The following is a 115,343-nucleotide window of genomic DNA, read 5'->3' as shown; positions in this document are numbered from 1 at the left end:
AGGCGCTGCGCCTCGTCGGGTTTGCTGGTCACCTCCGCGATCGTGCCACAAACGGTTGTGGGGAGCAGGACAAATGCCCCATTCGACCCGGTTGGACACGCCCTTTACCGGTCGAGCCGGGACCGGTCCCGCCGTAGGTTTGGTCCATGGACTTCGAGGAGATCGTCATCCGGACCGATCGGCTCGACTTTCCCGCGCTCGCCGTGGGGGACGGGCCGGTCGTGGTGTGCTGGCACGGGTTTCCCGACCACCCGGCCACGTTCGGGCCGCTGGCCGAGCACCTGGTGGCGGCGGGTCGTCGGGTGGTGGCGCCGTTCCTGCGCGGACACCACCCCGCCACCGTGGACCGGATGCCCTACGCCGACGGCCTCACGCTGGCCGCCGACGCCGCCGCGGTCGCCCAGGCGCTGTCCCCGGACGGCGGCGTCGACATGATCGGGCACGACATCGGCGCGGGCATGGTGGGCCGGGTGGCGGCGGCGTGGCCGGAGCGGTTGCGTCGCGGGGTCACGATGGCCGTGCCGCCGCCGAAGACGTTGCCCGCGGCGCTTCGTGATCCGGCGCAGCAGCAACGGTTCTTCTACATGTGGCTGTTCCAGGTGCCCGGTGTGGCGGAGGCCGTGCTGGAGACCGACCGGAGCCTGATCGACTACCTGTGGGACACCTGGTCGCCCGGCCTCGACCCCGGTGAGCACCGGGCACGGGTGCACGAGCTGTACGGTGATCCCGCGGTGCTGCGCAACGTGTTGCGGATCTACCGCGGCAACTTCGACCGGACGCTGCACGACCCCGAACTCGCGCCGGTGGCCGCCCGGAGCGAAGTGCCCGCGACGATTCCACTGCTCGTGCTCGGCGGCGCGGACGACGGTTGCGTCGCTCCGGAGCACTTCGCCGACGCCGAAACCGGCCTCGCCCCCGGCTCCTCGGTGCGAATCCTCCCCGGCGCGGGCCACTTCATGCACCTCGACCGACCCGACGAGGTCGCCAGGCTCGTACTGGACTGGATCCATCCTGCGTCGTATTCGTGAACGCGCGTTTCCGGCCAATCGGCTTACAGCCAAAGTCCGGCGGTGCCTGCGAAGGTAAGCGCGACACTGGCTCTCGTCGACAGGGGAGTACCCGTATGACTTCGATGAACAAGGTGCGCCGACGCCTGACCGGACTCTTCACCATCACGCTCGCCATGCTCTTCACTGCCGCACTGGTGGCCGCTCCCGCGCACGCGACTTACGGTCCTCCGCAGCCCGTCGACCTCAACCTGCGCGGCACGTCGTCAACCGGCCTCATCACCCCGGTGGGTCGATTAGTGGGGTCGGTGCAGTTCGACGACGGCAACTCGTACTACCGGCTGGACGCGATCGCGTGCCGTCAGTCGAGTTACGTGGAGCCGACCATCAAGATCGACGTCAACGGTGCCCTCCACCAGTGGTTCTCCAGCTCGGACGGGATTCGGCGGCCGGAGGTCTGCGGCGGCCACGGCATGTCCGGGGCGGTCAACGTGGAGTTCGCCTACAGCGGGATCATCTACAACATCAAGGTCACCTACGAAGGCCTCTACTTCGAGGGCTCGACCGCCAAGCCGATCTCCAAGAGCAGGACTTACGACAACCCGTTCAACTGATGTCCGCGACGCCGAGGTGTGGTTTCACGCACCTCGGCGTCGTTTTGCGCAACTTTTCGGAACAAATCCGGCCGGTGTTTTCCGGACAACGATCAGGCGGGTAGTTCGCGGTGGTCGAAGTAGGAGAAGTCGGCGGGCAGGGTTCCGGTTACCGGGTCGTGTGCGGCCAAACCGACGAACGCGCCGGTGAAGCGCAGGGAGTTGCCGTAGTCGTCGGACAGGACGCTGGCGTCCAGCTCCTGACCGACGTCCGTCCAGTCCGTGCCGTTGTGGGACACGGCGAAGCGGAGCCGATCGCGGTCGATGGTGGCGCGCAGGTGGGTCAGGGCGCCGAGAGCGGGCCGGATGCGGGTGTCGTGTTCGGCGTAGACGCCGAGGTCCGACACGGCCAGCACGACGAACGGGCCGTCGTCTCCGGTCGTGACGCCGAGGAAGAAGTGCGTGCCGGTGTCGTACCAGCACACCAGCCCGGCTTGCTGACCCGGGTATTCGGGGCGGATCTGCACGGCGGTGGTCACCACCGTGCGGTCATGGGCGAGGCGTTGCGCGATCAGGCTTTGCCCGAAGTGGGCGTGCAGGCTGTACCGGCCGCGCAACCGCAACCAGCCGGGGCGTTCGGTCAGGCTCAACCAGCGCTCGCTCACCGGTTGGCGCAACGAGTTCCACTCGTCGGACAGTCGATCGGTGTCGAACTCGTCCCGCGACGGACGCGACCACGACGGTCCGGACACAGCCGGTTCGGACGAAGCCGGCACCACGACGGTCTCCCGTGGCCAGTGGTCGCCGTGGGCGAGTCGTGGCCAGCCCTCGGCGGTCCACTCCAGCCGTTGCAGGCAGGTCTCGCGGCCGAGCATGCACCGGCGTTCGCCGTCCACGGTCAGCGGACGGCTCGCCAGGTGCACCAGGTACCACTCGCCGGTCCCGGTCTCGACCAACTCACCGTGACCGGCCTTCTGCAACGAGAGGTCCTCGCGGTCCCGCGAGGTGAGCAGCGGGCCGTGCGGGTCGGGTTCGTACGGGCCCGCGATGTCCCGGGACCGCACCACGCTGATCCCGTGGTTCCAGCCCGTGCCACCCTCGGCCAGCATCAGGTAGTACCACCCGTCCCGGCGGTACAGGTTGGGCCCTTCGATCAGCTCGTCGTGGGTGTGGATCAGCCTGCGCGCACCGACGAGCCCGCGGGCGGGGTCGATCTCGTGGAGCACGATGCCCGCGAAGCTCGGCCGGTCCGGCCGGTGGTCCCAGGTCATGTTGACCAGCCAGTGCCTGCCGTCCTCGTCGTGGAAGATCGACGGGTCGAACCCGCCGGACCCGAGGTGCAGCGGCGCCGTCCACGGGCCGTCGATCGACGGCGCCGTGACCAGGAGGACGTCCAGGTCCTTGAACGGGCCCACCCTGGTGCACACCACGGCGTACACCAGCCAGAACCGCCCGTCGTGGTAGCTCAGCGACGGCGCCCAGATCCCACCGGAGTCCGGCACGCCGCGCAGGTCGAGCGCGCCGGGATCGGCGAGCGCGTACCCGGCGGGCCGCCACTGCGCGAGGTCGGTGGAGTGGTGGAGCCGGATGCCGGGGAACCACTCGAACGTGCTGTTGGCGATGTAGTAATCCGGGCCCACGCGCACGATCGACGGGTCGGGGTGGAAACCCCGCAAGATCGGATTGCGCACTTCCACGCCCGACGGACCGGACACCGACTCCACCTCTCCACACACGATGAGACTGCTCAGTCCACGGGTTCCACGCGGACGTCGTCCACGCGGAACCCGCCGGCGGAACCGCGGAACCCGAAGTCGAGGGACACGTTGTCCACGACCGGGTTGGCGTCCGCCCGATAGGTGCGTTCGAAGTACTTCCACTGACCCGGTGCCGTGTCGCCGGCGGGCAGCCAGTTCCGCTGCTCCACGCCGATCTGCGCGCCGCCGTCACGGGACGACACGAAGAGGTACGCACCGACGGTACGTCCCGGCACGTAGTTGGTCAGCTGGTACCAGTACGACACCTTGTACGTCTTGCCCGGCGTCACCGAGATGGGTGACGTGCCCTGCTTGCGGTTGTGGAACGACATGTTGAACGAGCCGTTGCCGCTGGTGTCCGTGCTGGCGTAGTACAACGACCGGGTGCCCGTGCGGCCCTGGTCGGACGCGATCACCCTGGTGTACGGGCCGGTGCCCGCCGCCTGCCACACGTCGGACTCGTTCGCCTCGAAGCTGTGCCGGTGGACGGCCACCAGCAGCCGGTACGCGTCGTAGATGCGCTTGATCAACGCGGCCTCGTCGGCACCCGGTTCCGTGCTCGCCTGCTCGGCCCCGTCCACCTCGGCCCGGAACGCCGTGAAACTGGTCGCGGTGTAGTCCTCGGCGGGCACCGCCTTGGCCTTCGCCAGCACGGTCGGGAACGGATCGGCGGTGATCGTCACGGCGTCGCTGACGGTAGTGGACCCGTCGAGTCGCCGCGCGACGACCTTGTAGTGCATGGCACCGCCGTAGATCGTGTCCTCGTAGGACAACGCCCAGCGGTTGTCGACGACCTTCTCCCAGCCGGAACCCGGGTCGGTGGCGGCCACCGCCGCGTCACGGGTGCGGTAGAGGTCGAACGCGATCACGTCCTGCGGCCTGGTCCAGGACACGGTTCCGGTCCGGTCGCCGAACCGGCCGGACGCCAGCACCGTGCCGGAGGGCAGGGCGGTGACCGCCACGTCACCGAACCTGGCCGGCTGCGTCGTGGCCACACCGGCGTGCACGACGTCCACCATCGGGACGTTGGCGGTGGCCACCTGCTCCCACCGCTGCCCGTCCTGGGACACCAGCGCGGTGATCTGGTGGCTGTCGGCGAGGCGGATCAGCTTGACGAAGGACGCCTGGTGGCTCTTCAGGTCCACCACGAACGGGCTGCGGGTGATGCCACCGGTGGCGTTCAGGCCCGCGGTGCCCGTGCCGATGTCGGTGCGCGTGTCGAGCGTGCGGTACTTGAACGACAGCGCGCCGGTGGCGTCCACGCCGAGGTAGGCGTACCGGCCGACCGCGTCGACGCTGTCGCGCAGGATCACGCCACCCGCGCCGTCCAGCTTCGCTGAGACGACCGTGCTGCCCTGGGCGAGCCTGCTGACCGTGACCAGCGAGTCGGCGTGGAAGCGGTCGTAGATGACGGTGTCGTCGCCGGCGCCGAAGCCGGTGCCGGACACGCCGTTCACCGCGATGGTGGAACCGTCCACGGAGGACGACCCGGTGGTCGCGTCGCCGATCACGTCGTCCCGCCACGGCCCGCTGCGCAGACCTGCGGTGTGGGCTTGCGTGACGACCGCCTTGATCGCGTTCGACGGACGTCCGAGACCCTGGCCGTTCACCGCGGTGACCCGGTAGAAGAAGGTGCCGGCCGACGGGGTCCGGTCGATGTGCGACGTGGTCTTCACGCCGTGCGCGACCGGGTAGAACGGTCCGGCCTCGCGAGCCGACCGGCTGATCGTGTACGAGGTGGCGCCGGCGGCCGGGTGCCAGGCCAGACCCACCGCGTTCGAGCCCGGCGTGGCCACCACGACGTCCACGGTCGACGGCGCGGACGGCTTGACCTCCTCGGTGCCCAGGTCCAACACCACGGCGGTTGACGGCGGCACCGCCACCACACCGGCGATGACCGGGAGACGCCTGCCGGTCACGAGGTCCGTGACCGAGTCCCTCGGGCCACCCGCGGGCACCCGCACGTGGTGAGCCTTGGCGTTGCCGTGTTCGAGGCGGGTGCCGTTCACGGCCATGAGGTACTTGCCGTAACGGGCGGTCAGCAGGTCCGGGTAGCCGGAGTACGGGGTGTCGGGCATCCAGTTGTCGCGGACGACCGTGCCGACGCCCGGCTGGTACGCGATCGGCGCGAGTTCACCGGTCATGGCCAGCGGACGGTCCGGCGCGGAGTACCGGTCGTAGAGCATCGGGTCTTCCACCGCGTTCGCGCGCAGCGTGTAGTCCTGGTACGCCAGCACGCCCTGGGTCTGGAGCTGCACGAGCTGGTCGTGGTCGCCGTGCTGGGCGTGCAGTCTGCCGCTGCCGAGATAGCCGCGGTTGCGCTCGAAGAGGCTGCCGAACAGGTGGGTGTCGCCGTCACGGACGGAGACGTACATGTTGTCGATGTCCACCCACGCGAACGGCTTCTCGGCGGCATCGCGCTCGATGCCGAGCTTGGCCAGCTCCTCGTCGGTGTACCGGGCCGGGTCGGTGTGCGGCAGCACGACACCCGCGGCGGTCTTGCCGCCGAGCACGGCGTACTCCGCGCGCTTGCCGGTGATGTACTCGTAGGTCTTCGGCAGCCGCAGGTCGTACTTGTGGTTCGCCAGCACGTAGTTGAAGTACGGGAAGTACTGGTTGTCGACCAGTTGCTGCTGCGCGAACCCGACCGCCTCGCGGGCGTAGCCCCAGAACGGCGTCCACTCCGGTCCGGCGTACTTGTCCGCGTTGTCGGCCATGAACTGCTCCAAGGCGGCGAACATCAGGCCACGGCCGGAGTTGACGTCCGACGCGTACGCGACACGGCCGGGGTAACCGGAGTTGCGCTCGTCGATCACCTGCTGCATGAGCATCACGCGGTTGCCGTCGGCGTCCGTGCTCTGGTAGCGGGTGTGGCCGCGGGCGTGGACGTTGCGCAGCGCCAGCTTGAGGATCTCGTTGTTGAGCTCTTCGTCGCCGGCGTGGTCGAGGGTGCGGAAGAACCACGAGGTCACGTAGTTCGTGGACTCGCCGTAGTTGCCGACGTAGGTGTTCTCGCGGGTCTGGCCGTCACGGGTGAGGCCGGTGTAGTGCTTGCCGTACGGCAGCCGCCGCACCACGTTGCCCTCGGCGTCCAGCTTGCTCTTGGCCACCCCGCGCATGACGACGTTCAGGTAGTCGTTGCTGTACATCGCGTTGCGGTCGTGCTGGAACAACGAGTGGTAGAGGTCCAGTTCCTCGCCGTTCGGGCCGACGAGCACCTCCTCACCCAGGAACGGGCGCGAGCCCAGCGACTCGCCCACGATCGCGTGGCTGCGCGGCTTGCCCTCGAAGAACCCGGACCCGATTACGCGCAGGCCTTCGTGGGCCTTCCACGCGCCCTCGTAGGTGTACATGACCTGGTTGTAGATGTAGGACAACCGGGACCGCGCGAAGTCGAAGTTGGCCTTGAGGACGCGTTCCCACGCCTCGCCCCGGGTGAGCGCGCCGCCGCTCCAGTCGACCCCGGCCATGCTGTTCGGTCCGTCGGCGGTGCCGGTCTCGAAGGGCTGCCCCAGGAACTCGGTGAACCGCTGCGCGCCGTAGACCTGGTCGTCGGCGATGAGGTTCTCCACGATGTAGAGCGCTTCTCCGAGCGCCGAGTAGTAGCCGCCCCAGTCGGACTGGTGGCCGCCGTCGCCGAGGCTGCGCACGTTGCCGTAGTACTGCTTGGTGAAGTTGTCGATCGACTTGAAGACGCGGTCCAGCGCCAGCTTCTTGTCCGCCGGTGTCCGGGCGGGCGACCAGTCGGTCAGCAGGACTTCGGTGTAGAACCGCAGTTCGTCCTGGTAGCGGCTGATGTTGAGGGTGGCGCCGGGACTCGCGTCCGATTTCGCGCTGAGCCGGTTGAACAGGGCGACCTGTTCGATCCGCAGGCCGTCGATCCGGGTCTTCTCCTCGTCGGCGGTCAACGCCGGGGCGGCCTTGGTGGACGGCTGGTAGCCGGTGTCGTCCTCGTCGGTCAGGTCGACCTTGGCGCCGGTGTGCACGAGCGCCTGGTAGTACTTGCGGGACCGCTCGGTGGCGGTGGAGGTCAAGCTCGGGTGGTAGGTGCGCAGGATCAGCTCGACCCGGTCGCGTCCTTGCGTCGAGGAGAGCGGCAGCATGGCCGTGTTGACGAAGAACCGGCCTTCCAGACCCTTGCCGGTGCCGACGTTGATCGGCTCGTAGTCGCCCTGCTGGCGGTAGGTGGTCTGCGCGCCGTTGACGAACAACACGGTCTTGTAGGTGGAGACGTCCTCGCCCCAGAACTTCAGACTGAGGTAGTTCTGCGCGGCCGGATCGACCTTGACCGCGAGTCTGAGGTCACCGAGGTGGCTTCTGGGCGGGGACAACGGCTCGGCCACGCGCGCCTTCAGGCCGTTGGCGCCGTCGACCACGGTGGTCGAGTCGCCGGAGAAGTCGTGCGCGCGTTCGGATTCCGCGTCGCCGAACGTGACCGTGTCGACGGTGCCGCCGGCGGCTGCCGCGGCGGCTGTTGTCGTGGCCGGCAGGAGCGCGGCTATGAGTGTGAGGGTGACCGCGGTCACCGATGCCGGGAGTCGGACGTATCGCATCATCGCGAGTGCCACCCTCTGTGCGCAGTGTAGAAAGCGGTTTCTATGAAACTAGTGGTGAGGTAGGGAACAGGCAAGATGGAAGTACAGCAAGCGATTGTGCTCGTGCACGGCTGGGGCGCGTCCGCTGCCGCTTGGGACGCGTACCTGCCGTTGCTCGCCGATCGGTACGCGGTCGTCCCGGACCTCCCCGGTCACGGCGTCACGCCGGGATGTCCTGGGGGCACCGGTATTCCGGGCATTGTGGACGGTCTGGCCGCCGTGATCGCCGCGTCGGCCGGAACGCCCGCGGTCGTCGTCGGCCATTCGATGGGCGGGCAGATCGCGGTGCGGCTCGCCGTCGACCACCCCGAACTGGTCCGCGCCGTGGCCGTGATCGATCCCGCCTACGGGGCCGACGACGACGAGCTGGCCGGGTGTGCCGACCGGCTGGCCGACCTCGAACGACGGGGGAGCGAGGCGGGAGCTGAGTTCGTGGACGCCGCGTTCGGCGGTGGGAGTGGTGATTCCGCGCTCTGGCGTGATGCCCGCCGCCAGGTGCTGGCGACCGATGGCACCGTGCTGGCCCGGCTGTACCGGTCGATGTACCTGGACGACGGTGCGATCGGTGGTCGACCGGCCGCCGCGGAGTGCCTGTCCCGGCTGCCGGTGCCGCTGCTCAGCCTGTACTCCACGCGGTACGCCGCCCACTGGGCGCAGTCGCTGCCGTTGCCGCCGGGTTCACGCGTGGTGATCTGGCCGGGGCTGAGCCACTACCTGCACCAGCAGCGACCGGTCGAGTTCTGCGACCTGTTGGTGGACTGGCTTTCCACGGTCTGAACGATCTTGTGCCTGACCGGGGGACGGCCCCTGGCGCTACGTGGGTGCCAGGGACCGTCCCCGTGGCGTCACTCGACTACGGTGATACCGCTCTGCCGCAGGTCGTCCACGATCCACTTCTGCATCTCGGGCGCGATGTCGGCGACCTTGATCTGCTTGTCGACCGCCTTGCCCCACAGGTCGGCCAGGTGCTCGAACGCGGGCTGGGAGTTCGGCCCGTACTGCCAGTCGCCCTTCTGCGTCTTGACCGCGTCGGTGACGACCGACTGCCACTTGTCCGCGTGCGCGCCGATGAGCTGGACGGGCTTGGAGATGTCGGTGTACGGCGCCGGGTCGGCCACCGCCGGGAACCAGGACGAGCCCTTCTCCGGGTCGGCGATCAGGCTGATCGCGGTCTTGTCGGTGGACGCCCAGTGGGCGAACTCCACCGCGGCGGCCGGGTTCGCGCACTTGGTGTTGACCGAGTACACCCGGGTGAACGACACGTTGGCCGGCTCCTCGCCCGCGAACTTGACGTTCGGCGCGGGCTCCCACTGGCCGAGGCCGGTGGTCAGGTTCTTCTGCATGCTCTTGGTCTGCCAGGTGGACAGCTGGCGGGCCGCGATGTTGCCCGCGTTGTACTGCTGCATCATCGCCGCGAACTCGGCGTAGGAGATCTTCTCGACCAGGTCGTTGTCGATGAGCTGCTGGAGCACGTCCGCGGCCTGCTTGGTGTCGGCGCTGTCCACGTCGACCTTCCAGCCGTCGCCTTCCAGCTGCCACCACCGGGCGCCCGCCTGCCAGGCCAGGTACACGTAGGTCGTGTAGTCCTCGCCGGCCAGGTTGAAGATCTTCACGCCCTGGGCGTTGAGCTTCTTGCCCGCCTCGATGAACTCCTCCCACGTGGTGGGGTACTGCACGCCGGCCTTCTGGAACACCGCCGCGTTGTAGAGCATGAAGTTGGGGATGTTCGCCGCGGGCAACCCGAACGCGCGGTCACCGGCGCGCGCGGCCTCCCACGCGATGGGCGTGTACTCGGCCTTGTACGGCTCGATGTACTGGCTGATGTCCGCGACGATACCGTCGGAGGCCAGTGAGTTGACCGTCTCGGTGATCGTGTCGAACACGCAGGGACCGCCGCCGGCGGCGTGCGCGTTGCGCAGCGCCTTGTGCAGATCCGGGTTGCCCTGCTGCTGGGTGAACGTGACCGTGATGGGGCCGCCGCGCTTGTTGTACTCGTCGGCGAGGCCCTTCAAGTACTGGTTGCTGCCCCAGAACTCGATGGTGACCGGTTCGCCCGAGTAGGTGCTCGGCGCGGCGGCCTGCTCCGTCTCCCCGGTTGCGCCGCCGCCACAGGCGGCCAGCGAGAGAGTGAGCACCCCGGCCACCGCCGTTGCCCAACGCGTCCTTGCGTTTCGCATCTTTGCTCCTTGCCGACCCGCACGACCGCCAGGAGCAAGGGGTCTCCCGGCAGCAGAAGAAAACGCTTTCTATCCTGAGGCCAGCTTCGGTCACTGTCAACGGTCCTCTCACCAGGTGTGCGAGTCTGCCGCCTGCTCGTTGACCGGATCAGAGCTGGAGTTGTAGCGTCAGCAAACGGTTTCCAAGGGTGGGTTCCGTTCCGCGACCGGAGGTGTCGGATGGTCAACGTTGACACGGCGAGTCGGCCACCGCGCGCGGTGAGGCCGGGCGCCGCGCCGCGCGCTGCGCCCGGCCACCGCACGCGGCGGGTGCACGGCGCTCCCCGCCTGTCGGGCCTGCTGTTCACCGCGCCATTCCTGGTCGGCTTCGCACTGGTCTTCCTGGTCCCGTTCGGTTACGCGCTGTACCAGAGCGGTTTCATCGAGCGGAAGTCCGGCTCCGGCTTCGGCCGTGCGGTCACGGAGTTCGTCGGGTTCGAGAACTACGTGCGCGGGCTGACCGACCCGGTCTTCTGGCAGGCCACGTTCCGGGTCGTGGTGTTCGCGGTCGTGCAGATCCCGATCATGCTGCTGCTGGCCCTGGTGATGGCCTTGCTGCTGGACGCGGTGACCGGGCGCAAGACCCGGTACTTCCGCCTGGGCCTGCTGATCCCGTACATGATCCCGCTGATGGTCGGCTCGCTGATCTGGCTGTACCTGTACTCGCCGCGGCTGGGCCCGCTCACCGACGCGGGTCGGCAGGTCGGCCTGGAGGTCGACTTCTTCTCCGTCGACCTGCTGTGGTTCTCCATCGGCAACCTGCTGACCTGGGGTCACGTCGGCTTCAACATGCTGATCCTCTACAGCGCGCTGCGCTCGGTGCCGAGGGAGCTGTTCGAGGCCGCGCGCATCGACGGCGCCTCCGAGCTGCGCATCGCACTGTCGATCAAGGTGCCCTACGTGCGCGGCACGCTCGTGCTGACCGGGATGCTGTCGATCATCGGGATGTTGCAGATCTTCGCCGAGCCGACGGTGTTCCGGGTGACCTCACCGGAGACGGTCACCTCGAACTTCACCCCGATCATGATGATCTTCAACCAGGCCTTCAAGGCGGGCAACTACAACTACGCGGCGGCACTGTCGGTGATCCTCGCGATCGTCGTCGGAGCGGCGTCGGCGTTGTTCTACCGCCTCGGGAACAGGACGCAGTCATGACCATTCTCGCTGCCACCGGCAAAGACAGCGATCAGCCGGCCGCGTCCGAGCCCGGACCGGGTGCCGTGCGCAAGCAGCGTCGGGGGCAGGGCGACGAGCCGGCCGTCGGGGTGCAGGTGCCGCGGTCGTCGCGCATCCTGGTGCTGGTCGGGCTGGTGCTGTTCCTGATCTACTCGATCGCCCCGGTGTGGTGGCTGCTGGTGTCCGCCACCAAGAACGAGGCGGACCTGATCAACACCAACGGGTTGTGGTTCGCCGAGTTCAACCTGTTCGACAACCTGCGGCAGATCTTCGCCTACGAGGACGGCATCTTCCTGCGCTGGACGCTGAACTCGCTGCTGTACGCGGGGGTCGGCTCGGTGGTCAACACGGCGCTGGCGCTCGCGGCGGGCTACGGCCTGGCGCGGTTCACGTTCCCCGGCAAGAAGCTGATCCTCGGCCTGGTGATCGGCTCGTTCCTGATCCCGTACGCCATGCTGACCCTGCCGCTGTACCTGCTGTTCTCGAAGCTGGGCATGGTGAACACGGTGTGGGCGGTGCTGATCCCGACGTTCATCTCGCCGTTCAGCGTGTACCTGGCGAAGGTCTACACCGAGGGCGCGATCCCGCCGGAGCTGCTGGAGGCCGCGCGCATCGACGGCGCGGGTGAGGTTCGGATCTTCCTCCAGATCGTGGTGCGCATGGTGGCCACCGGTGGCGCGACGATCTTCCTGCTCTCGTTCGTGGCGTCGTGGAACGGTTTCTTCCTGCCGATGACGATGTTGCAGGGTGCGGAGAACTGGACCATGACGCTGGGCATCTACAACTGGCTGGTGCAGAGCATGACGAACGCCTCGGCCTCGACCGACTTCACCGCGATCGTCATCGCCGGCGCGCTGCTGTCGGTGATCCCGCTGGCCGCGGTGATGCTGGTGATGCAGCGGTTCTGGAAGAGCGGCGTGTCGCTGGGCGCGGTGAAGTCGTGACCGCTGTGGATGGTGTGGAGCACTGGCAATGGGGCACCGACGAGGTCCGCTTGCACTTCGGGCACGGGCCGGGCACGCCGCCGCGGCTGCTCGCCGTCACGCCGGCCGACCGGCCACCCGCCGAGTCGTTCGCGTTGTTCGCGTCCGCGTTGCCGGTGGTGGAGTTGGCGCTGGCCGGTGACGGGCGGCACGGCACGGCGGGGAAGCGGCACGTGGACGGTGCGGCGGCACAGCGGCTTCGGCTGGTGGGCAAGGACTCCTCGGTCGTGGACGGTGTGCACCGGCTGGTGCTGGAGCTGGCTGAGCCGGATGACGGTGTGCGGGTTCTGGTGCACTACGAGATCGCGTCCGGCATCCCGGTCGTCCGGTCGTGGGCGGAGGTCGTGGCGGGTCGTCCGGTCGTGATCGAGTACGTGTCCAGTTTCGTGGTCGCCGGGCTCGGGCACGGGCGGCGTTGGGAATCGGAACTGGTGCTGTGGCGGGCGGCCAACCCGTGGAGCGGCGAGTTCCGGTGGAGCGGCCGGACGTTGGCCGCCGAAGGGCTGTACGACGTCGGGATGGTCGCCTACGACCAGCTCGGGTCGAAGAACCGGATCGCGGCCACCAGCGTCGGCGCGTGGTCGACGTCGGAGATGCTGCCGATGGGCGTGCTGTCCGACGAGCGGTCCGGTGCGATGCTGGCCTGGCAGGTCGAGCACTGCGGCGCGTGGCACTGGGAACTCGGCGACCGGCTGGGCGCGGTGTACCTGGCCGTGTCCGGGCCTTCCGCGGCCGAGCACCAGTGCTCGGTGCCGTTGGGTGCGGGGGAGTCGTTCCGGACGGTGCCGGCGTCGGTCGCGGTCGTCGTCGGTGGCGGGTTGGATGCCGTGGGCGCCGCCCTGACCGCGCACCGCAGGCGGATTCGTCGGCCGCACCCGGACAACGTCGAGTTGCCGGTGGTGTACAACGACTTCCTCAACGCGTTGATGTCGAACCCGACCACCGATCGGGTGTTGCCGCTGGTCGAGGCGGCCGCCGCGTTGGGCGTGGACGGGTACTGCATCGACGCCGGCTGGTACGACGACGAGGACGGCGGCTGGTGGGACTCTGTCGGTGAGTGGTTGCCGTCGTCGCGGCGCTTTCCCGGTGGTGGGCTGAAGGCCGTAATCGACCGAATCCGCTCTGTCGGGCTGCGGCCTGGCCTGTGGCTGGAGCCGGAGGTGGTAGGGCTGCGGAGTCCGCTGGCGTCGTCGCTGCCCGAGGACGCGTTCTTCCAGCGGTCGGGGTCGCGCGTGGTCGAGTGGGGGCGGTACCAGCTCGACCTGCGCCACCCGGCGGCCCGCAAGCACCTCGACGGGGTGGTCGACCGGCTGGTGGCGGACTTCGACCCGGCGTACCTGAAGTTCGACTACAACATCGACATCGGCGCGGGGACCGATCTGGCCGGCAGCGTCGGCCTCGGCCTGCTCGAACACAACCGCGCGCACCTGGAGTGGGTCCGCGACGTGCTGGACCGGCACCCGGGTCTCACCATCGAGGGCTGTGCGGCAGGGGGGAGTCGGACGGACGCGGCGACCGGGGCGTTGTTCCCGATCCAGTCGTTGACCGACCAGCAGGACTTCCGCAGCATGCCGCCCATCGCGGCGGCCGCGCCGTTGGCCATCACCCCGGAGCAGGCCGGTGTGTGGGCGTCGGTGGACGGCACGATGAGCCACGAGGAGCTGGCGTTCTCGCTGATCTCGGGCATGTCGGCGCGCATCCACCTGGCCGGCCGGATCGACACCCTGGACGAGGACCAGCGCGACGTAGTCCGCGCGGCGCTCACCGTCTACCGCAGCCTGCGGCCGTCGATCGTCACCGGTGACCCCGTGTGGCCGCTGGGCCTCCCCGGCTGGCGTGACGACTGGATCGCTCTAGGCACGCGCACTCCGTCCGAACTCCTTCTCGCCGTATGGCGACGCGGCGGCGCACCCGTGACCCGAATCCCGCTACTCCAATGGCTAGGCCCCACCCCCGACATCGAGGTCCTATACCCCTCGTGGGGCGGCGAGACCGCAACCGTCAGCGACAGCGTCCTGGACCTGACGCTGCCCGACGAGACCAGCGCTCGCCTCCTCCGCCTACGCCCCGAACGTTGAACTCACCCGTCCCGAACGTTGGACACGCGCGTTCTGAACGTTGGACACGCGCGTTCTGAACGTTGGACACGCGCGAGAGTCGTACGTTCGACTCTCGGGGAGTGGGGTTAGCGGGGTGGGGGTGGGCCTACGGATTGGCGGACTGCGATGTGGGTGCCGAGCATGACGTGTTGGACGGGCTCGGTGGCGCGGTTGATGGCCAGGCGGACGGCGGTGCGGCCTAGTTCGTCGTGGGGGACGTGGACCGTGGTCAGAGGGGGTACCAGGTCCAGGGCTAGGGGGATGTCGTCGTAGCCGACTACGGAGACGTCCTCGGGGATGCGGAGGTCGGCTTCGCGTAGGGCCTGGTAGACGCCGGAGGCGACGATGTCGGTGGCGGCGAAGATCGCGGTGAAGGGTTTGCCGTCGGCCAGCAGTTGCTTGGTCATCTGGTAGCCGGAGCCGCGGGTGAAGGCGCCGGTGACGATGAGGTCGGGATCGGGCGCCAGGCCGTGGGCGCGGTGGGCCTCGGTGAAGCCGCGCACGCGCTGGGTGGTCGTGGTGAGCTTCTCGACGACGCCCAGGAACGCGATCCGGCGGTGGCCTGCGGACAGGAGGTGGCTGGTGATCGCGTACGCGCCGTTCTCGTTGTCGTACTCCACGACGGTGGCGGGCACGTCCGGTCCGAGGGCGGGACGTCCGCACAGCACCATGCGCGAACCGGACCGGTCCAGCGCCCGCGCGAAGTGCGTCATCCGCTCCTGGTGCGCGGAGTCCTCCCACGCGCCGCCGACCAGGATCACCGCGTCGGCCTGCTGCTCCCGCATCAGCTCGATGACGGCCAGTTCACGCTGCGGGTCACCGTGCGTGGTGCACAGCAGGCACAGCCGGCCCTCGGTGGTGGCCTGGTGCTCCACACCCCGCGCCACGGCGGCGTGGAACGGCCCGGTGACGTCGTCCAGCACGAACGCCACGACCTTGGTGTGCGCTCCGGCCAGTGCCCGCGCGTGCGCGTTCACCACGAAGTCCAGCTCCCGCATGGCCCGGACCACCTTGGCACGGGTCGCGGTGGCCACCGGGTACGTTCCGCCGAGCACCCTCGACACGGTCGAAATGGATACGCCGGCCCGCGCGGCGACGTCCTTCACCGTGGCTTGCCCCACCTGCTCGGGGGTCGCTCGTCTGGCCAATGTGGTCCTTCTCCTCGTGGCGGAACCGGTTACGACCACGATAGTGCACACCCTTCCCCGACCACCGAGGCGCGCCGGCCGCACGCCGGATCTCCTTGCCGGTCAGGGGGAACGGCATGCCGCCGAGGGGTGCTCAGGCCACCCGGTCCAGGTCGGCGGGAAGCACCTGGCCTTGCAGCGGGACGCCCGCGATCAGGCGCTCCAGGTCGTCGACCGCCGACTGACCGAGCCGGCCGAGTTCGTTGCCGTGCGAGCCCGCGACGTGCGGGGTGAGGAACACGTTGGGCAGGTCGAACAGCGGCGAGTCGGACGGCAGCGGCTCGGGTTCGGTGACGTCGAGGACCGCGCTGATCCGCCCGGACGAGAGCTCGTCGATCAGCGCGTCGGTGTCGACCAGGCTGCCCCGCGCGGTGTTGATCAGCACGCCGCCGTCGGGGATCAGGGCCAGCCGCCTCTTGTCCAGCATGTGGTGCGTCTCGGGGGTGGCCGGGGCGTGCAGGCTCACCACGTCGCTGTCGCGCAACAGCTCGTCCAGCTCCACCAGCCGCACGCCGGGCAGGGGAGCGGTCAGGTACGGATCGGTCAGCGACACGATCAGGTCGAACGGCGCCAGCAGCTCCACTACCCGGCGCCCGATCCTGGACGCGCCCACGATCCCCACGCGGCGGCGGAAGTTCCCGATGTCGGGCACGACCTCGGCGAGGGTGAAGTGGCGTTCGGTCCGGTAGCGCTCGCGCAGTCCGAGCACGTCCTTGCCCACCAACAGGATCATGGCCAGGGTCAGTTCGGCGACCGGCAGGGCGTTCGCGTCGGCGGCCGAGGACACCACCACGCCGCGTTCCCAGCACTCGGGCGTGACGTGGGCCTTGACCGAGCCGCCCGTGTGCAGGACGGCGCGCAGGCGAGGTGCCGCCCGCAGGACCGCGGCGTCGATCGGAGGGCAGCCCCAGCCGGTCACCAGGACTTCGACGTCGGCCAGTGCCGCGACCGCCTCCGGCGTGTCGAACCGCTCCACCACTGCGGTCTCGTCGACGTCGACGAGCCGGCGCAGCTGGCTCATGACGTGCTCCGGGAAGATCATCGGCAGGTGCTCGCGGCTCATCGCGAAGAGTGCGGTCGGGCGATTCGCCACCGAGTCAGCTCCGTTCCCCAGACAGGACTAGAAAGCGTTGTCTACGGTAGAAGCCCAGCTTCATGCCCGTCAACTGGTGTCATGAGGCTGTCTCGGTGACGTAAATTCAGGTATCGTTTTCTATCCCTGTATCGGTGGGTTCGCCGCCCTCCGCCGGCCGTCGTGACCAGTGCACAAAGGAGTGCCATGACCGACGACTCGTCTACCAGCACGCCCAAAACCGAGCCCAGCCGCCGCAACGTCCTCAAGGCGGCGCTCGCCGTCGGCGTCGGGGCCGCCGTCCTGCCGCACACCAGCGGCACCGCGCTCGCCGCCGTCCACCCCGGTCTGCTGCACACACAGGCCGACTTCGACCGGATGAAGGCGCGGGTCAACGCCGGCACCAACCCCTGGAAAGCGGGCTGGGACAAGCTCGTCGCCAACCGGCACTCGGCCAGTTCCTGGGTCGCGAACCCGCTGGAGACGGTCATCCGGGGCGGGGAGGGCGAGAACTACGGGACCCTCTACAACGACATCCACGCCGCCTACCAGAACGCCCTGCGCTGGAAGATCAGCGGCGACACGGCCCACGGCGACGCGGCGCGGAACATCCTCAACGCCTGGTCGGCCAAGCTGAAGACGGTCACCGGCAACGCCGACCGCTTCCTGGCCGCCGGGATCTACGGCTACCAGTTCGCCAACGCGGCCGAGATCATGCGCGGCTACAGCGGGTTCGACCTCAACCGGTTCAAGACCATGATGCTGAACGTCTTCTACCCGGTGAACAACGACTTCCTGCGCAACCACAACGGCGCCTGCATCACCAACTACTGGGCCAACTGGGACCTGTGCACGATCAACTCGGTGCTGGCCATCGGCGTGCTGTGCGACGACCAGGCCAAGATCAACCAGGCGATCGACTACTTCAAGACCGGCGCGGGCAACGGCTCGATCCTGAAGGCCATCCCGTTCCTGCACTCCGGCGGCCTCGCCCAGTTCCAGGAGAGCGGCCGGGACCAGGGGCACACCATGATGGGCATCGGCCTGCTCGGCTCGTTCTGCGAGATGGCCTGGAACCAGGGCACCGACCTGTACGGGTACAGCAACAACCGGATCCTCCAGGTGGCCGAGTACGTGGCCCGGTACAACCTGGGCAACCCCGTGCCGTTCACCACCTACCGGTGGGGCACCGGCACCAACTGCGCCCAGCGGGAGCACACCGTGATCTCCGATGTGGGCCGGGGGCAGAACCGGCCGGTCTGGGCGTTGATCCGCAACCACTACGTGAAGCGGCGCGGCTTGGCGGCGCCCAACACCACGGCGTACATGGACCGGGTCTACCCGGAGGGCGGTGGCGGCGACTACGGCCCGAACAGCGGCGGCTTCGACCACCTCGGCTTCGGCACGTTGACCCACGTCCGGTGACCGTTCGGGGGTGAACCAGGCCGGTCCGGTCGCCGACGTGGCGGCCGGACCGGCCTGAAACCGTGGTGTCAGGCCGATCTGCTCTGGTACTCGGGCGGGCGTGGACGGATGATTGAGAGTGGCGGTCAGCCCGTGATCGGTCAATCCATGATCGGTCAGCCCGTGATCGTGCAGGTCCGTGTGAGGTGAGTCCGGTGGGTACTCGTCGGCGACAGATCGTCTTCGCGGTCTTGATGGTCCTCGCGCTGGTGTCCGCGTGCGGCAGCGCGGAACCGGCTGGGGAATCGGCCCCGGCCACGCCGGGTCCGGTCCAGCCGGCGGCGCTCGTCGTCAAGGTCGACAACGCGCCCGCCGCACGTCCGCAGACCGGGATCGGGTCGGCCGACGTGGTGTACGTCGAGCCCGTGGAGGGCGGTATCACCAGGCTCGCGGCGGTGTACTGGAGCCAGGTGCCCGAGGTGGTGGGGCCCGTGCGCAGCGTGCGGGAGACCGACCTGGAACTGCTCGCGCAGTACGGCACGCCCGTGCTCGCCTACTCCGGCTCCGCGCCGGAACTGGTCCCGTTGATCGACCAGGCGCGGCTGGTGAAGGCATCACCGCAGGAGGTGGGCAACGCCTACGTGCGTGACGAGAGCAAGCCCGTGCCGCACAACCTGTACGTGCACCCGGCGCGGCTGCCGAAACCGGAGGCCGGTCAGTCCGCACTCGTGTTGCCGAGCGGGCCCGCGCCGTCCGGTGGCCGCCCCACCGCCACTTGGTCGGTCAAGTTCCAGAGCGCGGCGTACGACCTGGCGTGGTCGGCGGGCTGGACGATCTCGGTGGACGGCGCTCCGCTGGTGTCGGCGGATTCCGGACCCGTGTCGGCGGCGAGCGTGGTCGTGCAGCAGGTGTCGACGCGGACCGGTCGGTTCGTGGAGGACGCCTCGGGGACCGTGTCGCCGGTGGTCGTGACGGTCGGGTCCGGCGCGGCCGTCGTGCTGCGGGACGGTGCCGCGTTCGACGCGACCTGGTCGCGACCCACCGCCGCCGACCCGACCCGGTTCACCACGGCGGACGGCACGGACCTGCCGGTGGCGCCCGGCCGGACGTGGATCTTCCTGGTCCCGGCCTGATGCCCGCTCGGGTGGCACTGTGTCCGTCGCCGCCGATCCACAAGGGACGGGTGGGACACTGATCGGCGTGACGGACATCCGGTGGGACGGCGACGAGTACCAGCGCCGGTTCGACGATCTGGCGGCGACGGGTGCCGATGTGCACGGCGAGGCGACGTTCGTCCGGGCGTACCGGCCGGCGAGCGTGCTGGACGCCGGCTGCGGGACCGGGCGGGTCGCGATCGAGTTGGCCAGGCACGGGATCGAGGTGATCGGCGCGGACGTCGACGCGTCCATGCTCGCGACCGCGCGCAAGCTGGCCCCGCACATCGGCTGGGTGGAGTCCGACCTCGCCGACCTCGACCTCGGCCGGGTGTTCGACGTCGTGGTGATGGCGGGCAACGTCCCGCTGTTCACCCCGCCCGGCACGCAGGCTGCTCTGGTCGCGGGCGTCGCCAGGCACGTCGGCCGGTTGTTGGTCGCGGGCTTCAGCCTGAACCGCGGGTACACCGTCGCCGACTACGACGCGCACGCCACCGCGGCCGGGCTGCGGCTGGTCGAGCGGTTCGCCACCTGGGACCGTGAACCGTTCACCGGCGGCGACTACGCGGTGTCCGTCCACAGTGCCGGAGACCCGACGACCTGAGGTTGCGGTCCGGGGACCGTGGGGGAGCGCGGCGTCCAGTGCGACTCGGCGGGTCCCGCCGTCCCCGACCGGACCGGCCGCCGGCTGCGGCGCCTCGTGCGAGGGCGCCATGCTCGCACCGGCCGGTCACCGGAGCGGGCACGCGGAGTTAGCGCTAACCACCCAGACCCTGAGATCGGATTCTTGAGGGGCAACATCGATACTGTTAGCGTTCACATGCGGCGACCCGGCGCCGTCCAGTACCTGGGCGACTGCCATGCCCGGGTTCCCGCGTGCACGTGAGGAGTGGTTGTGCTGTTCCCTCAACGCCGAGGAACGGCTCGGCGGGCCTTGTCGCTCGCCGCCGCTGTTGTCATCGCGCTGGCCCTGACTCCCTTCAACGCCGGCCAGGCCGCGGCCGCGCCTGGTCCGAGTTTCAGCAATCCGGCTGTCGGCACGCCGAACAGCGCGGACCCGACCCTGGTGCAGTACAACGGCAACTACTACTACGTCGCCACCACGTGGTCGGCCGATGTGGTCATGCGCCGGTCGTCCACCATCGCGGGCCTGCACACCGCGCCGGAGCAGGTCGTCGTCCGCACCGGCGGAACGACGATGTGGGCGCCGCACCTGGAGATGGTCGGCGACCGCTGGTACCTGTACTACTCGGTCGAGCAGTCCGGCGGCGCTCGCCGGACGCACGTCGCCGAGAGCGCCGGGACCGACCCGATGGGCCCTTACACCATCCGCGGGATCATCAACCTGATGCCCAACAACGGGTGGGCGATCGACGCGAGTCTGCTCAAGCTCAACGGCGCCCTCTACATGACGTTCTCGGCGTTCTCCCCCATCGACAACCTCCAGTCGCTGTTCATCGCGCCGATGTCCAACCCGTGGACGGCGAGCGCCTTCGGCACGCGGATCTCCGCGCCCACCCTGACCTGGGAACGGCAGGACGGTGACGTCAACGAAGGCTCCTTCGCGTTGCAGCGCAACGGCCGCACGTTCCTGACCTACTCCGCCAGCCACTGCCAAGGCCCGAACTACAAGCTCGGCATGCTTGAGTACACCGGCGGTGACCCGCTGGCGCAGGCGTCCTGGTCCAAGTTCGCCGACCCGATCTTCCAGCGCAACGACGCCGCGAGCGTCTACGGTCCGGGCCACCACTCGTTCTTCTCCTCGCCCGACGGCACCGAGACCTGGATCGCCTACCACGCCAACTCCTCCGCGACCCAGGGCTGCGGCAAGACCAGGACGACCCGCGTGCAGAAGATCTCGTGGAACGCCGACGGCACCCCGAACCTCGGTGTCCCGGTCTCCACGTCCACGGTGCTCCAAGGACCCTCGGGTGAAGCCGACGGCCCGTCCCGCGCCAAGATCCGCAACCGGCACAGCAACCTCTGCCTGGACGACTACAACTTCGGCACCCAACCCGGCGCCGAGGTCCGGCAGTGGACCTGCAACGACGCGCCGGTCCAGGACTGGTACCTGACCGCGCTCGGCAACGGCTACTACGAGATCCGCAACGGCCACAGTGGTCTCTGCCTGGACGACAAGGACTGGGCGACGGCGGCCGGCTCGGTGGTCCAGCAGTGGACGTGCAACCGGTACACCGTGCAACAGTGGCGGGTGAACTCCGTGGCCGGTGGTTACTCCACACTGGTCAACCGGTACAGCGGCCTGTGCCTGGACAACTACAACTTCGGCACCGCGCCGGGCGCCGAAGTGCGCCAGTGGACCTGCAACGGCAACAACGCCCAGCAGTGGACCATCGGCTGACCCGTTCGCGGCGAGGAGGAGGGCATCGGGCCTGGGCCGATGCCCTGCTTCCGCGATGACCGCACCGGCGTCCCGCGTCTGAAGTGGTTTTGACGTCACGGTGGTTACCGATCACGATGACGGGGTGACAGGACGTTCATCCGGCATGCCGGCCCGGAAGCGGGGGCGGGAATCCGCGCCCAGCATCCGCGATGTCGCGGCGGCCGCGGGCGTCTCGTACCAGACCGTGTCCCGGGTGCTGAACGACTCGCCCAACGTCAACCCCGACACCCGTCGGGTGGTTCTCGGCGTCATCGAGCGGTTGGGTTACCGGCCCAACCGGGCGGCCAGGGCGCTCGGCTCGGGGCGTTCGAGCGCGGTGACGGTGGTCATCGCGAACACCACCCTGTACGGCTACGCCTCGACGCTGCAGGGCATCGAGGAGGCCGCGCGCCTGAAGGGGCTCGCGGTCGGGGTCCGGGTGGTGGAGTCGGACCGTCCCGTTGACGTCCGGCACGCGGTGGAGTACGTGAGCGATCCCAATGCCGGCGGCATCGTCGTGATCGCCTTCGACGCGGCCGGGGCCGGGGTCCTGCGGGCGCTGCCGGCGGACGTGCCGGCGGTGGCCGCGACGGAGGCGGGCGGCCTGACCGACACCCCGCGGTCCATGATCTACCTGGACGAACGGCAGGCCGCCGCCGATGCCACGAAGTACCTGCTGTCCCTGGGGCACCGCACGGTGCACCACGTCGCCATACCGTCGGAAACCGGCACGAGCGCCCGCCAGGCGGGGTGGCGGGACACGCTCGAACGTGCCGGCGCACCCGTGCCGGAAGTCGTGCCGGCCGGGTGGGACGTGCGGTCGGCCTACCTGGCCGGACGCGGGCTGGCGGCGGACCCGGACGTGACGGCGATCCTCTGCGGCAACGACGACACCGCCATGGCGGTCCGCCGGGCCCTGCACGAGGCCGGCCGGGACGTCCCGGGCGACGTCAGCATCGTCGGTTTCGACGACGTCCCCGGCGCGGCCTACTGGACGCCCGCGCTCACCACCGTGCGGATGGACTTCGTGGCCCTCGGCCACGCGTGCCTGGCGGCGATCGTGGCCGAGGTGACCGGGCTGCCGCAGCCGGCGGTCGAGTTGGCGCCGCCGTCGCTCGTGGTCCGCGAGTCGACCGCACCTCCCCGCGGTCGTTGACCCCCGACCCGTCCGAATTGTTCGTAACAACACGGTAACGCGGTCTTCTCATCAGCCTATGTGACCGGTCACACTCTCGCCAGTCCATGTGACCGGTCACATGCTTGTGAACTGCGCGAACGTGCCGCCGCTGAAGCCTCACGGATGCGCCGCCGCAGCTCTTGCGCCCAGCAGTTCGACCCTCGACGAGGAGGTAACGACGGTGATGGGATCGACGAAGGCGAGGATCGCCTGGTGTGCGGTCGTGGCCGCGATGGCGGCGGGCGTGACGTCCGGGTCGGCGGGTGCGGCCCCGTCGCAGCTCATGGTCGACCTGGCGGCGAACACCGGCGCCCTGCGCTACGGCGCCACCGGGTTCCTGTACGGGCTCGGTGACGAGGGCGTCCCGAACGAGAACATGCTGGCGGCGCTCAACCCCCAGGTCACCGCGCAGAAGGCGCCCGACGGTCTGCAACACCCGAACGGGGACGCACTCAAGATCGCGCCGATGTTCAAGCGCGCCGGCGGCCGTGAGATCCAGATCTACATGCAGGACATCTACAAAGAGTGGCCGTACGAGAACCTGGGCATCGCCGACTACCTGTCCAAGGTGGACACGATGACCCGCAAGGTCGTCGCCGACCCGTACCGGACGTCCTATGTGTACGTTCCGTTCAACGAACCGGACGGGATCTGGTACCAGAACGACGTCAACCGGCTGATCGCCGACTGGAAGACCGTCTACCAGAAGATCCGCTCGATCGACCCCGGCGCGCGGATCGCCGGACCGGGCTTCTCCACCTACCGTTCGGCCGACCTGCGCGCGTTCATGACCGCAGCCCGGGACAACGGCGTGCTGCCCGACGTGACCGCCTGGCACGAGCTGAACAACGACTTCTTCACCAACTGGCAGACCCACTTCGACGACTACCGGGGCATCGAGCGCAGCCTGGGCATCACCGCCCGGCCGATCACGATCAACGAGTACGGCCGGTTCTCGGGCGATCTGGGTGTGCCGGGCAACCTGGTCCAGTTCGTCTCGAAGTTCGAGGCGTCCAAGGTGGACGGCTGCCTGGCGTACTGGACCACCGCGGGCGGGCTCAACGACCTGGTCACCCGCAACAACCAGGCGACCGGCGGCTGGTGGCTCTACAAGTGGTACGGCGAGTTGACCGGTAACACCGTGGCCGTCACGCCGCCGTCGGCGAGCGGTTCGCTGCAAGGCGTCGCGGCGCTCGACCCGGCGAAGAAGCAGGCGCGGGTGGTCTTCGGCGGCAACAACCCCGTCACCGGCACCTACGACACCGACGTCATCGTCAAGGGCCTGGCCTCGGCCTCCTACCTCGGCAGCCGCGTGCACGCGTCGGTGTGGGGCGTGGACACCTCCGGCCTCAACCCGTCGACCGGCCCGTACCTGGTGCGGGAAGGCGACTACACGGTCAGCTCCGGGCAGCTCACCATCCCGTTGACCGGCCTCAAGGGAGCGTCGGCCTACCACGTGGTCATCACGCCGGACAAGGACCTGACGACGGTCGGCTCCGCGTCCCGCTACGAAGCCGAGTACGCCCGTCTCGGCGGCAGCGCCAGGGTCACCTACGGCAGCAACACCGGCTACTCCGGCACCTCCTTCAGCGAGGGCTACGGCGCCAGCACCAACGCGAGCACGAAGTTCGTGGTGACCGCGCCGACCGACGGCTACTACAACCTCGGCCTGCGGTACTCCGCCGGCCCGTACAGCGGCGCGCCCGCCAACCGCTCGATCCGGCTCAAGCTCAACGGCGCCGACCTGACCGACGTGGCGCTGCCCGGCACGGCCGACTGGAACACCTGGAACACCGCCACCACCAAGGTGTTCCTGACCGCGGGCATCAACCGCGTCGAGGTCAACGCCTACGCCACCGACGACCGTGACGCGATCAACGTGGACTACCTGGACGTCACGGCCACCACCGGAACGGTGACCGCCTACCAGGCCGAAACCGGCAACACGCTGGGCGGCGCGGCCGTGGTCGTCAACGACACCGCGGCCTCGGGCGGCAAGTACGTCGGCTGGATCGGCGGGGGAGCCGCGAACACGCTGCGGTTCAACAACGTCACCGCGCCCACCGCCGGCCGTTACCGGATGGTCGTCACCTACGCCAACGGCGAGTTGGGCGAGGGCGCCTCCAACTACAACTCCAACATCGTCGACCGGTACTCCGACATCAGCGTGAACGGCGGCGCGACCAAGCGGTCCTACTTCCGCAACACGCTGGGCTGGTCGAACTACCGGACCACCGTGGTCGACGTCGACCTGGCGGCGGGTGCCAACGCGATCACCTTCGCCAACGGCTCCAGCGGCTACGCGCCGAACATCGACCTCATCCAGATCGCCGCACCCATCGGCTGACGGCAACAGCAGGTTCGTCGCAGCACAGCAGGTACCGCGCCAGAACGCACGACAGGAGCAATCGGTGATCTCGTTGGAGTCCGCCACGAGCGTGGTCTGGGGCCACTCGGCGTTGGAACTCGTCGTGGACGTGTCCCCGGACGGCCCGGTCGGTGTCCGGACCTTGTCCGCCGGCGGCCCGCGGCCCGACGACTCGCGGGCGGCACAGCCGCTGGTGGAGCTGCTGGTCGCCGGTGAAGGCCGGGCCCGGGTCTCGCACCGGTTCTCGGAGACCGCCCTCGGCCGCCGCATGGTCTACGCCGGGTCGGCGCGCACGAGCGACGGCAAGTGGAGCGAGCTGCACGTCGACGTGCGCGACGAGCGGACCGGGCTGGTCGCGCGGACGTCGTTCCGCTCGGTCGACGGGGTCGGCGCCTGCCAGATCCGCACCAAGGTGACCAACCACGGTGACGCCCCGGTGCTGTTGCAGGGCGTCACCTCGTTCGCCGCCGGGTTCCCCGGTGTGCGGATCGAGGACGTGGACCTGGTGCGGGCCGACAGCGAGTGGCTGGGCGAGGGCCGGTGGGTCCGCCACCCGCTGCGTGACGACGCCGTCCCCGATCTCAACCTGCGGCTGCACGGGCAGGACGGCCGCGGTCGGTTCGCGGCCGTCAGCACCGGCACCTGGTCCACCGGGACGCACCTGCCGACCGGTGGGGTCGTGGACCGGCGGAGCGGGCAGGCGTGGCTGTGGCAGGTGGAGCACAACGGCGCCTGGCGGTGGGAGGTCGGCGAGCGGCTCGACGGCGCGTACCTCGCGCTGCTCGGACCGACCGACATCGACCACCAGTGGCAGCACCGCCTGCTGCCGGGCGAGTCCTTCACCACCGTCCCGGTGTCGGTGGCCGTCTCCGAGTCCGGTCTGGACGGTGCGATCGCCGCGATGACCGCGCACCGGCGCGAACTCGTCCGCCCGCACCGCGACCGGACCGCCCTGCCGGTGGTGTTCAACGACTACATGAACACGCTGATGGGCGACCCGACCACGGCGAAGCTGCTCCCGCTGATCGACGCGGCTGCCGCCGTCGGCGCGGAGGTGTTCTGCATCGACGCGGGCTGGTACGACAACGGCACCAGCTGGTGGGACAGCGTCGGCGAGTGGCGGCCGTCCAAGACGAGGTTCCCGGGCGGGCTGGAGGAGGTGATCGAGCACATCCGCGACCGCGGCATGGTGCCCGGTCTGTGGTTGGAGCCGGAGGTGATCGGGGTCAACAGCCCGATGGTCCCCAGACTCCCGGACGCCGCGTACCTCCAGCGGGCCGGCGTGCGGCTGGTCGAACACGACCGGTACCACCTGGACCTGCGCCACCCGAGTGCGATCGCGCACCTGGACGAGGTGGTCGACCGACTGGTCAGCGGACTCGGGGTCGGGTACTTCAAGCTCGACTACAACATCGACGCCGGCGCCGGCACCGACCTGGCCGCCGACAGCGCCGGATCGGGCCTGCTGGCGCACAACCGGGCCCACCTGGACTGGCTGGACCGGGTCCTGGACCGGCACCCCGACCTGATCCTGGAGAACTGCGCGTCGGGCGCCATGCGGATGGACTACGCCATGCTGTCCCGGATGCAGTTGCAGTCAACCAGCGACCAGCAGGACTTCCTGCGCTACCCGCCGATCGCCGTGTCGGCCCCGATGTCGGTCCTGCCCGAGCAGTCGGCGAGCTGGGCCTACCCGCAGCCCGACATGTCCGACGAGCACTTCGCCTACAGCGTGTGCACGGGGATGCTCGGCCGCCTGTACCTGTCCGGGCGCCTGGACCTGATGAGCCCCGACCAGCTGCGGTCCGTGCGCGGTGCGGTGAAGGTGTTCCAGGACGTCCGCGCGGACCTGGCGACCGCGGTGCCCGTGTGGCCGCTGGGCCTGCCCGGGTGGAGCGACCCGTGGCTGAGCCTGGCGCTCAAGTCCGGTGACGTCACCCACCTGGCGGCGTGGCAGCGCGGTGGTGACGGCGCCGGCGTGACGTTGTCCCTGCCCCACCTGCGGGGCCGGCACATCGACATCGAAGTGCTCTACCCGCGCGAGCTGCCGGCGTGGAGCACCGACTGGGACCCGGACTCCGGATCATTGACCTTGACGCCGACCCACCGCGAAACCGCGTCCGCGCGGCTGTTCCGGATCGTCACCCAACCCACAGAAGGATCAGCAGGATGAACCGATTGATCACCGCCGCCACCGCCGCGGCGCTCATGGTGGGCCTCGCGGCGTGCAGCGACCCGGGCGCGGGCGCTCCCGTCGACGCCGCGGTCACGTGGGCCGACCCCAGCGCGAAGCTCGACGGTGTCAAGCTGACCGTCTGGGCCGCGCAGAACAGCAACACCGTGCCGGAGAAGGTGGTGGCGGCGTTCGAGCAGGCCACCGGCGCCTCCGTCGACGTGGTGACCATCCCCGACCCCTACGAGCAGGGCATCCAGACCAAGGTGGCCACCGGTGACAAGCCGGACCTCGCGTTCTGGCAGCCCACCGCGTCGATGCTCACCGCCATCAACGCCAAGACCAACCTCCAGCCGCTCACCGACGCGCCCTGGCTGCCCAAGCTGGACCCGGAGCTGCGCGATATCACCGGCATCCTGGACGGCACGCGTTACGCCGCCCTGATCACCAGCCCGGCCGTCGAGGGCGTCTACTACAACAAGGAAGTCTTCGCCGCCAACGGCATCACCGAGACGCCGAAGAACTTCGACGACATGGTGACCGTGGCCCGTTCGCTCAAGGGCAAGGGCGTCACCCCGTTCTTCGAGATGGCCGCCGACCGGTGGGCGACGCAGTGGTGGGTGCAGGTCCAGCTCGCCGACGCGGCGAAGGACGGCCTCTGGGACAAGATCAACACCAAGCAGGAGACGTTCAGCAGCCCCGTCGTGCTCGACGCGATCAAGAAGTACAAGTCGCTGATCGACGAAGGCCTGTTCAACGCCGACATCAAGACCGCCAAGTTCGAGGACCAGGGCGCCGCGCTGCTCGCCGGTGACGCCGCCATGGTGGTGCAGGTCAACTCGTTCTTCGGCCAGCTCCAGGCCAAGTCCGACACCGCCACCCTGGACCAGAAGATCGGGTTCTTCCCGATCGCGCCGTCCGGCCAGGTCGGCACGTTCATCCCGGACCAGTCCAACGCCCTGGTCGCCTTCCGGACCGGTGACGCCAAGCGCGAGGCCGCGGCCCGGCAGCTGCTGTCGTTCTGGATGGGCCCCGGCTACCAGGACTTCGTCACCGACCGCAACACCATCTCGCTCCAGCCGGCCGTCGCCAACCCGGCCGGCGTGCCCAAGGCCCTGCTCGACGTGCACGCCTCACTGGGCACGGCGGTCGGCTCCATGCAGGCGCTGGCGGTCGCCAACCCCGACCTGTACATCAACCTCGCGGACATGATCGTCGGGACCATGACGCCGGAAGAGGTGGCCAAGGCCACCCAGGACCAATTCGCCCAACTGGCCAAGGCCGCCGGAGCGCCTGGCTTCTGAGCCCGGCACCGACTGGTGCGCGTCGGGTGTGCCCCCCACTGAGAATGCCTCGCTGGGGGGCACCCACCCGACGCGCACCCGCACCGAAGAGCACGGCACGCCGAAGGAGCCCCACGAGATGCCCATCGCAGAACGGACGCCCGTCTTGGAGCGGACCCAACCCCGGCCGACTCCACGGGCGAGCACCAGGCGCCGCGCCGGGAGCACCATCAACCGGCGGACGCACCCGATGTGGTTCCTCGCGCCGGCATTCGCCATCCTGCTCGTCTTCTTCTTCCTCCCCACGCTGTTCAACTTCGTCTACGCGTTCACCGACTGGTCCGGGTTCAAGGCCTCGATCAACCCGACCGGGTTCGACAACTTCACCCAACTCGCCTCGGACGGCACGCTGGTCCGGGCGGTGCGGATCACCCTCGTCTACGCGGTGCTGGTCGCGGTGTTCCAGAACCTCTTCGGCTTCGCCCTGGCGGTCCTGCTCGAACGGGACAACCCGCTCAACCGCGTCGCCCGGATCTTCTTCCTGGTCCCGGTGCTGATGTCCGCGCTCGCCGTCGGCTACATCTTCCAGGCCCTGCTCAAACCCGAGGGCAGCCTCAACGGGCTGATCGGCGCCATCCTCGGCCGCACGTTCGACTACGCCTGGCTCGGTGACACGACCTGGTCGATCGTGGTCGTCGCGCTGATCCACTCGTGGAAGTGGATGGGCCTGTCCATGCTCATCTACCTGGCGGGCCTCAAGACGATCCCCGAGGACATCCTGGAAGCGTCCCGCATCGACGGCGCGTCCCGCTGGCGCACGTTCTGGGTGATCAAGTCGCCGCTGCTGGCCCCGGCGGTCACGTTCAACGTCGCCACCGCCCTGCTCGGCTCCATGAACGGGTTCGACATCGTCCAGGCCACCACGGGTGGCGGACCGGCCCGCACCACGGAGATCCTCAACATCTTCATCTACCGCACCTTCGGGCAAGGCCTGTTCGCCCAAGCCACCGCGATGAGCCTGGTGCTGTTCCTGCTCGTCGCCTTCATGGCCTTCCCCGTGATCCGCACGCTGCGCAAGCGGGAGGAGATCCTTTGAGCGACTCGCGCATCTGGACCAGGCTGCAACCCGTCCTCGCCACCCTGCTCGTCCTGGGCACCATCGGCATCCCGCTCTGGCTGGTCCTGGTGACCGCGGCCAAGTCCCAGGGCGAAGCGCTCAACCCGGACCTCTCCCTGCCCACGCGGTGGCAGCTGCTGGAGAACCTGCGCCAGGTCTGGGTCGACGGCGAGGTGCCGGCCGCGTTCTTCGGCAGCCTGCTCGTCGTCGTGCCCGCCGTCGCCGGTGTGCTCACCTTCGGGTCGATGGCGGCCTGGATTCTGGCCCGCCGCGCGACCCGGCTCAACGCCGTGCTGTACGCACTGGGCATCAGCGGCATCGTGCTGCCGCCGGCCGTGGTCACGGTGGTGCTCCTGCTGCGCCAACTCGGCCTCGCGGGCAGTGCCGTGGGCATGATCGGCGTGTACATGGGCATCTACATGTCCACGGTGATCTTCTTCGTCACCGGTTTCGTCCGGACCATCCCGACGTCGCTGGAAGAGGCCGCCCAGATCGACGGCGCCGGCCCGTTCACGGTGTTCCGGCGGGTGGTGCTGCCGATGCTGCGGCCGGTGCTCGCCACCGCCACGATCCTGATCTGCCTCTACGTGTGGAACGACGTCTTCTACGCGTTCTTCGTCATCGGCGGCCGCATCGACACCCTGCCGCTGAACCTGTTCCGCGTCGCCAGCGCCGGTCTCTACCTCAACAACTGGCACCTCATCTTCGCCTACGTGGTGCTGATGAGCCTGCCACTGGTGATCGTGCTGGCCGTCGCCCAGCGGAAGATCATCTCCGGTATCACCAGCGGCGCGGTCAAGTGAGAAGTCGACTTCCCTGTCCAAGCCAACCGCTCACCGACATGGAGCCCTGATGCGACACCGAACTCTGGCGAGCACGGCAGCAGTCCTGCTCCTGCTCACCGCCCTGTCCCCGACGGCCGTCCACGGCCAGCCCGCGGCGCCGGAAACGCTGCGCGTCGACCTGGCGTCCCCGATGGGGGCGTTCCACGGAGGTGCCACCGGCATCCTCTACGGCCTGGGTGACCCCGGCGTGCCGTCGCGCGACCTGATCGCCGGTATGCGGCCGCGCACGATCTCCCAGAAGGCTCCGGACGGTGAGCAGCACCCCAACGGCGACGCGCTGGTGGTGGCCGACGACTACTTCGACGCCGGTGGCACCGACGTCCACATCTACGCGCAGGACGTCTACAGCGCCTGGCCGTACCAGAACCTCGGGATCGACGACTACATCGCGCGGCTGCGGCCCCAGTTGGAGAAGGTGGCCCAGCGGCCGGACCGCGACCGTTTCGTGTGGACGATCTTCAACGAGCCGGACTGGATCTGGTACGGCGGTGACTGGGCGACGAAGAAGGAGAAGTTCTTCGCCGACTGGACCACGGTCTACCGGCTGGTGAAGTCCGTGCTGCCCAACGCCCGCATCACCGGGCCGGGTGAGACCCAGTACCGTGCCGACCACCTTCGTGACCTGCTCACCTACGCGAAGGCCAACGACGTGCTGCCCGACATCGTCACCTGGCACGAGTTGGGCCCGGATTCCCTGACCACCTACCGGGGCCACTACGAGGACTACCGCAACATCGAGCGGTCGCTGGGCATCACGCCGCGACCGATCAACATCAACGAGTACTCCAACCGACGCGACACCTCCGTGCCCGGCCAGATGATCCAGTGGATCACCATGCTGGAGGAGACCAAGGTCGACGGTCAGATGGCGTACTGGTCGATGGCGGGCAACCTCAGCGACCACACGTCACGCGCCGGCCGGGCCAACGGCGGCTGGTGGCTGACCAAGTGGTACGCCGACCTGTCCGGTGACACGGTCCGCGTCACCCCGCCGAAGCCGAGCACCCGCGACACGTTGCAGGGTCTGGCCGCCTTCGACCGCGACGACGCCAAGGCCACCGTCCTGCTCGGCGGCACGGAGAACGCGGTGGAGGTCGAGGTGACGGGCCTGGACCGGAAGGTGTTCGGCAACCAGGTCGACGTGCGGGTCGCCAAGACCACCTGGTCGGGCTACGAAGGCGACGCCCAGCACCCGCCGGTCGTGGCGGCGTCCCGGGTCCGCGTCGTGGACGGCAAGGCGAAGATCGCCGTGCCCGGTGGCGACCGGCTGGCCGCCTACCAGGTGATCATCACCCGCGCGGGTCTCGGCGCGCCGCCCGCCGCGAACGCGCCGTGGCAGGCGAGCTACGAGGCCGAGTCGGGCACGGTGGAGAACGCCCGCGTCGTCGTCCAGGACGACGGGTCGGGTTCGTACGACATGGCCTGGCGCTACACCACGTCGGGCCGCAAGGACATCGGGTTCATGAACAACCCCGACTCGCGCGTCACCGTCGACGTGGAGGTGCCGCGTGACGGCACGTACCGGCTCGGGGTGTTCTACGGCACCAACGCGTTCGTCGGCCAGCAGGCGCTGTACGTGGACGACGTGCACGTCGGGAACCTGACCCTCCCGGCGACCCTGAACTGGGTCTACCGGGGCAGGCACGACACGCCCATCACGCTCACCGCCGGCAAGCACCGCATCTCGATGCGCACCAGCGGCCCCGGTGGCTTCCTCGGCGGCATGTCGGACGTGACGCTGGACCGCTTCGACCTGACCGAGATCACCGGTCCGGACAAGACGGTCTACCAGCTCACCGACTCACGCCGGTCCGGTGGCACCGTCGAACGCGGCGCACGCGCGCTCCAGGTCGCCGCGCCGGGTGCGGTCGTGCTCAACCCCGGTGACGCGGTCACCACGTACGTGTCCACGACCGAGGACGGCTACCAGTCGTTGTCGACCACTTGGCTCGGTGTCGGTGCGAGCAAGCTCGGTCTCACCTTCTCCGGCCGCCGGGTCGAGGGCGGTGACCTGACCGCCGGCCGCGCCGGCGTGTGGTCGGGCAGCGTGACGGCGCACCTCAAGGCCGGTGTCACCGAGGTCGTGTTGTCCAACGAGGGCCGCACGCCGCTGGCGGTCGGCACGCTGACCGTGGTGCGGGACGCCCCGGCGGACCGGCACGCGGCCCGTGTCGAGGCCGAGGCCGGGCAGCTCGCCGGGGGAGCGGCGGCGACGTCCGGCCCGTGGGCGTCCGGTGGCTCGTACGTCGGCTGGGTGGGCAACAACGGCACGCTGACCGTTCAGCGTCCTGAGGCGGCCCGGAAGGCTGGGCAGTACAACCTCACCATCGCCTACGCCCAGGCCGAGAAGAACACCGGACACCCGTACAACACCGACACCATCACCCGGACGCTCATCGCAACGGAGGAAGGCGGCCAGGCCACGGCCGCGCCGTACCGGCACAACTACACGTGGGACGGGTTCTGGCCGGAGACGTCGCCGATCGACCTGCTCACGCCGGGCGGCGCGCTCACCTTCGGCAACGCCACCGCCTGGGGACCGAACGTGGACTGGATCCAACTCGCCCCGCTCGTCGTGGCGAACACCGTGAAGCCTCGATACTGACCGCTGACACCGAAGGCTCGGCCGGGTTTCACAATCCGGTCGGGCCTTCGTCGTATCTGTCCACAGACTTCAGTTCAGGGCGTCTGCCAACGCTTTGAGCTGGGCTTGGGCGAACGCTTGTGAGACGGCCGCTTTCGGTTGGACGATGTCGAATCCGTGGTACGCCCCCGGCGCCACGTGGAGTGTGCAGTGGACTCCGGCTTGGGTGAGGCGTTCGGCGTAGGCGATGTTGTGTGCCGAGCGTGAACGCCGGGTTGGTGTTGCCGATCCTGCCCAACCTGGCCACCACGCTGCACGTCTCCACCGCGGACGTGTCGTGGTCCTGACCGTCAACCTGCTCCTGGCCGGTTGGGGAAGCAGGAAGACCGAGCAGGCGTGATCCACGCGGCGGTCAGTCGTCGGTGATGCCGGCGTCTTCCGGGTCCCAGCTCAGCAGGCGCACCTTCGCCACCGTCTGGACGTGCTTGCGCATCGCGGCGGCGGCGGCTTTGGGGTCACCGGCGGCGATGGCGTCGAGGATTCGCTGGTGTTGGGCCAGGGAGCGGTTGGGGCGGCCGGGCTGGCGCAGTGACTCGTTGCGGCTCTCGGTGATCTGCTCGGCGATGACGTGCATGAACTCCTCCAGCAACGAACTGCGCGCCGCCGCGGTCACCGATGCGTGGAACAGGCGGTCGCCCTCCGCGCCTGGTTCGCCGGCCGCGATCTCCTCGGCCATCAGGCGCAGGGCGGCGTCCATCGCCTTGATGTCGTCCTCGCTGCGACGTTCGGCGGCCAACGCGGCCAGTCGGGTCTCCAGCGTCTCCCTGGCCTCCAGCACGTCCGGCAGGCGTCGGCGGCGTTCGACCAGTCGTCCGACGGGTTCCAGGTCCAGGCTGTCGCGCACCAGGTAGGTGCCGCCGCCGTGGCGGACCTCGACGAAACCCTGCACTTCGAGCACCACGATGGCCTGTTTCACCGACGCCCGGCTGACGCCCAGCCGCTGCGCGAGTTCACGTTCGGGCGGCAGCTTGTCCCCGGCGCGGAGCTTGCCCTCGATCACGTGGTCCCGCAGGCGCTCCAGCACCTGTTCGTAGAGGCGGGAACGGCTCATCGGCCGCAGCGCGTCGGACACCGGGGCCCCTTTCTCCGCTCGACCATCGAGCCTAGCAGCCGGACCGACCGACAGGCTGAGTGGCTGAGCCACTGCACCGCGAAGTCTTGACAGTGGCCCGCGTCACGCCGCAAAGTGGTTCAGCCACTTGACCACTCACCTAGCGCGGGGACGTGCGCGAGCGGCCCCCGACGGGAGAGCGCATGTCCGCTGAACTGATCTCGATCCTCGTCCTGGTCGTGGTGTTCGTCGTGGCCACGACCAGGTCGATCAACATGGGAGTGCTGGCGTTCGCCGCGGCGTTCGGCGTGGGCACGCTGGTCGCGGGCATGGACGCCAAGGGCATCTTCGAGGGGTTCCCCGGAGACCTGTTCGTGGTGCTGGTCGGCGTCACGTTCCTGTTCGCCATCGCCCGCGCCAACGGGACCACGGACTGGCTCGTGCACGCGGCCATCCGCGTGGTCGGCGGGCGGATCGCGCTGATCCCCTGGGTGATGTTCGTGATCACCGCGGCGCTCACCGCGATCGGGGCCGTCAGCCCGGCGGCGGTCGCCATCGTCGCGCCGATCGCGCTGGGATTCGCCGCCCAGCACGACATCAGCCCGCTGCTCATGGGCGCGATGGTGGTGCACGGGGCACAGGCGGGCGGGTTCTCCCCGATCAGCATCTACGGCTCGATCGTCAACGGCATCGTGGCGCGGGAGAACCTGGCGGGCAGCGAGGTCGTGCTGTTCCTGGCCAGTTTCCTGGTGAACCTGGTGATCGCGCTGATCGTGTTCGTGGTGTTCGGCGGCCTGAAGCTGGTCCGGACCCGGGTTCCCGCCACCCTGGCCACCACGAGCGGCGGACCGGGTGCGGCCAAGGCGCTCACCGCGGCTCAGGAAGAGGGAGCCGACGAGACCGACGAGGCGCCGCGGTTGACACCCGTGCGGCTCGCGACCCTGGTCAGCCTGGCCGCGCTGGTGGTCGGAGCGCTGGCGTTCGGCCTGGACGTCGGCTTCACCGCGATCACCCTGGCCGTGCTGCTCAGCGTGGTCTGGCCGGACACCAGCAAGAGGGCCATCAACGAGATCACGTGGCCGACCGTCCTGCTGATCTGCGGTGTGCTGACCTACGTCGGCGTGCTCCAGGAGATGGGCACCATCGACTACGCGGGCAACGCGGTCGGCAACGTCGGCATCCCGCTGATCGCGGCCCTCCTGCTCTGCTACATCGGCGCCATCGTGTCCGCGTTCGCCTCGTCGGTGGGCATCATGGGCGCGCTCATCCCGCTGGCCGTGCCGTTCCTGGCCCAGGGTTCCATCGGCCCGATCGGCATGATCGCCGCGCTCGCCGTGGCCTCTACCGTGGTGGACGTGAGCCCGTTCAGCACCAACGGCGCGCTGGTGCTGGCCAACGCACGTGACGTCGACCGCGACCGGTTCTTCCGGCAACTGCTGGTCTACGGGGGCGTGATCGTCGCGGCGGCACCGGCTGCGGTCTGGCTCCTGCTGATCGTGCCCGGGTTCGGCTGAGGCTGACGCTGAGCTGAACCCGTGGCGGACAAAGCACACCAACACGAGGAGATCGGGTGAGCGCACTCTTCCCCGCCCTGTCCAGCACACCGGCGCGGACGGCCCTGCGGTTCGGCGACCGCGCGCTGGACTACGCCGAACTGGCCGCGATCGCGGCGCCGCTGGCCCGTCGGCTGGCCGAGTCGCGGTCGTCGGGCGGCGGTCCGGTCCGGGTCGCGGTGTGGGCCACGGCGAGCATCGAGACCGGTGTCGCCGTGGTCGCCGCCCTGCTCGCCGGGGTGCCGGTCGTGCCGGTCAACCCGAAGGCGGGGGAGCGGGAGCTGGCGCACATCGTGTCGGACAGCGCCGTGTCGCTCGTGCTGTCCGAGCCGGGTATCGACCTGCCACCGCAGCTCCGGGCGTTGCCGCACGCGGAGGTCGAGCTGGCGCCCGGTGACGCCACGCTGCCGCCCGAGCCGGACGCCGAGGCGCCCGCGATCATCGTCTACACCTCGGGCACCACCGGACCGCCGAAGGGCGTGGTGCTGCCCCGTCGGGCCATCGCCCACACGTTGGACGCCCTGGAAGACGCCTGGCAGTGGACCGAGGACGACGTGCTCGTGCACGGCCTGCCGCTGTTCCACGTGCACGGCCTGATCCTCGGCGTCCTGGGACCGCTGCGGCGCGGCGGCACGGTGATCCACCTGGGCCGGTTCTCCACCGACGCCCTCGCCGACGAACTCGCGGGTACCGGCACGATGGTGTTCGGGGTGCCGACCATGTACCACCGGATCGCCGAAGAGGTGGACGGCAACCCCAAGCTGGCCAAGGCACTGTCCGGCGCACGCCTGCTCGTCTCCGGATCGGCCGCGCTGCCGGTGCGGGACCACCAGCGCATCACCGCGGCGACCGGGCGGCACGTGGTCGAGCGGTACGGGATGACCGAGACCCTGATGAACACCAGCGTGCGCTTTGACGGCGAGGCCGGGCCGGGGACGGTCGGCGTCCCGTTGCCGGGTGTGGATCTCCGCCTGGTCGACGAGGCGGGCAATCCGATCGAGGCCTGGGACGGTGTCAGCGTCGGTGAGATCCAGGTGCGCGGCCCGAACCTGTTCACCGAGTACCTCAACCGCCCGGACGCGACCGCGGCGGCGTTCGACGGCGACTGGTTCCGCACCGGTGACATGGCCACCCGGGACGCCGCCGGGTACGTCCGGATCGTCGGACGCAAGGCCACCGATCTGATCAAGAGCGGCGGGTACAAGATCGGCGCGGGCGAGATCGAGAACGCCCTGGTCGAGCACCCGGCCGTGCGCGAGGCGGCGGTGACGGGCGAACCGGATGCGGACCTCGGCGAACGGATCGTGGCCTGGATCGTGGCCGAGGGCGAACGACCCACCGAGCAGGAACTCGCCGACCACGTGGCGAAACTGCTCGCACCGCACAAGCGGCCGAGGGTGGTGCGGTTCCTCGACGCGTTGCCCCGCAACGACATGGGCAAGGTGTTGAAGCGGGCTCTCCGTGGCTGACCGGATGTCGGCCCGTGACCACCTGGACGCGGTGGCCGCCGACTTCACCGACCTGCACCTCGACCTCCCGGACAGCACCGACACCGACGGCCCGATCGGGTGGACGGGCTACGACGAGGCAAGGGCACGTGCGGCTTCGCGGACCGGCGAGCAGGAGTCGGTGGTGTGCGGCACCGGACGCGTTGGCGGGACCGAGGCGGTGCTGATCGCCTTCGAGTTCGGCTTCCTGGGCGGGTCCGTCGGCGGACGCACGGGCCTGCTGGTCGAGGCCGCGTTCCAACAGGCGGTCCTGCGACGGCTTCCGGTGGTATCGCTGATCGCGACCGGAGGCAGCCGGATGCAGGAGGGGATGCGGGCCCTCTCGCAACTCCAGCGAATGGCCAAGGCCGCCGCCGCAGCGAGGGCCGCCGGCGTCCCGCACGTGGCGGTACTGCGCGACCCGACCACCGGCGGCGGCTGGGCCACCCTCGGTGCCGGGGCGGACGTCACCTTGGCACTCGACGGCGCACAGGTCGGTTTCGCCGGCTCCCGGGTCCGCCCGGACGGCGACACCCACGCCTACTCGGCAAGGAGCCAGTTCGAGACCGGTCACGTGGACCGACGACGTTGGTGATCGGGGAAGGCGGTTCCGGGGGTGCGCCGGCGTTCGCGGCGCCCGGTCGGACGTGGGTCACTGCGGACAGCTACTTCTCGGTGACCGGGCCTGAGGCCGCCGCCGCCATCCTGAAACGCGATTGCGACGAGGTGCCCGCGATCGCGGACCAGCTCCGGCTGCGGCCTCAGGACGTGGTGGAGTCGGGTGTCGCCAACGGGGTGGTGCTGCCCCGAAGTGGTGGCCGAAGTGGTGATGTGCCGGAGGCCCGCTTGGCGGTACGGCGGGCGGCCGACCGGGTGTGAGCATGGTCGGCATGGGCCTTCTGCGCCGAATCGCCGGTCTCGTCGTGGCCGTGGTCGTGTTCTGCGGTCTGGTGGCGGTTCCGGCCGCCGCCGCGACGGCTTTCAAGGTGCTCCAGATGAACCTGTGCAACAGCGGCATCGCCGGCTGCTACCAGGACGGCCGGGCCGTCGACGAAGCCGTGACGATGATCCAGCGCCGCCTGCCGGACGTCGTCTCGGTGAACGAGGTGTGCCTGTCCGACCTGTCCCGGCTGACCGCCGCGGTGGGGGCGACCGCCGAGTACCAGTTCGCGTTCGTGCGCAACAGGTCCACGAACTCCGACTACCAGTGCACGGCCGGCCGGGGCGCCTACGGCAGCGGGATCATCGTCAAGGAAGGCATCACGACCAGCGGTCACGGCACCTACGCGGCCCAGGACGGCGGCAACGAGATCCGGGCCTGGGCCTGCGCCCTGAGCGCGGTGCGCGGTTTCACCGCCTGCACCACACACCTGAGCACGACCGGCACGACGGCGTTGGCGCAGTGCAAGGAGCTCGTGCCCACGAAGGTCCTGTCGTACGACCCCACCGCGTCCCCGACGACCAGGCACGTGGTGGTGGGCGACCTGAACCTGAAGTACAGCCCCGGTTCGACCACGAACGCCCAGAACTGCGTCCCGTCGGGCTGGTTCCGCAAGGGTGACGGCGACGTGCAGCACGTCATCGCCCGCACCCTGACGTTCGTGTCGACCGGGGAGTACGCCATGTACCGGACCGACCACCCCGCGTTCGTGGTCAACTACACCTTCTGACCCCGGTCAGGGCTGCATGGCCTCGCGCACCTTCGCGGTGTCGACGAACTGCTCGAACCGGACGATCTGCCCGCCGCGGACGGTGGAGTGGTGGGCCACCCGAACGTCGATCGGCTTGCCGGTGGCCTTGTTCGTAGCCGTGTAGCGGGCCAGGACGACGACGTTCTCGCCGTCGACGACGTAGGTGTCGTCGTGGGCGGTCCAGCCCTCCCAGTCCGCGCCCAGCTTCTCCATCACGTTCGCGGTGACGCCCTGCGGCGTGCGGTAGGTGCCCGCCAGGGGGAAGCCCGCCATCTCGGTCCACTCCACGTCGGGGGCGAGGGTGGCGCGCAGGGCTTCCAGGTCGCCGGCGGCGGAGGCGAGGTACTGGCGGCGCACCACGTCGGCCGGGGCGTTGGACGTGGCGAAGTCCGTGCTCAGCCCCACGACATCTCCCCCTTGGCGACCTTGGCGCCGATCTGGGCGGCGATGACCATGCCGTGGTCGGGGAAGGCGGCCACGAGGGCTTCGGTCAGGCCGGCGCCGTCCGCCGCCTTCGCCAGCTCCTCTTCGAAGCGGACCAGGTAGGCGCGGGTGTTGGTGATCGCGCTGACGTCGGTGGCGGTGTCCGGCAGGCGGTGACCGGGCACGACCAGCTGCGGGTCCAGGTCGGCCATCTCGTCCAGCAGGGCGATCCAGGCCTCGCGCTGTTCGACACCGGCGGTGTCGGCGACCCAGACGTGCTCCTGCTGGAACAGCAGCACGCCACCGAGGATGGCGCGGTGCTCGGCCTGCCACAGGTAGTGGCGGTCGGGCAGGGTGGCGTGCCCGCCCTTGAGTTCGAGGCGGTGGCCTTCGAGGACGAGGTCGTCGGTGAGCGGGGCGAGGCCGACCAGACGGGTCGGCAGGTTCACGCCGAGCGCGGCCCACGCCTTGAGCTTGCCCTCGTAGGAGTGCTCGATGTGCTTGATGACGTGCGGGGTGGCGACGAACACCGCGTCGGGGAACGCGTCGGCGACGACCTCCGCGCCGAAGTAGAAGTCCGGGTCGCCGTGACTGATGAACACGGTCGTCAGCCGCTTGCCGGAGTCCAGGATGCCGGCGACGAGGCGGTGTCCGTCGGCGCGGGTGAACCCGGCGTCGACCAGCAGGGTCTCGCTCTCGCCGGTGACCAGGGTGGCGGTCTTGTTCTTGCTGCCGACCGGGAAGTCCAGGTCGAAGACCTGGAACGCGAGCGTGCTCATGAGCGGGGGTCTCCTTGGGGATCAGAGTTCGTGCAGGATCAGGCGCTGAGGGCGGCCAGGTGCTGTTCGACCTCGTCGGTGCTGGAGTGCCCACGGGCGAGGGGGACGACGCGGTCGCCGATGACGGCCAGCAGCGTGGGGTAGGCGTTCACGCCCAGCCGGGCCGCGCGGTCGAAGTCGTCCGCGGCGGCGTCCCGCGCCTGGGGTGCGGTGAAGGCGGCGGCGACGCGGTTGCCGTCCAGCCCGTGGTCCCGGGCGATCTTCCGGTAGGTGTCCGGGTCGGACAGGCTCAGACCGTCCCGGTAGAACGAGTCCTGGAGGGCCGCGGCCAGGTCGACGGACCGTTCGGGTGCGGCTTGGCGCAGTGCGGCCATGCCGCGGGCGGCGGTTTCGGAGTCCATCACGAACGCGCCGTCGGCGATCAGCTTCTCGTAACCGTCACCGAAGACGGCGCCGGTCAGTTCGCTGATCTTGGCGTTCGCGCCCTGGACGTAGCCGAAGGCGCTGATCGGCTTGCGCCGGGCGCCGGTGAACAGGCCGCCGGAGACGACCTCCACGGGCAGGTCCGGATGGCGGGCGGCGATCTGGCGCATGGTCGGGGTGAACCCGTACGACCAGCCGCAATAGGCGTCGAAGACGTACACGAGCTTCATGTGTGACCCTCGGATCGGCGCGCCCGTCCGTCGCGGGCGTCTCTCACCTGACGCAACAGTAACTGACTGATCAGGTATTCCGATACGGGTGTGTCACCGGTCACCGCTCATGTGCGCTGTGGCGTCAGCGCAAGCGGGGGAGCGCGTCGCGGGCCGTGTGGGAGAGGATGCGCAGGTCCTCCATGAACTGCTGCCGGTGGGACTCGGGCAGTGGTTCGAGGAAGTGGCGGCGGATGTTCTCCAGGTGGACCCGTGCGGCCTGCACGGCCTTCCGCTCGCCGAGCGGTGTCAACCGCACCAGTCGTCCGCGCCGGTCGGCGGGGTCGTCGGTGCGCTCCACCAGGCCGGCCTCTTCCATCCGGTCGACCAGGCGGGTCACCCCGCCCGTGGTGAGCACCTGCTCCTGGCCGATCGCCTTCATCGACACCCCGTCGTTCGCGGCCCGGCCGAGGATGAGCAGCACCTCGAACATCAGGTGGCTGATACCGCACTCCACCTCGATCGCGCGGCCCAGGATGTACTCCAGCCGACCCGCCGCGCCCAGCAACCGGCCGAACCCGAGCACCAGTTCGTGGTCCGCGGCCTGTTTCGCCGTCGAGATCAGCCCGTCCTCGTCCACCGACCGCCGCCCTCTTCCGTGCGCATTCGGACTACCCGGCACGACCCCTGCGGCGACTCTCGCGCCGTCCCGCCATCATGACCGGTGGCGTCACCCGTCCGCCAACTGCCCAGGCCGCACTGGATCAGAAACAGCACTGGATCGGAACGGCACTGGATCGGAACAGTGCCGCGTGTGGTCGGCGCAACAGTTTTCGGCTCTCCGTCCGGGGTATTTGACCGGGGCGTCAAAAAGTCGGCGCATCGGCAGCCCGGGGAGGGTGGGTGGAAGGCGGCGATGCGCGATGGAACTGGAATTCGACGATGCCATGACGTGGGGCCTGCGCGGCTACGTCCGGCTGGTCGCCGAGGCACTGGATCTCACCGGTGACTGTTGGTATGTGAGCAGTGAACGGCCGGCTACCACGTACCTGGCGGTGGAGGGGGCGTTGCCCGGCTTCCCGGACCGTGACGTGGCGCTGCTGTGGGACGAGGAGTCCGGGTGGTCGGCGGCGGTGGAGACGCACAGCGGCGAGGACCTGATCGTCCAAGCGCGGTTCGGTGCGCAGATCCTGCCCTCGCCGCGGGCCGTCGCCCGGTGGGTGCGCGGGCTGTACCGGGGCGAACGGCGTGCCAAGTCCAGGTACGGAGTGCCGGAGCGGCAGGGCAAGGACCTCGACCGCCGGCTGGAGTCCTACGCCGCCGCGGCGCTCGTGTCGACACAGCCGAGTCGTTGAGAGAGTCGAGCCGGTAGGAGTCGAACCGGCCGTTGCCGGGCGGTCACGCGGTGTGCCGGAACGGTCCACCGGTCCACGTCTCCGAGCCGGACATGGTGTCGCTCGCCAGTTGGTCGAGCACGTCGGAGATCCTGCCCGCGCGGGCGAACGCGCGTCGTTGCCTGGCCGCCCCGCCGCCGTTGAGGTCCATAGTGGACAGGACCTGGCGCACGACGGCGAGGTCCGCGCCGTCCATGTGGTCGCGGACGCGGTGCAGGAGCCGGTCGAGCAGCAGGCGTGCGGGCACGAGGTTTCCGGACAGCACGTCCAGTGACAGGCCCTCCACGCCGTCCCGCGCCGCACGCCAGGTGGCGGCACGCAGCACCTCGGTGGGCACGCGCGGTGCGGGCAGGCCGCGCCCGAGGTCGGCCAGCGCCGTGGCGACGAGCGCGCGCACCAGGGCCGCCAACAGCACCGCCTCGTCCACAGTGGACGCGACGTCGGCGATCCGGACCTCCACCGTCGGCAGGTGCGCCGAGGGTCGGACGTCCCAGTAGATCATCTGCCGGTCCCGGGCGGCGCCGGAGGTGAGCAGCATGTCGCAAGTGGACTCGTAGTGCGCCGCGGACTCGAAGTAGGGCGGCGGGCCGGCGCCTGGCCAACGGGACCAGACGACCGTGCGCCAACTCGCGTAGCCGCTGTCGCGGCCGCGGGTGAACGGCGAGTTGGCGGTGAGCGTCCCCAACACCGGCAGCCACGGCCGCACGTGGTTGCACACCTGCACCGCCGTCTCCAGGTCCGGGACGGCGACGTGCACGTGGCAGCCGCAGATGGACTGCTCGGTGGCCAGCAGTCGGTAGTCGTCGGTGAGCCGGTGGTAGCGCTTCCCGTTGCTGGTCTGCGTGTCCGGTCCGCCGACCGGTGGCGTGCCGACGGCGAGCAGTCGGTACCCGAGGCTGTGGGCGGTTTCGGCGGTCACCTGGCGCAGTCCGTGCAGCTGCCTGCGCACGTCGTCGAGGTTGTGGCACACGGGGGTCTTGGCCTCCACCTGCTCGGTGGCCAATTCCAGGTCGAGTTCCACCCCGAACCGCCGCCTGGCCGCCTCGACGACCTCTGGCCCGTGTGGCGCCGGTTCTCCGGTGTAGCCGTCCACCAGCAGGAACTCTTCCTCGACACCCAGCGTCGGTCCTGGCGGAGTCGACAGACTCTCCTCCATCGCGCCTCCGATGGCTGTTCGGCCATGGGGCTGTGAGGTACCCGCCAACGCCCCCAGCTCAAACTGTGTCCGGAGTGGACGTGTGCGCTGCCGGGTCGGTAAACCACCCGCCTGGGTCGGACACGCCTTGCGCACGGCCGGTCACGCGATCCGGCGCTGCCGGGACAGCAGGACTGTCCGTCACCACACGTTGTCAGCCCGTCTTCACGGCCGTCGTGGTCTGGCTACGTACGGTCAGGTAGACGGTGCGCACGGCGAGCGTGCGTTCGATCTCGTCGATGATGGGCGCGAAGAACTGCCTCCGGTGGTCGGCGTCGCTCATCGAGGTGATCGCGAAGTACATCGAGCCGAACGCGGCGAAGAGGGTGGCGTTGCGCAGCAGCGCGACGGGGACGTCGAACAGCTTCGAGGGCACGGGTGGGGCGCCGATCCACTGTTCCGCCGTCTCGGGCGTGACCACGAGCAGGCCCAGGATGATGAAGAACGCGAACAGCGCGAGGCCGACCACCACCGCCTGCATGAGCTGGCGGGTGGCGAGCACCAGCAGCAGGTTGCCGGTCTGACGCCCGTTCAGCGGTATCGCGCGGAGGGGGCCGGCGGCCGTCAGCTCGTCGATCGGCGCTTTGGCCAGGGGCGTGCGCTTGCACGCGGCCAACAGCAGCGGCGGGCTGAGTTCCTGCTCGACCCGGCCGATCTCGTCGCGCAGCCGGGCGGCCGCGGCCAGCACGGTGATCGCGGCGAACAGCGCGACGACCAGCGAGAGCCGCCACCACGTCAGCCTGTTCATGGCCTGCCACAGCTCACCGGTGAAGAACAGGAAGAGCGTGACGAACAGCATCGTCGGCAGCGCCCGGCCCATCAGGTGCACGCTGTTGCGCAGGTCGTAGACGGCGTGCTTGATCGCCCGGTGAAGCAGTGTGCCGAGGCCGTACGTGGTGCCCAGGAGCGTGCTGACGAACACGGCGGCGAAGAAGATGACGAACCCCAGGACCCCGACCGCGGGGCCTCCGGGGGACGTGACGTCTCCGTCCAGCGCGAGCTGCATCAGCGGCACGGCGACCGGCATCGCGGCGTACGCGGCGAGGATCGAGATGATGGCGGTGGGGGAGAAGCGGGGCAACCGGCGGACGAACAGCGAGACCGTCACCCACGCGGCCAGCGTCACCGCGGCCACCACCGCGAGCAGGGCCCAACGCGCCGCACCCGCGGTTTTGAGCTGCACCAGCCAGACCAGGCTGGCGAGCGTCACGAACGCCAGCGCGGGCAGCATCCGGGGCAGGACGTGCTTGACGAAGCCGTACCCCTCGATCATCGTCGGCGTGCCGTTGCGCACGAACCAACGTTCGGTCTGGCGCACCATGGCGGGCGACGCGGTGAACGGCATGGCGGGAATCATCCCCCAGCGGTCCCGGTCGTAGCGCGAGCAGGTCTCCCGACCGGCCTGGACCGCAGGGCTCGGCACCGGCCAGTTGAGATTCGAAACATCCTCGAAACGTCTGGTAGGCGTGTCGATCCCGACCCGATAGTGGTCAGCGCTCGTCCGACGGAGGGGGTTTCACGATGAGGTGGAGAACGGTGCTCATGACCACCGGTCTGGTGCTCGGCCTGGCCGCCGCGCCGGCCGGTGCGACCGAGCCGACGATCATCGACTCCACCAGGCACGGCGGGCGCACCGTCGCGTTCACCTTCGACGACGGCCCGAACCCGGCCGACACGCCCCGCCTGCTCGAAGTGCTGCGCAGGCACCACGTCAAGGCGGTGTTCTGCCTGTGGGGCGACTACGTCGAGGCCAACCCGCAGCTGGTCCGCAAGATCGTGGCCGGTGGGCACCTGCTGTGCAACCACAGCATGCACCACGACGACATGGGCGCCTGGACGCCCGAGCAGATCGAGGCCGACCTGAGGCAGACCAGCGCCGCCATCCGCCGCGCCGCGCCGGGCGCGCCGATCCGCTACTTCCGCGCGCCCTACGGCAGTTGGGGGCAGACCCCGCAGGTCGCCGCCGAGCTGGGGATGAAGTCGCTCGGCTGGAAGCTGGTGATCGGCGACTGGGACCCGCCGGGCGTCGACGAGCTCGTGCGGCGGGTCAAGGACGGGCTCACCGACGGCGCCGTGGTCCTGATGCACGACGGCCCGGCCGATCGCGGTCAGACCGTGGACGCGGTGGCCCGGCTGATCCCCGAACTGCGCGCCGAGGGCTGGCGCTTCGACGTTCCCGCACGCGGCTGAGGAGTTATTCGGTGAAGCGCTCGATGACGGCGGTGTTAGCCGCCCTGCTGCTCCTGCTCCCGACCGCGGCCTCCGCGTCACCCCGCGTGACCTGGATCGGGGCGTGGGCGACATCGCCCACCACCGTGCCCGCGTCGGACACCACGACGTTCGAGAACCAGACCCTGCGCCAGATCGTGCACCTGAGCGTCGGCGGCAGCACGGTCCGGGTGCGGCTGTCCAACGAGTTCGGCACACAGCCGCTGGTCGTGGGGGAGGCCCACGTCGCACGCCGGGCGGGCACCGGTGCGGCGGTCGAACGCGGCACCGACCGGCGGCTCACGTTCGGCGGGCGCACGTCCGCCACCCTGCCGCCCGGCACACCTCTGCTCAGCGACCCCGTGGCGCTGCCCGTGGCCGCCGACTCCGACCTCGTCATCAGCATCCACCTGCCGCGGCGCACGCCCGCGACCACCGTGCACGCCTTCCCGTTCCAGGACGGGTACCTCGCGGCGGGCAACGTCACCGGGCAGACCGACATCACCCCGACCGCCGTGCTGGGCAAGTGGCACTTCCTCACCGGCGTCAGCGTCACCGGCAAGCGCGGGGCGACCGTGGTGGCGTTCGGCGACTCCATCACCGACGGCGCGGAGACCACGCGCGGCGCGAACCGGCGCTGGCCCGATGTGCTCGCCCGCCGCTTCCAGGACGACCCGCGCCTGCGGCACCTGGGCGTGGTCAACGAGGGCATCGCCGGCAACCGCCTGCTGCACGACCCCAACCCGCCCGCAGGCCACCCGGCGGAGGGGTACGCGGCGTACTTCGGACAGGCCGCGCTGCGCCGCTTCGACCGCGACGTCCTCGCCCAACCGGGTGTCGGCCACGTCGTGGTGTTGCTCGGCGTCAACGACCTGGGGCACCCCGGCACCAGTGCGCCGGAGTCGGAGAAGGTGACCGCTCAGGACATCATCGGCGCCCACCGGCAGCTGATCGCCCGAGCCCGCGCACAGGGCCTGCGCATCTACGGCGGCACCATCACCCCGTTCCGCGACGACACATTCGGCTTCTACAGCCCCGAGAACGAAGCCGCACGCCAAGAGATCAACCGCTGGATTCGCACCAGCGGCGAGCACGACGCCGTCATCGACTTCGACCGCGCCACCCGAGACCCCGACCAGCCCGACCGCCTGCTGCCCGCCTACGACAGCGGCGACCACCTCCACCCGAACGACGCCGGCATGGCCGTCATGGCCGCCGCCGTGCCCCTGCGCCTGTTCCGGTGACCCACGTGCGGGGCCGCCCACCGCACCTGGCGGCCCCGCACCCCACCGGGGACCGTTCTGCCCCAGCGAGAGTCGCTCCGGAAGCCCGTACGCGATGCGTGCAGCGACAGCCGCCCGGAAGCCCGTACCCGATGAGTGCCCGCCCGACACCGCCCGCGTTCACGTCGTGCCGCCGCTGACCGGTCGGAACCAGTGCTTCGCAGGGGTCCTCGCCAAGGGGACCCCCTGCTTTTACCCTGCCACATCCGGTGTGGTGCGGTCGGCCACGACTCCGGTGTGGCCCGGGTGTAGACGTAGGTGATGTCCACGCCCGGTTCGGGGCTGGTCAGCTCGCCTGCGTAATAGCGCTGGTCGGGGTCGCGCACGGAGTACACCAAGCGGAACGGGACCAGGCTGCCGGCCGTCGGGCGTGGAAACCAGGCGACACGATCGCCACGTCGCGCTCCTCTCTCGCCGCGTGCCGGGACACCGTACGAGGCGGACGCCGAAACCACTACCCGAAACCACTACCCGTGCGGGAGCCCGGTCACCGCTTCTCGCCGCTGGAGCACCTGCTGGGAAACGCCGAAAAGCCGTTATCCGCGGCCGGCCACTCCGTCTCCTGATCGTGAGTCACGTCCGTCCCGGGGCGGCCGACGATCGAGGAGAGGTCTCTGATGGAGCACGGAGTGTCACCGGACGCCGCTCTGATCGGCCGCCGCCGGTTGCTGAAGGCCGCAGTCGCCGTCGGCGCGGCGGGCCTGGTCGGCGTGGGGTGCGGGACGGCGGTAGGTGGAGCGCCGGCCGGGGTCCGGTCGACCGGAACGACCACCGCGGGCCGGACGAGTGGCGTCGAGCTGACCGGCTCCGCGGCGACCGCACCCAGCACGCCCCCGACGACCACCGCAACGACCACCGCGGCAGGGACGACGACCACCGGGCCCACCGGCCTCGTGCACCCCGGTCTGCTGCACACGCAGGCGGACCTGGACCGGATGGCGGCCAAGGTGGCCGCCGGCGCGCAACCGTGGGCGGCCGGCTGGGACCGGCTCACGGCCAACCCGCACTCCCGGAACACGTGGCAGCCCAGTGCGCAGGCAACGGTCTACCGCGGCACCGGTAGCCCCGAGAACTACGCGAAGCTGTACAACGACATCCACGCCGCCTACCAGAACGCCCTGCGCTGGCGGATCACCGGCGACACCCGACACGGCGACACCGCCCGCGACATCCTCAACGCCTGGTCGGGAACGCTCCGGGCGGTCGAGGGCACCGCGGACAGATACATCGCCGCCGGTGTCTACGGTTACCAGTTCGCCAACGCCGCCGAGCTCATGCGCGATTACCCGGGATTCGAGCTGGCCCGATTCCAGAACATGATGCTGTCGGTCTTCTACCCGCTCAACAACCGGTTCCTGCTCGAACACAACGGCGCGTACATCACGAACTACTGGGCGTCCTGGGACCAGCTCACCTACGCCTCGGTGCTGGCCATCGGCGTCCTGTGCGACGACCGCGGGAAGGTCGGCCAGGCGATCGACTACTTCCAGTCCGGCGCGGGCATGGGATCGATCCGCAACGCCGTCCCGGTGCTGCACCCCGGCGGTCTCGGTCAATGGGTCGAATCGGGGCGCGACCAAGGCCACGCCACCCTGGGCATCGGACTGACCGCGGCATTCTGCGAAATGGCCCACAACCAGGGTTATGACATGTACGGGTACGACGACAACCGTTTCCTGGCCGGTGCCGAATACGCGGCGAAGTACAACCTCGGCCAGGACGTGCCGTACACCGCGTTCACCTGGAAGAAAGGCAACCCGAACAGCTGGTCCGGATCGGAGACGTTCACCGCCGCCTCGCCGGCCGGTCGCGGGAACGTCCGCCCCATCTGGGAGATGATCCACAACCACTACGTCGTCCGGAAAGAACTCTCCGCGCCGAACATCAGCGCGATGGCGGCCCAACACCGGGCGGAAGGGGGCGGCGGCGACTACGGGCCCAACAGCGGCGGTTTCGACCAACTGGGGTTCGGCACGCTGACCTGCACCCGTTAGCCGCGCGTCGGACTTCCGGCGCCGTCACCTCGTACTTCAGGCCGATCTGGAGCGGGGCGGACTCTCGTACCATCACCGGGTGCAGGATCTTCTCCGCTCCACGTGGGATGAGCCCCGTCCCCACCACCCGCCGGCGCGGGTGTGGCGGGACTGGGTGCTCGTGGGGTTGCTCGTGCCGACGGCGGTGCTCGAAGGAGCCCTCCGGCCGGATCTCCCGTGGCTGAACCTCTCGCTGATCGCCGTCATCGGGCTGGTGCCCACGTTGCTGTGGCGGCGCACCAGACCGTTGCCGATGGTCGTCATCGCCTTCGGGACGGGGGGTGCGCTCACGCTGCTGACGGGCGGGGACCACACCGAGCCTTACACCATGGTGTACCACCTGATCCTGGTGTACGCGCTGGTCAGGTGGGGTTCCGGGCGCGAGGTCGTGATCGGTCTGGCGATCGTGCTCGGCAGCGCCTGCCTCTCGATGGTCCTCCGCCCCACCGGCCTCGCCGACGTGATCGGCGGGCTCGCCGTGTTGTTCTCGGCCATCGCCCTCGGCGCGGCGTTGCGCTACCGGGCCGGGATGCGGACGCGTGAGCTCGACCAGGTCAAGCTGGTCGAACGGGAACGCCTGGCCCGGGATCTGCACGACACCGTCGCCCATCACGTCTCCGCGATCGCGATCCGCGCCCAGGCGGGTCTGGCGACAGCGGTGTCGCAGCCGACCGCCGCCGCCGACGCCCTCCGGGTGATCGAGGCCGAGGCCTCGCGCGCTCTGGTCGAGATGCGCGCCATGGTGCGCGTCCTGCGCCGGAACGAGCCCGTGGACCTGGCGCCCAGCCCGCGCATCGCCGATCTGGAGCAGCTCGTGAGCCGAGGCCGCACCGGCCCGTCGGTCGAGGTGGGCATCTCCGGCGACATCGACGACCTCCACCCGTCGGTCGACACCGCGATCTACCGCCTCGCCCAGGAGTCGGTCACCAACGCGCGACGGCACGCCCGGCACGCGACCCGCATCGAGGTCCACGTCGCCGCCGACGACAGGTCGGTGCACCTGCGCGTGAGCGACGACGGTGACACCGGCGGTCTGCGCCTGACCGCCGCTCCCGGATACGGGCTCATCGGCATGTTCGAACGCGTCGACCTGCTCGGCGGCACATGTGAAGCAGGCCCTGACCCGGAACGAGGCTGGATCGTGACCGCCACACTGCCCCGGACCGGGTCACCCGCATGAGCATCCGGGTGGTCGTCGCCGACGACCAGGAGATCGTCCGCACCGGGCTCACGATGATCCTCGACGCCCAACCGGACATCGAGGTCGTCGGCCAGGCCGCCGACGGTCGGCGCGCCGTGGAACTCGCCCAACGCCTGCGCCCCGACGTGTGCCTGTTCGACATCCGCATGCCCGGCGTCGACGGCATCGAGGCCACGCGTCTCCTCGCCGGGCCGGCGGTCGAGGACCCCCTCGCCGTCGTCGTCATCACCACGTTCGACCTCGACGAGTACGTCTACGCAGCCCTGCGGGCCGGAGCTCTGGGCTTCCTGCTCAAGGACGCGGGCCCTGCCCTGCTCGCCCAAGCCGTCCACGCCGCCGCGAACGGCGACGCGCTCATCGCCCCCAGCATCACCGCACGACTGCTCAGGACCTTCGCCGCCGCCGGTCCCGCCGCACCACCGGTGCAACCGATCGAACCGCTCACGGACCGCGAGGAGCAGGTCCTGGTCACGGTGGCACGGGGACGCACCAACAGCGAGATCGCCGACGAGCTGCACATCACCCTGAGCACCGTCAAAACGCACATCGCCAGCCTGATGGCCAAGCTCGGCGCCCGAAACCGCGTCGAGATCGCCATGTGGGCCTACGAGACCCACCGCGTCCGCAGCCGAAAGTACTAGGCCGTCCCCGCTTATAGGACGGCTCGGCTCAGGCCCTTCTTCCGATGATCTGCGACCACCCCGGTCGCCAGAATCGGACCACGACGACGCCGAATCCGACGACGTGGCACCGGTCGCCCGCCGAGGGACGACCAGAACGAAGGGCCTTCACCGTGACCTCCTCCACCAGAGCAGAGTGGCTGATACCCACCGGGCTGATCATGCTCACCATCGTGCCGATGGCCGGCGGCGTCTTCCGCCTGGCTGACCTGGCCGGCGGGGAGGTCACCCCGGAGAACGCGCGGTTCTTCGCCGCGCCCCTGCCGGTGGTGGTGCACATTTTCAGCGCCGTCCTGTACTGCCTCCTGGGTGCGTTCCAGTTCGCCCCCCGGTTCCGCCGGCGACGGCCGGGCAGACACCGTGCCCTCGGCCGGTTCCTGGTCCCGTGTGGGCTCGCCATGGGGCTTTCGGGTCTGTGGATGACCCTGTTCTACGCCCGCCCGGAGGGCGACGGCGATCTCCTCGCCGCGTTCCGACTGGTGTTCGGCTCGGCCATGGTCCTGTCGTTCGTCCTCGGCGTCGCCGCGATCCGGCGGCGGAACGTCGCCCGGCACCGCGCGTGGATGATCCGCGGTTACGCGATCGCCCAAGGCGCGGGCACTCAGGCGGTGGTCACCTTGTTCTGGATACTGCTCGTCGGCGACGCCGACGGGGTGACCAGGACACTGCTCCTGGGCGCGGGCTGGGTGATCAACGTCGCCGTCGCGGAATGGATCATCCGCAGGCGGCCGACCAGGCGAGCCCGCACCTCCGCCGGTCCCGCCGTGGCTTCCGCCGGTGGTGTGGCGGCCCAGTGAGGGCCCTGCCCGAGTCGGCGGGCGGTTACAAATTTTCGAGATCTTGGATATCTTGGGTTGCAAGTTTCGTCCGAGCGCAACTTGGGAGAGCGCGGATGTCGCTGTTACGGATTTGCGGCGTGGTCGTCGCCCTGCTGGCCGCCACCGCGGTACCGGTATCTGCGGTACCGGTGTCGGCGGGGCAGGTCGAGGCGGCGGCGCAGTCGCACTCGGAAAAGATCATCTTTGATGGCGGGGGCGACGACCTGCTCAACGGGATCAGGTACCACTCCTTCCGCATCCCGTCGTTGATCCGCACGAACACCAACCGGCTCATCGCCTTCGCCGAGGGGCGTGCCGCGAACAACGCCGACTTCGGCAACATCAACCTGGTCTACAAGGTCTCCGACGACAACGGCGCCACCTGGTCGAGGCTGTCCGAGGTGGTCGGCGCCGGGCAGGGCACGTGGGGCAACCCGACCGCCGTCGTGGACCGCTCCAACAACAAGATCTGGCTGTTCCTCAACTACCAGCCCGAAGGCCACTCGCCGGTCGACTCCTGGGACGACCGGCAGGTGTGGCTCACCTCCAGCACCGACAACGGCAACACCTGGGCGTCTCCGGTGAACATGTCCGAGACCCTGAAGCCCAGGACGTCGGCCAACGGCCGGAGCTGGAACTGGGACGCGATCGGACCGGGGGTCGGCATCCAGACCACCTACAAGAACGCGGGCCGCCTGGTCATCCCCGCCCAGCACCGCAACATCTACAGCGACGACCACGGCGTGACGTGGAAGTCGGCGGTGCTGGAGACCACGACGGGCGCCGCGATGGAGCAGACCGGCGAGTCCACCGTGCTGGAGTTGTCGAACGGCGAGCTGTACCGCAACGACCGGCCGACGTCCACGACCGCGGCGATCCAGGAACGGCGTTGGGTCACCCGCGGCACCATCGAATCGGGCTTCCGGCCGTTCGCCGCGGCCAGTTGCCTGCTCGACCCGGTGAACGAGGGCTCGACCATGCGCTACAACGCCGACGCGCCGGCCCGGCTGGCGTTCGTGAACTCGGCCAGCACCGAGACCCGCACCAAGATGCGCATCCGGATGAGCGAGGACGAAGGACGGACCTGGAGCTACAGCCGTCCGTTCTCGGACGCGCCGCTGCCGGGTGAGGGCGGCAGCTACCGGGAGGGCGGCTACTCCAGCATCACCAAGACCGCCGACTTCCACGTCGGCGCGTTGATCGAGGTGAACGAGAACACGTCGTCGAGCTCGACGTCACACCGCTCGATCGCCTTCCGGAAGGTGAACCTGCCCTGGATTCAGGGCGGCGTCCAGGATTCCGGTTGCAACGGCGGTATTTCCTGACCGACGACCCCCGTGCGGTGCCCCGGTGACTGGTGGGGCACCGCACGCGCGGCCGGTGTGCTGTCCACTTCGGACACTGGCGCAGGCGAGGCTCGGCAGTCGAACGGGTGGTCGCGCCCGAGCGGGCTCAACCCTCGATGCGCCGGATGACGCTGATCGGCCCGATCGAGTCGATGTCCGCGATCCTCACCGGCACGCCCTCGGTGGACGCGTGCACGGCGCGCACACTGTCGACGGCCATGGCCACGTGGTGCTGGTCGGAGTAGTAGATGATCATGTCGCCCGGCTTGACCTCGCCGCGCGACACGGAATGTCCGCGCCTCACTCGGCGCGGGTCAGTGGGCGAAGACCGGGCCGCCGTCCGAGCTGGGCTTGCCGGCGGGCAGCAGCAGCGGGGACACGACCGCCACCACCAGCGCCACGATCGCGCAGGCCAGGAAGGCGTTCTGGAAGCCGTCCACCGAGGCGGTCCCGTGGCCGCCGGTGTCCACGCTCGCGCCGGCGATCGCGGCCACGAACGCGATGCCGAGCGACGCGCCCAGTTCGTGGTTGGTGTTGACCAGGCCGGACATCAGACCGGCCTCGCGGTGGTCGACGTCGTTCATCGCGCTGGTGGTGGCCACGATGAACATCCACACCAGGCCCGCCGCCGAGATCATGAACCCCGGCAGCACCTCGCCCAACGCGTTCTCGCCGCCCGACAGTCGGGCCAGCCACGCGAATCCGCCCGCGGCGATCACCATGCCGATGGTCGCGACCGGCCGCCAGCCGAGCTTGGCGAGCAGGTGCCCGCAGAGGTGCACGGCGACGATCATGCCCAGTGCCACGGGCAGGAACGTGAGACCGGTCTGCAACGCGGTGTACTGCGCGACGTTCTGAAGGTAGAGCGAGGCCAGGAAGAAGCTCGCGATCAGCAGACCCGCGCCGGACAGCATCGCCAGGTTGCCGGCCACCACCGAGCGCCGGGTCAGCACCGGGATCGGCACCAGCGGGTTCGCCGCACGCCGCTCGACCACGACGAACAGCACGACCAGGACGGCGCCCGCGACGAGCGGGACCAGGGTCGTCATCGAACCCCAGCCCGCGCCACCGGCGCTGATCAAGCCGAAGATCAGCAGACCGGTCATGGCGGTCATGAGCACCGCGCCCAGCCAGTCGGCCTTGCCCTCGACCCGCCGGCCCGCCACCTGCTCGACCATCGCGAAGGTGGCCACCAGCACGCCGATGCCGACCGGGACGTTGATGAAGAACGCCCACTCCCAGCCGGGGCCGCTGGTCAGCGCGCCGCCGAGCAGCACGCCGACCGCCGAGCCGGTGCCGCCGATGGCGGCCCACGCGCCGAGTGCCTTGTTCCGGTCCGCGCCGTGGAACGTGGTCGTGATGATCGACAGGGCGGCGGGGGACAGCAACGCCGCGCCCGCGCCCTGCGCCAACCGGGAGATGACCAGCATCGTCCCGTTCACCGCGAGTCCGCACAGCAGTGACGCGGTGGTGAAGACGGCGAGACCGATGACGAACGTGGTCCGCCGACCGACGATGTCCGCCAACCGGCCGCCCAGCAGCAGGAATCCGCCGAAGACCAGGGTGTACGCCGAGATGACCCACGGCAGGGCGGCGCGGCCGAGCTCCAGGTCCGCGCCGATGCTGGGCAGTGCGACGTTCGCGATCGTCACGTCGAGGATGACCATGAACTGGGCGAGGCACAGCAGGACGAGCACGCGCCACCGCCCAGGGGACTGGGCGGTCGGCGCGTGACCGTGTCCGTGGTGCTCTCCGTGGGAGTCGCTCACCGGGTGCTCCAGAAGTCGAACGATAGTGTTAAGGAAAGCTAGCCCGCGTCCGCCCTGTAAGTCAAACACCTCTGTAAGGTTTGTCGGTCGTCCCGGTGGCCGTGGGCCGGCGAGGTCATCGCCCGACTGGTGCGTTCGTGAGCGTGGGCGGTCGTGCCGACGGCTCTGTGCGGTCTGTCGTGGGACGATGCACCCATGAGTCGTGATGGACGGCGGCGGGCGGATGCCGAGCGCAACATCGAAGCGATCCTCGACGCCGCGCTCGACTGCTTCAGCGAGCAGCCCGACGTGAGCATGACCGCCATCGCGCAGGCGGCGGGGGTCAGCCGGGTCACCCTGTACACCCACTTCCCGTCCCGGGAGGAGCTGCTGGCGCGGGTGCTCGACCGGGCGGTGTCCAGTGCGGCCGTGGTGCTCGACGCGGAGGCGTTGGACGACGGGCCCGCGGTGGAGGCCCTGTCGCGGCTCATCCGGTCGGCGTGGCACATCCTGGCCGGGTACCGGAACCTGATGACGGCCGCCGGCGCCGTGTTCAGCGCGCGTCAGGTCCGCGGTTACCACAAGGTCGTCCTCCAGCGGGTGGAGCGGCTCATCGCACGGGGACGCGACGAGGGGTCGTTCCGCACCGACCTGCCCCAGGCGTGGCTCGTCACCGTCTTCTACAGCCTGATCCACGTGGCCGCCGACGAGGTCGGCGCGGGCCGGTTGAAGCAGCGTGACGCGGCGAACGTGCTCGAAGCCACCGTGCTGGGCGCACTGACGTCACCGGCGCCGGTCGGTCGCATCGGGCGCTGAGCCGCGCCTCATCCTTGACGAGCAGTACCGGTGCGGCGCCCCGAACCTACGGACAGGCCACCGCCAGCACGTGCGAGCCGTGGTCGGGCAGGAGCAGCAGCGTGACGGCGAGCGCGGCGGTGGCCACGACGTTCGCGGTGGAGGCCGGCCAGGCCGACAGGGGGACGAGCGGATCGGCGCCACGGGCCGGCGAGCCCGGCAGCCGGCGGGGTGCCGGCAGGCCCATGAGGCCCGCCGCGACCAGCAGCGCGGCGGCCACGGTCACTTCCGGCGAGGCTTCCTCGGCAGGGCCTTGCGCAGCAGCTCGGTCTCGCGTTCAGACGCGGAGCGGGCGAAGTGCAGCAGCACGCCGTCCGGGTCGCCGGACGCGTTCACCAACTCGCGCACGGCGTTCGCCGCCGCCTCGGCCCGGCTCGTCATCGGTTCGTACCGGTAGGCCTTGCCTTCGAGTTCGCGCTGGACCCAGCCCTTGCGGTGCAGGTTGTCCAGCACGGTCAGGACGGTGGTGTACGCGAGCTGCTTGCCGGTGTCGAGCCCGTCCAGCACATCGCGCACCTTCATCGCCTCGGGCGCGCGCCACAGCACGTCCATGACCGCTGCTTCCAACTCGCCCAGTCCGTGCACTCACGCCCCCTTCGACCAACGGACATCGTACGCGGTCGATCACTCGAACGGCTGGGCGCAGTCCTATCCGCCTGCTGTGCCAACCTATACGGGCGTAGGGTATGTTACGGTTCCAATGATACCCCTACAGGGTATGGAAACCGGAGGAAGAAGTCGCATGTGCCAGAGCTGTGAGACGCCCGCTGCCACGACCGCCGACGAGGCCAAGGCCGCCGGTCTCGACTTCGTCGTCCAGGGCATGACCTGTGGTGGGTGCGCGACCAAGGTGACCAACGCCGTCCAGGGCGTTTCCGGCGTCACCGACGTGACGGTGGACATCACCGGCGGCAAGCTCAGCGTCACGGGTTCGGCCGACGAGGCCGCGATCACCGCCGCCGTCGAGGGCGTCGGGTACGCCGTCGCCCGCGCGTGACATCCCGGGAGGTGTCGCCCCGGTCATCGTCGAGCCGGGGCGACACCTCTTCGCTTGTCCACTCACCACCGGGAGGGCTGGAGCCGTGTCCGATTCGAGCAAGTTGACCGTCTGTCGTGGATGCTGCTGCGGCACCGCCGAGAAACACCCGGACATCGACCACGTCGGGCAGTTGCGCAGGTTCCGCGAGGGTGTCGGGCCGCACGCCGTCACGGTCGCGAACTGCCTGAGCTCGTGCGATTTCTCCAACGTCGTCGTGGTCCGCCCGGCGCGCGGCGCGGGCGTCAAGCCGGTCTGGCTGGGCGGCGTGCTGACCGACGAGGCTGTTGACGGAATCCTCGACTGGGTCGCCGACGGCGGCCCCGGCCGCGCCCCGATGCCCGAAGGCCTCGCTGTCCACCTGATCGACCGACCGGCCGACGACACCGTCGCGGGCTGACCGCCGGACCCCTCCGTCCGGGTATCTACTATGGTGAATAGTAGATGCCTCGGAGGGGGAGTGGGATGACCGGACCACGAGTGTCGGCCGCCAGTTCCTGCGGATCGGTGCGGGTGCGGCGGCGACCATCGGGTTGGCGGCGTGCTCGTCCGCGTCCGGTGGGGGTACGTCGCGGATCAAGCCGGATTCGCCGCTGGTCCTCGCCGCCGAACGCGCACGCGAGGTGCCGGGCGCGGCGAAGACCTCGGTGCGGTTGAACGCGGTGACCGGGGTGGTGGACCTCGGTGGGGTGCGGGTGGACACCTGGACCTACGACGGTCGGCTGCCCGGTCGGGAGATCCGGGTGAAACGCGGCGAAGTCGTCCGGGTTGAACTGGACAACCGGTTGCCCGACCCGATCAGCATCCACTGGCACGGCATCGCCTTGCGCAACGACATGGACGGCGTGCCGGGCCTGACCCAGCCGGACGTCGCCGCAGGTGGCGCGTTCGCCTACGAGTTCACCGTCCCGGACGCGGGCACGTACTTCTTCCACCCGCACTCCGGCGTGCAGCTCGATCGAGGGCTCTACGCGCCGCTGATCGTGGAGGACCCCGAGGACGGGGCGGACTACGACACCGAGCTGGCGATCGTGCTCGACGACTGGCTCGACGGCATCGACCGCACACCGGACGAAGCGTTCGACGACCTCAAGCGCAACGGCATGGCCGGCATGAGCGGCATGGACCACGGCGCGATGGCCGCGATGCCCCGGTCGTCGCTGCTGGGCGGTGACGCGGGCGACTTGGTCTACCCGCACGTGCTGGCCAACGGCCGGACGTTCCAAGACCCGGTCACAACCGAGGTGAAGGCCGGCCAACGCGTACGACTGCGCCTGATCAACGCGGCCGCCGACACCGCGTACCGGTACGCGCGGCCCTCCATGTGCCGGACCGCCCACCCCTTGCGGTGCAGGTTGTCCAGCACGGTCATGACCGTCGTGTACGCCAGCGCGCGTTCCTTCGTGATCGCTTCGAGCACATCACGGACCCGCTGCGCCTGGGACGTGCTCCACAGCACGTCCATGACCGCGGCTTCCAGTCCACCGAGCCCCCGCATCACTCCTCCTATGGAGGATAGTAAGCGTGATGCGGGGTCGGCGGTACCTCAGCCTGGTGTCAGCCGCCTGCCTGCAAGAGGCCCTGCATCTCGGTGATCTCGGCCTGCTGGCCGTCGATGATCTGCTGGGCGAGCTTCTTGGCGTCGGCGCTGGAGCCCTGCTGGAGTTCGGTCTTCGACATGTCGATGGCACCTTGGTGGTGCTCGATCATCATCTCCAGGAACATCTTGTCGAACGCGGCGTCCTTGGCCTGCTTCAACATGTCCATGTCCGCCTGGCTCATCATGCCGGGCATGGGGGTGGAGCCGTGGTCCATGCCGGGCATATCGGTGCTGGGCACTTCGGCGCCCCAGCTCTTGAGCCAGTCGGTCATCGTCTTGATCTCGGGGTCCTGCGCCTTCTCGATGCGCGACGCCAGGTCGAGCACCTTGGCGTTGGACGTCTGGCCCTGCGCGAACTTGGCCATCGTCAGCGCGTCCGCGTGGTGCGGGATCATCCCCTGCGCGAACGTGATGTCCGCGTCGTTGTGCTCGCCCGACGGCGCGGCGGCGTTGCTGGTGGCGCTCGTGGTCCCGGTCATGCTGCCCATGTCGTGGCCGCCGGAGCCGGAGTCGGAGTCGCTGCCGCACCCGGCGAGCACGAGTCCGGAGGTCAGGACGGCAAGCGCCGTCCCGACCAGGTTCTTCCTGGTCATGAGGTCCTCTGCGGTGTTGAAAAAGCCAGTCGATTGCGCGGCGTCGCGTCGGCGTCCACGAAGGACGTCACGCGCCGCCTGTCACAGCCGCAGGACGCAGAGGTTGGCCAGCAGCGCCGATGTGCCGCCGGGTCTCGGGGGAGGGGATCGCGGACGTGTCGCCCGCGTGGTGAACGACTGGAACCGTTCGGGCAGGCGTCGCCGGCGGATGGCGAGCAGGGCCAGTGCGAGGCCGAGCGCGGCGGCCAGGATCGCCAGGCACAGGTGCAGCATGTCGTGCTGCCCCGCAGGGTCTTGATCGTGCTCTTCGGACGCGTCCGCGCAGCAGTCGGCCATGGTGACGGCTGCCGAAGCGGCCGTCGGGTGCACGGCCAACTCTTGGGTGCCGAGGTGGTGCATGCCGACCACGGCGAACGCGACAGCCCACACCATGGCCCACTGCGAGGCTCGGATGCGGACTCGATGGAGCACGCCGTCACGATACACAAAACCCGTGCAGGGTATCGGTAGGGCATCGAGGACAGGGGTAACAGTGGGGCTCCCCCGTCTGACTACTGTCATGCATAGTAGTATGCGTCCGATCGGCTCCCCGTGGACGATATCCGCCCGCCGGCGTCGGCACGCCCTGGTGTGTCAACGGTTTCCGGTCGGGTACGGCCACGCGTTCGGTCGGCACACCTTGCCGTCCGCGACCACGCGGTCCGTGCCGAGCGCGACCAGGTAGTCGTTCGAGACGCCCCAGGACTGCTGCATCATCACCGGGGCGAGCGCGCCGTTGTCCTGGCACGGTTTGTGGGGGTAACCGAGGCCGTGCCCGACCTCGTGGTTGACCACGTACTGCTTGTACTCGACCAGCGCGCCCTGGAACGACACGGCGCCGCGCACCCACCGGGCGACGTTGATCGTCACGATCTCCGTGGTGGCGCACGACCCTTCGAGCGGGATCGAGAACCCGCACACGTCCCGAGTGGTCAGCTGGGAGGTGAGTCTGATGCGCAGGTCCGGCTTGCCGGTGTCGATCCGCTGGAACCCGTGCTGCCCGTCGCCGATCCACCCGCGCGGGTCGGCGAGGATGCTCGTGACGTCGGCGGCGAAGTCCTCCGGGCCGCCGGTGAGCCGCACGCCCTCTTCGACTTCGATCGTGTAGGTGATCCGGTTCACTCCGCCCACGGCCGGCGCGGTGCCGGGGACCACGGCCCACTTCTTGTTGCCTTGTGCGGTGAACTCGCCGCCTGGCGGCAGCTCCGCCGACGCGGTGGCCGCGTCGAACAGCACCGGATCGGGGTTGGGCGCCGGGGGAGTCCGGCTCGGAGACGCGTGCCCGCCGTGCGTCTCGGCGGTGACCGGTGCCGCGAGTCGAGCCGGCGGGGGAGGTGATGTGACGGTCTCGCGCACGACGAAGGCGGTCAGCCCGGCGAGCATGAGTACGCTCACGGCGGTGGCGAGCTTGCCGCGGGTCGAGCGCTTGCGCGGCTCGGCTGTCCGCCGACGGTCGGCCGGCCGGGGTCGGGCAACGAGTGGCTGGTCAGTGCGCCGTTTGCGGCTCGGGTCGGCGCGGTCGCGGAGTGAAGGCTTCATCGCGGCTCAGAATGGCACATGGGCTACTATTAACCATAGTAGGCTGGCGGGTGCGAGCGGTTCGGGGGAGACGGTGCGGCACGTGCGGTTGGTCGGCCTGGCCGTCGTGGTCCTGGCGCTCGCCGTCGCGGCCGTGCTGGTGGACCTGCCCGAGCCCGAGCAGCTCCGCGGTTGGATCGACGACAAAGGACCGTGGGCGCCGTTCGTGTTCCTGGCCCTGTGCGCGATGGGAACGGCGGCGTTCTTCCCGAAACCCGTCCTGGCCACCGCGTCCGGCCTGCTGTTCGGAATCCTGCCCGGACTGGTCATCGCGGTGGTCGGTTTCACGGCCGGTGCGTTGATCGCGTTCTTCATCGCCCGACTGCTCGGCCGGCGATCCGTGGCGCGCTGGCTGGGTTCCGGGAGGCTGCAAGTGCTCGACTCCGTCTTCGCGCGCAACGGCCTGGCCGCCACCGTGGTACTCCGCCTGCTCCCGGTCGTCCCGTTCGCGGTGTCCAACTACGGCGCAGGCGTCACCGCCGTCACCCCGGGCTCCTTCGCCGCCGGCACCGCCCTCGGCCTCCTGCCGACCACGGCCCTCGCCGCCACCCTCGGCGACGCCGCCCTGGCCTTCGACTCACCCCGCTCGATCGCGGCGGCAGCGGCTTGGCTGGTACTGGCGCTGGTCGGTGTGCTGTGGGGCAGGCAGCTGCTTCGCGGTGCCCACCAGTAGCCCCGCCGTCGGGTGGCCTCCAGTGTCCTGCGCCTGAAATTCGTTGAGTAAGTGTGGATTTGTCGGATACCTCGGACAGGTCATGGTGGCCACGCTGGAACGGACACCGGCCGACGCCACGCACTGGTCGCGGGCCTCGATGGCGGCCGGGAGCGGGTTGTCCCGCTCCACGGTCGGGCGGATCTGGAGTCCCTGCGCGCCCCGGAGAACGACATCCGCGACTGGATCAAGGCGTGGAACGAGGATCCCAAGCCTTCTATCCGGACCAAGGACGCGGACGAGATCCTCGACCGCCTCGCCTCATATCTTGATTGACTGGCGCAGGACACTGGGCGTTGTGCGAGGCGGCGGAGCGATCCGGTACCTCGAACTGGGGCACGCCGGCGCTACGGTGCTGATCATCGTCGACTCAGGGGGAGTCTTGTCGGAGAACGTCACTTTCGCCAACGCCGGAGTGGTGTTGGCCGGTTCGCTGACCTTGCCCGACCGCGGTGCGCCGGTGCCGGGTGTGGTCATGGTCGGCGGGTCGGGGCCGTCGGACCGGGACAACGACACGCACTTCCCGGCGATCCGGCGGCACCTGGTGGACGCCGGGATCGCCGTGCTGTCCTACGACAAGCGCGGCGTCGGCGGGTCGTCCGGCGACTGGCTCGACGCGACGATGGACGACCTGGCGTCCGACGCGGCCGCCGCGCTGGATTTCCTGCGTGCGCGGCCGGAGGTGCGGAGCGAGGCTGCCGGGCTGTTCGGGCACAGCGAAGGCGGCTGGGTCGTCCTGCGCACCACCACGCTGCGGGACGACGTTCCGTGGGTCGTCACCAACGGCGGCCCCGGCACGACACCCGCCGCGCAGGACCGCTACGAGCTGGCCACCACCCTGCGGCGGACCAAGGGGATCACCGACGACGAGGTCGACGCCGCGCTGGCCGCCTACGACCGCGTCGTCGAGGCCGGTCGACGCGACGCCGACTTCGCCGAGGCGGCCCGACTCGCCCAATCCCCGCCGACCGCGTTCACCGAGCACGCGGCCGAAGTGGACGAGCGCTTCTGGAGATTCCTCAAGCGCAGGCAGGACCACGACCCCGTCCCGGACGCGTTGCGCCTGCGCTGCCCGCACCTGGCGATCTTCGGCGCCGACGACGAGGTGGTCCCGGTCGCCGACAGCATCCACCTGTTCACCGCAGCCGCCTGCCACCGCCACCGCGACAGCCGGGCGACGCTGACCGTCGAGGTGTTCCCCGGCGCCGACCACCGCGTCCGGACCGACGGCGGCACCCGCCTGGCGCCCGGCTACCTCGACGCCCTGACCCGGTGGATCATCGGCCGGACCGGCGACCAAGGCGCCTGAACCCGCCCGTGTGAACCGCCGTGCCCGAATCCGGGCGGTTCTCCGACGCCTACGGGCAGGCCGACGAAGCGACCATCACCCGGGCCCGTGGCGGGGCTGTCCTGCGCGCCCTGGGCCTGATCGGGATCGGGCAGAACGGGAGGCTTGGTCTGCCCGGGGGCAAACCGACCTGGGAACCGGCGGGCTACGCCACGCTTGAACGGGTCCTGACGGCGAACTGACCGCGTGGCTGCGCATCGAGGACGGTGCGGCCGGCGGTCTCCGGCGTCAGTGCAGGGCCGGCGGAGGCAGATCGCGATAGCCCAGGCCCAACCTCGACGCAGGGCTCAGGGGCAGGAAAAGATCCGCGCCGATCAGACAGTCGCCTTGGTCGAGCCTCAAGACCGGCGACCACCTGATCGCCCAGCGCGCGCTCTACGGCGGCACCCTCGCCCTGCTGCACGACCTGGAGAAACGTTGGGGCATCGCCGTCACGTACGTCGACGGCCACGACCCCGATGAGGTCCGCACGGCACTGCGCCCCGAGACCAAGGTCCTCTACCTGGAGACCATCGCCAACCCCACCGGCCACGTCAGCGACCTGCCCGCGCTCAGCGCAGTAGTGGGGGACGACGTCCTGGTCGTCGTGGACAACACCTTCGCCTCACCGCTGCTGTGCCGCCCGATCGAGCAAGGCGCGGACGTGGTCGTCCACTCGACCACGAAGTACCTCGGCGGGCACAGCGACGTGACCGGCGGCCTGGCGGTCTTCGCCGACCCGGCCCGCTACCGCACGACCTGGCACCACTCGATCGAACTCGGCGTCACCCCCGACCCGTTCGCGGCCTGGCTCACCATCCGGGGCCTGCGCACCCTGGCGCTGCGCGTCCGCAGGCACGAGCAGAACGCCGAGATCCTGGCCCGCCGCCTGGCCGCCCAGCCTGCGGTGCACGCGGTGCACGCGGTGCACTGGCCCGGCCTGGACACGCACCCCAGCCACACCGTCGCGGGACGTTTCCTCAGCGGTTACGGCAGCACGTTCTCATTCGACCTGGCGGACACCGAAGCGGGCCGCAAGTTCGTCACCGGCCTGGACCTGGTCAGCCTCGTGCCCTCACTGGGCGGCCCGGAAACCCTGGTCCTGCACCCGGCCAGCACCTCCCACCGGCAGTTGACGGAGGAGGAGCTGAACGCGAACGGCATCACCGGTGGCACGATCCGCCTGTCCGTGGGCATCGAGGACGCCGACGACCTGTGGCAGGATATTTCCCAAGCCCTCGACCGCTGACCCCCGACCCTGCCCCCCGACCGCTGAACCCGCGGGCGTGCCCGCCCCGAACCCGGATCTCCCGATGACGGCTCAAGATCACCTGATCGAGCGAACCGTCCGTGAATGGGAAGATTCGCGGAAACTTTCAGCGCACCATTGACGTTGCCGGGTAAGAAGGAGGAGGCGCGGCGCTCGGGTGGCAGGCACGCCGGTGTCACGCGGCCGAACAGCTCGGTGTCACGCGGCCGAACAGGCCGGTGTCAGGCCTGATCCGCTGCCGGTGGCCTGGAAACCGAACTCGGCGGACTGGCCGGCGGCTATCCGACCGTTGTGGTCGGTGTTGGTGAACTGGACCGTGCCGGTGCTACCGGCGGCCACGGCGTTCCAGGTGTTGGTCACGGCGGTGCCAGAAGGCAGGGTCAGCGCGACCCGCCAACCGTTGACCGCCGACGCCCCGGCGGTCACCTTGACCGTCGCGACGAAACCGCCGTTCCACGAGTTCAGGGACACCGAAGCAGTGCAGCCGTCACCGCCGGGCGGAGTGGTGGTCGTGGCGGAGGCGGACGTCGTGGTGGACGTGGACGGCTGGCTGCCACCGGCGGGAATCGTGTACGTGACCAGGGACCGGCCCGGCAGGGTCGCGCCGAACCCGCCGGCGGTGACGGCGATCGGCTGCCGGCGCGCCGTGTTGCTCGATCCGTTGGTCAGGTACGGGGTCGCGGAGCCGGTGGTGATGCCGGTGCCGGGCAGGGTGAACGACGTCTGGGTGGCGCTGGTGGCGGAGTTGAGGGCCACGATCACCACGGAGCCGTCGGTGTTCTTGTAGGCGCTGACCTTGAGGTCGGCGTCCGCGGTGGAGGCGCCGATGCGGACCGCGCCCGGACGGATGAACCGGCTGTAGTTGACGAACGAGTAGTACCTCTTGGCGAAGTTCAGCGTGGTGCCGCTGAGCTGGATCAGCGCGCTGTTGCTGTTGGTGCTGTTGCTGATCCCCCACCAGTACAGGAACGCGTTGAGGTTGGCGTTGACCAGTCCGTTGTGGATGTTCTGCGCCCACCGGAAACCGGATTGGGCGGTGTTGTCGTCCCACGCGGCGTTGAACGTGCCCTGACCGTGGGACCACTCCGTCTGCCACACGGGCTTGCCGCCGGTGTTGACGACCGAGTTCGGCGCGCTCGCGTAGCCGTGGCTGCTGAACACGCCCAAGCCGGCGGCGGCGGCCGAGTCGCCCAGGGTCGCGTTGGTGTAGCCCGGCAGGTTGTTCCAGCCCAACGTCTCGCAGCACACGATCTTGGTGGACAGCCCGGCCGAGCGGATGGTGTTGGCCAGGACCTTCGTGAAATCGGCGGCCTGCGTCGGGTTGATCAACATGCTGGAGTAGCCGGTCGTCCACGTCGGCTCGTTGAGGAACCCGAGGTAGGGCACGGTGATCCCGACCGAGGCGTAGTTCTTGACGTTCTGCACGAGGTAGTTCGCGTACGCCTGCCGCCAGTCACCGCTCGCGCACGAAGCACCCGGGACACCGCACAACGTGCCGCCGTTGGCCTCGTCGTTGTTGGTCTTCATGAAGCCCGGAGCGCTCCAGGCGTCGTTGTAGATGGTCGAGACGCCGTAGCCCCTGGCCTGTTTGGTGAGCCACAGCTGCCCCCAGTCGGTCGCGTCGTCGGCGCCGTTCCACACGTAGGCGGGTGTGGCGGACGGGCCGGACGGCGCGTTCGGCAGCATGGTGTGGCTCGGGTCGGACGGGATCAGGTTGCGCAGGATGCTGAACCCCGCACCGTTCGTCTCGCTGAACAACAGGTCGAGCACCTGCTTGCGCAACGCGGTGTCACCCAGGTTGCGGATGGCGTTGGCCTGTCCGAACGCCTCGGACATCCCGAAACCGTCGATGCGCTGGTGAGTGCGGGCACCGTCGATGGTGACGGCCGAGGCCGCGAGCGCGGTGCGCTCGCCCGCCACGACCAGATAACCGGCCAACGCCGTCACGGCGACGACCGCCGTCAGGGCTGCCCCGAATCGCGTCGATCTGCTCTGCATCGCTTCTCCTGACGCTCAAGGTGGCTCCCGCCCCGACCGGCGACAACCGGCCAGGACGGGAACACGACGGGAACAGGACGGGAACACGACGGGAACACGACGGTCTCCACCGGGGCCGGACGGACGCACCGGAGTCCGCATACCTTGCGGCACAGGCGGTGCGGTGGGCGGAGTGTCCGGGTACCGGCCCCGGTGGGGGAGCACACCGGGCAACGCAAGGGGGACGTGGTGCCGACGTCCCGCCTCGCGCCGCCCGGGGCCTCACGGGGTCAGCAGGTGGAGTTGGTCTGGGTCAGCAGACCGAGTCGCCACGGCAGCCGGTTGTAGTCACCGCCCGAGTTGGGGTCCATGCCCTGGTAGAGGAAGCGCAGGTTGCAAGGGCTGATCTCCATGATCTGGTCGCTGCCGGACCGCAGCATCTCGCCGTGGCTGATGTCACGCGTCCACGCCGTGCCGGAGAAGGTGACGTTGTTGTGCCGGGCGAACGGGTTGGCCTCGGTGTCGGCCAGCGCGGTCCACGGCCCGGTGATGGCGGGCGCGGTCCAGGTGCGGAAGTAGCGCCTGCCGTCGGAGCCGATGGCCTCGTGCACCAGCAGGTACTGGTTGCGGCCCTGGATCTTGTAGACGTTGGACGCCTCGAACAGGCGGTTCTTGTTGGAGTCCTGCATGGCGATCACGGTGTTGGTGAACCCGTTCGGGTAGTTCGCGACCGTGGTCTCCGACCGGTACAGGTGGCCGTTGTCGTCGGAGGAGAACAGGTAGCACTTGGCGCTGTCGCAGATGACCCAGAAGTCGACCCAGTAGCCGGCGCCGATGTTGTCCCGGATGATCTGCGGCATGCCGTTGGCGTAGAACTTCTTGGGCGCGCTCCACGACCGCGGGTTGGCGATGTCCGTCGTGGTCGAGTACGACGCGTTGTCGCCGGTCTGGTAGACCAGGTACCACAACCGCTGCGGCGCGAAGTAGAACACGTGCGGCGCCGCCTTGTAGCCGGCTCCGATCGCGGTGGTGTCCAGGTAGGTGTGCGGTGCCGAGGACGCCTGCGACCAGTCACTGAAACTGGTGTACATCAGGTTGTAACCGTTGGTGTAAGTCGAGGCGAACACGTGCCACTTGCCGTTGTGGTAGACCACGCTGGGGTCCTTGACCGCCACGTTGGCGTGCGCAGAGTCCGGCTTCGGGCCGATGATCGCCCCGGTGGAGGACCAGCGGAAGCTCGACGGCAGGCTGCCCGCGGGCGGGTTCGAGGTCGTCGTGGTGACCGACGTCGTGGTGGTCGTGCTGCTGGTCGTCGTCGGGCCGACGCCACCGGTGCAGGTGGTGCCGTTCAGCGCGAAACTGGCCGGCGTGGGGTTGCTGCCGGTGAAGGAGCCGTTGAACCCGAACGCGACGTTCGCGCCGGTGGCGATGCTGCCGTTGTAGCTGACGTTCTTGGCCGTGACCTGGGTGCCGGACTGCGACACCGTCGCGTTCCAGGCCTGCGTGACCTGCTGCCCGGTCGCGTACGACCAGGTCAGCGTCCACCCGTTGACCGGGTCGCCGAGGTTGGTGACGGTGACGTTCGCGCCGAACCCGCCGGACCACTGCGAGGTCACCGCGTAGTCGACCGAGCACCCCGGCGCCGCGGCGGCTTGCCCGGCCAGCGCGACGGTGGTTCCGGCCAGGGTCAACCCGGCGACGGCCATGACGGACAGGTGAGTGCGAAGTCGTGTGGGATGCCGCATCCCAGGACTCCTCTCCATGTGGTGGGTGGTTACGCGAAAGCGAAAGCGTTGTTAGCGTTAACAATTCGGCCGACGGAAAAGCCGCCGGCCAGGGATGCACCGGATTGCGGTGGTCGCGGGCTCAGATGACGGTGCAGGCCGCCCCGTTGAGGGTGAACGCGGACGGTTCGCCGGTGTTGCCGGTGTGGCTGGCCTGGAAGCCGATGCTCACGTAGCCGTTGACGGGGGCGATGTTGGCGTTGTGCGCGACGTTCTGGGCGACCACCGGGCCGCTGGTCGGGGAGTAGGTGGCGTTCCAGCCGTTGGTGATGGTCTGCCCGCCGGGGAGCGTGAACGCGAGGCTCCAGCCGCCGTTGATCGGCAAGCTGCCGGTGTTGGTGATGGTGATCGCCGTGGTGAGTCCGGTGTTCCAGGCGCTCACGGTGTACTCGACTCGGCAGCCCGTCCTGGTCGGCGGTGCCGTCGTCGTGGTCGTCGTGGTGGTGGTCGTGGTCGTGGTGGTGGTCGTGCTGGTCGGCGGCGTGCTGCTGTCCAGGCCGAAGAAGCGGATCACCTGGGCGGCGTCGACCGGCAGGTTGTGCGTCACGCCCTGCATGCTGATCGCCTCGACCTGCGCCATCCCGCCGCTGCTGCCGTAGCGGGTGCGGGTGTAGCCGGACTGCGGGGTGTCGGTGAACGTGGGCGTCTGGCTCAGGCCGTGCACGTTGGTCCACTGCTTGACCTGCTCGCCGAAGTTCGGGTAGCGCAGGGTGTCGTCGTTGGTGCCGTGCCAGATCTGCATCCGCGGACGCGGCCCGGTGTAGCCGGGGTAGGCGTTGCGGACCAGGTCGCCCCACTGCTGCGCGGTCTTGGTGATCCGACCGTTGGCGCACTCGCTGTTCCACTCCGACCCGTTGGTGGTCGCGAAACAGGAGAACGGCACGCCGGCGAACGACGCGCCCGCCTTGAACACGTCCGGGTAGTCGGCGAGCAGGACGTTGGTCATCATCGCGCCGGACGAGGTGCCGGTGGCGAAGACCCGGTTCGCGTCGGCGTTGTACCGCTGCTTGACGTAGTCGACCATCGACATGATCCCGACCGGGTCGCTGCCGCCGCCGCGGCGCAACGCCGCCGGAGACGACACGTCCCAGCACAGGCTGCTGCGCGTCACCGACGGGTAGATCACGATGTAGCCGTACCGGTCGGCCAGGGACGCGTACTGGGTGCCGGAGTGGAACGCCGGACCGGAGCCGCTGCAGTAGTGCACCGCCACCAGGATCGCGGGCCGCGGCGCGACGTTGTCCGGCACGTACAGGTGCATCCGCAGGTTGGTGGGGTTGGTGCCGAAGTTCGTCACTTCGGTCAGGCTCGCCGCCGGTGCGGGTGCGGCGAACGTCAACGCCCCCGCGACCGCCAAGGCGACGGACGCCAGGGCTGCGCCCAGCGTTCTGCTGTTCAGTTTCACGTGTGTCAGTCCTCCGGAACGAGGCATGGATGTGGGAGGCACCGGGGGAATCCCCTGTGCCCTACTCGTGTTCCGGCGCTGAAACATTTAGGAGTATTGAGCGAAACAGTTCGGTTGACAAGGCCCAGAGGGACGCACACCGTCTCAATACCCGGTGTGACGCCCCCCGCGCGTTCAGGCCGGTGGTGCGGTGCTGTCACGCACGACGAGCATCGTCGCCAACTCGATCCGGGACGGTGTCGGTGTGTCGCCGGCGGCGAGAACCATGAGCAGCCGGGCGGCCGTCGCGCTCATCTCGACGACCGTCCGCGATGCTCCCCGTCACGGTCGCAGTGTGCGGAAACGGCGACGTCGGGCTGATCATGATGCTCGACACGGGGCGCCGGCCGCCGTTCGGCGGTACCGGGGTGACGATGGGTGTCGAAACGATTCGCCTGCACTTTCGAAACTTTTACGTCGGCGACATCGTCCGAGCCCTCGATCCCGGCGCACTGGGAGTGCAAGGTGCAAGGGGTTGGCGCGCCGAGGGTATCTCGATGAAACTTGCGGCCGACCCTTCGATAAGGTCCGCATCGCACTGGCTGGCAATACGGTGCTGGGGAAGGAGCCGTCCGCTTGATCGGGCATCCCGGCGAGCACGACCTGGACCGGTGGGAAACCGCCGACATGGCCGCGCTGCGCGACGACCTCGACCAAGCCCTCCAGCCGGAGTCGGGGGCGTCGACACCGCGAGCACAGCGGACCTCCGCCCTGCCGCCGTCCGACGCCGAGCTGATCCAGGCCGTGCGCGGCGGGGCGATCCAGGCTTACGGGCAACTGTTCGAACGGCACGTCGGCGCCGCCCGGAACCTGGCCCGGAACCTGGCCAGGTCCGGCGCCGAGGCCGACGACCTGGTCTCGGACGCGTTCGCCAAGGTCCTCGACACGTTGCGGGCGGGCGGCGGGCCGGACTCGGCGTTCCGCGCCTACCTGCTGACCGCGTTGCGGCACACCGCGTACGACAAGACCCGCAAGGACAAGCGGCTCAAGCTCTCCGACGACGTGGAGGCCGTGTCGGGCGTCGAGAAGGTCACCACCGTGCCCTTCCACGACCCGGCCGTGGCGACGCTGGAGCGGTCCCTGGCCAGCAGGGCGTTCGCCAGCCTGCCCGAACGGTGGCAGACGGTGTTGTGGCAGACCGAGATCGAGGGCCAGTCGGCCGCCGAGGTCGCCCCGCTGCTGGGCCTGACCGCCAACGGCGCGTCCGCGTTGGCCTACCGGGCCCGCGAAGGACTCAAGACCGCCTACCTCCAGGCACACCTGGCGCACAACCCCACCAACCGCTGCCGCGCCTCCGTCGCCAAGCTGGGCGCGTGGACCCGCGGCGGCCTCACCAGGCGGGAGACCGCGCACGTCGAGGCGCACCTGGACGAGTGCCCGAGTTGCCGCGCCCTGGCCGCCGAACTGGCCGACGTCAACGGCACGCTGCGCGCTGTCGTCGCGCCCTTAGTCCTGGGGTCGGGCGTCGCCGGCTACCTGGCCTCGACCGCGGGCGCGGCGAAGGCGAGCACGGCCGTCGCCGGCGCGGCGGCCAACTCGGTCACGGCGGCGACATCGCAGTGGATCGGCGTCGCGGCGTCGACCACGGCGGTGGTGGTCGCCGTGGTGTGGGGCCTGAACACCGAGCCGCAAGCGCTCGTGCCGCCGAGTGAGACCCAGCCGCCCACGGTGCGGCTCGACCAGCAGGCGCCCGCCCCGACTTCGGGCACTCCGTCCACGCCGACCACGTTGTCCGGCACGACGTCGACCACGACCGGCTCCGCGAACGACCCGTCCGACCCGTCCGACCCGTCCGGCTCGGCCCCGACGGGAACGTCCACCGACGCCGAGCCGCTGAGCGAGCCGTTGGTGCCGATCGTGCCCGCCGGATTCGAGATGGGCACCGGCGGACCTCCCGTCGACATGCCCGTCACCATCCGCAACACCGGCTCGACTTCCCTTCCGCCCGCGGTACTCGTGCTGTCCCTGCCCGAGGGTGTCCAGGTGGTCGGGCCGGGCAACAACTTCCGGGCCGAGCCGCTGCTGTCGTTGGACGGCGCGCAGGAGCAGACCGTCGGCTGCCCGGCCGGCAAAGGCACGGTGACGTGCACGGCCGAGCAGGACCTGCCCCCCGGTGGCACGGTGACGTTCAACTTCCGCTTACTCGCCGGTCCCAAGGCGGTCAGCGGCACGATGAGCGGCACCGTCACAGCGGGCTCCGGCCCGCCGGTGGCGGTGGAAGTGCCCATCACCGTCACGCCCAAGAAGTAGGCCGGCGCCGTTCTCCATCGGGTCTTCCCGAGATCCGCCCGCCGCACCCCTGTGGACCAGTGGCGGATCAACGCTCTCGTGAACCGGTTGCATGTTCTATGCCATGTAGCATAAGTTACCGGCCGGTAGTCAGGAGGGCGGTGGGTGGATGAGCCCACGCAAGAGCGACAGTCGGCAGCGGATGGTGCTCAGTGCCGCCGCGTTGCTGCGGGAGTACGGGGCCGCCGCCACGAGCATCGACCGCGTGCTCGCGCACAGCGGTGCCCCTCGCGGCTCGGTGTACCACCACTTCCCCGGTGGACGGGCGCAGCTGATCGACGAGGCGGTGGCGCTCGACGCCGCCATCGTCGACCACGCAGTGCACGAGGACGCAGTCCGCACGACCGCGATCGAACTCGCCCACGCACAGGCGGGCAAGGCCGGCCCGACCCTGGGCACCATCAAGTCCCGCATGTACGCGCCGGCCCTGGAAGCTCTGCGCGACAAGGACACCCCACTCGGCTGATCGTCGGCCCCAAACGAAGTCGATGAGGAGCTGGAGCACATGACGGGTCCGACCGAAGCCACCTGGCACAAGAGCGCCTGCATCAACTTCGCCTACGAGTTCATCACCGGCACTGCCCTGATCCGCTTCTGAGACAACCTGATCGACACCCCGACGGACCCGCAGGTGGCCGACGAGGCTCGATTTGACATGGGTTCGGGTGCCTTAGTCTGGTCGTAGCCGGCAGGCTTGGCGGGACGCTCTTCCCCGCCAAGCCTGCCGGCTACGGCCTGCCTTCGGTGCCCGTAAGGGCCCCATGTCAAATCGAGCCGGACGAGACCCCGGGCATCACCAAACCCAACAGCTCACACCATCACGGCACAGGCGCCGCAGCAGCTCGCGCCACGGCCTCGTTGCGATCGACCGGAAGCATGACCCCCGCCCGCACAGCCCGATCCGCAGCCGCCGTAAAACGAGCGACATACGTGGCGTGGTCTGGGTACAACTCGCCGATACGCGCCGGAGTGAACGGAGTGGTCCGCCCCAACAACATGCACGCAGCAGCAACGTTCCCACCACTGTTGTTCGGCCCGTACGTCGCCACCGGCACGTCCAGATCCGGCAGCCGCACCCCACCCTGAGCGTTGTTGTCCTGATCCCGAACCACAATCACACCGAGCAGTGTGCGGATCGGCGTCGCGGTAGGTGGAGCGGCACCACCTCGGGCCCACCGGATCAGGTGGTCGTACGCCGCGTTCTGCGCATACCGGAACGTCATCGAGTTGATCGGGTCATCGCACACGGTAGGCGCGCCGTCGTTGATCGCCTTGTCACGAGCGTTGGCCGCGTTGTACAGATCCACGCCGTACTGGTCCGCGTGAGCGGTACCCGCGACCTCCCACGTGCGCACCCGGGCAGTGTCCTGGCGCACCGAGGAAGAGGCGACGATGTCGGTCTCGGCCTGGAGCGTGAAGACCGGCACCGACAGGTCCTCACGAATCCGGGCGGTAATCGTCAGGAACGAGTCGCCGTTGATCGGCGCCGCACCGCCCGCCCTGCCGTGCAGCATGATCCCGTCGTAAACACCGTGCAGCGGCTGGATCGCGTTCGCATACGTGGTCAGCCGGAACGCCGACTGGGAGTGCCCAGTGGCCAGCACAGTGCGCGCAGTGGCCCCGCCGAGCAACGCCGGTGCGCTCCGGATCGCTTGCGCCGCTTGGGACATGATGTCGTAGGACGCCGCGTCGTCGGGAATCGACACCCCCGCGTACCGCGCCGGGTCGATCTGGGTCAGCGCCTGCGCACCAACCCCCTGGGTCGTCAGGCCGACGTAGACGATGCCCTGACGCGCGAAGTACTCATACGACTGGGAGAAATCCACCGGGATATCAACGCCGAAGCTCACGTTCAGCCACTCGACGACCACCGTCCCGCTGAACGCGGCCATGTTGTTCGGGCGCACCACCACCATCCTGGTGGTGTACCCGACACCGGCCCCGTCCACGACGGCGCGCCACCGACCGTTCTCGGTCCAGAGCCCTTCCGCCCGGTAGGTGCTCGCCGTGCCGGACATGAAGTACTCGTGCTCGCGGTAGCCGCGCCCGGCGAGGTCGAGCACGCCGTGGGAGCCACTGGCCGCGAACCCCCGGCCCGCCGTGGACGGTATCTCTCGCACCTGCGGCGTCGGCACGGCGGCGGTCGGCACGTCGGCCGTCGGCGCGGCGGCGGAGGCGGTCGGCACCGGGAGCACCAGTGCGGCGACCGTTGACACCGCCACCGCCACGGCGGCGGTGGATCGTCGGAAGATCTGGGTCATCGTCTGCCTTCTCTCAGACTTTCTCTCGAAGTTTTCCGGAGTTCTCACGACACGGGGCCGGAGGAGATCCGGCCCCGTGCGTGATCGGACCGGTCGGCCCGATCAGACCGTGTCCGATCAGACCGGGCAGGTGTGGCGGTATTCGTTGATGTTCGAGTCCGGCGGCGGAGGCGGGCACAGGAATTGGCTGTAGCGGGTGTCGTCGTCCAGGAACCGCTTCAGCCACGACACCGCGTACTTGGTGACGGTCGGCGTGTAGGAATTGGTGGTGAAGTGGTTGCCGTTGTTCAGCTCCAGATACGCCTTCTCCGCCGACCGCAGGCCCTGGTAGAACGGCTCCGAGTGGCTGGCGGGCGAGGCCACGCTGTCACCCTCGGCGCTGATGACCAGTGTCGCGGCCTGCACCTGCGGGAAGTTCTTGGTGTTGTGCCACGCCGCCAGCGGGATCGCCGCCCGCAGCGACGGGCGCTCGTTCGCCGCCTCCAGCGTGCCGCCGCCGCCCATCGAGTGGCCCATCACGCCGAGCCGGTTGCGGTCGACCCGGTCGCGCACCGACGACGAGTTCACCAGGTAGTCCAGCGCCGCGAGCAGCTGGTCGGCGCGGGCGTCGGGGAAGTCGAGCCCGCCCTCGGCCTCCAGGGTGAACACCACGAACCCGTGCGAGGACAACGTGGTGCCGTACCACGACATCGTGGACTCGCTCTCGGTGAAGCCCGGGATGACCGCCACCGCGCTGAACGTGCCCTCGCTGGTGGTGGTGGGGTAGTAGATGGTGCCCCGGTTGAAGCCGGTACCCGACGAGACGGTCGTCCGGGAGGTGGCGTACGGACCGCGTTGGGCCTGCACGGACTGCGCTGTCGGATCCGGCCCGTGCACGGCGAACGCGGTCGGGTCGGCTGTCGCCTGCGGTGAGACGAACAATGCGGTCGCGGTCAATGCCGCAGCGGCCACGGAGAATGGCAGGGAGAATTTCTGGAGGCGCACGGGAATTGAACTCCTTCGACGCTGAAAGGGGACTCCGGAATTGGAGACTAGCGGTGTCGCTGTATGCTGTGAATAGCCTCCGGTGAATAGTGCAGTCAATTGACAAAGATGCTCGACGTGCTTGTCACGCTATTGACTGCTTGTTGTCGGGAAATCGGATCGCAGCCTGGCGGCGCGCAACGAGAGCTGCAGGTGCAACCGGAACGACGGGTCGTCCAGCCGATCGCCGAGCATCCGGTCGAGCTGCCGCAGCCGGTACCGGGCCGTCTGCGCGTGGATGCCGAGCGCGGTGGCCACCTCGGTCGCGGTGCGGTGCCTGGACGCCAACAAGGCCTCCAGCGTCTCCGTCAGCCGACCAGCCTTGCCGCGCGGTAGCCCGGCCAACCTCCCGGCGAACAGACCGGCGAGCAGCCCGCTCGTAGTAGGCGTTGGAGCCGGTCCCGAGCACCAGCACAACCGGCCGAGGACGACGCGGGTTCGTGCGGCAGGTCCAATCGTTGGCGCCCGCCGGGGACGCCGTCGGATGCCGCCACGAGTAGAGCTGGGCCAGGCGGATGTCGGACTGCGGCGGACCGGCCGGCGGGTCGGACCCGACACCGGCGTGACCAAAGGACGCGGTGTGGCCGACGAGCGTTCCGGCGACGAGCACGGCGCCGCTCACCAGCGACCAGATCCGGTTCATCGCCCGCTCGCCCCGTCCGGTCGAGGCACGGGGAGGTCGGCGAGCAGCGCGTCGAGGTGCGCGGCCAGGACCTCCACGTTCGGCGGGTCGATCATGGACAGGTGGTCCCCGGGCACGGGGACGATGTCCAGCCGGTCCACGGTGTCCGACCAGCCCAGATCGTCGTCGTCCAGCGTGCGCAGGTAGCGCGGGTCCAGCACGGTCGTCAGGTGTTCCCGCACCGTCGCCCGGTAGAAGACCACTTGACCAGGGAAGTGCTTGGGCTGGAACCGTTCTGCCGTCCTCGCATCCAGATAGGACGTTCGCTGGTGGTGCAGCGCGCCGGCGCTCATCCGCACGCCCGCCTCCGTCACGGCGGCGATCACCGCGTCGATCTGGCCTTCGTCGTCCAACCCGGCCAGCTCCTCCCACGGCAGCTCCACCGTGACGCCGTGCGTCCGCTGGATGTGCTCCACGTAGCGGCCGAACCGGTGCCGCAGCACGTCGGCGGGCGGCACATCCGGGGACGGCAGCGGCCGGACGGAGTCGATCATCACGATGGCGTCCACCCGTTCACCGGCCGCGTGGAGCCGGCAGGCGATCTCGTGTGCCAGACAGCCGCCGAACGACCATCCACCCAGCCGGTACGGTCCGGTCGGCTGGATCTCCCGGATCAGCTCGATGTACCGGGCCGCCTTCGCGGTCAGACCGTCCACGTCGTCCAGCCGCTCGTAGCCGTAGCAAGGCTGATCGTCACCCAACAGCTCCACCAACGGCTGGTACACACTCGTCGGCCCACCCGCCGGGTGGAACAGGTGCAGCGGCGGACGCCCACCCGACCCGCGCAGCACCCGGACCGGACCATCGACCCCCTCGAACGCCGACCGCAGCTCGTCGGCCATACCCTCCACCGTCGGCACCGCCATCAACCCGGTGGGCACGTCCGCGCCCAACCGTCGCCTGATCGCCGCGAACAGCACTTCCGCGCGCTCCGCGTCACCACCGACGGCAAAGAAGTCCTCCGTGACGTCGATCCGCGAGCGGCCAAGAGCCTCCGCCCACAACCCGGCCAGCCACCGCTCGGTCGGATCACGCGGCGCCACGAACCCGGTCTCCACCGACACACCGCCGGCCACCCCCGACGTCGCCGCAACCTGCCGCCCGACGAACCCGGTCTCCACCGGCACGTCGTCGGCCGCCACACCCAACGTCGTCGTGACGTGCCGCGCCACGTCATCGAGCGTCGCCCCCCGCAGCAGCAGCGGCATGGGCAACTGCACGCCCAGGTCGTGCTCCACCGCGTTGCGAGCACGCATCGCCATCAGCGAGTCCAACCCGAGATCGGCCAACGCGACGGTCGTGCTCAACTGGTCATCGGCATACCCCATGACCCGCCCGACCACCGCGCGCAACCTGCGCAGGACCAGCGCCGCCGCATCCGGCGCGTCCCGCAGCGCCTCCGGCCCCGGCCAGTCCTCCTCCACCGCCGATGGCGCGACCAGCACAGCGGAGAAGAACGGCCGCCGCGCCAACTCGGGGAACAGATCCACCGCAGCCTGGTGATCCAGCCGGATGACGCCGGTGTCCGGCCGATCGGCGAGCAGGATCGCCTCCAGCGCCTGAATCCCCTCCGCCGGCGAGATCGGCCGCAACAGCGGGTTGTCGGTGTCGCGGGCGAGACCGACCTGCCCCCACGCCCCGAAGTCGACGGTCGTCGCGACCAGTCCCCGGGACCGCCGCCAAGCCGTGAACGCGTCGAGCCACGCGTTGGCCGCCGCATACGGCGTCTGACCGGGTGACCCGAGCATGGCCGCAGCGGACGAGAAGTTCACCCACCAGTCCAGGTCGAGCCCCTCGGTCGCCTCGTGCAGCCGCCACGCGCCCCGCGCCTTCGGCCCGAACGCCGCCCGCACGCTCTCCGCGTCCACCCGCTCGACGGGCAGGTCCACCAGGGCACCGGCCGCGTGGACGACACCGCGCAGCCGTCGTTCCCCGGCCACTGCCGCCGCCACCACCCGTTCGGCCACACCCGGCTCGGCGATATCGCCGGTCACCACGACCACCTCGGTGCCGGTGGCCTGGATCTTCGCCAGCTCCGCCGCACTGTCGGCGGTCGCCGCGCGCCGCCCGTTGAGCACGATCCGCGTCGCACCGAGCCCGGCCAACCAGTGCGCCACCACCAGACCGAGCCCACCCAGACCACCGGTGATCAGGTAGGAGCCGGGCAGGACGACCGCGCCGGTCACCGGCGGTGAGATCGCGGCGGGCCGCAGCCGCGCCACGTGCCGGTCACGTCCCCGCCACGCCACTTCGTCGTCGGCCTGATCCGCGCGCAATTCGGCCAGCAACGCCTCGGCGTCACCGGACCGAGGCAGGTCCACCAGGGACGCCCGCAGCCGTGGGTGTTCGAAGGCGAGCACCCGCACCAACGCCCGCAACGCGGCCTGACCAGGCGATCCCGGCTCACCGCCCCCCACCGCCGTGGCCTCGTGCGTGGCGATCCACAGGCGCGGCGGGTCCTGCCACGCGGCCACCTCGGCAGCAACCCGTGCTGCCGCAGCCACCTCCCGCTCGGCCGCCTCGACCATCCCCGGCCCACCGATTTCGCCGGGCACAAGCACAACTCCACTCACACGCTGGACACCACGCACCGAGTCCGTCGTACCAACCCGCACCCGATCACCAACCGCATCCGCCAGCTCGACGAACCGCTCCACGAACGGGTGGGCGGCGTGGTCGGTGAGCAGCAGCCAGTCATGACTACCGGGGGAGGACGGCGGCAGCGCCAGACGTTCCCACCGCGTCTCGAACGCGAGCTCGGACAACGGCACGGGCACCGCCGACCCGTCCACCACCCGCACCCGGACGCTGGTCGCCTCCACCAGAAGCCGATCGGCGTCGTCGTGGAGCCACACCGAGCCGACCAGTTCGTCATCCCGTTCGTCGACCGCGAGCACCGCGGCCTCGCACCGCACGCCCTGACGCGGATCACCGTGCACCCGCACCGATCCGATACCCACCGGCAGGTACGTGCGCCCGACGTGCACCCCCAGCGGTTCGGACGCCGCGGCGGCCAGCACCTGGAGGCACGAGTCGAACAACGTCACCGGCAGGTGCGCCGACAGTTCCTCCTCCGTCACGGCGACCGCACCCACGGCCAGACCGTCACCGGCGAGCACGGACCGGACGCCCCGGAACGCGGGCCCGTAGTGCAGCCCGCTCTCCGCCACCCGCTCGTACAGCGGCAACTCCGCCAACCCGTCCCGCACGACCGGGGCTCGCAGCTCACCGGGGGAGGCGGGCACGACGGACGCCGTGGCGTGCCGGGTCCACCGCCCGCCGGCGGATTTGGAGTGGATCTCCACCCGCACACCGCCGCGCCGGTCGTCCTCGGCGACAGTGCTGAGCGCGACCTGGTCGTCCAACGCCAGCAGCCCTTCGAACACCACCTCGGTGACGTCCAGGTCCCGCGCCGCCACCCCCAACACTTCCACCGCCGCAGCCAAGGCGATCTCCGTGTACGCCGCACCCGGCAACACCGGCACGTCGTGCACCCGGTGGTCGGACAACCAGGGCAACGCCTTGAGCCCCACATCGGTGTGCCACACGTGGGTGACCCCACCCGGAACCTCCGCATGTGCGCCGAGCAGCGGATGCCCCACAGCCGCCGGTGTCGGCCCGAGCCAGTGCCGCACGTGCTGCCACGGCACCGCAGGCACATCCGTGATCGCCGCGTCGGGCAGTGGAGCCGAACCGTCGAGCGCGAGCAACGCCCGGTTGGTGTGGAACGTCGTCGTATCGTCCTGGTCCCGGCGCAACGACCCGCACAGCAGCAGATCCGGCAAGTCCGAGTCCCGCGCCGTCTCCTCGATCGCCGACAACGCGATCGTGTGCGGCGAGATCTCCAGGAACCCGTCATGGCCATCCGCGAAGGCCGCAGCCACAGCCTGCGTGAACCGGACCGCCCGACGCATGTGGTGCGCCCAGTACTCGGCGTCGAACGACGGCGGCCCGTCGGTGACCGTGCTGTAGCAGGGAATCCCGCCCTCCCGCCGCCGCACGCCCCGCAGCTCCGCCCGCAACTCAGCGAGCACCGGCTCGACCGCGGCGGTGTGCCCACTGGTCCGCAGCGGCAGCACAGTCGCCAGGCGGTCCGCCGCCTCCGTTCGCCGAACCAGCGTCTCGATCTGCGCCCGCGGCCCAGCCACCGTTTGACGCCGAGGCGCGGCATAGACCGCAACCGCCAGATCCGGCAGGTCGTAGGCCAGCGCGTCGAACTCGGACCGGGCCAGCTCCACCGCCGCCATCGCACCCGACCCCACCGCGTCGATCCGCGCCAACAACCGAGCCCGGGTAGCGGCCACCCGCACACCGTCAGCCAGGCTCAACGCCCCGCCGACCACCGCCGCCGCCACCTCACCGGACGACTGCCCGATCACCGCCGCCGGCCGCACGCCGTACGACCGCCACAACGCAGCCAGTCCGACCTGCACACCGAACAGCGCGATCTGCCCCTGCTCCATGTCCATCGCCTCAGGCGGATCAACCAGAAGGTCCCGCACCGACACCGCACTGTGCCCGCGCAACACCTCGTCCACCTCATCCACCGCAGCGGCGAACGCAGGCTCGGCGTCCAACAACCCACGAGCCATCCCCGGTCGGCCGGACCCGTAACCGGAGAACACCCACACCAGCTGTCGATCCGTGCCTGCCCGGTCCGTGCCACGCCGAACCGGGCGTGTGGGGACCACGCCCGGTGTGCGCTGCCCTGTGGCGAGGGCGCGCAGGCGGTCGATGACCTCGGCGCGGTCACGGCCGACGACCGCGGCCCGCACGCGGTCGGCTCCACTTCGGCGGGCCAGGGTGGCCGCCACATCGCCGAGTGGGTTGTCGTTGTCGTCCAACCAGTCCGCGACCACCTCGGCGTGTCGCCGGATGCGGTCGTCGGATGCGCCGGACAGCACCATCACGTGCATGGCGTCGTCGCTGACACCGGCACGTTCGGTGGCGGGGGGCTCCTCCAGGACCACGTGCGCATTGGTGCCGCCGAACCCGAACGACGAGATGCCGGCCGTGACGCGGCCCGAGTAGCGCGGCCACACCACGGGTTCGGTGACCACCCGCAGGCCGGTGAAGTCGATGTGCGGGTTGGGTTCGGTGAAGTGCAGGCTGGGTGGGATCTTGCCGTGTTGGACGGCCAGTACGGTCTTGACCAGGCCGACCAGGCCTGCGGCCGATTCGGTGTGGCCGATGTTGGACTTGACCGAGCCGATCAGCAGCGGGCGGTCGGGTTCACGGTCGCGGGCCAGCACCTCGCCGAGGGCGCCTGCCTCGATCGGGTCGCCCAGCAGCGTGCCGGTGCCGTGCGCCTCGACGTAGTCCACCAGCGCCGGGTCCACGCCCGCGTCGCGGTAGGCGCGGCGGACGAGTTCGGCTTGGGCCCGGGGGTTGGGCGCCATCAGACCGTTGGAGCGACCGTCGGAGTTCACCGCGCTGCCGCGGATCACGGCCAGCACGCGGTCACCGTCGCGCCGGGCGTCGGACAGCCGCTTGAGCACCACGGCGGCGCAGCCCTCGGCGCGGGCGATGCCGTCGGCCGAGGCGTCGAACGGCTTGCAGCGGCCGTCCTCCGACAACAGCCCGGCCCGGTGGAAGCCCACCGTGAGCGCGGGCGTCAGCAGCAGGTTCACCCCGGCCACCAGCGCGGTGTCGCTCTCGCCCGAACGCAGGCTCTGGCACGCCTGGTGCACCGCCACCAGCGACGACGAGCACGCGGTGTCCACGGCCATACTGGGTCCGCGCAGGTCCAGCAGGTACGACACCCGGTTGGCGGCGATGCTCAGCGCACCGCCGGTGGCCGTCCACGGGCTCATCCGGGCCGGGTCGACGGCGGACGCCGCGCCGTACTCACCGGCCGAGATGCCGACGAACACGCCGGTCGCCGTGCCGCGCAACGAGTCCGAGGAAACGGCCGCGTGCTGCAACGACTCCTGCACGACCTCCAGCACCAGCCGCTGCTGCGGGTCCATGCTCGCCGCCTCGTGCGGCGTGATCCCGAAGAACTCGGCGTCGAAACCGGTGATGTCGTCCAGGAAACCGCCCCACCGGGGCGCTCCGTCGGGCATCGCGTCCCAGCGTTCCAGCGGCGCCGCCCGCACGGCGTCACGCCCGTCGCGCAGCAGGGACCAGAACTCGTCCGGCCCGTGGACACCACCGGGGAGCCGGCAGCCCAGGCCGATCACGGCGATGGCCTCACCAGCGTCGGCGCGATCAGGCCCGGGCGCACTGAGTCCACTGCGGACAGGCACCTCGGTCTGGTCGGACGCGCCCGAGGTCCGGTCGGACAGGTGGCGCGCGAGTCGGGCGACGGTCGGGTGTTGCCACAGCGCGCTGACCGGCAGGTCCAGGCCGGTGACCTCGCCGAGCGCACCGGCCAGCACCACGGCGTCGCGGGACGACAGCCCCAGTTCGACCAGGGGGCGATCGACGTCGACGTGCTCGGGCGCGAGGCCGACGGTGTCGGCGATGTTGGCTACCAACCAGTCTCTGAGGCCGGCTTCGGTCGACGGGGTGTGACCGGTCATGGGCACCTTCGGGCGGTGAGCAGGGACGGTGGAACGCGCGGGTGACGCGGGCGGCGGACACGGCCCGGGCGGCTGGTGCGGCGTTCCACGAACCTGGTTCGCAGAACGACGAATGTAACACTTTGTCGATGGTGTAATTCCACGGAAACCTGATGATTGCGGCCCGGTTCGCGCTCGGCAATAGGCCGTTCGGACGTGTATTGGCACTGTATCGGTTACTTAAAGCGCCGATTGACACACTCTCCGATGCATGAGTAGCGTCCTCGCGTTGTTACACGTGGACGTTCTGTTCCGTTATGCGATGTGACGTGGCCTAGCTGCGCGTCACGTTCCGAGCAGTCCGCTTCTCACCTCGACGAGGAGGTTCGGATGACTGTCACGATGTCGCCCGGCTGGGTACCGGTGTCCGAAGTCGGGCGGGGCACGGTCACCGCGGCCGTCCTGCGCTGGGCGCGGGAGAAGCCCGACCAGCCCGCCTTCACCTTCGTGGACTACGCGGAGGACAACCGCGGTCGCGCCACCACGCTCACCTGGTCCGAAGTGGACACTCGGGCCCGGGCCATCGCCGCCGGTCTGCGCGCCCGTGCCGAACCCGGTGACCGCGCCGTTCTGCTGCTGCCGCAAGGACTCCACTACGTGACGGCGTTCTTCGGCTGCCTCTACGCCGGAGTGCTCGCGGTGCCGCTCTTCCCGGTCGACGGCGCCGGGCACCGCGACCGGGTCGTCGGCGTGCTCGGCGACTGCACGCCGAGAGCCGTGCTCACCACGACGGCCCTGCTCCCGGCCACCCGGAACGAGCTGGCCGGGCCGTTCGACGTGCTGGCGGTCGAGGACCTGGAGGCGGCCCCGCCGACCGCAACCATCGCCGCGACGCAGGCCGATCAGCCCGCCTACCTCCAGTACACCTCGGGCTCCACCCGGCAACCCGCCGGTGTCGTCGTGACCCACCGGAACCTCATGATCAACGCAAGTCAGGCCCTGCGCGCCTACGGCGTGGTGGACGAGGTCAGCCCGGTCAGCTGGCTGCCCCTGTTCCACGACATGGGCCTGGTCCTGGGCATGGGTTCGCCACTGGTGTTCGGGTCGGAAACGGTGTTCATGGACCCGCTCGCCTTCCTCTACAGCCCGATCCGCTGGCTCGAAGCGATGAGCGGCCGGTCGGCGGTGATCAGCGCGGCGCCGAACTTCGCCTACGACCTGTGCGTGCGCCGCGTGCCCGAGGCCAAGCGGTCCACTTTGGACCTGACCGGTGTGCTCACGTTGGCCAACGGCAGCGAACCGGTGCGCGCCGGCACCGTGGCCCGGTTCCAGGAGGCCTTTGCGCCGCACGGCCTGGGCGCGGACGTCCAGCGCCCGTCCTACGGCCTGGCCGAGGCCACCGTCTACGTCACCGCCGCCGGTGGCGCGCCGGTGACCACGTCCTTCGACCGCGCCGCGCTCGCCGCCGGCCACGCCATCGCGCCGGTCGCCGGGCAACCGAGCACCGCGCTGGTCGGCTGCGGGTCACCCGTCGACCAGCACGTGCTGATCGTGGACCCGGACTCGGACGAGCCGCTGCCCGACGGACGGGTCGGCGAGATCCGGGTGACCGGCCCCAACGTCTCGCCCGGCTACTGGTCCGGCGAACGGGACCTCGGCGTGTTCGGCACCACCGTCACCGACCAGCCGGCCGGGCTGCCGCGCGACGGCTGGCTGCGCACCGGAGACCTGGGCGTGCGGCACGAGGGCCAGTTCTACGTGGTCAGCCGGATCAAGGACACCATCATCGTGGACGGCCGCAACCACTACCCGCAGGACATCGAGGCCACCGTGGAGTCGGTCGACCGCGCCCTGCGCGACGGCCACATCGCCGCCTTCGCCGTCGACCGGAACGACCAGGAAAGGCTGGTCGTCGTCGCGGAACGCAGCCCCCGCACACCCCGCGAGGACATCGACCTCACCCGGCTCGGCGCCCTGGTCCGGGCGGCCGTGTCCACCCACCACGACCTGCGCGTGCACGACGTCGTGCTGGCCGAACCGGGCACGGTGCCGCGCACGTCGAGCGGCAAGCTGTCCCGCTCCCTGTGCCGTGAGCAGTACCTCGAAGGCCGCTTCGCCGTGACCGCGTGACCCGGCCTCGGACCCGTCAGGAGCACGTCATGTCCCTCAGATCACCCCTTGCCGTGGTCGCCGCGTTGGTGGTGTCGATCGTCGTGCCCGCGCCGCCCGCCGTCGCGGTCGTGGCCGACAACGGCGCGACCGTGGTGAAGCAGACCCGCCTCGACGACCGCACCTACGACCTCACCATCAACTCACCCGCCATCGGCGGCAACGTCCCCGTGCGGCTGCTCACGCCACCCGGCTGGTCACCCACCGCGACCCGCACCTGGCCGGTGCTGTTCCTGCTCCAGGGTTGCGGCGACGACTACACCTCGTGGACCAGGGAGACCGACGTCGAGCAGCTGAGCGCGTCCAGCGACGTGCTGATCGCCATGCCCGACGGCGGCCGGGCCGGCTGGTACTCGGACTGGTGGAACGGCGGACGCGGCGGCACGCCCGGGTGGGAGACCTTCCACATGACCGAACTGGTGCAGCTGCTCGAACGCGGCTACCGCGCCGGCACCAGCCGGGCCATCGCCGGTCTGTCCGCCGGCGGCACGGGCGCCTTCAAGTACGCGGCGAAGCGACCGGGCTACTTCAAGGCGGCGGCCTCGTACAGCGGCATCCTGTCCACCCAGTTCGTGGGTGTGCCGCAGTACGTGGGGGCGACCGTGCTGCGCGAAGGCATGTCCGCGGACGCGCTGTGGGGCGACGACGATTTCCAGGCGAGCGTCTGGCGGGCCAACAACCCGAAGGAACTGGCCTCCGGACTGCGCGGGACGTCGTTGTACATGTCCTACGGCAACGGGTTCACCGGGCCGCTCGACCCCGGGTTCGACTACGACGCCAACGAACGGATCGTCGGCAACACCTCGCCCGACTTCGTCCTCCGGATGCGCTTGCTGAACATCCCGATCACCGTCAACGCCTACGGCGACGGCACCCACACCTGGCCGTACTGGCAGCGCGAACTGCGCCGCTCCTGGCCGCAGTTGATGACCGCGCTCGGCGTGCCGGGCTGACGTGGAACCCGGTGCGGTGGGACCCGGTGCGGTGGGACCTGACGGAGCGGACCCGGCGGTGCGGCGACCTTTGCCGACGGTGCTCGTCGCCGGGTTCGCCGGGTTCGTCACCGCACTGGACAACAGCATCCTGATGGTGGCGCTGCCGACGATCGGCGCGGACCTGGGCCTGTCCACGACCGGCCTGCAGTGGATCGTGGTCAGCTACATGCTCGTGTTCGCGGGCCTGTTGATCACGGCGGGCGCGCTCGGGGACCGGTTCGGCTCGCGGCGGGTGCTGCTGGTCGGGTTGGCCGCGTTCGCCGTCACCTCACTGGGGTGCGGCACCGCCGGGTCGGGTGTGGCGTTGGCGTTGTGGCGGGCGGGTCAGGGCGCCGCGGCGGCCCTGCTGGTGCCGACCGGACTCGCGTTGCTGCGCACCGACCTGCACCCGCGGCACCGTCCGGTCGGGATCGCGGTGTGGACGGCCGCGTTGGCCGCCGCGTTGGCGATCGGGCCGGCGTTGGGCGGTGCGTTGTCCGAGTTCGCGCACTGGCGGTGGATCTTCCTGGGTGCGGTGCCGTGCTGCCTGGTCACGCTCGTGCTGGCGGCCGTGACGCTGCGACCGGGCGGACTGGGCGGGCCGGGCGGGCCGGGCACGAGGACGCGGCTGACCGTGGTCGGAACCACGGCCCTGTCGGTGGCGATGTTCGCCTTCATGGCCCTGCTGCTCGACACGGGTCCGCCCGTGCTGGTCGTGGTGGCGGTGGCGGCGTCGCTGGTGTTCGTCCTGCACGAACGGCGGACCGCGCACCCGTTGCTGCCGCGTGCGGTGATCGGGCGGCGGGTGTTCGTGGTCGGTGCCCTGGCCCAGGGGTTGTGGAGCGTCGCGATCACCGGGCTGCTGTTCGTCAGCCCGCCGTACCTGGAACGGGTCCTCGGGCTCACCCCGGCGGGCAGCGGCCTGTTCTTCGTGCCCATCGCGCTGGCCGTGGTGGTGGGGACGCCGGTCGTGGCGCCGTTGGTGCGGCGGATCGGCCCGTGGCACGTCTCAGGCCTCGGGCTGGCTCTGGTCGCGGTGGCGTTGTTCGCGATCGTCTGGCTCGCGGACCGCGCGCACGCCGGGGGACTGCTGGCCTGCCTGGCGTTGGCCGGGTTCGGCTCGGCGCTCACCACCCCGTTGACCACGGCGGTGCTGGACTCGGTGGCGGACCGGTTCGCCGGCGTGGCCTCGGGTGCGATCACCGCTGCCCGTGAGCTGGCCGGCGCGCTCGGCGTCGCCGCCGTCGGCAGCACGTTCGCCGTCACCTCCGCCTCCGCCTCCTACGGTGAGCCGCAGTCGGAGGCACTGGCCCACGCCTACCGCGCCGGTGTGCTGGTGGCCGTGCTCGCGGTGGTCGTGGCGCTGGTACTCACCCTGTCCGCCGCCCGCGCGGACAAGATCACCCGACAGCCAACGGGCCGGGCTGTGCGACCATGACAGCCATGTCTCCTGTGGGCGGGTCGGACGCCCGCGGTCCGACGAAGTTGCAGCAGGACCTCGCCGCGCTGAAGAAGCGCACCCGACCCACGCCCGTGGACGCCCTCCGCCAGGCCAAGCGCAACTTCCTGCGCCAACAGCGCATCGACATGAGCGTGCTGGCCGAGCAGTTGGAGATCAGCCGCGTCACCCTCTACCGGTGGGTCGGCTCGCGCGACCAACTGCTGGTCGAGGTGACGTGGTCGCTGACCGAGTTCACGATCGGCGAGCTGAACCGGGAGGTCCGGGAGACGGGGTCGGAACGGGTGGTCCGGATCGCCGTGGGGTTCCTGGAACGCGTCCTGGACAACGCTGGGATGAAGCACTGGATCGCCACCGAGGGTGAACTGGCGATGCGCCTGATGACCAGGCACGACACCGGCTTCCAGCCCCGGCTGATCGAGGCGTTCCGGCAGATCCTCCAGGAGGAGACCGACGCGGGCCGGATGTCGCTGCCCGCGGACCTGAACGAGGTCGCGTACGTCATCGTGCGGATCATCGAGTCGTACACGTACCTCAACCTCATCACCGGCCAGGAACCGAACATCGAGAAAGCCGAAGGCGTCCTCCGCCTGCTCCTGCGCTGACCCCGGTCAGCGGGTGGGGATTCGGAGGTCGGCGTCGGGGACCAGCACGGAAGTGCTCCACGACGCGTCGTTGGTGTAGACGATGCAGGTGACGTTGCGGAAGCCGGCGTTCCAGCTGTTCACGTCCGGTGCCAGGAAACCCAGTTGGGTGGTCTCGTCGACCAACGCCTCGTCCACGTTCCGCGACCCGATGTTCAGGCACTCCGTCTCGGCGGCGGCGACGAACCCGTCGGGCCCCGGCCACCGACCGGCCTGCTCGATGAACACGCCGATGGCCTGAGCGTCGTGCTCCGCGGTGCACGAGGTGAGCCGGAAGGCTTCGATATCGCGCTCGAACGAGGGGCGGATGAAGCAGTCACCCGGCTTCACCGTGCAGATGTTGGCGTGCCCGGCCGGGACGTCCATGCACACGGCGGAGGAAGCCGACTGGGTCCGGTCCGGCGCGTTGACGATCAGGACCGTCCACGCGCCGGACCAGAGCAGCGCGGCGACGATCCCGAAGATCGCGAAGAAGAGGACCTTCCCCTTGCCGAACACCCGTGAGGACGCAAGCACGTTGGCCGGGGGAGCCGGCCACGGGACCTGCGCCTGGCCGGCGGGCGGGGTGAGGTTCGGCGTGGCGAAGACCGGTTGCGCTTCGGGCGGGATACCCGCATAAGGCTGGGCCGCCGGATAAGGCTGGGCCGGATAGGACTGGAACGGCTGGGCCTGGGTCGGATAGGGCTGGAACGGTTGGGGCTGGGCGAGGCCGGCCGGCGAGGCCGACCACGGTTGGTCCGACCGGCCGGTGGTGCGGCCCGCGCTCCGCTCGTTGACGCGGGTCAGCACGAGGATGCCGAGGACGATCGCCACCGCGATGGTGATCCCCAGGAACCCGCACACACCGAGCACCAGCACGGCGATCGCCATCTTGTCGGTCGTCCGGTTACGCGCGACCTGGTAGAAGCGCACGCTGTCGTGGACCGCGCCAGGCGGTAGGAACGCGTAGGGCTGCCCGACCAACGCCTGGTTGGGACTGTCACCGCCACGGCCTTCGTCGCTCATAGCGCCCCCACTGCTCCGCCCGGCCGACCCGCTGACGGTAGCGCGGATGTCGATCGAAATACCCGCTTATAGCGGTAAACGACCGGTGACTTCGTCGCCGGGGGCCTCGCCGGATCGGTCAGCCGGACGTCCTCGCCAGGTAGACGGTGCTGGTGGCGTCACGGTCCTGCAACGCGTTGTGGAAGCGGACGACTTCGGCACTGGCCTGAGCGAAGTGATCGCCCAGCGACGCGGTGTAGTCGTCGTCCGGTGGCTCGTTGGACCACAGGGCGAACACGCCACCGGGGTGCAGGCGGTCGGCCAGCCGGCGGAGGCCTTCGGCTTGGTAGAAGTCGGCGTTGTCCGGGTGCAGCAGGTGGCGTGGCGAGTGGTCGATGTCGACGATGATCGCGTGGAACCGCCGGCCCGGCTCCTCCGGGTCGAGCCCGTCGGCCGAGCGGGAGAGCGCGAAGAAGTCGCCGTGGACCAGTCGGCAGCGCGGGTCGGCGGCCAACGCCAGACCACCGGGCAGCAGCCCCTGGCGGTGCCAGTCGATGACCTCGCCGAGCGCGTCGATGACGAGCACGGACCGCACGTTCGGGTTCTCCAGCACGGTCCGCGCGGTGTAGCCGAGGCCCAGGCCGCCCACGACCACGTCCAGTGGCGCGGGCAGGTCGGCCAGCGCCAGGTGCGCCATCTCCACCTCGGACACGGTGAACAGGCTCGACATCAGGAACTCGTCGTTGAGCTTGATCTCGTGGACCTCGCGGTCGAAGACCGGGTCCCAGCGACGCCGCAGGACGAGCTCGCCCAGTGGCGTCTGGCGCCAGTCGAGTTCCTGGAAACGCGCACTCATCGCAGGTTTACCTCCGAGTCGGTCCGCGGCTGTCGCGGTCGAGTACCCACAGTGGACCGCAGGCACGCGGTGAGTGCAGGAAGAGCCCATGATCGCAGTAGGACGGCCGCGACCGGATCGTGCCCCGTCGCGGCCGTCCCAGTGGAGGATCGGCTATCGAGTGCTGTCGACCAGGGTGTGCTCCTCGGCCTCGGTGTCGGCCTTCGTCTCCTCCTTGGCGAGGGCGGCGCCTTCGACGTCGAGGGTGGGCAGCCACCGCAGCCACTTCGGCAGCCACCAGGCGCGTTCGCCGAGCAGGGCCAACGCCGCCGGGACCAGGATCATCCGGACCACGAAGGCGTCCGCGAGGATGCCGATGGCCAGGGCGAAGGCGATCGACTTCAGCGCCAGCTCACCCGCCGGGACGAACCCGGCGAACACGAAGAACATGATCAGCGCCGCGGCGACGACGACCGGGGCGGCCTGGCGGAAGCCGGTCACGATGGCGTCGCGTGGTGCGGCGCCGCGGTGGTGGGCTTCGTGCATGCGGGAGACCAGGAAGATCTGGTAGTCCATGGCCAGGCCGAACAGGATGCCGATCACCAGGATCGGGGTGAGGCTGATCAGCGGTCCGGTGGTGTCCAAGTTGACCGCGTCGGCCAGCCAGCCCCACTGGAACACCGCGACGGTCGCGCCGAGCGACGCCCCGACGGTCAGCAGGAAGCCGAGCACGCCGACCAACGGCACCAGCAGTGACCGGAAGACCAGCACGAGCAGGATCAGCGCCAGACCCACCACCAGCACCAGGTAGATCGGCAGCGCCTCGTCGAGGGCGACGGCCACGTCGACGCTGACGGCGGTGGCCCCGGTGACGGACGCGGTGACGCCGTCGACACCGGCGAGGTAGCCGCGCAGGCTGATGACCAGCTGCTCGGTGGCTTCACTGGTGGGACCGGACCTCGGGATGACGGTGACCATGGCCGCGGTGCCGTCGGCGTTGGGGATGGCGGGGGTGACCACGGCGACGTCGCCGAGCGCGGTGATCGGCCCTGCGGCGTCGGTGCCGGCCTGGACGGCGTTGTCACCTTCGAACAGGACGATCAGCGGCCCGTTGAAGCCGGGGCCGAAGCCGTCGGTGAGCAGCTGGTCGGCCCGCTCCTGGGTGCTGTCCGCGGCGGGGGTCTGCACCAGGGTGGTCTGCATGGAGGCGAACGGCACCGCGACCACGCCCAAGGCCACGATCGCCAGCAGCAGCGACGCCACCCGGTGCCGGGTGATCACGCCGATCCAGCCCGCGTAGAAGCCGCGCTCCTTGGTCTCCGCCGTGTCGACTGCATCAGCCGAGGCGGTGCGCTGCTTGCGGGGCAGGACGCGGCGGCCGAGCAAACCGAGCACCGCCGGGACCAGGGTGACGGCGACGAGCATGGCGACCACGATGGTCGCGGCCGCGGCCACACCCATCTGCGTGAGGAACGGGATGCCGACCACGATCAGCCCCACCAGGGCGATGATCACGGTGATGCCCGCGGTGACCACGGCCGACCCGGCGGTGCCCACGGCGATGCCGATGGCGGTCGGGACGTCCGCGCCGCGCCGCAGTTCCTGCCGGTAGCGGTTGATGATGAACAAGGCGTAGTCGATGCCGACGGCCAGGCCCAACATGCCCGCCAACGCCGTGGTCGTGGACTGGAGGTCCATGAAGCCGGTGGCGATGGTGATGCCGAGTACGCCGATGCCCACGCCGGAGGCCGCGGTCAACAGGTTCATCCCGGCCGTGACCAGCGACCCGTAGGTCAGCGCGAGGATCAGCAGGGCGATGACGACACCGATCACCTCGGCCACGCCGCCGACGTGCGGGGGCACCTGGGTGGCCTCACCCGTCACCTCGACGGTCAACCCGGTCGCCCGGAAGTCGTCGACGGCGTCGAGCAGCGCGGTCTGCTCCTCGGGGGTCACCCCGCCGACCGGGGCGTCGTAGGTCACCCTGCTGTAGGCCGTGTTCTGCTCGGCGTTGATCGTCGGCGCGGCCGGGTCCAGCGGGTTGCTCGCCGAGGACACACCGGGCAGGGCGTCCAGATCAGCCACCAGTTTCCCGATGGCCTGGGCGTTCTCCGGCGTGGTCAGCGTCTGCCCCTCGGGGGCCTGCACCACCACGCGGGCGGACGCACCGCCCGCGCCGAACTCCGCCTGGATCTTCTCCAGCGCGGTGCTGGACTCCTGACCGGGGATCGAGAAGTTGTTCGTGGTGGTCCCGGACAGCGTCAGGGCGCCGACGCCCGAGCCGACCAGAACGACCAGCCACAACAGGACGACCAGCAGTCGGCGCCGGTAGGCGGCCAAACCGAGTCTGCGCAACAGCAGTGCCATGGGGATCAGGCCTCCACCTGGTGGGAACGTGACGAAGAGGCGTCGGGCCTGCGATGGCCGAGCGCGTCGAAACAGGTTGCGATGATGTGCGGCCGCCAGGTGGTCTTCTCGCCCTTGCGATTGGCGGCCAGGCTCAGCACGGCCATCGCGCTCAGCGCGCCGGCGACGCGCACGAGCCGTTCCGGTTCGGAGCCGGTGGGGTCGACGGCGAACATCTCCGAGACGAAGAGGAACTGCTCATCGGTCGTGTCGTCGGCATCGGCCGCGGTGAACGAGCGGAACGCCAGCGCCACCCACCCCGGCCGGTCCAGCGCGAGGTCGGTCAGCAGCTCCAACGCCCGCCGATCCCGTTCCTGACCGGGCGGCAGGTCGTTCAGCTGGTCGAGCAACAACCTGCCCCGTTCACGGCCCGCTTCCTGAGCGGCCTCGAAGAGGGCTTCCTTGCTGGGGTAGTGGTGCAGCAGACCCGCCTTGGACAGCCCGGCGGCGTCGGCCAGGGATTTCAGCGACGTCTGGGCGAACCCGTGCTGGGCGAAGAGCGCGGCCGCGCGGTCGAGGATCTCGTCGTCGACCTGCTGCCGGAACCGTCGTGCCATGCCATGACCGTACACGACGTACCGACCGATTCGGTCGGTAAACCGACCGATCCGGTCTGTGACGCCGCTCGCGCACCCCGCTCAGGCCCCCGGCATGACGACGCCGCCCACCACGGCGGTCCGTGGTGGGCGGCCTTATCGGGCTGTCTCGTTCCCTTACGCCGGGGTTTCGGCCTTACCGCTGTTGATCAGGAAGGAACCGGCCACCGTCGCCAGCGAGAGGATCGCGGAGAGCAGGAACGCCGTGTGCATCCCGCCCATCTCGGCACTCGCCTCGGCCTGACCGGACGTGGCCAGTGCCGCGGCACGCGCGCTCATCACGCTCACCAGCAGTGCCACACCGGCCGCGGCGGCCAGCTGCTGGGTCGTGCTGAAGATGGCACTGCCGTGGGCGTAGAGCCGGGCCGGCAGGGCGCCCAGACCGGCGGAGAACAGCGGCGTGAACGAGAACGCCAGGCCCAGGCTCAGCACCAGGTGGAACACCAGGACCAGCGGGGCGGGCGTCGAGGCGTCGAAACCGGTGGCGAACCAGAGGGACCCGCTGGTGGCGACGGTGCCGACGATGAGCAGGACGCGCGGGCCCACCCGGTCGTAGAGCCGGCCCACGAACGGCGACAGCAGGCCCATCAGCAGGCCGCCGGGCAGGAGCAGCAGACCCGTGGTGAGCGGGTTGAGCGCGAGGACGTTCTGCATGTAGATCGGCAGGATCGTGGCGACACCCAGCAGCAGGCCCATCATGATCATCATCAGCGTGCTGCTCACCGTGAACGTGCGGAACTTGAACGTCCGCAGGTCCAGCAGGGCGCGTTCGCGACGTTGCAGCGACAGCTGGCGCAGCACGAACGCCGTGATGCCCAGAACACCCACCGCGAGCCACATCCACAGCGTGAGGGAGGCCCCGCCGCCCGTGTGCCCGATGCTCGACAGGCCGTAGACCAGCCCGCCGAACCCGACCACCGACAACAGCACCGACACCACGTCGATCGGCGCACTGCTCGACTCGCCGACGCTCGTCACCCGGCGCAGGCCCAGGACCAGCGTGGTCAACGAGATCGGCAGCACCACCCAGAACATGCCGCGCCAACCGAACAGGTCCAGCACCACACCCGACACCGTCGGACCGATGGCCGGCGCGACGGAGATGACGATGGAGATGTTGCCCATCAACGCGCCACGTCGGGCCGCCGGCACGAGCGTCATCACGGTCGTCATCAGCAGCGGGACCATGATCGCGGTACCGGTCGCCTGCACGACGCGCGCCATGAGCAGCACCGCGAAGCCCGGCGCCAACGCCGCGAGCAGCGTGCCCGCGCTGAACAGGCTCATCGCCACGCCGAACAGCACCCGCGTCGGCACCCGTTGGATCAGGTAGCCGGTGACCGGGATGACCACCGACATGGTCAGCAGGAAGCCCGCCGTGAGCCATTGGCCCACGGCCGCCGTCACGTCCAGTTCCGTCAGCAGAACCGGAAGCGCGACGCCCATGATTGTTTCGTTCAGGATGACCACGAACGTGGCCACGAGCAGCACACCGATCACGGCGCGATCGCCGCGGCTGAGCGCCGGCGGCGACGTCACGGCGTCGGACACACCTGCGGAAGTCATGCGAAAATCCCCCAAGAGAAAACGGCGCGAGAAAGGCGACGGCGCCCTGATCGTCGTCAACACTACCGGTGGGGATCATGTCGCGAACGCACACTTCCGCTGCCGACGAACCGAGCGCGACGCTCACACCGTGCAGTCGCGCGTGCGCGACACGTCGTCGCGTTCCGCGCAGACTGCCAGACGCTCGTCGTCGGATCGAGCCGATTTCCTCCACTTCCTCCACTTCCTCCCCGCGCGGCGCGCCCGGTGACCCCCTCACCGGGCGCGCCGCGCGGGGCCGTCTACGAACGTGACAGCGAGAGATCCGACGGCACGTAGGGCGACTCGGTGGAGTGCCTCGTGCCGTCACGCAACACCTTGTGCCACACCCGGATCGCGTCGAGGATCACGATGATCACCAGCAGCGCGAACGCCGCCGCCAGCACACCGTCCACCGTCGAATTGGTGATCACGGCCTGCATCTGCTCCGGGGTTTTCGCGGGCGCCAGGAGTTTGCCCTGCTCCAGCGCGTCGGCGTACCGGTCGCGTTGGGCGAAGAACCCGAGCTTCGGGTCGCTGCTGAACACCTTCTGCCAACTCGCGGTCAGCGTCACGGCCACGTCCCAGGCCAGCGGGACGGCGGTGACCCACGCCCAGCGGACCTTCCCGCTCTTGATGAGCAGGGTCGTGCACACGGTGAGCGCGATGGCCGCGAGGAGCTGGTTGGCGATGCCGAACAACGGGAACAGCTGGTTGATACCGCCCAACGGGTCGCTCACGCCCGCGTAGAGGAAGTAACCCCAGGCCAGCACCACCGCCGCGCTGGTGATCCACAGACCCGGCCGCCACGACACCCTGGCGAACGGCTTCCACACGTTGCCCAGGGCGTCCTGGAGCATGAACCGCCCGACGCGGGTACCGGCGTCCACCGTGGTCAGGATGAACAGCGCCTCGAACATGATCGCGAAGTGGTACCAGAACGCCTTCATCGCGTCACCGCCGAGCATGTCGGAGAAGATCTCCGACATGCCCACGGCGAACGTCGGCGCGCCGCCGGTGCGTGCCACCAGCGTGGACTCCTGCACGGCCGCCGCGGCGGCCTGCAACTCCTGCGGGGTGATGGCGAACCCGAGTTGGCCGACCGCCGCGGACGCCGACTCCACCGTGGTGCCGACCACGCCGGCGGGGGCGTTCATCGCGAAGTAGATGCCCGGGTCCAGCAGGCTCGCCGCGATCAGCGCCATCACCGCCACGAACGACTCCGCCAGCATCGCGCCGTAGCCGATGAGCCGGACCTGGGACTCCTTCTGGATCAGCTTCGGCGTGGTGCCGGACGCGACCAGCGAGTGGAACCCGGACAGGGCGCCGCACGCGATGGTGATGAACACGAACGGGAACAGCGAGCCCGCGAACACCGGGCCGTTGCCGTTGAACGCGAAGTCGGTGAACGCCTCGTTGCGCAGCACCGGCGCGGTGACCAGGACACCCACCGCGAGCAGCACGATCGTGCCGATCTTCATGAACGTCGACAGGTAGTCGCGCGGCGCGAGCAGCATCCACACCGGGAGCACGGACGCGAGGAACCCGTAGCCCACCAGCCACAGCACCAGCGTCTTCGGTTCGAGGGTGAACGTGTCCGCCCAGCTCGACGTCTGCACCCAACCGCCCGCGACGATGGCGGCCAGCAGCAGCACGACACCGATCACGCTGGTCTCCACGACCCGGCCGGGCCGGATCACCCGCATGTAGAAGCCCATGAACAACGCGATGGGGATGGTCATCGCGATCGAGAACGTGCCCCACGGCGACTTCGCCAGCGCGTTCACCACGACCAGCGCCAGCACCGCGAGCAGGATGATCATGATCGCGAAGACGCCGATCAACGCCGCCGCGCCGCCGATCGGCCCGATCTCGTCGCGGGCCATCTGGCCGAGGCTCTTCCCGTCCCGCCGCATCGAGAAGAACAACGTGACCATGTCCTGCACGGCGCCCGCGAAGATCACCCCGACGATGATCCAGATGGTGCCCGGCAGGTACCCCATCTGCGCGGCGAGCACCGGCCCGACCAACGGTCCGGCGCCCGCGATGGCGGCGAAGTGGTGTCCGAACAGGACACGGCGGTCGGTGGGCTGGAAGTCGGCGCCGTCGTCGAGCCGTTCCGCGGGCGTGGCGCGGGTGTCGTCGACCTGGAGCACGCGCTTGGCGATGAACCTCGCGTAGAAGCGGTACGCGATGGCGTAGGAGCCGAGTGCGGCGGCGACGAGCCAGATGGCGGAGACGGTCTCCCCCCTGGACAGCGCCAGCACTGCCCAGGCGACGGCGCCGACGCCCGCGACGGCGGTCCACACCAGGACCGACCGCAACCGTGTTGCGTTCATGGATCTCCTTGTCAGAGCGGAAAAAGGCACGCGGAAACCCGCCCGGCCGCGCAAGGGGCGCACGGTCGGTCAGGGGGAGAGCGGGGAAGTGGTTAGGCGTTCACCGGTGGCAACCTGCCCAGGCACGCCCGCAGGCCGGCGTCGGGCGGCAGGTCCGTGGTGAACCACCGCAACGGACCCACACGTCGGCAACTCACCGCCACGTCGCGCTTGGCCAGGTGCGCCCACGCCGTGGGATGCGCGTAGACGACGTTGTGCGGCAACGCGTCGACGGGTCGGAAGCGGCGGGGGAGACGGCTGCGGCGCAGCGCCCGCACCGAGAACTCCCCGGAATCGGCGCAGCACAGACCCGTCACGTGCCAGTCGACCACCACTACCTCGTCGGGACGGAGCGCGGTGCGCGCCAAGTCGTCCAGGCGGAACGTCACGTCGTCCCCGGCTTCCGCAGGCGCAGCGCAACGGCCAGGCACAGGGCCGTGAGCAGCAGGCATCCGAACTGGTACCAGTAGAAGAACGGCACGCCCGCCAGCCGTGGCGTCACCCGTGCGTACAGCGGCACGGCGACCGCGGCGAGCGCGGGCAGCACCAACAGGGCGACCGTCACCGGTGAAGGCCGTATCGGTTCGGTTACCTCGCGTGGCACGGTTGGGTCCTGGTGCACCGTCGCACCTCCTGCTTCAGCCGATCTTGGGCTTCGTCTGCCTATGAGTTGCGCAGGTCACCTGTTCGGTTTACACACACCCGGAAATTTGTGTCGCGTATGTTTCCGCCGGTGGCCCGTGCAGTGCCGTGCGGTGCCCTGTGCGGCGGCCCGAGGAGGACTTCGCCCGTGACCGGACTCGATCTGCCCGCGCTGCTGGCGTTCGCCGCCGTTCTCGTGCTGACCTCCGCCGCGGCGGTCACGGCGCGCTGGTTCCACCGGGCCGACGTGCTGCCGACACCGGGGGACTGGGCGCTGGCCGGCCGCCGCTTCGGCACGGTGACCACGTGGTTCCTGCTCGGCGGCACGATCTACACCGCCTACACGTTCGTCGCGGTTCCGGGCGTCGTCTACGCCGAGGGCGCGCTCGGGTTCTTCGCATTGCCGTACACGGTGATCGTCTACCCGCTGGCGTTCTGGCTGCTGCCCAAGCTGTGGCGGGAGGCGCGGGACACGGGCGCGGTGACGATCGCCGACGTCGTGCGCGTGCGGTACGACTCGCCCGGTCTGGCCCTCGCGGTCGCGCTCACCGGCATCCTGGTGACGATGCCCTACGTCGCGTTGCAGCTGTTGGGCATCCGGACGGTGCTGACGGTGCTCGGCGTCTACCCGGCGGGCGTGGTCGGTGACGCGATCCTCGGCCTGGTGTTCGCGGTGCTGGCCGTGGCGACCTACCGCAACGGCATCCGCGCGGCGGCGGTGATCGCGTTCCTCAAGGGCGTGCTGGTGTTCGCCGCGATCGTGGTGATCGTGGTGCTGCTCGGCGACCCGGCCGATATCTTCGCCCAGGCCGAACGGCGTGCGACGGGTCCGCCGGACCTGGTGTCGGCCGGGGTGGACGGCGGCGTGGTGACCACCCACCTCGACCCGGGTCTGTCCACTGTGTACGTGACGCTGGCGGTGGGGTCGGCGTTGGCGCTGCTGATGTACCCGCACGTGCTGACCGGGGCGTTCGCCGCGCGTGACGGGCAGGTGCTGCGCCGCAACTCCGTGGCGCTGCTCGGCTGGACGGCGCTGCTGGGCCTGTTCGCGCTACTCGGTGTAGCCGCTCACGCACGTGGCGTGCTCGCACCGGGAGGGCAGGCGGAGCTGGCGGTGCCGATGCTGATCGAGGGGCTGATGCCCGGCTGGGCGGCCGGGCTGGTGTTCGGCGCCCTGGCCATCGGCGCCCTGGTGCCGGCGTCGATGATGTCGGTGGCCGCCGCGATGCTGTTCACCCGCAACGTCTACGTCGAGTACGTCAACCCGAACTCCACGCCCAAGCAGCAAACCGCGATCGCGCGGTTCGTGTCACTGTTGGTCAAGCTCGGCGCGCTCGGGTTCGTCCTGGTGCTGGCGGCCCAGGACACGATCAACCTCCAACTGCTGGGCGGGGTGTGGGTGTTGCAGACGTTCCCGGCCGTGGCGCTCGGGCCGCTGCGCCGGTTGACCTCGCCCGGCCTGCTCGCCGGCTGGGCCGCCGGGATGCTCGCGGGCACCCTGCTGGTGACCGCCGGCGGGTTCTCCGCCGTGGTCGTCATCGGCGGTGTCCAGGTGTACGCGGCGGTGGTCGCCCTGGCGATCAACCTGGCCGTCGCGTTCGCGGTGAGCGCCGCGCTGACGCTGTCGTCACGGGACCGGGCCGGTGACTGACGACCAGCCGGACACCGTCGAGACACTCGCGGCCCGTGACGCCGACCGGGAGGCGGCGCTGGCCGACCTGTTCCACCGGCACCACCTCGACCTGGTCCGGCTGGCCGCGCTGCTGGGCGCGGAGTCCGATGCCGAGGACGTGGTCGGCGACGCGTTCTGTGAGCTGCACCGCGGTTGGAAGCGGCTGCGGTCGCCGGACGCGGCGCTACCCTACTTGCGTGCGGTCATCGTGAACCTGGTGCGCATGCGGGTCCGCCACCTGGTGGTCGTCCGCAAGCACGTCGAGTGGGTGCGCGAGGACGTGGCCTCGGCGGAGTCGCAGGCGCTCGTGCGCGACGACCAGCGGGCACTGGTGGCCGCGCTGCGGGAGTTGCCCGCCCGCCAGCGCGAGGCGCTGGTGCTGCGGTACTGGTTGGGGTTGAAGGAGGCCGAGATCGCGGAGGCGATGGGCATCAGCCCCGGCGCGGTGAAGGCCCACACCGCGCGGGGCATGGCGAAGCTGGGCAAGGTGCTGGAGGCGCAAAGTGACGACTAGCGAACAGCGGATCGAGGAAGCGCTGCGCTCCATGGCGTCCGGCGTGACGACCTCTCCCGACGCCTACCGCCAGGTCCGGAGCCGGTGGCGCCGCCGGGAACGACGCCGACGGCTCGTCGTCGCCGCCCTGGCCACCGCCGTGATCGTCGCCGCCGACGGCATCGCCCTCTGGGCCCTCAGCGACGCACCGCCCGAACAGCACATCATCTTCAACGACCCGTCCGCCCGATAACCCAGGGTCGCCCGCTGAGATCCGCCGAGATTGCGGTGAACCGTTCCCGGTGCGGGGCCGTAGCCCCTTATGGCAGAACGACACCGACAGCGGAGGACTCCATGCGCCGACGGCCGGCGGCAGCAGTGATCGGGTTGATGGTCTGGATTCTGGCGGGATGCGGCGTGGCGGGCGGCGGGACCACGCCCGTGGCACAGACCGGATCCGGTGCCAGTGAGACGGATGTCCGTTTCTCCCAGCAGATGATCCCGCACCACCAACAGTCGATCCAGCTCGCCAAGCTGGCCAGTCAGCGCAGCACCGGGGAGTTCGTGAAGACCACGGCGACCGAGATCACCACGGCGGAGACCGAGGAGATCGAGCTGATGTCCGGCTGGCTCCAGTCCTGGAACGTCGACGTCCCCGCCGCCGGCACGGCGGGCCACAGCATGCACGGAATGCTCTCGGCGGCCGAGATCTCCTTGCTGGAGAACGCCTCCGGGGCGGACTTCGACCGGCAATGGCTGGTCACGATGGCCAAGCACCTGCGCAGCGGCGTCGAGATGGCGAAGACGGCGTTGGCGACGGGGCAGCACGCGCCGACCAAGACCCTCGCCCAGGAGATCGTCACCGGGCAGGGAGCCCGGATCGCCGCGATCGACGGCAGGATCGCCCAGGCCAAGTAGGCCGAGGACCGGACCGCGGTGCTATTCCGGTTGTTCATAATTGTGAATCCGGAAGGCTTCTGAGCGGAAAACATTGCGCGTTTCCAAAGCCGTGCGTTAGCGTCCCTGGAGCGCTCCCAGGTCGGGTTTTCCCAGTTCAGAGGCGTGAACAGTGGAGGCCTGGTGGCTGTTTAGCGCATTGTGCCCGCAAGGAGGCGTGCATGAGTTCGGTTGCCCGAACGATGAAATTCAAACCCCTTGTCGCAGTCACCACTCTGATGGCGGCTGCGGCTTTGGGGTTACCGGGGCCCGCGGCGATCGCCGCGACGACGCACCACGAGGCCGACGCCCTCTACGTGGCGACCAACGGCAACGACAGCAACGCCGGCACGTCGGCCGCGCCCCTGCGCACCATCCAGCGCGCGGTCGACCTGGCCCGGCCCGGCTACACCATCTACATCCGCGGCGGCACGTACGCGCCCAGCACCAACATCCAGCTGCTCAAGAACGGCACGTCGAGCCAGCCGATCACCCTGCGCAACTACAACAGCGAGCGCGTGATCATCGACGGCGAGAACATGCCGTACACGCCGGGCGCGGTGGGTTCGTCGATCCCGCGCCCGGAGCGCGGCGCCGTCCACATCGAGGGCGACTACTGGCGGCTGATCGGCCTGGAGATCATCCACGGCCCGTACGGCGTGTTCGGCCTGGACACCAACAACAACGTCTTCGAACGGCTCGTCACCAGGGACAACTACGAGTCGGGCCTGCACATCCAAGGCGCGTCGAGCAACAACCAGATCATCAACCTGGACGCCTACGGCAACCGCGATCCGCGCAAGAACGGCGAGAGCGCCGACGGCCTCGCCATCAAGGAAGGCTCCGGCAGCGGCAACGTGGTCCGTGGCGCGCGGCTGTGGAACAACTCCGACGACGGGCTCGACTACTGGATGTTCTCCTCGCCGATCCTGCTGGAGAACAGCCTGGCCTGGGGCAACGGGTTCAACCGCTGGAACCTGCCCGACTTCACCGGTGACGGCAACGGGTTCAAGCTGGGCGGCAACAGCGTGTCCGCCAACCACACCGTGCGCAACACCATGACCTGGGACAACGCGGTCGGTGGCTTCATCGACAACAACAACCCCGGTCAGCACCGGATCGAGCGCAGCACCGCGTGGGACAACCCGGGGACCGGGTTCAACTTCAACCGCTCCTCCAGCACGTTGACCAAGAACCTGGCGGTGGCCAACGGCACCGCGGTCTCGCTGGGCTCGAACTCCACGGGCAGCGGCAACTCGTGGAACCTCGGCGGCTCGTGGTCGTTCGTGAGCACGGACGCGAACACGATCACCGGACCGCGCAACGCCGACGGCTCGATCCCGTCGTCCACGTTCCTGCGCCCGAGCAACGGCGCCGACGTGGGGGCGCGCTTCTGACCGGCGATCGACCTCGTCACGCGGCGGGACCGGGCGACAACCCGGTCCCGTCGTCGTTCAGGCGGGGACGGCGGCCGTGCTCGGTGCGTCGGCGGGCAGCGGCAGCACCTTGGTGAAGATCGGCACCGCGACCCCGGCCACCACGAAGTGCATCAGCATGAGCGCGATGACACCGATCGGGCTCGCGTTGGCCAGACCGAACAGCGACAGGTCGGGCAGCAGCGACACCACGACCACGATCGGCACCAGCTTGCGCAGCAAGGCGTTCGGGCGCTTGGCCTTGGCGCGGATCAGCGCCCACGCCACGGCGGCCACGACCACGCCGACGGTGGTCAGGAAGACGTAGGCCTGCGGCGCCAGGCCCTGGATGACGTCCGGGGACGCCCCGAACGCCTGAGCGGCGAACGACACCACGGTGTTGCCCACCGACGCCACCACGATCGCCGCCAGGACGCCCAAGACGACCCGGCCCTTGCTCGATTCCACGGCTACTCCTCAACGGTGGCGACAGCTGTCGGTTCGGTGCTCGACCGGGCACCGCCGGAGGTTCGGCCGTGTGCCCGGCGAAGGACAGGTGGGGCTGCCCGATGTGTTCGGGGCAGCCCCACCTGAGTCGGGGTCAGTTCTTGAGCAGCGCGGCGACGGATTCGTCGAGGGACGCCGTGGGGCGGCCGATCAGTGCCGACAGGTCGCCGGAGGTGCTGGCGAGCTCACCGGCGGCGATTGCGCGGTCGGCGTCGACGAGCATGTCGGCGACGAAGTCGGGGAGTCCGGCGCCGACGAGGATGCCGCGGTGCTGGTCGGCGGGGAGGTCCTGGTAGGCGACGGTCTTGCCGGAGATGCGGGTGATCGCCTCGGCGAACTCGGTGAGGGTCCACGGCTCGTCGGCGGCCAGCTCGTAGGCCTTGCCCTCGTGGCCTTCACCGGTGAGGGCCGCCACGGCGGCGTCGGCGTAGTCGGCGCGGGGAACGCCGCCGAGTCGGCCGTCACCGGCGCTGCCGACGATCGCGCCGAACTCCAGGCCCTGGGCGACCGACTGCTCGTAGTTCTCGGTGTACCAGCCGTTGCGCAGGAAGGTGAACGGGATGCCCGACTCGCGGATGAGCTCCTCGGTGGCCTTGTGCTCGGGGGCCAGGGAGATGCTGGTGGTGTCGGCGTACAGGATGCTGGTGTAGAGCAGGTGGCCCACACCGGCGGCCTTGGCGGCGTCGATCACGGCGGTGTGCTGCGCGACCCGGCTGCCGACCTCGCTGCTGGAGATCAGCAGGACCTTGTCCGCGCCGGCGAACGCCTCGGCCAGGGTGGAGGGCTCGTTGTAGTCGGCGGTGCGCACCTGGACACCGAGACCGGCGAGGTCGGCGGCCTTCTGCGGGTCGCGGACGGCGGCCACGACCTGGTCCGCGTCGACCTTCTCGACCAGGGCTTCCACGACCAGGCGGCCGAGCTGGCCGGTGGCACCGGTGACGACGATCATCGAGAACTCCTCAAGTCCGAAACTGTGCTCTCCGCAAGAATGCACTAACTTTTAGAAAGTGCAACCCGAGGGTGAGTACAGTCACGTGAGGGGGTGCTGTGCTGAGAGTATCCTCAGGTACATGAGCGAGGCGCCCGAGTGCACGGCCGAACACGATCAACTGCTGTTCGACGTGTTCGCGCAGCGGTGCCCGTCCCGGTCGACGTTGGAACACCTCACCGGCCGCTGGGGCGTGCTGGCGATGGCGGCGCTGCACGACGGGACGTTCCGCTTCAACGAGCTGCGCCGCCGGGTCCACGGGGTCAGCGAGAAGATGCTCGCCCAGACCCTGCAAGCGTTGGAGCGCGACGGTTTCGTGCACCGCGAAGCGCAGCACACGATCCCGCCGAAGGTCGAGTACAGCCTCACCGACCGGGGCAAGCGCACCGCCGCGCTGCTGCTCGACCTGATCCGCGACGTCGAGGCCCAGATGCCCGAGGTGATCGCCGCCAACGAGCGCTACGACGCAGCCAGGAACGGCTGACCGCGCGCGCGTCGACGGCCACACCAACGTCACCGGTATCCCACTTCCGGGTCCGATTCCTGCGGTGATCGGAACTCTCGGTCGTTGTCGGGACGGCGACGACGACCGTTTCGGGTGAAAAACCGAACACGAATTCACGATGCCCGCTCTCCTGTCCCGTCGGTACGCTTCGCCCCGAAAGGCGCGACCCGATCATCGGAGGAAAAGGGGAATTCGTCATGTCGGATCAGCTGCGGCTGGACAACATCACCCGGGTTTTCACGGTTTTCGACACGGACGGCGACGGTGAGATCACCTGGGACGACTTCGACACGAAGGCCCGCGCGATCGGCCGGGAATTCGACCTCGACGGCGAATCGCCCGAGGTCCAGGGGCTGATCGAGGCGTACCGCGAGGTGTGGGAGTACATCTGCGGCGCGGATGTCGACACGGACGACGTGGTGGTCGAAGCCGAATTCCGGGAGGCGCACACGACCGGTCGCTTGACCACCGAGGAACTGCTGGAGAAGTGGCTGGTCGTCACCGACCGGGCTTTCGAATTGGTCGACCGCGACGGTGACGGTTACCTCGACGAGAACGAGTTCGCGGCCATGTACCGGGGAGCGGGCGTCACCGATCCGCAGGTGGCGGAGATCGCTTTCGCGGCCATGGACGTCGACGGCGACGGTCGCCTCGACCTGCCCGAACTGCGCGCCCAGGTGCAGGGTCTGTTCACCGCCACCGACGAGTCGGAGAAGGGCGCCCGCTTGCTCGTCGGCGACTGAGCGCCACCGGTCAGCCCCGGCTCCTCGTCGTCGGGCCACGCGCTGATCTCGTCCGACCACCCGCCTGATAATCAGGCGGGGAACCTGTCTGGTGATTGCTAGGGTGACCCGGCCGGCCGCGGGACTTCGGTGCGACTTCCGGAACCCGCCTCTGAAGCGATGATTCGCTGATCGTGCCCCCACTCCCCGGCCGGCGCCCACCCACCCCCGGAGCAGGGACGCATGGACGCCATCACCGCCGACGACATGCTGATGTTCATCAACGCGGCGATCACGTCCACCGCACAGCGCGAGTTCCACGGCGGAGCCGACGACCAGCGGCTGTCGCTGGACTTCCTGCACGACTACATGATCGGCAACTACCGCGACCTGTACGCCGCGGCACTCGCGCTGGACATCAACGACCACAACGCCGCGCTGATCGTGCGCAAGCTGCTGGAGACCACCGGCGACGCCACCGCGGCGCAGCGGCGGGTCGAGGGCGAGCTGATCGCGCGGCGGCTGCGCGCGCTGCCGCCCCAGCGCGTGTACGACCTGTTCCGCGCCTTGCGCCGGGCGCGGGTGAACAACCGGCGCACCCGCGCGATCATCCGCGACTGGGTCGTGGGCCGTCCCGACCCGGCGTTCGACGCGGTGAAGTACCGCACCGGCCTGAAGCGCGCGCTGCGGCACGCGCACGTCGCGCCGGACGGCGAGCTGGGCACGTTCCTGTTCGCGTCGGGCAACCACCGCCGGTACGACACCCCGATCCTGGAGACGTGGCGGAAGGCGCACTACGAGCACTCGTCGGTCTACGAACTGCCGTACACGGTGGCCGAGGGCTTCGCCGCCAAGCACCGGATCGACCGGGCGACGTTCCTCAAGCGCATCGCGCCCCGGATGACCCGGCTGGAACGGCTGCGGGTGCAGGAATCCGCCCGGCGCGGCAACGCCGCGGTGGCCGTCGACCTCGGGTCGATGCCGTTGACGCGCCTCGCGTCGTACGTGCTCGCCCTGCCGGTGCCCGAGCGGGTCGAGCGGCGCGCCGAGCTGACCGGCGCGCTGCGTGCGGCAGCGGTCCGGGCCGCCGGGCGGGACGCGGGCGCGTGGGGACGGGTCGCGGCCGTGCTGGACGACAGCTTCTCGGCGTTCGGGTCCGCGCAGAAGCGCCGCCGGCCGCTCGCGGTCGCGCTCGCCTGCCACTACCTGCTGGCGGAGCTGGCGGCCGAGTACGTCCCGCTGTGGACGTCCGGGCGCACCGACGCCCTGCTGGCCTACCCGTACGGGATGACGCCGCTGGGCGAACGGGTGCTCGACGCCCTCGACCAGGCGCCGGACCGGTTGCTGATCGTGTCGGACGGGTGGGACAACGCGCCGTACGGGCTCGCCTCGGAGGTGTTGCGGGTGTGGCGGGCCAGGCTCGACCCCGAACGCCGAGTGGGCGCGGTCCACCTCAACCCGGTGTACGACGCGGCCGACTTCGACGCGAAGCGGCTGTCCCCGGCCGTGCCGACGGTCGGTGTGCGCGATGCCGAGGACGTGCCGGCGCTGGTGGAGTTCGCCCGGTTCACCGAGGGCACCACCGGCTTCGCCGAGCTGCAAGCGCACTTCGACGACCGGGTGGCCCGGTTCCTGGAGGAACGGTGATGGTGAAGCTCGACCTCACGGGGCTGACCACCGGGCCGGCGCAGGTGTGGGGTGGCGTCCGGCTCGTGCCGTTGACCCGGGACGAGCCGATCACCGGGCTGCGGCTGCACGCCAAGGTCTACGGGGACGAGCTCGGCCTGGTCGGGGTGGACCGGCGCACGGACTACGTGTCCTACATCCCGCACGGTTTCGTGGCGACGTGGACCGACGACGACACCCCGGTCGCGGCGTACGGCACCGAGATGAAGCGGAGCGCGGACCACCGGAAGCCGCCGGCGCACGGCATGAGGCTGCACTTCCACCGCCGGATGGCCCGTCGAGTGGACCGGAACCGACTGCGGTTCCTGCCCATGCACATGGCGATCGAGGGGTACCTGGCACTGCACTTCGGCGGCCCGGAGATCGTGTGGGAGGAGTGGTCGCAGCGCGCCGTCCGCCACGGGCTGTCGCCGCGCGTGGAGGAGGCTTACCTGGGTGCCGAGGTCGAGGGCCTGGCGGACGCGCTGAAGGTCTTCGAGATCCACCCGGACCAGTGCGGTGTGCTGGTGTACGTGGCCGACGCGTTGGCCGCGGCGTTCGTCGTGCCCCACCCGGACGACTACCGCGCGCTGCACGCCACTCTCGTGCGGGACCTGTACGGCGAGCTCGTCCACCACTACGCGACGCTGGCGATGCCCGTGCCGCAGTTCCCCGTGCGCCTGCCCGACGACGTGGAGACCATGGCCGACCTGCGTGCGGCGGCGGTCCGGCAGCAGGCGGAGTGGGCCCGTTTCCACGACACCGCGATGGCTGACGGGCTGCTGGGCGAGAGCTACGCGATGGGCCGCGTGTACCGGATGGGCGACTACGCGCTGTCCCGCTTCCTGCCGCCGTTCCGCCTCAAGCAGGAGAACCACATCGGCGAACTGATCACCGACCGCGACGGCCGCACGGCGTACCTGAAGACCTTCCGGCTCTCCGAGGCCCAGGTCCGCCGAGGACACCTGCTCACCACCCCTCGCGGCCAACGACTGGCACCTCGGCACCACCGCAGCCCACCTCGGCCTGACCGAACCGCAACTCGGCCTGCGCCTCCAGGCAGCCGGTTTCGGCGCACTGCTCCGCGAGGACGTCCTGGCCCGCTACCGCGCGGCCGACCGCTCGGCCACAGCACCCACTCGGCCGGCCTGACTCGACGGACGGCCCCACGGGTCTTCAGGGGCGTAGGGCCGACTCGCCGACGGTGGCTCGGGCTCCAACTCCGCGAGCACTGTCGGCACGTCGGCCGCGGTGGGCTGACCGGGTGTGTAAACCCAGGCGGCCCTGAGCGCGTGTCCCTACGGTGAATCCACGTACCGGATCATCCACATCGGATCGCCGGCGCGGTGCTTCACGCTCGGAACGACTTCGCGCCCACCGCGCCCCGTCCGTCGGACGCAGGCTCGTCGGACGCAGGCTCGTCAGGCACCGGCTCGTCGGATGCGGTCTCGTCGAGGAAGCCGCCGGACTGGTGGCGCCACAGCTTCGCGTACGCCCCGTCGGCGTCGAGGAGTTCGGCGTGCGCGCCCTGTTCGATGATCCGGCCCTGGTCGAGCACGATCAGTCGGTCCATCCGCACGACCGTGCTCAGCCGGTGTGCCACGACGAGCGCGGTGCGGCCCTCCATGAGCTGCCACAGCGCCTCCTGGACCAGCACTTCGCTCTCCGAGTCCAACGCGCTGGTCGCCTCGTCCAGCAGCAGGACCGGCGCGTCGCGCAGGATCGCGCGGGCCAGTGCCACCCGTTGCCGCTGTCCGCCGGACAGCTTGATACCGCGTTCGCCGACCATCGTGTCGAACCCGTCGGGCAGCGCGTCCGCGAACTCCGTGACGTGGGCGGCGTTCGCGGCGCGGCGGATCTCGGCGTCGGTCGCGTCCGGCCGTGCGAAGGCGATGTTCTCGCGCAACGTCCGGTGGAACATGGCCGGGTCCTGGGGCACGTACGCGATCAGGCTGCGCAGGTCGGTCTGGCGCAGGCGCGCGATGTCCTGTCCGCCGATGAGGATGCGGCCTTCGTCGATGTCCATCAGCCGCAGCAGCAACCGGGTGAGCGTGGTCTTGCCGCCACCGGAGCGGCCGACGAGCCCGATCCGCGTGCCTGCCGGGATGTCCAGGTCCAGCCCGGCGAACAGCGGCTTGCCGCCGTCGTGCGCGAACACCACGCGGTCGAACCGGACCCGGGAATCCGCGGTACGCAACGGTTCCGGGTGCTCCGGGTCGAGCACGGTCGGCGGGTCGAGCAGCACTTCGGTGAACTGGGCGGCCTCGGTGAGCGTGCTCTCGAAGCGCCGATAAATCTGGTTGAACTCGAACATGATCCGCGTCGCGTTGGAGAAGTACGCGAACGTCACCACGATCGCCTCCACGCTCAGCCCGCCGCTGACCCCGACGGCGATCGCGAGGCCGAGCACGTTGGTGAGCACGTTCAGCGGGGCGACGATCGTGTCGATGCGCAGGTTGCCGTAGTCCCACGAACGCAGCGCCAACGTCCGGCTCTCGGCGGCACGGCTGCGGTGCTCCGCGCTCTCGCGCTCCTCGGCGGCGAACGCCCGCACGGTCTCCATGTTCATCAATGTGTCGGCGACGTGGCCGGACACCCGCGCGTAGGCGGCCTCGCGCTCGGCGACCAGGCGCTGGCGGCGGCGGATGAGCGGCGCGACCACGAATCCCGTGAGGAGGATCAGGCCGAGCAGCACCACGACCAGCAGCGGGTCGTAGCTCCACAGCACGACGCACGCGAAGGCCAGCGGGATGAGGTTGGCGAAGATGCTGAACGCCAGCGTGTCGACGAACTCCTCGAAGCGCGACGCGAAGCTCAGCACCCGCTTGGTGAGCGATCCGGCGAAGTTGTCGTGGAAGAACGCCGCGTCCTTGCCGAGCAGCGCGTCCATGCCGAAGACGGACAGGTGCTCGATCCCGTACGCGTCGGTGCGGTTGACGCAGTGCATGCCGATGCGCCACAGCAGTTCGGCGAACAGCATCAGGCCACTGAAGGCCAGCAGGTACGGCAGCACGGTGGTGAGACCGGTGTCGCCACCTCCGGCGAGCCGACCCGCGAGGGCGCCCACCGCCAGCGGCGCGAGGTAGTACAGGAACGTGTTGCCCAACGCGGGCAGCATGAGCCCGCCGACGGCGAGGAAGCGGTGGCGGCGTAACTCCCTGCCGTACAGGCGCAGGGCGAGCAGGACCGCTTTCTTGCGGTTGTTGACCGGTTTTTCCGAACCCTCCGCCGAACTCTTCTCCGACCCTGGCGCGACCATCCGACTCCCTCCGGGGGCACCGGTGCTCATGCTGCCGCAGCGGACGGGGTGACAGCGATCGAATATCGCTCGGCGGCGCGTGGCGGGGGTCGACTGTTCGCGGCGCATGGAGAGTGATCGAGCGATCACTCTCCGTGTGGCGGAGGTGCGCACGATCGACCATGATCAGTCCACGAGCAGTCAAGCGGCGCGTGCGGTCGAGGACATCCAACTTTAACTTGATTGATTCCAGAAATTGAGTAAGACTGCCAACCGTGCCCACGGCTTCCGAGTTCCAACACATGTTGCGTGGAGCGTCGCTTCGCGTGACGGCTCCTCGGATGGCAGTGCTGTCCGCTGTCCACAGCCACCCGCACGCCGACACCGACTCGATCATCGGTGTCGTGCGGGAGCGGCTCGGCGCGGTGTCCCACCAGGCCGTGTACGACGTGCTGCGCGCGCTGACCACGGCAGGTCTGCTGCGGCGCATCGAGCCTCCGGGCTCCGTGGCGCGCTATGAGGCCCGCGTCGGGGACAACCACCACCACGTGGTGTGCCGGTCCTGCGGTGCGATCGCCGATGTGGACTGCGCGGTCGGCACCGCACCTTGTCTGATCGCTTCCGACAACCACGGTTTCGCCATCGACGAAGCCGAGGTCGTCTACCGGGGCCTGTGCCCCGGCTGCTCCACCGCAACCAGTTGACGAGCAGTTCCCCTGTCCCCGAAGGGATTCCTGTGTCCGACAGTCCTAACGCCGTCGTTGGAGAGATGAACGAGGAGACCGCGGGCGGGTGCCCCGTCTCGGCCGGGCGGTTCAACCACCCGACCGAGGGTGGTAGCAACCGTGACTGGTGGCCCAACCAGCTCAACCTGAAGATCCTCCGCAAGCACCCCGTCGTGGCCAACCCGATGGGCGGCGACTTCGACTACGCCGAGGAGTTCAAGACCCTCGACCTCGACGCCCTGGCGAAGGACGTCGACGAGGTGTTGACGACGTCGCAGGAGTGGTGGCCCGCCGACTTCGGCAACTACGGGCCGTTCATGATCCGGATGGCGTGGCACAGCGCGGGCACGTACCGCACCCACGACGGCCGCGGCGGTGCCGGCGCGGGCATGCAGCGCTTCGCGCCGCTCAACAGCTGGCCCGACAACGGAAACCTGGACAAGGCGCGTCGGCTGCTCTGGCCGGTGAAGAAGAAGTACGGCCGCAAGATCTCGTGGGCCGACCTGATGATCTTCACCGGGAACCGGGCGCTGGAGACGATGGGCTTCACGACCTTCGGCTTCGCCGGTGGCCGCGCGGACGTCTGGGAGCCGGACGAGGACGTCTACTGGGGCCCCGAGCGCACCTGGCTCGGTGACGAGCGCTACACCGGCGACCGGTCGCTGGAGAACCCCCTGGCCGCCGTCCAGATGGGCCTGATCTACGTCAACCCGGAAGGCCCCAACGGCGTCCCGGACCCGCTCGCCTCGGCCCGCGACATCCGCGAGACGTTCGGCCGCATGGCGATGAACGACGAGGAGACCGTCGCGCTGATCGCGGGCGGCCACACGTTCGGCAAGACCCACGGCGCGGCGGACCCGGACAAGTACGTCGGCCCCGAGCCCGAGGGCGCCTCGCTCGAAGAGCAGGGCTTCGGCTGGAAGAACAGCTTCGGCACCGGCAAGGGCCGGGACACGATCACCAGCGGCCTTGAGGTCACCTGGACGACCACGCCGACCGCGTGGAGCAACGGCTTCTTCCAGAACCTGTTCGGCTTCGAGTGGGAGCTGACCAAGAGCCCCGCCGGCGCCCACCAGTGGAAGCCGAAGGACGGCGCCGGCGCGAACACCGTGCCGGACCCCGAGGACGGCTCGCTGACCCGTACCCCGACCATGCTGACGACCGACCTCGCGCTCCGGTTCGACCCGGTCTACGAGCAGATCTCGCGCCGCTTCCTGGAGCACCCGGACCAGTTCGCGGACGCGTTCGCCCGCGCCTGGTTCAAGCTCACCCACCGCGACATGGGCCCGATCCAGCGCTACCTCGGTCCGCTCGTCCCGCAGGAAGAGCTGCTCTGGCAGGACCGCGTCCCCGCCGTGGACCACGAGTTGGTCGACGCCGAGGACATCGCCGCCCTCAAGCGCGAGCTCCTCGACTCGGGTCTGTCGGTCTCCCAGCTCGTGTCCACCGCGTGGGCCTCGGCCTCGACGTTCCGCGGCAGCGACAAGCGCGGCGGGGCGAACGGTGCGCGTATCCGCCTGGAGCCCCAGCGCGGGTGGGAGGTCAACGAACCCGACGCCCTCGCGACCGTGCTGCGCACGCTGGAGGCGGTCCAGGAGCGTTTCAACAGCTCCCAGACCGGCGGCAAGAAGGTCTCGCTGGCCGACCTGATCGTGCTGGGCGGGTGTGCCGCGGTCGAGCAGGCCGCCAAGAACGCGGGCTACGACATCGAGGTCCCGTTCACCCCGGGCCGCACGGACGCGTCCCAGGAGCAGACCGACACGGAGTCGTTCGCCGCGCTCGAACCGGTCGCGGACGGGTTCCGCAACTACCGCGGCAAGGGCAACCGGCTGCCGTCGGAGTACCTGCTGATCGACCGCGCGAACCTGCTGAACCTGAGCGCGCCCGAGATGACCGTCCTCGTGGGCGGCCTGCGGGTGCTGGGCGCCAACCACCAGCAGTCCGCGTTGGGCGTCTTCACTGGGACGCCGGAGTCGCTGACCAACGACTTCTTCGTGAACCTGCTCGACATGGGCGTGGAGTGGAAGTCGACCTCCGCTGACGCGGAGACCTTCGAGGGGCTCGACCGCGCCACCGGCGAGGTCAAGTGGACCGGCAGCCGCGTCGACCTGGTCTTCGGCTCGAACTCCGAGCTGCGGGCCGTCGCCGAGGTCTACGCCAGCGACGACTCGCGGGAGAAGTTCGCCCGCGACTTCGTGGCCGCGTGGGACAAGGTCATGAACCTCGACCGGTTCGACATCGCCTGATCCCGACGTCCAGGTCGGCCGCGCGTCGGCCGACCTGGACGCCGATCGGCGCCTCACCCGCTGATCATGAAGTGACCTGGTCCCCGCACGCCCCGACCCGGCCGTACCCGGAGGCGCGCAGCCGGACGGCCAGCGCCGGGTTCGTGCGTTCCGTGCCGAGCGGGTACGTGATCGACGGCCGGCTCATCAGCAACACCTTCGACGGGCTGTACACGGCGGATCTCGGCGACGAGGTCACGGCCGACGAGGGCAGGCTCGTGTCGGAGGTCCGCGCCTTCTACGCCAGGCCGACGGCCGACGGCACGTTCTTCGACTCGCCGTACGAGTACGACCTGGTGTGGTTCCAACGCGGACGGTTCCTCACCGACTTCAGCCGCACCGCCAAGCAGAGCGAGCTGGCCACGGTGGTGAACCGGTCCTACGGGGTGGCGCCCGGAACGGCGCAGGGGTACATGCACAACTTCGGCTTCCCGCCGGAGGGCGGTGGCGCGCTGTCGGCGCCCATCAGGTTCTCCATCCCCGGTACCCGCACGATCTACTACATGGCCAACGACGTGAGCTGGCAGAGCCGGTGGAACCAGGTCGCACCGCAGGCCCAGCAGTTGGCGGCACCGGCCACCCCCTCGGCGTCAGCGTCAGGGGATGCGGTGGTCCTCCGTGGTCGGCAGTGGGGCTCCTACCAGGCCCGCTGCCAAGGTGCTGCCGTCGGCGGCGTCGATGACCAGGAACGCGCCGGTGCGGCGGGAGACGGTGTAGTCGTCCAGCGGCAGGGGTTCGGCGGTGTGCACGACCACGCGCCCGATCTCGTTCAGCACCAGGGTTCCGGGTGTCGGCACGGTGGACAGGTCTTGTTCGTCGAAGCGGGCGCGCAGTTCCGTGACCACGGCTTGGACGGTGCGGGTTCCGTGCTTCACGAGCACCCGCATGCCGGGCGTCAACGCCTTGTCCGACAGCCAGCACACGGTGGCTTCGAACTCGCCGGTGACTCTCGGTGGTGCGGCGGTCGTCGAAATAAGGTCTCCGCGTGAGATATCCACGTCGTGCGCGAGCATCAGAGTGACGGACTGGCCCGCAGCGGCCTCTCTCAGTGGGCCGTCGGCGGTGTCGATGCCGGTGACGGTGGTGCGCAACCCCGAAGGCATGACGATCACGTCGTCGCCGACGCGGACGGTGCCGGCGGCGACCTGGCCGGCGTAGCCGCGGTAGTCGGGGTGGTCGGGGGTGCGGGGGCGGATGACGTACTGGACGGGGAAGCGGAACGGGGCGTCGTGCGGGTCGGCGTCGACCGGCACGGTCTCCAGGTGCTCCAGCAGGGTCGGCCCGTCGTACCAGGGGGTGTTGGCGGACCTGTCCACCACGTTGTCCCCGGCCAGCGCGGACACCGGGATCTCGACCACGGCGTGTTCGGCGTAGCCCAGGGCGGTGGCGTGGGCGGTGAACTCCTTGGCGATGCGGGCGAAGGTGACCTCGTCGTAGTCCACCAGGTCGATCTTGTTGACCGCCAGGACCAGGCGGGGGACGCCGAGCAGGGCGAGCACGGCGGCGTGGCGGCGGGTCTGTTCGATGACGCCCTTGCGGGCGTCCACCAGCAGCACGCCGAGCTGGGCGGTGGAGGCGCCGGTGACGGTGTTGCGGGTGTACTGGACGTGGCCGGGGGTGTCGGCGAGCACGAAGGAGCGGTTGGGGGTGGCGAAGTAGCGGTAGGCCACGTCGATGGTGATGCCCTGTTCGCGTTCCGAGCGCAGCCCGTCGACCAGCAGGGACAGGTCCGGGGTGGTCAGGCCGCGGTCGGCGCTGGCGCGGTGCACCGCGTCGAGGGTGTCGGCCAGCACGGATTTGGTGTCGTAGAGCAGCCGGCCGACCAGGGTGGACTTGCCGTCGTCCACGCTGCCGGCGGTGGCCAGCCTCAACAGGTCGCTCATCTAGAAGTAGCCCTCCCGCTTGCGGTCTTCCATGGCGGCCTCGGAGAGCCGGTCGTCCGCGCGGGTCGCGCCGCGCTCGGTGAGCCTGCTGGCCGCCACCTCGGCGATGACGGTGGCGATGTCGGCGGCGTCGGACTCGACCGCGCCGGTGCAGGACCCGTCGCCGACGGTGCGGTAGCGGACGGTCTTCTCCAGCAGCGTCTCGCCCTCCCGCGGCCCGCCCCAGGGGCCCTCGGCCAGCCACATGCCGTCGCGCAGGTAGACCTCGCGGCGGTGGGCGTAGTAGATCGAGGGCAGCTCGATGCCCTCGCGGGCGATGTAGTGCCACACGTCCAGCTCGGTCCAGTTGGACAGCGGGAACACCCGGACGTGCTCGCCGGGGCGGTGCCGGCCGTTGTAGAGGTTCCACAGCTCGGGGCGTTGGCGGCGGGGTTCCCACTGGCCGAAGGAGTTGCGCAGGCTGAAGATGCGTTCCTTGGCGCGGGCGCGTTCCTCGTCGCGGCGGCCGCCGCCGAACACCGCGTCGTACTTGTGGCGGGTGATGGCGTCGAGCAGGGGCACGGTCTGCAGCGGGTTGCGGGTGCCGTCGGGGCGTTCGGCGAGACGTCCGTCGTCGATGTAGTCCTGCACCCGGGCGACCTCCAGGCGCAGCCCGTGGTGGGCCACGACGCGGTCGCGGAACTCGATGACCTCGTCGAAGTTGTGGCCGGTGTCCACGTGCAGCAGCGGGAAGGGCACCGGGGCGGGCCAGAACGCCTTCACCGCCAGGTGCAGCAGCAGGGTGGAGTCCTTGCCGCCGGAGAACAGGATCACCGGCCGGTCGAACTCACCCGCCACCTCGCGGAAGATGTGGATCGCCTCCGACTCCAGGCGGTCGAGTGCCCGGAGCGCACCGGTTGCCGCGCTCACCGTACGTATTTCGCACTGAGTTCGACCATTCGGTCTACGCACTCTTGCACCGAAAGTTGGTCGGTGCGCAGGTGCAGGTCCGGCTGAATAGGTGGTTCGTATGGGTCGTCGAAGCCGGTCAAACCGGTAATTTCGCCACGTTTCGCGCGCGCGTACAAACCCTTGACATCGCGCTGTGCGCAAATTTCCGGAGAAGCGTCGACGAACACTTCCAAATACGGAAGTCCGTAGTTCTCGTGGTCTTTGCGAACCGCGTCCCGGGCCGCCCGGTAGGGGGCGATCACCGGTGTGATGACCAATGCTCCCTGGCGTGCCAGCATTCGTGCTATGACACCCGTGCGACGGACGTTCTCGGCCCGGTCGTCCTTGCTGAACCCCAGCTCGGGAAACAGGTCACGGCGCAGGACATCGCCGTCGAGCACCTGAACCCGCCGGTCGGTGCCGAATCGTTCGGCAAGTGCCGAACCCAGCGTCGACTTGCCCGAGCTCGGCAATCCGGTCAACCAGACTGTCACGCCCAACGCAACCCCTCCGTTTTCTCGGAAGTTCGGGAACGCGCACGGAACAAGGTGTTCACATAACGTATCCCTATGGGAACCCGCAATCGATTCGGAGGTTAGAGGACTCTGTCAAGGCTGTCCACCCTGTGGAACATTCACCCGTTCGGTGGTAGAGCTGGCTCTCCTCCCGATGCTGTCATGAATCCCGTCATCTGGGGGACTCCAGCAAAGCCGTGGCCAGTCCCTGGCATTTGTGTTGTGTGCCGTTTTCAATCGATGGGGGCTTTGTGAATGGCTTCTTCGGTGAGCGCTGTCCGGGTTGGGCTCGACCTGGGGCCGGCGCGTGCGCTGTCGTGCCGTGAATGCGGGCAGGAGACTCCGCTGGCCGCGGAGTACGCCTGTATGGAGTGTTTCGGGCCGCTGGAAGTGGCCTACGACTTCGGCAAGATCCGCCGCGAGGACATCGAGGCCGGCCCCGGGTCGATCTGGCGCTACCGCGGT

The 115,343-nt window shown here is 69.8% G+C and carries 94 protein-coding genes and 4 pseudogenes (1 of these 98 running past the window's edge); 55 read left to right on the top strand and 43 right to left on the bottom strand.

From position 1 onward, the window contains the following. A protein-coding gene (locus tag ALI22I_RS42760) for a helix-turn-helix transcriptional regulator (RefSeq protein ID WP_077011325.1) crosses the window boundary here: on the bottom strand, positions 1 to 32 show its start. It extends 418 nt beyond the left edge of the window; 32 of the gene's 450 nt are visible here — the first part of the coding sequence; its start codon is at positions 30 to 32; the stop codon falls past the left edge of the window. Between the two features lie 114 nt (positions 33 to 146). Here ALI22I_RS42760 and ALI22I_RS42755 point away from each other — a divergent pair, with 114 nt between their 5' ends. Next, positions 147 to 1,028 carry an alpha/beta fold hydrolase gene (locus tag ALI22I_RS42755; RefSeq protein WP_077011324.1) on the top strand — a complete coding sequence of 294 codons (882 nt, stop codon included), beginning with the start codon at positions 147 to 149 and terminating at the stop codon, positions 1,026 to 1,028. Between the two features lie 95 nt (positions 1,029 to 1,123). Then, positions 1,124 to 1,621 (top strand): hypothetical protein, encoded by a 498-nt coding sequence (locus tag ALI22I_RS42750; protein WP_143532733.1) that lies wholly within the window; start codon positions 1,124 to 1,126, stop codon positions 1,619 to 1,621. A gap of 92 nt (positions 1,622 to 1,713) precedes the next feature. On the opposite strand, the gene ALI22I_RS42745 is transcribed toward ALI22I_RS42750, so the two are convergent. Beyond that, positions 1,714 to 3,315, bottom strand: coding sequence for a glycoside hydrolase family 43 protein (locus ALI22I_RS42745; RefSeq protein WP_202971187.1), 1,602 nt, complete (start codon positions 3,313 to 3,315; stop codon positions 1,714 to 1,716). A gap of 32 nt (positions 3,316 to 3,347) precedes the next feature. Further along, entirely contained in the window at positions 3,348 to 7,913 is a 4,566-nt protein-coding gene (locus tag ALI22I_RS42740; protein ID WP_143532732.1) for a carbohydrate binding domain-containing protein, read from the bottom strand. 75 nt (positions 7,914 to 7,988) lie between these two features. Between ALI22I_RS42740 and ALI22I_RS42735 the strand changes: the two genes are divergently transcribed. After that, positions 7,989 to 8,729: an alpha/beta fold hydrolase gene (locus tag ALI22I_RS42735; protein WP_077011321.1), complete on the top strand. Its 741-nt coding sequence runs from the start codon at positions 7,989 to 7,991 to the stop codon at positions 8,727 to 8,729. 68 nt (positions 8,730 to 8,797) lie between these two features. On the opposite strand, the gene ALI22I_RS42730 is transcribed toward ALI22I_RS42735, so the two are convergent. Further along, positions 8,798 to 10,129, bottom strand: coding sequence for an ABC transporter substrate-binding protein (locus tag ALI22I_RS42730; protein ID WP_077011320.1), 1,332 nt, complete (start codon positions 10,127 to 10,129; stop codon positions 8,798 to 8,800). A 219-nt stretch (positions 10,130 to 10,348) separates the two neighbouring features. On the opposite strand from ALI22I_RS42730, the gene ALI22I_RS42725 reads away from it, so the two are divergent. From ALI22I_RS42725 to ALI22I_RS42715, 3 genes are read left to right on the top strand one after another with little or no spacing between them, the layout of a single operon-like run. After that, positions 10,349 to 11,323 carry a carbohydrate ABC transporter permease gene (locus ALI22I_RS42725; RefSeq protein WP_083752433.1) on the top strand — a complete coding sequence of 325 codons (975 nt, stop codon included), beginning with the start codon at positions 10,349 to 10,351 and terminating at the stop codon, positions 11,321 to 11,323. Next, positions 11,320 to 12,288: a carbohydrate ABC transporter permease gene (locus ALI22I_RS42720; RefSeq protein WP_077011319.1), complete on the top strand. Its 969-nt coding sequence runs from the start codon at positions 11,320 to 11,322 to the stop codon at positions 12,286 to 12,288. Before ALI22I_RS42725 ends, ALI22I_RS42720 begins: the two co-directional genes overlap by 4 nt. Then, positions 12,285 to 14,405 carry a glycoside hydrolase family 36 protein gene (locus tag ALI22I_RS42715; RefSeq protein ID WP_143532731.1) on the top strand — a complete coding sequence of 707 codons (2,121 nt, stop codon included), beginning with the start codon at positions 12,285 to 12,287 and terminating at the stop codon, positions 14,403 to 14,405. Before ALI22I_RS42720 ends, ALI22I_RS42715 begins: the two co-directional genes overlap by 4 nt. Positions 14,406 to 14,512: 107 nt before the next feature. Here the strand turns inward: ALI22I_RS42715 and ALI22I_RS42710 are convergent, their stop codons facing one another. Continuing rightward, positions 14,513 to 15,574 carry a LacI family DNA-binding transcriptional regulator gene (locus tag ALI22I_RS42710; protein ID WP_077011318.1) on the bottom strand — a complete coding sequence of 354 codons (1,062 nt, stop codon included), beginning with the start codon at positions 15,572 to 15,574 and terminating at the stop codon, positions 14,513 to 14,515. A gap of 133 nt (positions 15,575 to 15,707) precedes the next feature. Further along, complete coding sequence (locus ALI22I_RS42705; protein WP_143532730.1) at positions 15,708 to 16,706, bottom strand: hydroxyacid dehydrogenase; 999 nt, start codon at positions 16,704 to 16,706, stop codon at positions 15,708 to 15,710. Between the two features lie 186 nt (positions 16,707 to 16,892). Here ALI22I_RS42705 and ALI22I_RS42700 point away from each other — a divergent pair, with 186 nt between their 5' ends. From ALI22I_RS42700 to ALI22I_RS42650, 11 genes are all read left to right on the top strand, one after another. Continuing rightward, a complete protein-coding gene (locus ALI22I_RS42700; protein WP_077011316.1) occupies positions 16,893 to 18,110 on the top strand; it encodes an alginate lyase family protein in 1,218 nt (405 codons plus the stop codon). A 194-nt stretch (positions 18,111 to 18,304) separates the two neighbouring features. After that, positions 18,305 to 19,222, top strand: coding sequence for a DUF3048 domain-containing protein (locus tag ALI22I_RS42695; RefSeq protein ID WP_238598847.1), 918 nt, complete (start codon positions 18,305 to 18,307; stop codon positions 19,220 to 19,222). A 67-nt stretch (positions 19,223 to 19,289) separates the two neighbouring features. After that, positions 19,290 to 19,847, top strand: coding sequence for a class I SAM-dependent methyltransferase (locus ALI22I_RS42690; protein ID WP_238598846.1), 558 nt, complete (start codon positions 19,290 to 19,292; stop codon positions 19,845 to 19,847). A 291-nt stretch (positions 19,848 to 20,138) separates the two neighbouring features. Beyond that, on the top strand, positions 20,139 to 21,605 hold the full coding sequence (locus ALI22I_RS42685; protein WP_179118541.1) for a family 43 glycosylhydrolase: 1,467 nt from the start codon (positions 20,139 to 20,141) through the stop codon (positions 21,603 to 21,605). Between the two features lie 124 nt (positions 21,606 to 21,729). After that, a complete protein-coding gene (locus ALI22I_RS42680; protein WP_202971186.1) occupies positions 21,730 to 22,782 on the top strand; it encodes a LacI family DNA-binding transcriptional regulator in 1,053 nt (350 codons plus the stop codon). A gap of 205 nt (positions 22,783 to 22,987) precedes the next feature. Beyond that, positions 22,988 to 25,150: a carbohydrate-binding protein gene (locus ALI22I_RS42675; protein WP_077011313.1), complete on the top strand. Its 2,163-nt coding sequence runs from the start codon at positions 22,988 to 22,990 to the stop codon at positions 25,148 to 25,150. A 64-nt stretch (positions 25,151 to 25,214) separates the two neighbouring features. Further along, the gene (locus ALI22I_RS42670) at positions 25,215 to 27,344 is read left to right on the top strand and encodes a glycoside hydrolase family 36 protein (RefSeq protein ID WP_202971185.1); all 2,130 of its coding nucleotides are present in this window, start codon (positions 25,215 to 25,217) and stop codon (positions 27,342 to 27,344) included. Further along, the gene (locus ALI22I_RS42665) at positions 27,341 to 28,648 is read left to right on the top strand and encodes an ABC transporter substrate-binding protein (protein WP_077011312.1); all 1,308 of its coding nucleotides are present in this window, start codon (positions 27,341 to 27,343) and stop codon (positions 28,646 to 28,648) included. Before ALI22I_RS42670 ends, ALI22I_RS42665 begins: the two co-directional genes overlap by 4 nt. Before the next feature lie 118 nt (positions 28,649 to 28,766). Continuing rightward, on the top strand, positions 28,767 to 29,723 hold the full coding sequence (locus tag ALI22I_RS42660; protein ID WP_083752430.1) for a carbohydrate ABC transporter permease: 957 nt from the start codon (positions 28,767 to 28,769) through the stop codon (positions 29,721 to 29,723). Continuing rightward, on the top strand, positions 29,720 to 30,547 hold the full coding sequence (locus tag ALI22I_RS42655) for a carbohydrate ABC transporter permease (protein WP_077011310.1): 828 nt from the start codon (positions 29,720 to 29,722) through the stop codon (positions 30,545 to 30,547). Before ALI22I_RS42660 ends, ALI22I_RS42655 begins: the two co-directional genes overlap by 4 nt. Positions 30,548 to 30,596: 49 nt before the next feature. Further along, a complete protein-coding gene (locus tag ALI22I_RS42650; protein ID WP_083752429.1) occupies positions 30,597 to 33,194 on the top strand; it encodes a hypothetical protein in 2,598 nt (865 codons plus the stop codon). Between the two features lie 391 nt (positions 33,195 to 33,585). Here ALI22I_RS42650 and ALI22I_RS42645 read toward each other — a convergent pair whose 3' ends face one another. Next, positions 33,586 to 34,305 (bottom strand): FadR/GntR family transcriptional regulator, encoded by a 720-nt coding sequence (locus ALI22I_RS42645; RefSeq protein WP_077011309.1) that lies wholly within the window; start codon positions 34,303 to 34,305, stop codon positions 33,586 to 33,588. A gap of 182 nt (positions 34,306 to 34,487) precedes the next feature. Between ALI22I_RS42645 and ALI22I_RS42640 the strand changes: the two genes are divergently transcribed. From ALI22I_RS42640 to ALI22I_RS42625, 4 genes and pseudogenes are all read left to right on the top strand, one after another. Next, on the top strand, positions 34,488 to 35,798 hold the full coding sequence (locus tag ALI22I_RS42640; RefSeq protein WP_077011308.1) for an SLC13 family permease: 1,311 nt from the start codon (positions 34,488 to 34,490) through the stop codon (positions 35,796 to 35,798). Positions 35,799 to 35,854: 56 nt separating this feature from the next. Beyond that, complete coding sequence (locus ALI22I_RS42635; protein WP_077011307.1) at positions 35,855 to 37,306, top strand: acyl-CoA synthetase; 1,452 nt, start codon at positions 35,855 to 35,857, stop codon at positions 37,304 to 37,306. A 4-nt stretch (positions 37,307 to 37,310) separates the two neighbouring features. Beyond that, positions 37,311 to 38,203: pseudogene (locus ALI22I_RS42630) on the top strand (carboxyl transferase domain-containing protein). An 11-nt stretch (positions 38,204 to 38,214) separates the two neighbouring features. Then, on the top strand, positions 38,215 to 38,994 hold the full coding sequence (locus tag ALI22I_RS42625; RefSeq protein WP_143532729.1) for an endonuclease/exonuclease/phosphatase family protein: 780 nt from the start codon (positions 38,215 to 38,217) through the stop codon (positions 38,992 to 38,994). Positions 38,995 to 39,000: 6 nt separating this feature from the next. Here ALI22I_RS42625 and ALI22I_RS42620 read toward each other — a convergent pair whose 3' ends face one another. From ALI22I_RS42620 to ALI22I_RS42605, 4 genes are all read right to left on the bottom strand, one after another. Then, positions 39,001 to 39,420 carry a nuclear transport factor 2 family protein gene (locus ALI22I_RS42620; RefSeq protein WP_077011305.1) on the bottom strand — a complete coding sequence of 140 codons (420 nt, stop codon included), beginning with the start codon at positions 39,418 to 39,420 and terminating at the stop codon, positions 39,001 to 39,003. Continuing rightward, on the bottom strand, positions 39,411 to 40,217 hold the full coding sequence (locus tag ALI22I_RS42615; protein ID WP_077011304.1) for an MBL fold metallo-hydrolase: 807 nt from the start codon (positions 40,215 to 40,217) through the stop codon (positions 39,411 to 39,413). Before ALI22I_RS42615 ends, ALI22I_RS42620 begins: the two co-directional genes overlap by 10 nt. 38 nt (positions 40,218 to 40,255) lie before the next feature. Then, positions 40,256 to 40,870, bottom strand: coding sequence for a DsbA family protein (locus ALI22I_RS42610; RefSeq protein ID WP_077011303.1), 615 nt, complete (start codon positions 40,868 to 40,870; stop codon positions 40,256 to 40,258). 124 nt (positions 40,871 to 40,994) lie between these two features. Then, on the bottom strand, positions 40,995 to 41,489 hold the full coding sequence (locus ALI22I_RS42605; protein WP_077011302.1) for a MarR family winged helix-turn-helix transcriptional regulator: 495 nt from the start codon (positions 41,487 to 41,489) through the stop codon (positions 40,995 to 40,997). A 283-nt stretch (positions 41,490 to 41,772) separates the two neighbouring features. Here ALI22I_RS42605 and ALI22I_RS42600 point away from each other — a divergent pair, with 283 nt between their 5' ends. After that, positions 41,773 to 42,204, top strand: coding sequence for a DUF6292 family protein (locus ALI22I_RS42600; RefSeq protein ID WP_077011301.1), 432 nt, complete (start codon positions 41,773 to 41,775; stop codon positions 42,202 to 42,204). A gap of 43 nt (positions 42,205 to 42,247) precedes the next feature. On the opposite strand, the gene ALI22I_RS42595 is transcribed toward ALI22I_RS42600, so the two are convergent. Together ALI22I_RS42595 and ALI22I_RS42590 are read right to left on the bottom strand one after the other, a co-directional pair. Continuing rightward, positions 42,248 to 43,399 carry a carboxylate-amine ligase gene (locus ALI22I_RS42595; RefSeq protein ID WP_077011300.1) on the bottom strand — a complete coding sequence of 384 codons (1,152 nt, stop codon included), beginning with the start codon at positions 43,397 to 43,399 and terminating at the stop codon, positions 42,248 to 42,250. Between the two features lie 193 nt (positions 43,400 to 43,592). After that, positions 43,593 to 44,783 (bottom strand): hypothetical protein, encoded by a 1,191-nt coding sequence (locus tag ALI22I_RS42590; RefSeq protein ID WP_077011299.1) that lies wholly within the window; start codon positions 44,781 to 44,783, stop codon positions 43,593 to 43,595. Positions 44,784 to 44,959: 176 nt separating this feature from the next. On the opposite strand from ALI22I_RS42590, the gene ALI22I_RS42585 reads away from it, so the two are divergent. The 7 genes from ALI22I_RS42585 (at position 44,960) to ALI22I_RS42555 (ending at position 52,986) form a co-directional block, all read left to right on the top strand. After that, complete coding sequence (locus ALI22I_RS42585; RefSeq protein ID WP_143532728.1) at positions 44,960 to 45,628, top strand: polysaccharide deacetylase family protein; 669 nt, start codon at positions 44,960 to 44,962, stop codon at positions 45,626 to 45,628. An 11-nt stretch (positions 45,629 to 45,639) separates the two neighbouring features. Further along, entirely contained in the window at positions 45,640 to 46,890 is a 1,251-nt protein-coding gene (locus ALI22I_RS42580; protein ID WP_238598845.1) for an SGNH/GDSL hydrolase family protein, read from the top strand. A 656-nt stretch (positions 46,891 to 47,546) separates the two neighbouring features. Further along, complete coding sequence (locus tag ALI22I_RS42575; RefSeq protein ID WP_077011298.1) at positions 47,547 to 48,923, top strand: alginate lyase family protein; 1,377 nt, start codon at positions 47,547 to 47,549, stop codon at positions 48,921 to 48,923. A 79-nt stretch (positions 48,924 to 49,002) separates the two neighbouring features. Beyond that, complete coding sequence (locus ALI22I_RS42570; RefSeq protein WP_077011297.1) at positions 49,003 to 50,142, top strand: sensor histidine kinase; 1,140 nt, start codon at positions 49,003 to 49,005, stop codon at positions 50,140 to 50,142. Next, positions 50,139 to 50,804, top strand: a complete 666-nt coding sequence (locus tag ALI22I_RS42565; RefSeq protein WP_077011296.1) for a response regulator — start codon at positions 50,139 to 50,141, stop codon at positions 50,802 to 50,804. Before ALI22I_RS42570 ends, ALI22I_RS42565 begins: the two co-directional genes overlap by 4 nt. 152 nt (positions 50,805 to 50,956) lie before the next feature. Beyond that, complete coding sequence (locus ALI22I_RS42560) at positions 50,957 to 51,640, top strand: DUF2306 domain-containing protein (RefSeq protein ID WP_238598844.1); 684 nt, start codon at positions 50,957 to 50,959, stop codon at positions 51,638 to 51,640. Between the two features lie 95 nt (positions 51,641 to 51,735). Beyond that, entirely contained in the window at positions 51,736 to 52,986 is a 1,251-nt protein-coding gene (locus ALI22I_RS42555) for a sialidase family protein (RefSeq protein ID WP_077011295.1), read from the top strand. 127 nt (positions 52,987 to 53,113) lie between these two features. Here the strand turns inward: ALI22I_RS42555 and ALI22I_RS42550 are convergent, their stop codons facing one another. Both ALI22I_RS42550 and ALI22I_RS42545 read right to left on the bottom strand, forming a co-directional pair. Beyond that, on the bottom strand, positions 53,114 to 53,293 hold the full coding sequence (locus ALI22I_RS42550) for a hypothetical protein (RefSeq protein ID WP_077011294.1): 180 nt from the start codon (positions 53,291 to 53,293) through the stop codon (positions 53,114 to 53,116). 28 nt (positions 53,294 to 53,321) lie between these two features. Beyond that, complete coding sequence (locus ALI22I_RS42545) at positions 53,322 to 54,776, bottom strand: DHA2 family efflux MFS transporter permease subunit (RefSeq protein WP_077011293.1); 1,455 nt, start codon at positions 54,774 to 54,776, stop codon at positions 53,322 to 53,324. A gap of 195 nt (positions 54,777 to 54,971) precedes the next feature. Here ALI22I_RS42545 and ALI22I_RS42540 point away from each other — a divergent pair, with 195 nt between their 5' ends. After that, positions 54,972 to 55,571, top strand: a complete 600-nt coding sequence (locus ALI22I_RS42540; RefSeq protein WP_077011292.1) for a TetR/AcrR family transcriptional regulator — start codon at positions 54,972 to 54,974, stop codon at positions 55,569 to 55,571. 46 nt (positions 55,572 to 55,617) lie between these two features. Here the strand turns inward: ALI22I_RS42540 and ALI22I_RS42535 are convergent, their stop codons facing one another. Together ALI22I_RS42535 and ALI22I_RS42530 are read right to left on the bottom strand one after the other, a co-directional pair. Next, the gene (locus ALI22I_RS42535; protein WP_077011291.1) at positions 55,618 to 55,836 is read right to left on the bottom strand and encodes a hypothetical protein; all 219 of its coding nucleotides are present in this window, start codon (positions 55,834 to 55,836) and stop codon (positions 55,618 to 55,620) included. Then, the gene (locus tag ALI22I_RS42530) at positions 55,833 to 56,195 is read right to left on the bottom strand and encodes a BlaI/MecI/CopY family transcriptional regulator (RefSeq protein ID WP_077011290.1); all 363 of its coding nucleotides are present in this window, start codon (positions 56,193 to 56,195) and stop codon (positions 55,833 to 55,835) included. Before ALI22I_RS42530 ends, ALI22I_RS42535 begins: the two co-directional genes overlap by 4 nt. 157 nt (positions 56,196 to 56,352) lie before the next feature. Here ALI22I_RS42530 and ALI22I_RS42525 point away from each other — a divergent pair, with 157 nt between their 5' ends. The 3 genes and pseudogenes from ALI22I_RS42525 to ALI22I_RS54185 all read left to right on the top strand — a co-directional run. After that, positions 56,353 to 56,607, top strand: a complete 255-nt coding sequence (locus ALI22I_RS42525; protein ID WP_077011289.1) for a heavy-metal-associated domain-containing protein — start codon at positions 56,353 to 56,355, stop codon at positions 56,605 to 56,607. An 85-nt stretch (positions 56,608 to 56,692) separates the two neighbouring features. Continuing rightward, positions 56,693 to 57,046 carry a hypothetical protein gene (locus ALI22I_RS42520; protein WP_077011288.1) on the top strand — a complete coding sequence of 118 codons (354 nt, stop codon included), beginning with the start codon at positions 56,693 to 56,695 and terminating at the stop codon, positions 57,044 to 57,046. A gap of 223 nt (positions 57,047 to 57,269) precedes the next feature. After that, positions 57,270 to 57,632: pseudogene (locus ALI22I_RS54185) on the top strand (multicopper oxidase domain-containing protein); the annotation flags it as partial. Positions 57,633 to 57,946: 314 nt separating this feature from the next. Here ALI22I_RS54185 and ALI22I_RS54180 read toward each other — a convergent pair. From ALI22I_RS54180 to ALI22I_RS42495, 4 genes and pseudogenes are all read right to left on the bottom strand, one after another. Beyond that, positions 57,947 to 58,144 (bottom strand): annotated as a pseudogene (locus tag ALI22I_RS54180) (BlaI/MecI/CopY family transcriptional regulator); the annotation flags it as partial. 59 nt (positions 58,145 to 58,203) lie between these two features. Then, positions 58,204 to 58,839 (bottom strand): DUF305 domain-containing protein, encoded by a 636-nt coding sequence (locus ALI22I_RS42505; RefSeq protein WP_077011287.1) that lies wholly within the window; start codon positions 58,837 to 58,839, stop codon positions 58,204 to 58,206. A gap of 81 nt (positions 58,840 to 58,920) precedes the next feature. Beyond that, positions 58,921 to 59,310, bottom strand: coding sequence for a DUF6153 family protein (locus tag ALI22I_RS42500; RefSeq protein WP_143532726.1), 390 nt, complete (start codon positions 59,308 to 59,310; stop codon positions 58,921 to 58,923). Positions 59,311 to 59,472: 162 nt separating this feature from the next. Continuing rightward, complete coding sequence (locus ALI22I_RS42495) at positions 59,473 to 60,417, bottom strand: DUF3152 domain-containing protein (protein ID WP_077011285.1); 945 nt, start codon at positions 60,415 to 60,417, stop codon at positions 59,473 to 59,475. Positions 60,418 to 60,499: 82 nt separating this feature from the next. On the opposite strand from ALI22I_RS42495, the gene ALI22I_RS42490 reads away from it, so the two are divergent. From ALI22I_RS42490 to ALI22I_RS42475, 4 genes are all read left to right on the top strand, one after another. After that, the gene (locus ALI22I_RS42490; protein WP_179118540.1) at positions 60,500 to 61,129 is read left to right on the top strand and encodes a TVP38/TMEM64 family protein; all 630 of its coding nucleotides are present in this window, start codon (positions 60,500 to 60,502) and stop codon (positions 61,127 to 61,129) included. Positions 61,130 to 61,466: 337 nt separating this feature from the next. Continuing rightward, positions 61,467 to 62,477: an alpha/beta hydrolase family protein gene (locus ALI22I_RS42485; RefSeq protein WP_179118539.1), complete on the top strand. Its 1,011-nt coding sequence runs from the start codon at positions 61,467 to 61,469 to the stop codon at positions 62,475 to 62,477. A gap of 20 nt (positions 62,478 to 62,497) precedes the next feature. Continuing rightward, positions 62,498 to 62,698: a hypothetical protein gene (locus ALI22I_RS42480; protein WP_238598843.1), complete on the top strand. Its 201-nt coding sequence runs from the start codon at positions 62,498 to 62,500 to the stop codon at positions 62,696 to 62,698. A gap of 131 nt (positions 62,699 to 62,829) precedes the next feature. Further along, positions 62,830 to 63,744, top strand: coding sequence for a trans-sulfuration enzyme family protein (locus ALI22I_RS42475; protein ID WP_083752425.1), 915 nt, complete (start codon positions 62,830 to 62,832; stop codon positions 63,742 to 63,744). 219 nt (positions 63,745 to 63,963) lie between these two features. On the opposite strand, the gene ALI22I_RS52615 is transcribed toward ALI22I_RS42475, so the two are convergent. From ALI22I_RS52615 to ALI22I_RS42460, 3 genes are all read right to left on the bottom strand, one after another. Beyond that, complete coding sequence (locus ALI22I_RS52615; protein WP_077011282.1) at positions 63,964 to 65,763, bottom strand: cellulose binding domain-containing protein; 1,800 nt, start codon at positions 65,761 to 65,763, stop codon at positions 63,964 to 63,966. A 269-nt stretch (positions 65,764 to 66,032) separates the two neighbouring features. Next, positions 66,033 to 67,487 carry a non-reducing end alpha-L-arabinofuranosidase family hydrolase gene (locus ALI22I_RS42465; RefSeq protein WP_202971184.1) on the bottom strand — a complete coding sequence of 485 codons (1,455 nt, stop codon included), beginning with the start codon at positions 67,485 to 67,487 and terminating at the stop codon, positions 66,033 to 66,035. A 121-nt stretch (positions 67,488 to 67,608) separates the two neighbouring features. Continuing rightward, positions 67,609 to 68,931: an extracellular catalytic domain type 1 short-chain-length polyhydroxyalkanoate depolymerase gene (locus ALI22I_RS42460; protein ID WP_238598842.1), complete on the bottom strand. Its 1,323-nt coding sequence runs from the start codon at positions 68,929 to 68,931 to the stop codon at positions 67,609 to 67,611. A 615-nt stretch (positions 68,932 to 69,546) separates the two neighbouring features. Here ALI22I_RS42460 and ALI22I_RS42455 point away from each other — a divergent pair. Both ALI22I_RS42455 and ALI22I_RS55195 read left to right on the top strand, forming a co-directional pair. Then, positions 69,547 to 71,220 carry a sigma-70 family RNA polymerase sigma factor gene (locus ALI22I_RS42455; protein WP_077011279.1) on the top strand — a complete coding sequence of 558 codons (1,674 nt, stop codon included), beginning with the start codon at positions 69,547 to 69,549 and terminating at the stop codon, positions 71,218 to 71,220. 148 nt (positions 71,221 to 71,368) lie between these two features. Next, the gene (locus ALI22I_RS55195) at positions 71,369 to 71,725 is read left to right on the top strand and encodes a TetR family transcriptional regulator (RefSeq protein ID WP_202971183.1); all 357 of its coding nucleotides are present in this window, start codon (positions 71,369 to 71,371) and stop codon (positions 71,723 to 71,725) included. Positions 71,726 to 72,077: 352 nt separating this feature from the next. Here the strand turns inward: ALI22I_RS55195 and ALI22I_RS42445 are convergent, their stop codons facing one another. The 4 genes from ALI22I_RS42445 to ALI22I_RS42430 form a co-directional block, all read right to left on the bottom strand. Further along, positions 72,078 to 73,520, bottom strand: coding sequence for an alpha/beta hydrolase domain-containing protein (locus ALI22I_RS42445; protein ID WP_077011277.1), 1,443 nt, complete (start codon positions 73,518 to 73,520; stop codon positions 72,078 to 72,080). 117 nt (positions 73,521 to 73,637) lie between these two features. Beyond that, a complete protein-coding gene (locus ALI22I_RS42440) occupies positions 73,638 to 74,504 on the bottom strand; it encodes an alpha/beta hydrolase family protein (protein WP_077011276.1) in 867 nt (288 codons plus the stop codon). Positions 74,505 to 74,633: 129 nt separating this feature from the next. Further along, positions 74,634 to 75,101: a helix-turn-helix domain-containing protein gene (locus ALI22I_RS54925; RefSeq protein ID WP_274523049.1), complete on the bottom strand. Its 468-nt coding sequence runs from the start codon at positions 75,099 to 75,101 to the stop codon at positions 74,634 to 74,636. Positions 75,102 to 75,182: 81 nt separating this feature from the next. After that, entirely contained in the window at positions 75,183 to 81,749 is a 6,567-nt protein-coding gene (locus ALI22I_RS42430) for a type I polyketide synthase (protein ID WP_077011274.1), read from the bottom strand. A gap of 369 nt (positions 81,750 to 82,118) precedes the next feature. On the opposite strand from ALI22I_RS42430, the gene ALI22I_RS42425 reads away from it, so the two are divergent. Genes ALI22I_RS42425 through ALI22I_RS42410 form a run of 4 tightly spaced genes read left to right on the top strand, consistent with a single transcriptional unit; the run spans position 82,119 to position 86,935 of the window. Further along, positions 82,119 to 83,858 carry a fatty acyl-AMP ligase gene (locus ALI22I_RS42425; RefSeq protein WP_238598841.1) on the top strand — a complete coding sequence of 580 codons (1,740 nt, stop codon included), beginning with the start codon at positions 82,119 to 82,121 and terminating at the stop codon, positions 83,856 to 83,858. 29 nt (positions 83,859 to 83,887) lie between these two features. After that, positions 83,888 to 84,850 (top strand): alpha/beta hydrolase, encoded by a 963-nt coding sequence (locus ALI22I_RS42420; RefSeq protein ID WP_077011273.1) that lies wholly within the window; start codon positions 83,888 to 83,890, stop codon positions 84,848 to 84,850. Positions 84,851 to 84,908: 58 nt separating this feature from the next. After that, positions 84,909 to 86,309 carry an MFS transporter gene (locus ALI22I_RS42415; RefSeq protein ID WP_077011998.1) on the top strand — a complete coding sequence of 467 codons (1,401 nt, stop codon included), beginning with the start codon at positions 84,909 to 84,911 and terminating at the stop codon, positions 86,307 to 86,309. A gap of 5 nt (positions 86,310 to 86,314) precedes the next feature. Beyond that, entirely contained in the window at positions 86,315 to 86,935 is a 621-nt protein-coding gene (locus ALI22I_RS42410) for a QsdR family transcriptional regulator (RefSeq protein ID WP_143532724.1), read from the top strand. Between the two features lie 6 nt (positions 86,936 to 86,941). Here the strand turns inward: ALI22I_RS42410 and ALI22I_RS42405 are convergent, their stop codons facing one another. The 8 genes from ALI22I_RS42405 to ALI22I_RS42370 form a co-directional block, all read right to left on the bottom strand. Beyond that, positions 86,942 to 87,979 (bottom strand): septum formation family protein, encoded by a 1,038-nt coding sequence (locus tag ALI22I_RS42405; protein ID WP_077011272.1) that lies wholly within the window; start codon positions 87,977 to 87,979, stop codon positions 86,942 to 86,944. Between the two features lie 118 nt (positions 87,980 to 88,097). Next, positions 88,098 to 88,814, bottom strand: a complete 717-nt coding sequence (locus tag ALI22I_RS42400) for a spermidine synthase (protein ID WP_077011271.1) — start codon at positions 88,812 to 88,814, stop codon at positions 88,098 to 88,100. Positions 88,815 to 88,967: 153 nt separating this feature from the next. Then, on the bottom strand, positions 88,968 to 91,160 hold the full coding sequence (locus ALI22I_RS42395) for an MMPL family transporter (RefSeq protein WP_077011270.1): 2,193 nt from the start codon (positions 91,158 to 91,160) through the stop codon (positions 88,968 to 88,970). 5 nt (positions 91,161 to 91,165) lie between these two features. Continuing rightward, positions 91,166 to 91,756, bottom strand: a complete 591-nt coding sequence (locus tag ALI22I_RS42390; protein WP_077011269.1) for a TetR/AcrR family transcriptional regulator — start codon at positions 91,754 to 91,756, stop codon at positions 91,166 to 91,168. Positions 91,757 to 91,912: 156 nt separating this feature from the next. Beyond that, positions 91,913 to 93,361 carry a DHA2 family efflux MFS transporter permease subunit gene (locus tag ALI22I_RS42385; protein WP_077011268.1) on the bottom strand — a complete coding sequence of 483 codons (1,449 nt, stop codon included), beginning with the start codon at positions 93,359 to 93,361 and terminating at the stop codon, positions 91,913 to 91,915. Between the two features lie 281 nt (positions 93,362 to 93,642). Beyond that, positions 93,643 to 95,718 (bottom strand): carbon starvation CstA family protein, encoded by a 2,076-nt coding sequence (locus ALI22I_RS42380; protein WP_077011267.1) that lies wholly within the window; start codon positions 95,716 to 95,718, stop codon positions 93,643 to 93,645. 92 nt (positions 95,719 to 95,810) lie between these two features. Then, positions 95,811 to 96,146 carry a hypothetical protein gene (locus ALI22I_RS42375; RefSeq protein ID WP_077011266.1) on the bottom strand — a complete coding sequence of 112 codons (336 nt, stop codon included), beginning with the start codon at positions 96,144 to 96,146 and terminating at the stop codon, positions 95,811 to 95,813. Next, positions 96,143 to 96,322 (bottom strand): DUF3311 domain-containing protein, encoded by a 180-nt coding sequence (locus tag ALI22I_RS42370; protein ID WP_202971181.1) that lies wholly within the window; start codon positions 96,320 to 96,322, stop codon positions 96,143 to 96,145. Before ALI22I_RS42370 ends, ALI22I_RS42375 begins: the two co-directional genes overlap by 4 nt. Before the next feature lie 225 nt (positions 96,323 to 96,547). On the opposite strand from ALI22I_RS42370, the gene ALI22I_RS42365 reads away from it, so the two are divergent. From ALI22I_RS42365 to ALI22I_RS42345, 5 genes are all read left to right on the top strand, one after another. Beyond that, positions 96,548 to 98,050 (top strand): sodium:solute symporter family protein, encoded by a 1,503-nt coding sequence (locus ALI22I_RS42365; protein ID WP_077011265.1) that lies wholly within the window; start codon positions 96,548 to 96,550, stop codon positions 98,048 to 98,050. Further along, positions 98,043 to 98,585, top strand: a complete 543-nt coding sequence (locus tag ALI22I_RS42360; RefSeq protein WP_077011264.1) for an RNA polymerase sigma factor — start codon at positions 98,043 to 98,045, stop codon at positions 98,583 to 98,585. The genes ALI22I_RS42365 and ALI22I_RS42360 overlap by 8 nt, the downstream gene beginning before the upstream one ends. After that, positions 98,575 to 98,817: a hypothetical protein gene (locus ALI22I_RS42355; protein ID WP_077011263.1), complete on the top strand. Its 243-nt coding sequence runs from the start codon at positions 98,575 to 98,577 to the stop codon at positions 98,815 to 98,817. The genes ALI22I_RS42360 and ALI22I_RS42355 overlap by 11 nt, the downstream gene beginning before the upstream one ends. A 101-nt stretch (positions 98,818 to 98,918) precedes the next feature. Continuing rightward, positions 98,919 to 99,482 (top strand): DUF305 domain-containing protein, encoded by a 564-nt coding sequence (locus ALI22I_RS42350; RefSeq protein ID WP_077011262.1) that lies wholly within the window; start codon positions 98,919 to 98,921, stop codon positions 99,480 to 99,482. Positions 99,483 to 99,703: 221 nt separating this feature from the next. Further along, positions 99,704 to 100,897, top strand: a complete 1,194-nt coding sequence (locus ALI22I_RS42345; protein WP_077011261.1) for a right-handed parallel beta-helix repeat-containing protein — start codon at positions 99,704 to 99,706, stop codon at positions 100,895 to 100,897. A 57-nt stretch (positions 100,898 to 100,954) separates the two neighbouring features. Here ALI22I_RS42345 and ALI22I_RS42340 read toward each other — a convergent pair whose 3' ends face one another. Continuing rightward, on the bottom strand, positions 100,955 to 101,383 hold the full coding sequence (locus ALI22I_RS42340) for a DUF6069 family protein (RefSeq protein WP_077011260.1): 429 nt from the start codon (positions 101,381 to 101,383) through the stop codon (positions 100,955 to 100,957). A gap of 133 nt (positions 101,384 to 101,516) precedes the next feature. Further along, complete coding sequence (locus ALI22I_RS42335) at positions 101,517 to 102,371, bottom strand: SDR family oxidoreductase (RefSeq protein ID WP_077011259.1); 855 nt, start codon at positions 102,369 to 102,371, stop codon at positions 101,517 to 101,519. 121 nt (positions 102,372 to 102,492) lie between these two features. Here ALI22I_RS42335 and ALI22I_RS42330 point away from each other — a divergent pair, with 121 nt between their 5' ends. From ALI22I_RS42330 to ALI22I_RS42315, 4 genes are all read left to right on the top strand, one after another. Continuing rightward, on the top strand, positions 102,493 to 102,894 hold the full coding sequence (locus ALI22I_RS42330; protein WP_077011258.1) for a winged helix-turn-helix transcriptional regulator: 402 nt from the start codon (positions 102,493 to 102,495) through the stop codon (positions 102,892 to 102,894). A gap of 218 nt (positions 102,895 to 103,112) precedes the next feature. Next, positions 103,113 to 103,658, top strand: a complete 546-nt coding sequence (locus ALI22I_RS42325) for an EF-hand domain-containing protein (RefSeq protein WP_077011257.1) — start codon at positions 103,113 to 103,115, stop codon at positions 103,656 to 103,658. Between the two features lie 222 nt (positions 103,659 to 103,880). Then, positions 103,881 to 105,284, top strand: a complete 1,404-nt coding sequence (locus ALI22I_RS42320; protein ID WP_077011256.1) for a hypothetical protein — start codon at positions 103,881 to 103,883, stop codon at positions 105,282 to 105,284. Continuing rightward, a complete protein-coding gene (locus ALI22I_RS42315; protein WP_202971179.1) occupies positions 105,284 to 106,609 on the top strand; it encodes an ARPP-2 domain-containing protein in 1,326 nt (441 codons plus the stop codon). The genes ALI22I_RS42320 and ALI22I_RS42315 overlap by 1 nt, the downstream gene beginning before the upstream one ends. A 44-nt stretch (positions 106,610 to 106,653) precedes the next feature. Here ALI22I_RS42315 and ALI22I_RS42310 read toward each other — a convergent pair whose 3' ends face one another. Continuing rightward, positions 106,654 to 108,561 (bottom strand): ABC transporter ATP-binding protein, encoded by a 1,908-nt coding sequence (locus ALI22I_RS42310; protein ID WP_083752420.1) that lies wholly within the window; start codon positions 108,559 to 108,561, stop codon positions 106,654 to 106,656. Between the two features lie 281 nt (positions 108,562 to 108,842). Here ALI22I_RS42310 and ALI22I_RS42305 point away from each other — a divergent pair, with 281 nt between their 5' ends. Together ALI22I_RS42305 and katG are read left to right on the top strand one after the other, a co-directional pair. Further along, entirely contained in the window at positions 108,843 to 109,244 is a 402-nt protein-coding gene (locus ALI22I_RS42305) for a Fur family transcriptional regulator (protein WP_443217029.1), read from the top strand. A gap of 32 nt (positions 109,245 to 109,276) precedes the next feature. Next, positions 109,277 to 111,511, top strand: coding sequence for a catalase/peroxidase HPI (gene katG, locus ALI22I_RS42300; RefSeq protein WP_077011254.1), 2,235 nt, complete (start codon positions 109,277 to 109,279; stop codon positions 111,509 to 111,511). 64 nt (positions 111,512 to 111,575) lie between these two features. On the opposite strand, the gene ALI22I_RS54920 is transcribed toward katG, so the two are convergent. From ALI22I_RS54920 to cysC, 4 genes are all read right to left on the bottom strand, one after another. Then, the gene (locus ALI22I_RS54920) at positions 111,576 to 111,698 is read right to left on the bottom strand and encodes a hypothetical protein (protein WP_274523048.1); all 123 of its coding nucleotides are present in this window, start codon (positions 111,696 to 111,698) and stop codon (positions 111,576 to 111,578) included. 448 nt (positions 111,699 to 112,146) lie between these two features. Next, positions 112,147 to 113,433 (bottom strand): sulfate adenylyltransferase subunit 1, encoded by a 1,287-nt coding sequence (locus ALI22I_RS42295; protein ID WP_077011253.1) that lies wholly within the window; start codon positions 113,431 to 113,433, stop codon positions 112,147 to 112,149. Then, positions 113,434 to 114,351, bottom strand: a complete 918-nt coding sequence (gene cysD, locus ALI22I_RS42290) for a sulfate adenylyltransferase subunit CysD (RefSeq protein WP_077011994.1) — start codon at positions 114,349 to 114,351, stop codon at positions 113,434 to 113,436. Further along, complete coding sequence (gene cysC, locus ALI22I_RS42285) at positions 114,339 to 114,857, bottom strand: adenylyl-sulfate kinase (RefSeq protein WP_238598930.1); 519 nt, start codon at positions 114,855 to 114,857, stop codon at positions 114,339 to 114,341. Before cysC ends, cysD begins: the two co-directional genes overlap by 13 nt. A 276-nt stretch (positions 114,858 to 115,133) precedes the next feature. On the opposite strand from cysC, the pseudogene ALI22I_RS42280 reads away from it, so the two are divergent. Then, positions 115,134 to 115,343 (top strand): annotated as a pseudogene (locus ALI22I_RS42280) (threonine synthase); the annotation flags it as partial.

The organism is Saccharothrix sp. ALI-22-I, from assembly GCF_001984175.1.
GTDB lineage: Bacteria > Actinomycetota > Actinomycetes > Mycobacteriales > Pseudonocardiaceae > Actinosynnema.
This window is presented reverse-complemented; position numbering and strand designations above follow the sequence as displayed.

Bases quoted from the DNA above. Each gene is read 5' to 3' on its own strand.
- ALI22I_RS42315 (WP_202971179.1), top strand. From the start codon at position 105,284: ATGGTGAAGCTCGACCTCACGGGGCTGACCACCGGGCCGGCGCAGGTG.
- ALI22I_RS42640 (WP_077011308.1), top strand. From the start codon at position 34,488: ATGTCCGCTGAACTGATCTCGATCCTCGTCCTGGTCGTGGTGTTCGTC.
- ALI22I_RS42590 (WP_077011299.1), bottom strand. From the start codon at position 44,783: ATGCCGTTCACCGCGTCGCCCGCCATGGTGCGCCAGACCGAACGTTGG.
- ALI22I_RS42650 (WP_083752429.1), top strand. From the start codon at position 30,597: ATGCGACACCGAACTCTGGCGAGCACGGCAGCAGTCCTGCTCCTGCTC.
- ALI22I_RS42330 (WP_077011258.1), top strand. From the start codon at position 102,493: ATGAGCGAGGCGCCCGAGTGCACGGCCGAACACGATCAACTGCTGTTC.
- ALI22I_RS55195 (WP_202971183.1), top strand. From the start codon at position 71,369: ATGAGCCCACGCAAGAGCGACAGTCGGCAGCGGATGGTGCTCAGTGCC.
- ALI22I_RS42385 (WP_077011268.1), bottom strand. From the start codon at position 93,361: ATGACTTCCGCAGGTGTGTCCGACGCCGTGACGTCGCCGCCGGCGCTC.
- ALI22I_RS42380 (WP_077011267.1), bottom strand. From the start codon at position 95,718: ATGAACGCAACACGGTTGCGGTCGGTCCTGGTGTGGACCGCCGTCGCG.
- ALI22I_RS42665 (WP_077011312.1), top strand. From the start codon at position 27,341: ATGAACCGATTGATCACCGCCGCCACCGCCGCGGCGCTCATGGTGGGC.
- ALI22I_RS42400 (WP_077011271.1), bottom strand. From the start codon at position 88,814: ATGAGTGCGCGTTTCCAGGAACTCGACTGGCGCCAGACGCCACTGGGC.
- ALI22I_RS42750 (WP_143532733.1), top strand. From the start codon at position 1,124: ATGACTTCGATGAACAAGGTGCGCCGACGCCTGACCGGACTCTTCACC.
- ALI22I_RS42405 (WP_077011272.1), bottom strand. From the start codon at position 87,979: ATGAGCGACGAAGGCCGTGGCGGTGACAGTCCCAACCAGGCGTTGGTC.
- ALI22I_RS42305 (WP_443217029.1), top strand. From the start codon at position 108,843: ATGTTGCGTGGAGCGTCGCTTCGCGTGACGGCTCCTCGGATGGCAGTG.
- ALI22I_RS42595 (WP_077011300.1), bottom strand. From the start codon at position 43,399: ATGGAGGAGAGTCTGTCGACTCCGCCAGGACCGACGCTGGGTGTCGAG.
- ALI22I_RS42445 (WP_077011277.1), bottom strand. From the start codon at position 73,520: ATGACCCAGATCTTCCGACGATCCACCGCCGCCGTGGCGGTGGCGGTG.
- ALI22I_RS42420 (WP_077011273.1), top strand. From the start codon at position 83,888: ATGTCCCTCAGATCACCCCTTGCCGTGGTCGCCGCGTTGGTGGTGTCG.
- ALI22I_RS42725 (WP_083752433.1), top strand. From the start codon at position 10,349: ATGGTCAACGTTGACACGGCGAGTCGGCCACCGCGCGCGGTGAGGCCG.
- ALI22I_RS42525 (WP_077011289.1), top strand. From the start codon at position 56,353: ATGTGCCAGAGCTGTGAGACGCCCGCTGCCACGACCGCCGACGAGGCC.
- ALI22I_RS42615 (WP_077011304.1), bottom strand. From the start codon at position 40,217: ATGAGCACGCTCGCGTTCCAGGTCTTCGACCTGGACTTCCCGGTCGGC.
- ALI22I_RS42325 (WP_077011257.1), top strand. From the start codon at position 103,113: ATGTCGGATCAGCTGCGGCTGGACAACATCACCCGGGTTTTCACGGTT.
- ALI22I_RS42755 (WP_077011324.1), top strand. From the start codon at position 147: ATGGACTTCGAGGAGATCGTCATCCGGACCGATCGGCTCGACTTTCCC.
- ALI22I_RS42295 (WP_077011253.1), bottom strand. From the start codon at position 113,433: ATGAGCGACCTGTTGAGGCTGGCCACCGCCGGCAGCGTGGACGACGGC.
- ALI22I_RS42540 (WP_077011292.1), top strand. From the start codon at position 54,972: ATGAGTCGTGATGGACGGCGGCGGGCGGATGCCGAGCGCAACATCGAA.
- ALI22I_RS42345 (WP_077011261.1), top strand. From the start codon at position 99,704: ATGAAATTCAAACCCCTTGTCGCAGTCACCACTCTGATGGCGGCTGCG.
- ALI22I_RS42565 (WP_077011296.1), top strand. From the start codon at position 50,139: ATGAGCATCCGGGTGGTCGTCGCCGACGACCAGGAGATCGTCCGCACC.
- ALI22I_RS42660 (WP_083752430.1), top strand. From the start codon at position 28,767: ATGCCCATCGCAGAACGGACGCCCGTCTTGGAGCGGACCCAACCCCGG.
- ALI22I_RS42320 (WP_077011256.1), top strand. From the start codon at position 103,881: ATGGACGCCATCACCGCCGACGACATGCTGATGTTCATCAACGCGGCG.
- ALI22I_RS42430 (WP_077011274.1), bottom strand. From the start codon at position 81,749: ATGACCGGTCACACCCCGTCGACCGAAGCCGGCCTCAGAGACTGGTTG.
- ALI22I_RS42585 (WP_143532728.1), top strand. From the start codon at position 44,960: ATGAGGTGGAGAACGGTGCTCATGACCACCGGTCTGGTGCTCGGCCTG.
- ALI22I_RS54920 (WP_274523048.1), bottom strand. From the start codon at position 111,698: ATGAGCCGGCCGTCGATCACGTACCCGCTCGGCACGGAACGCACGAAC.
- ALI22I_RS42730 (WP_077011320.1), bottom strand. From the start codon at position 10,129: ATGCGAAACGCAAGGACGCGTTGGGCAACGGCGGTGGCCGGGGTGCTC.
- ALI22I_RS42625 (WP_143532729.1), top strand. From the start codon at position 38,215: ATGGGCCTTCTGCGCCGAATCGCCGGTCTCGTCGTGGCCGTGGTCGTG.
- ALI22I_RS42600 (WP_077011301.1), top strand. From the start codon at position 41,773: ATGGAACTGGAATTCGACGATGCCATGACGTGGGGCCTGCGCGGCTAC.
- ALI22I_RS42350 (WP_077011262.1), top strand. From the start codon at position 98,919: ATGCGCCGACGGCCGGCGGCAGCAGTGATCGGGTTGATGGTCTGGATT.
- ALI22I_RS42395 (WP_077011270.1), bottom strand. From the start codon at position 91,160: ATGGCACTGCTGTTGCGCAGACTCGGTTTGGCCGCCTACCGGCGCCGA.
- ALI22I_RS52615 (WP_077011282.1), bottom strand. From the start codon at position 65,763: ATGCAGAGCAGATCGACGCGATTCGGGGCAGCCCTGACGGCGGTCGTC.
- ALI22I_RS42720 (WP_077011319.1), top strand. From the start codon at position 11,320: ATGACCATTCTCGCTGCCACCGGCAAAGACAGCGATCAGCCGGCCGCG.
- ALI22I_RS42610 (WP_077011303.1), bottom strand. From the start codon at position 40,870: ATGAAGCTCGTGTACGTCTTCGACGCCTATTGCGGCTGGTCGTACGGG.
- ALI22I_RS42555 (WP_077011295.1), top strand. From the start codon at position 51,736: ATGTCGCTGTTACGGATTTGCGGCGTGGTCGTCGCCCTGCTGGCCGCC.
- ALI22I_RS42495 (WP_077011285.1), bottom strand. From the start codon at position 60,417: ATGAAGCCTTCACTCCGCGACCGCGCCGACCCGAGCCGCAAACGGCGC.
- ALI22I_RS42390 (WP_077011269.1), bottom strand. From the start codon at position 91,756: ATGGCACGACGGTTCCGGCAGCAGGTCGACGACGAGATCCTCGACCGC.
- ALI22I_RS42335 (WP_077011259.1), bottom strand. From the start codon at position 102,371: ATGATCGTCGTCACCGGTGCCACCGGCCAGCTCGGCCGCCTGGTCGTG.
- ALI22I_RS42675 (WP_077011313.1), top strand. From the start codon at position 22,988: ATGGGATCGACGAAGGCGAGGATCGCCTGGTGTGCGGTCGTGGCCGCG.
- ALI22I_RS42425 (WP_238598841.1), top strand. From the start codon at position 82,119: ATGACTGTCACGATGTCGCCCGGCTGGGTACCGGTGTCCGAAGTCGGG.
- ALI22I_RS42410 (WP_143532724.1), top strand. From the start codon at position 86,315: ATGTCTCCTGTGGGCGGGTCGGACGCCCGCGGTCCGACGAAGTTGCAG.
- ALI22I_RS42505 (WP_077011287.1), bottom strand. From the start codon at position 58,839: ATGACCAGGAAGAACCTGGTCGGGACGGCGCTTGCCGTCCTGACCTCC.
- ALI22I_RS42735 (WP_077011321.1), top strand. From the start codon at position 7,989: ATGGAAGTACAGCAAGCGATTGTGCTCGTGCACGGCTGGGGCGCGTCC.
- ALI22I_RS42740 (WP_143532732.1), bottom strand. From the start codon at position 7,913: ATGATGCGATACGTCCGACTCCCGGCATCGGTGACCGCGGTCACCCTC.
- ALI22I_RS42310 (WP_083752420.1), bottom strand. From the start codon at position 108,561: ATGGTCGCGCCAGGGTCGGAGAAGAGTTCGGCGGAGGGTTCGGAAAAA.
- ALI22I_RS42575 (WP_077011298.1), top strand. From the start codon at position 47,547: ATGGAGCACGGAGTGTCACCGGACGCCGCTCTGATCGGCCGCCGCCGG.
- ALI22I_RS42465 (WP_202971184.1), bottom strand. From the start codon at position 67,487: ATGCGGCATCCCACACGACTTCGCACTCACCTGTCCGTCATGGCCGTC.
- ALI22I_RS42700 (WP_077011316.1), top strand. From the start codon at position 16,893: ATGACCGACGACTCGTCTACCAGCACGCCCAAAACCGAGCCCAGCCGC.